At 69.0% G+C, this 86,814-nt stretch carries 91 protein-coding genes, 4 tRNA genes and 1 other RNA gene (1 of these 96 running past the window's edge); 50 read left to right on the plus strand and 46 right to left on the minus strand.

Annotated elements, in window-relative coordinates:
* Positions 1–47: 47 nt before the first annotated feature.
* On the minus strand, positions 48–1,349 hold the full coding sequence (locus tag ASF49_RS18005; RefSeq protein WP_056476115.1) for a polyhydroxyalkanoate depolymerase: 1,302 nt from the start codon (positions 1,347–1,349) through the stop codon (positions 48–50).
* Between the two features lie 190 nt (positions 1,350–1,539).
* On the opposite strand from ASF49_RS18005, the gene ASF49_RS18010 reads away from it, so the two are divergent.
* The 5 genes from ASF49_RS18010 (at position 1,540) to purQ (ending at position 4,974) form a co-directional block, all read left to right on the plus strand.
* A complete protein-coding gene (locus ASF49_RS18010; RefSeq protein ID WP_056476119.1) occupies positions 1,540–2,925 on the plus strand; it encodes an ActS/PrrB/RegB family redox-sensitive histidine kinase in 1,386 nt (461 codons plus the stop codon).
* Between the two features lie 54 nt (positions 2,926–2,979).
* Entirely contained in the window at positions 2,980–3,582 is a 603-nt protein-coding gene (locus ASF49_RS18015) for an ActR/PrrA/RegA family redox response regulator transcription factor (RefSeq protein WP_056476121.1), read from the plus strand.
* A gap of 119 nt (positions 3,583–3,701) precedes the next feature.
* Entirely contained in the window at positions 3,702–3,938 is a 237-nt protein-coding gene (locus tag ASF49_RS18020; RefSeq protein WP_056476124.1) for a hypothetical protein, read from the plus strand.
* Between the two features lie 116 nt (positions 3,939–4,054).
* Positions 4,055–4,294 carry a phosphoribosylformylglycinamidine synthase subunit PurS gene (gene purS / locus ASF49_RS18025; RefSeq protein ID WP_056476127.1) on the plus strand — a complete coding sequence of 80 codons (240 nt, stop codon included), beginning with the start codon at positions 4,055–4,057 and terminating at the stop codon, positions 4,292–4,294.
* Positions 4,294–4,974 carry a phosphoribosylformylglycinamidine synthase subunit PurQ gene (gene purQ / locus ASF49_RS18030; RefSeq protein ID WP_056476129.1) on the plus strand — a complete coding sequence of 227 codons (681 nt, stop codon included), beginning with the start codon at positions 4,294–4,296 and terminating at the stop codon, positions 4,972–4,974. The genes purS and purQ overlap by 1 nt, the downstream gene beginning before the upstream one ends.
* 49 nt (positions 4,975–5,023) lie before the next feature.
* Here the strand turns inward: purQ and ASF49_RS18035 are convergent, their stop codons facing one another.
* The 8 genes from ASF49_RS18035 to gap all read right to left on the minus strand — a co-directional run bounded on the left by ASF49_RS18035 (position 5,024) and on the right by gap (position 12,293).
* Complete coding sequence (locus tag ASF49_RS18035) at positions 5,024–5,569, minus strand: adenine phosphoribosyltransferase (protein WP_056476132.1); 546 nt, start codon at positions 5,567–5,569, stop codon at positions 5,024–5,026.
* A gap of 50 nt (positions 5,570–5,619) precedes the next feature.
* Positions 5,620–6,414 (minus strand): inositol monophosphatase family protein, encoded by a 795-nt coding sequence (locus tag ASF49_RS18040; protein ID WP_056476134.1) that lies wholly within the window; start codon positions 6,412–6,414, stop codon positions 5,620–5,622.
* Positions 6,415–6,530: 116 nt separating this feature from the next.
* Positions 6,531–7,556 (minus strand): tetratricopeptide repeat protein, encoded by a 1,026-nt coding sequence (locus tag ASF49_RS18045; RefSeq protein ID WP_056476137.1) that lies wholly within the window; start codon positions 7,554–7,556, stop codon positions 6,531–6,533.
* Entirely contained in the window at positions 7,553–8,215 is a 663-nt protein-coding gene (locus tag ASF49_RS18050; protein WP_056476140.1) for a thiamine phosphate synthase, read from the minus strand. The genes ASF49_RS18045 and ASF49_RS18050 overlap by 4 nt, the downstream gene beginning before the upstream one ends.
* 19 nt (positions 8,216–8,234) lie before the next feature.
* Positions 8,235–9,308, minus strand: coding sequence for a class II fructose-bisphosphate aldolase (gene fba, locus ASF49_RS18055; protein WP_056476143.1), 1,074 nt, complete (start codon positions 9,306–9,308; stop codon positions 8,235–8,237).
* Positions 9,309–9,506: 198 nt separating this feature from the next.
* A complete protein-coding gene (locus ASF49_RS18060; protein ID WP_056476146.1) occupies positions 9,507–10,709 on the minus strand; it encodes a phosphoglycerate kinase in 1,203 nt (400 codons plus the stop codon).
* Between the two features lie 37 nt (positions 10,710–10,746).
* Positions 10,747–11,214, minus strand: a complete 468-nt coding sequence (locus tag ASF49_RS18065; RefSeq protein WP_056476149.1) for a hypothetical protein — start codon at positions 11,212–11,214, stop codon at positions 10,747–10,749.
* Positions 11,215–11,285: 71 nt separating this feature from the next.
* Positions 11,286–12,293: a type I glyceraldehyde-3-phosphate dehydrogenase gene (gap, locus tag ASF49_RS18070; RefSeq protein ID WP_056476152.1), complete on the minus strand. Its 1,008-nt coding sequence runs from the start codon at positions 12,291–12,293 to the stop codon at positions 11,286–11,288.
* Positions 12,294–12,753: 460 nt separating this feature from the next.
* Between gap and ASF49_RS18075 the strand changes: the two genes are divergently transcribed.
* From ASF49_RS18075 to ASF49_RS18100, 7 genes are all read left to right on the plus strand, one after another.
* The gene (locus ASF49_RS18075; RefSeq protein WP_056476155.1) at positions 12,754–13,035 is read left to right on the plus strand and encodes a DUF4164 domain-containing protein; all 282 of its coding nucleotides are present in this window, start codon (positions 12,754–12,756) and stop codon (positions 13,033–13,035) included.
* A gap of 35 nt (positions 13,036–13,070) precedes the next feature.
* Positions 13,071–13,430, plus strand: coding sequence for a cell division protein ZapA (locus tag ASF49_RS18080; RefSeq protein WP_056476157.1), 360 nt, complete (start codon positions 13,071–13,073; stop codon positions 13,428–13,430).
* Positions 13,431–13,508: 78 nt separating this feature from the next.
* Positions 13,509–13,666, plus strand: a non-coding RNA gene (gene ssrS, locus ASF49_RS23280) — 6S RNA.
* The gene (locus tag ASF49_RS18085; protein WP_056476160.1) at positions 13,656–14,264 is read left to right on the plus strand and encodes a 5-formyltetrahydrofolate cyclo-ligase; all 609 of its coding nucleotides are present in this window, start codon (positions 13,656–13,658) and stop codon (positions 14,262–14,264) included. Before ssrS ends, ASF49_RS18085 begins: the two co-directional genes overlap by 11 nt.
* Positions 14,265–14,273: 9 nt before the next feature.
* Positions 14,274–15,095, plus strand: coding sequence for a TIGR00282 family metallophosphoesterase (locus tag ASF49_RS18090; protein WP_056476163.1), 822 nt, complete (start codon positions 14,274–14,276; stop codon positions 15,093–15,095).
* Positions 15,096–15,233: 138 nt separating this feature from the next.
* Complete coding sequence (locus tag ASF49_RS18095; RefSeq protein WP_056476166.1) at positions 15,234–16,229, plus strand: MotA/TolQ/ExbB proton channel family protein; 996 nt, start codon at positions 15,234–15,236, stop codon at positions 16,227–16,229.
* A gap of 1 nt (position 16,230) precedes the next feature.
* Positions 16,231–17,244, plus strand: a complete 1,014-nt coding sequence (locus tag ASF49_RS18100; protein ID WP_056476169.1) for a peptidoglycan -binding protein — start codon at positions 16,231–16,233, stop codon at positions 17,242–17,244.
* 9 nt (positions 17,245–17,253) lie between these two features.
* Here ASF49_RS18100 and ASF49_RS18105 read toward each other — a convergent pair whose 3' ends face one another.
* The 3 genes from ASF49_RS18105 to ASF49_RS18115 are packed head-to-tail and all read right to left on the minus strand — an operon-like array spanning position 17,254 to position 19,688.
* Complete coding sequence (locus ASF49_RS18105) at positions 17,254–17,631, minus strand: hypothetical protein (protein ID WP_056476172.1); 378 nt, start codon at positions 17,629–17,631, stop codon at positions 17,254–17,256.
* A gap of 10 nt (positions 17,632–17,641) precedes the next feature.
* Positions 17,642–19,195 carry a S10 family peptidase gene (locus ASF49_RS18110; protein WP_056476177.1) on the minus strand — a complete coding sequence of 518 codons (1,554 nt, stop codon included), beginning with the start codon at positions 19,193–19,195 and terminating at the stop codon, positions 17,642–17,644.
* Positions 19,196–19,235: 40 nt separating this feature from the next.
* Positions 19,236–19,688, minus strand: coding sequence for a DNA polymerase III subunit chi (locus tag ASF49_RS18115; RefSeq protein WP_056476414.1), 453 nt, complete (start codon positions 19,686–19,688; stop codon positions 19,236–19,238).
* Positions 19,689–19,878: 190 nt separating this feature from the next.
* On the opposite strand from ASF49_RS18115, the gene ASF49_RS18120 reads away from it, so the two are divergent.
* The 3 genes from ASF49_RS18120 (at position 19,879) to ASF49_RS18130 (ending at position 22,209) form a co-directional block, all read left to right on the plus strand.
* Positions 19,879–20,892 carry an SDR family oxidoreductase gene (locus ASF49_RS18120; protein WP_056476180.1) on the plus strand — a complete coding sequence of 338 codons (1,014 nt, stop codon included), beginning with the start codon at positions 19,879–19,881 and terminating at the stop codon, positions 20,890–20,892.
* Entirely contained in the window at positions 20,892–21,803 is a 912-nt protein-coding gene (locus ASF49_RS18125) for an alpha/beta fold hydrolase (RefSeq protein WP_056476182.1), read from the plus strand. Before ASF49_RS18120 ends, ASF49_RS18125 begins: the two co-directional genes overlap by 1 nt.
* A 175-nt stretch (positions 21,804–21,978) precedes the next feature.
* The gene (locus ASF49_RS18130; RefSeq protein ID WP_056476185.1) at positions 21,979–22,209 is read left to right on the plus strand and encodes a hypothetical protein; all 231 of its coding nucleotides are present in this window, start codon (positions 21,979–21,981) and stop codon (positions 22,207–22,209) included.
* A 28-nt stretch (positions 22,210–22,237) separates the two neighbouring features.
* On the opposite strand, the gene ASF49_RS18135 is transcribed toward ASF49_RS18130, so the two are convergent.
* From ASF49_RS18135 to secG, 6 genes are all read right to left on the minus strand, one after another.
* Positions 22,238–22,540 (minus strand): hypothetical protein, encoded by a 303-nt coding sequence (locus ASF49_RS18135; protein WP_056476189.1) that lies wholly within the window; start codon positions 22,538–22,540, stop codon positions 22,238–22,240.
* A gap of 77 nt (positions 22,541–22,617) precedes the next feature.
* A complete protein-coding gene (locus ASF49_RS18140) occupies positions 22,618–23,781 on the minus strand; it encodes a glutathionylspermidine synthase family protein (RefSeq protein ID WP_056476193.1) in 1,164 nt (387 codons plus the stop codon).
* Positions 23,781–24,347: a DUF1190 domain-containing protein gene (locus tag ASF49_RS18145; RefSeq protein WP_162240981.1), complete on the minus strand. Its 567-nt coding sequence runs from the start codon at positions 24,345–24,347 to the stop codon at positions 23,781–23,783. Before ASF49_RS18145 ends, ASF49_RS18140 begins: the two co-directional genes overlap by 1 nt.
* Positions 24,348–24,529: 182 nt before the next feature.
* A complete protein-coding gene (locus tag ASF49_RS18150; RefSeq protein ID WP_056476201.1) occupies positions 24,530–24,928 on the minus strand; it encodes a DUF350 domain-containing protein in 399 nt (132 codons plus the stop codon).
* Between the two features lie 19 nt (positions 24,929–24,947).
* Positions 24,948–26,576, minus strand: a complete 1,629-nt coding sequence (locus ASF49_RS18155) for a CTP synthase (RefSeq protein ID WP_056476206.1) — start codon at positions 26,574–26,576, stop codon at positions 24,948–24,950.
* Positions 26,577–26,822: 246 nt separating this feature from the next.
* Positions 26,823–27,251 carry a preprotein translocase subunit SecG gene (gene secG, locus ASF49_RS18160; RefSeq protein WP_056476208.1) on the minus strand — a complete coding sequence of 143 codons (429 nt, stop codon included), beginning with the start codon at positions 27,249–27,251 and terminating at the stop codon, positions 26,823–26,825.
* A gap of 298 nt (positions 27,252–27,549) precedes the next feature.
* On the opposite strand from secG, the gene ASF49_RS23850 reads away from it, so the two are divergent.
* Positions 27,550–28,002, plus strand: coding sequence for a nuclear transport factor 2 family protein (locus ASF49_RS23850; protein ID WP_056476417.1), 453 nt, complete (start codon positions 27,550–27,552; stop codon positions 28,000–28,002).
* Positions 28,003–28,023: 21 nt separating this feature from the next.
* On the opposite strand, the gene ASF49_RS18170 is transcribed toward ASF49_RS23850, so the two are convergent.
* Positions 28,024–28,782, minus strand: a complete 759-nt coding sequence (locus ASF49_RS18170) for a GNAT family N-acetyltransferase (RefSeq protein WP_056476211.1) — start codon at positions 28,780–28,782, stop codon at positions 28,024–28,026.
* A 96-nt stretch (positions 28,783–28,878) separates the two neighbouring features.
* Positions 28,879–29,643, minus strand: a complete 765-nt coding sequence (gene tpiA, locus ASF49_RS18175; protein ID WP_056476214.1) for a triose-phosphate isomerase — start codon at positions 29,641–29,643, stop codon at positions 28,879–28,881.
* 176 nt (positions 29,644–29,819) lie between these two features.
* Between tpiA and ASF49_RS18180 the strand changes: the two genes are divergently transcribed.
* From ASF49_RS18180 to ASF49_RS18210, 7 genes are all read left to right on the plus strand, one after another.
* Positions 29,820–31,724 (plus strand): peptidylprolyl isomerase, encoded by a 1,905-nt coding sequence (locus ASF49_RS18180; RefSeq protein WP_056476217.1) that lies wholly within the window; start codon positions 29,820–29,822, stop codon positions 31,722–31,724.
* Positions 31,725–31,809: 85 nt separating this feature from the next.
* Positions 31,810–33,330, plus strand: coding sequence for an anthranilate synthase component I (trpE, locus tag ASF49_RS18185; protein ID WP_056476220.1), 1,521 nt, complete (start codon positions 31,810–31,812; stop codon positions 33,328–33,330).
* 76 nt (positions 33,331–33,406) lie between these two features.
* On the plus strand, positions 33,407–34,021 hold the full coding sequence (locus ASF49_RS18190; RefSeq protein ID WP_056476223.1) for an anthranilate synthase component II: 615 nt from the start codon (positions 33,407–33,409) through the stop codon (positions 34,019–34,021).
* A 64-nt stretch (positions 34,022–34,085) separates the two neighbouring features.
* Positions 34,086–35,111, plus strand: coding sequence for an anthranilate phosphoribosyltransferase (gene trpD, locus ASF49_RS18195; RefSeq protein WP_056476225.1), 1,026 nt, complete (start codon positions 34,086–34,088; stop codon positions 35,109–35,111).
* A gap of 9 nt (positions 35,112–35,120) precedes the next feature.
* On the plus strand, positions 35,121–35,972 hold the full coding sequence (gene trpC / locus ASF49_RS18200) for an indole-3-glycerol phosphate synthase TrpC (protein ID WP_056476227.1): 852 nt from the start codon (positions 35,121–35,123) through the stop codon (positions 35,970–35,972).
* A gap of 8 nt (positions 35,973–35,980) precedes the next feature.
* Complete coding sequence (moaC, locus tag ASF49_RS18205) at positions 35,981–36,466, plus strand: cyclic pyranopterin monophosphate synthase MoaC (RefSeq protein ID WP_056476231.1); 486 nt, start codon at positions 35,981–35,983, stop codon at positions 36,464–36,466.
* A 50-nt stretch (positions 36,467–36,516) separates the two neighbouring features.
* A complete protein-coding gene (locus ASF49_RS18210) occupies positions 36,517–37,737 on the plus strand; it encodes a molybdopterin molybdotransferase MoeA (protein ID WP_056476234.1) in 1,221 nt (406 codons plus the stop codon).
* 13 nt (positions 37,738–37,750) lie between these two features.
* Here ASF49_RS18210 and ASF49_RS24760 read toward each other — a convergent pair whose 3' ends face one another.
* From ASF49_RS24760 to ASF49_RS18220, 3 genes are all read right to left on the minus strand, one after another.
* The gene (locus ASF49_RS24760) at positions 37,751–37,885 is read right to left on the minus strand and encodes a hypothetical protein (protein ID WP_272481513.1); all 135 of its coding nucleotides are present in this window, start codon (positions 37,883–37,885) and stop codon (positions 37,751–37,753) included.
* A gap of 79 nt (positions 37,886–37,964) precedes the next feature.
* The gene (locus tag ASF49_RS18215; RefSeq protein WP_156653072.1) at positions 37,965–39,131 is read right to left on the minus strand and encodes a hypothetical protein; all 1,167 of its coding nucleotides are present in this window, start codon (positions 39,129–39,131) and stop codon (positions 37,965–37,967) included.
* Between the two features lie 3 nt (positions 39,132–39,134).
* Positions 39,135–40,505 (minus strand): RsmB/NOP family class I SAM-dependent RNA methyltransferase, encoded by a 1,371-nt coding sequence (locus ASF49_RS18220; RefSeq protein ID WP_056476238.1) that lies wholly within the window; start codon positions 40,503–40,505, stop codon positions 39,135–39,137.
* Positions 40,506–40,589: 84 nt separating this feature from the next.
* On the opposite strand from ASF49_RS18220, the gene ASF49_RS18225 reads away from it, so the two are divergent.
* A complete protein-coding gene (locus tag ASF49_RS18225; RefSeq protein WP_056476241.1) occupies positions 40,590–40,817 on the plus strand; it encodes a DUF1674 domain-containing protein in 228 nt (75 codons plus the stop codon).
* Between the two features lie 75 nt (positions 40,818–40,892).
* Complete coding sequence (locus ASF49_RS18230; protein ID WP_056476244.1) at positions 40,893–41,201, plus strand: cupin domain-containing protein; 309 nt, start codon at positions 40,893–40,895, stop codon at positions 41,199–41,201.
* A 7-nt stretch (positions 41,202–41,208) separates the two neighbouring features.
* Here the strand turns inward: ASF49_RS18230 and ASF49_RS18235 are convergent, their stop codons facing one another.
* Positions 41,209–41,388, minus strand: coding sequence for a hypothetical protein (locus tag ASF49_RS18235; protein ID WP_056476247.1), 180 nt, complete (start codon positions 41,386–41,388; stop codon positions 41,209–41,211).
* Between the two features lie 68 nt (positions 41,389–41,456).
* Positions 41,457–42,500 carry a zinc ribbon domain-containing protein gene (locus ASF49_RS18240; RefSeq protein ID WP_056476250.1) on the minus strand — a complete coding sequence of 348 codons (1,044 nt, stop codon included), beginning with the start codon at positions 42,498–42,500 and terminating at the stop codon, positions 41,457–41,459.
* A 204-nt stretch (positions 42,501–42,704) separates the two neighbouring features.
* On the opposite strand from ASF49_RS18240, the gene ASF49_RS18245 reads away from it, so the two are divergent.
* Positions 42,705–43,073 carry a DUF4440 domain-containing protein gene (locus ASF49_RS18245; protein ID WP_056476254.1) on the plus strand — a complete coding sequence of 123 codons (369 nt, stop codon included), beginning with the start codon at positions 42,705–42,707 and terminating at the stop codon, positions 43,071–43,073.
* A gap of 90 nt (positions 43,074–43,163) precedes the next feature.
* On the opposite strand, the gene ASF49_RS18250 is transcribed toward ASF49_RS18245, so the two are convergent.
* Complete coding sequence (locus ASF49_RS18250; RefSeq protein ID WP_056476257.1) at positions 43,164–43,448, minus strand: hypothetical protein; 285 nt, start codon at positions 43,446–43,448, stop codon at positions 43,164–43,166.
* 9 nt (positions 43,449–43,457) lie between these two features.
* Positions 43,458–43,676 carry a hypothetical protein gene (locus ASF49_RS18255; protein WP_056476260.1) on the minus strand — a complete coding sequence of 73 codons (219 nt, stop codon included), beginning with the start codon at positions 43,674–43,676 and terminating at the stop codon, positions 43,458–43,460.
* 437 nt (positions 43,677–44,113) lie between these two features.
* Between ASF49_RS18255 and ASF49_RS18260 the strand changes: the two genes are divergently transcribed.
* The 3 genes from ASF49_RS18260 to ASF49_RS18270 all read left to right on the plus strand — a co-directional run bounded on the left by ASF49_RS18260 (position 44,114) and on the right by ASF49_RS18270 (position 48,804).
* Positions 44,114–45,631, plus strand: a complete 1,518-nt coding sequence (locus tag ASF49_RS18260; RefSeq protein WP_056476263.1) for an ATPase domain-containing protein — start codon at positions 44,114–44,116, stop codon at positions 45,629–45,631.
* Positions 45,628–47,676, plus strand: coding sequence for an ATP-binding protein (locus ASF49_RS18265; protein WP_056476266.1), 2,049 nt, complete (start codon positions 45,628–45,630; stop codon positions 47,674–47,676). The genes ASF49_RS18260 and ASF49_RS18265 overlap by 4 nt, the downstream gene beginning before the upstream one ends.
* A 123-nt stretch (positions 47,677–47,799) precedes the next feature.
* The gene (locus ASF49_RS18270) at positions 47,800–48,804 is read left to right on the plus strand and encodes an SDR family oxidoreductase (RefSeq protein WP_056476268.1); all 1,005 of its coding nucleotides are present in this window, start codon (positions 47,800–47,802) and stop codon (positions 48,802–48,804) included.
* A 21-nt stretch (positions 48,805–48,825) separates the two neighbouring features.
* Here the strand turns inward: ASF49_RS18270 and ASF49_RS18275 are convergent, their stop codons facing one another.
* From ASF49_RS18275 to bluB, 4 genes are all read right to left on the minus strand, one after another.
* Positions 48,826–49,713 (minus strand): 3'-5' exonuclease, encoded by an 888-nt coding sequence (locus ASF49_RS18275; protein ID WP_056476271.1) that lies wholly within the window; start codon positions 49,711–49,713, stop codon positions 48,826–48,828.
* 190 nt (positions 49,714–49,903) lie between these two features.
* The gene (locus tag ASF49_RS23855; RefSeq protein WP_156653073.1) at positions 49,904–50,167 is read right to left on the minus strand and encodes a hypothetical protein; all 264 of its coding nucleotides are present in this window, start codon (positions 50,165–50,167) and stop codon (positions 49,904–49,906) included.
* Between the two features lie 224 nt (positions 50,168–50,391).
* Entirely contained in the window at positions 50,392–50,901 is a 510-nt protein-coding gene (locus ASF49_RS18280) for a L,D-transpeptidase (RefSeq protein ID WP_056476274.1), read from the minus strand.
* Positions 50,902–51,096: 195 nt separating this feature from the next.
* Complete coding sequence (gene bluB, locus ASF49_RS18285) at positions 51,097–51,729, minus strand: 5,6-dimethylbenzimidazole synthase (RefSeq protein ID WP_243214674.1); 633 nt, start codon at positions 51,727–51,729, stop codon at positions 51,097–51,099.
* A gap of 392 nt (positions 51,730–52,121) precedes the next feature.
* On the opposite strand from bluB, the gene ASF49_RS18290 reads away from it, so the two are divergent.
* Positions 52,122–52,496, plus strand: a complete 375-nt coding sequence (locus ASF49_RS18290) for a DUF2794 domain-containing protein (protein ID WP_056476279.1) — start codon at positions 52,122–52,124, stop codon at positions 52,494–52,496.
* A gap of 88 nt (positions 52,497–52,584) precedes the next feature.
* On the opposite strand, the gene ASF49_RS18295 is transcribed toward ASF49_RS18290, so the two are convergent.
* The 6 genes from ASF49_RS18295 to rpmI form a co-directional block, all read right to left on the minus strand.
* Positions 52,585–53,352 carry a Bax inhibitor-1/YccA family protein gene (locus tag ASF49_RS18295; RefSeq protein WP_056476281.1) on the minus strand — a complete coding sequence of 256 codons (768 nt, stop codon included), beginning with the start codon at positions 53,350–53,352 and terminating at the stop codon, positions 52,585–52,587.
* A 353-nt stretch (positions 53,353–53,705) separates the two neighbouring features.
* A complete protein-coding gene (locus ASF49_RS18300) occupies positions 53,706–54,545 on the minus strand; it encodes a DUF1186 domain-containing protein (RefSeq protein WP_056476284.1) in 840 nt (279 codons plus the stop codon).
* A 15-nt stretch (positions 54,546–54,560) separates the two neighbouring features.
* A complete protein-coding gene (gene pheT, locus ASF49_RS18305; RefSeq protein ID WP_056476287.1) occupies positions 54,561–56,984 on the minus strand; it encodes a phenylalanine--tRNA ligase subunit beta in 2,424 nt (807 codons plus the stop codon).
* Between the two features lie 106 nt (positions 56,985–57,090).
* On the minus strand, positions 57,091–58,173 hold the full coding sequence (pheS, locus tag ASF49_RS18310; protein ID WP_056476291.1) for a phenylalanine--tRNA ligase subunit alpha: 1,083 nt from the start codon (positions 58,171–58,173) through the stop codon (positions 57,091–57,093).
* Between the two features lie 239 nt (positions 58,174–58,412).
* Entirely contained in the window at positions 58,413–58,784 is a 372-nt protein-coding gene (rplT, locus tag ASF49_RS18315) for a 50S ribosomal protein L20 (RefSeq protein ID WP_056476294.1), read from the minus strand.
* 48 nt (positions 58,785–58,832) lie between these two features.
* Positions 58,833–59,036: a 50S ribosomal protein L35 gene (gene rpmI, locus ASF49_RS18320; RefSeq protein ID WP_018044555.1), complete on the minus strand. Its 204-nt coding sequence runs from the start codon at positions 59,034–59,036 to the stop codon at positions 58,833–58,835.
* A gap of 281 nt (positions 59,037–59,317) precedes the next feature.
* Here rpmI and ASF49_RS18325 point away from each other — a divergent pair.
* From ASF49_RS18325 to ASF49_RS18340, 4 genes are all read left to right on the plus strand, one after another.
* Positions 59,318–59,394 (plus strand) — tRNA-Asp (locus tag ASF49_RS18325).
* Between the two features lie 26 nt (positions 59,395–59,420).
* A tRNA-Asp gene (locus tag ASF49_RS18330) sits at positions 59,421–59,497 on the plus strand.
* Between the two features lie 95 nt (positions 59,498–59,592).
* Complete coding sequence (locus ASF49_RS18335; protein ID WP_056476297.1) at positions 59,593–59,808, plus strand: hypothetical protein; 216 nt, start codon at positions 59,593–59,595, stop codon at positions 59,806–59,808.
* A gap of 130 nt (positions 59,809–59,938) precedes the next feature.
* A complete protein-coding gene (locus tag ASF49_RS18340; protein ID WP_056476300.1) occupies positions 59,939–60,454 on the plus strand; it encodes a CAP domain-containing protein in 516 nt (171 codons plus the stop codon).
* An 11-nt stretch (positions 60,455–60,465) separates the two neighbouring features.
* On the opposite strand, the gene ASF49_RS18345 is transcribed toward ASF49_RS18340, so the two are convergent.
* Both ASF49_RS18345 and ASF49_RS18350 read right to left on the minus strand, forming a co-directional pair.
* Complete coding sequence (locus tag ASF49_RS18345; protein WP_056476423.1) at positions 60,466–61,107, minus strand: cyclic nucleotide-binding domain-containing protein; 642 nt, start codon at positions 61,105–61,107, stop codon at positions 60,466–60,468.
* Positions 61,108–61,149: 42 nt separating this feature from the next.
* Positions 61,150–61,437 (minus strand): hypothetical protein, encoded by a 288-nt coding sequence (locus ASF49_RS18350; protein WP_243214677.1) that lies wholly within the window; start codon positions 61,435–61,437, stop codon positions 61,150–61,152.
* Between the two features lie 364 nt (positions 61,438–61,801).
* On the opposite strand from ASF49_RS18350, the gene ASF49_RS18355 reads away from it, so the two are divergent.
* Positions 61,802–63,343: a lipopolysaccharide biosynthesis protein gene (locus tag ASF49_RS18355; RefSeq protein ID WP_082511398.1), complete on the plus strand. Its 1,542-nt coding sequence runs from the start codon at positions 61,802–61,804 to the stop codon at positions 63,341–63,343.
* Positions 63,344–63,546: 203 nt separating this feature from the next.
* On the opposite strand, the gene ASF49_RS18360 is transcribed toward ASF49_RS18355, so the two are convergent.
* The 6 genes from ASF49_RS18360 to ASF49_RS18385 all read right to left on the minus strand — a co-directional run bounded on the left by ASF49_RS18360 (position 63,547) and on the right by ASF49_RS18385 (position 70,419).
* Positions 63,547–63,622, minus strand: a tRNA-Val gene (locus ASF49_RS18360).
* Between the two features lie 153 nt (positions 63,623–63,775).
* Complete coding sequence (gene lon, locus ASF49_RS18365) at positions 63,776–66,202, minus strand: endopeptidase La (RefSeq protein WP_056476308.1); 2,427 nt, start codon at positions 66,200–66,202, stop codon at positions 63,776–63,778.
* A 258-nt stretch (positions 66,203–66,460) separates the two neighbouring features.
* A complete protein-coding gene (gene clpX, locus ASF49_RS18370; protein ID WP_056476311.1) occupies positions 66,461–67,732 on the minus strand; it encodes an ATP-dependent Clp protease ATP-binding subunit ClpX in 1,272 nt (423 codons plus the stop codon).
* 221 nt (positions 67,733–67,953) lie between these two features.
* Positions 67,954–68,580 (minus strand): ATP-dependent Clp protease proteolytic subunit, encoded by a 627-nt coding sequence (locus tag ASF49_RS18375; protein WP_026176059.1) that lies wholly within the window; start codon positions 68,578–68,580, stop codon positions 67,954–67,956.
* A gap of 131 nt (positions 68,581–68,711) precedes the next feature.
* A complete protein-coding gene (gene tig / locus ASF49_RS18380) occupies positions 68,712–70,160 on the minus strand; it encodes a trigger factor (RefSeq protein ID WP_056476429.1) in 1,449 nt (482 codons plus the stop codon).
* A gap of 174 nt (positions 70,161–70,334) precedes the next feature.
* Positions 70,335–70,419: transfer RNA gene (locus ASF49_RS18385), tRNA-Leu, on the minus strand.
* A 215-nt stretch (positions 70,420–70,634) separates the two neighbouring features.
* Between ASF49_RS18385 and ASF49_RS18390 the strand changes: the two genes are divergently transcribed.
* Entirely contained in the window at positions 70,635–72,122 is a 1,488-nt protein-coding gene (locus ASF49_RS18390) for a multicopper oxidase family protein (RefSeq protein ID WP_056476316.1), read from the plus strand.
* Here the strand turns inward: ASF49_RS18390 and ASF49_RS18395 are convergent.
* Positions 72,115–73,623, minus strand: a complete 1,509-nt coding sequence (locus ASF49_RS18395) for a bifunctional ADP-dependent NAD(P)H-hydrate dehydratase/NAD(P)H-hydrate epimerase (protein WP_056476319.1) — start codon at positions 73,621–73,623, stop codon at positions 72,115–72,117. The genes ASF49_RS18390 and ASF49_RS18395 overlap by 8 nt on opposite strands.
* A gap of 206 nt (positions 73,624–73,829) precedes the next feature.
* On the opposite strand from ASF49_RS18395, the gene ASF49_RS18400 reads away from it, so the two are divergent.
* From ASF49_RS18400 to rnr, 14 genes are all read left to right on the plus strand, one after another.
* On the plus strand, positions 73,830–74,168 hold the full coding sequence (locus ASF49_RS18400; protein WP_003600526.1) for a P-II family nitrogen regulator: 339 nt from the start codon (positions 73,830–73,832) through the stop codon (positions 74,166–74,168).
* A gap of 632 nt (positions 74,169–74,800) precedes the next feature.
* On the plus strand, positions 74,801–76,213 hold the full coding sequence (gene glnA / locus ASF49_RS18405; RefSeq protein ID WP_056476323.1) for a type I glutamate--ammonia ligase: 1,413 nt from the start codon (positions 74,801–74,803) through the stop codon (positions 76,211–76,213).
* 477 nt (positions 76,214–76,690) lie between these two features.
* Positions 76,691–77,419 (plus strand): hypothetical protein, encoded by a 729-nt coding sequence (locus ASF49_RS18410; RefSeq protein ID WP_056476325.1) that lies wholly within the window; start codon positions 76,691–76,693, stop codon positions 77,417–77,419.
* Between the two features lie 209 nt (positions 77,420–77,628).
* Entirely contained in the window at positions 77,629–78,384 is a 756-nt protein-coding gene (gene gntA, locus ASF49_RS18415; RefSeq protein ID WP_056476329.1) for a guanitoxin biosynthesis heme-dependent pre-guanitoxin N-hydroxylase GntA, read from the plus strand.
* 2 nt (positions 78,385–78,386) lie between these two features.
* Complete coding sequence (locus ASF49_RS18420; RefSeq protein ID WP_056476333.1) at positions 78,387–79,328, plus strand: methyltransferase; 942 nt, start codon at positions 78,387–78,389, stop codon at positions 79,326–79,328.
* Positions 79,325–80,293, plus strand: coding sequence for an L-histidine N(alpha)-methyltransferase (gene egtD / locus ASF49_RS18425; RefSeq protein ID WP_056476336.1), 969 nt, complete (start codon positions 79,325–79,327; stop codon positions 80,291–80,293). The genes ASF49_RS18420 and egtD overlap by 4 nt, the downstream gene beginning before the upstream one ends.
* Positions 80,294–80,342: 49 nt before the next feature.
* The gene (locus ASF49_RS18430) at positions 80,343–81,269 is read left to right on the plus strand and encodes an MBL fold metallo-hydrolase (protein WP_056476339.1); all 927 of its coding nucleotides are present in this window, start codon (positions 80,343–80,345) and stop codon (positions 81,267–81,269) included.
* 151 nt (positions 81,270–81,420) lie between these two features.
* Positions 81,421–82,236: a quinoprotein dehydrogenase-associated SoxYZ-like carrier gene (locus tag ASF49_RS18435; protein WP_056476432.1), complete on the plus strand. Its 816-nt coding sequence runs from the start codon at positions 81,421–81,423 to the stop codon at positions 82,234–82,236.
* A complete protein-coding gene (locus ASF49_RS18440; protein WP_082511399.1) occupies positions 82,214–82,819 on the plus strand; it encodes a rhodanese-like domain-containing protein in 606 nt (201 codons plus the stop codon). Before ASF49_RS18435 ends, ASF49_RS18440 begins: the two co-directional genes overlap by 23 nt.
* A 35-nt stretch (positions 82,820–82,854) precedes the next feature.
* Positions 82,855–83,262: a thioredoxin family protein gene (locus tag ASF49_RS18445; protein WP_056476342.1), complete on the plus strand. Its 408-nt coding sequence runs from the start codon at positions 82,855–82,857 to the stop codon at positions 83,260–83,262.
* Positions 83,263–83,271: 9 nt separating this feature from the next.
* Positions 83,272–83,991 (plus strand): cytochrome c biogenesis CcdA family protein, encoded by a 720-nt coding sequence (locus ASF49_RS18450; protein WP_056476345.1) that lies wholly within the window; start codon positions 83,272–83,274, stop codon positions 83,989–83,991.
* Between the two features lie 80 nt (positions 83,992–84,071).
* Positions 84,072–84,650, plus strand: a complete 579-nt coding sequence (locus ASF49_RS18455) for an NADPH-dependent FMN reductase (protein WP_056476348.1) — start codon at positions 84,072–84,074, stop codon at positions 84,648–84,650.
* Between the two features lie 74 nt (positions 84,651–84,724).
* Positions 84,725–85,063 carry a hypothetical protein gene (locus tag ASF49_RS18460; protein WP_056476351.1) on the plus strand — a complete coding sequence of 113 codons (339 nt, stop codon included), beginning with the start codon at positions 84,725–84,727 and terminating at the stop codon, positions 85,061–85,063.
* Between the two features lie 143 nt (positions 85,064–85,206).
* On the plus strand, positions 85,207–86,814 hold the 5' portion of the coding sequence (rnr, locus tag ASF49_RS18465) for a ribonuclease R (RefSeq protein WP_056476438.1). 702 nt of this gene lie beyond the right edge of the window; the window shows 1,608 of its 2,310 coding nt (coding positions 1–1,608); the start codon lies at positions 85,207–85,209; its stop codon lies beyond the right edge, outside the window.

Below are 86,814 nucleotides of genomic sequence, written 5' to 3' on the forward strand. Positions count from 1 at the left end.
TTAACCGCTGTCGCGCGCCTTCGCCATCGATCCGCGCGCCCTCATCCTCAGGGGGGCGATCCGAGCCGATCCGCTTCGGGCTGCTGCCGGATCGCCGCCCAGTCGCGGTCGGAATCCGCCATCTCGCGGACGAAGGCGGCGATCCGAGGCGCGATGATGGTGCGGTAGCGCGAACCGTTGAAGACGCCGTAATGCCCGACTCCCTTCTGCAGGTGATAGGCTTTCCGCTCGGATGGAAGGTTCGGCGTGAGATCCAGGGCGGCCTGCGTCTGTCCAACCCCGGAGATGTCGTCATTCTCACCCTCGATCGCGAGGATGGCGCAGGTACGGAGCGCACCGAGATCGACGCGGGCACCCCGATGAATCATCGTCCCTTTCGGCAAGGCGTGATCGACGAAGACCGTCTGCACTGTCTGCAGATAGAACTCGGCCGTGAGGTCCATCACGGCGAGGTACTCGTCATAGAACTCGCGGTGCCTCTCCGCCGAATCACCGTCTCCCCGAACAAGATGGTCGAACATCTCGGCATGCGCGTTGACGTGGCGGTCCAGGTTCATCGCCATGAAGCCTGAGAGCTGAAAGAAGCCGGGATAGACGCTGCGCCATACGCCCGGATAGCCGGCAGGAACCGTGGTGATGCAGTTGCGCTCGAACCAAGCGGTTCCACGCTCCTGCGCCAGGCAGTTCACCGCGGTGGGCGAGCGCCGGGTGTCGATGGGACCGCCCATCAGCGTCATCGAGCGCGGCACCGGCGCATAGCCCTGCGCCTCCATCACGGCGATCGCAGCGAGCACCGGTACGGCCGGCTGACACACGGCCATGACATGGAGATCCGGACCGAGGTCGCGGAACATGTCGATGAGGTAGTCGATGTAGGAATCGAGATCGAACCGCCCGGCTCCGATCGACACCATGCGGGCGTCGGCCCAATCGGTGATGAAGACCTGATGGTCCGGAAGCATGGCTTCCACGGTACCGCGCAGAAGCGTGGCGTAGTGACCCGACATCGGCGCGACGATGAGGAGCTTGGGCTGCGGCTCTGCGGGGCCGCGCACGAAACCCCGGTCGAAGGTGATGACGCGGCAGAAGGAGCGCTCCCACACGACACGCTCACTTACCGGTACGTTCGTTCCATCAACGGTGGTGCTGGAGAAGCCGAAGGTGGGCTTGCCGTAGCGTCTGGTCACCCGCTCGAACATCTCGCAGGCCGCCGCCATCGAGCGGGCATAGGGCGTGTAAGCGAGTGGGTTGGCAGGGTTCAGCAGGCTGTGCTTCGCAACATCCGCAACGAGGCGCGCCGGCGTCGTCATCAGGCGGGCGGCCTCGTACCAGAGATAAGACAAGTTCACGGACAAATCCCCCTTGCGCCGGCTATAATTGGTCCGAGCCTCAAAAAATGCGCATCCTGCCGGACGCCGTCCAGATTGATCCCGGCGGATTCGGTCGGAACGATTTAGCGCAAGAGCGTCAGCGGCAGGAGCGCATGACGGTGGCCCAAGGGATAGACGCGAGACAGCCGGGCCCTATCGTTTTCCTGACATGATCGACATGAGCACCAACGGCTTCGTCCGCGACGCACGGCACCTGCGTCTCGACACCTTCGTGCGGCTGCGATGGCTCGCGATCACCGGGCAGAGCGCGGCTGTCGTCGGGGCGCAGTTCGGGTTGGGGCTGCCACTGCCCTTCGGCTGGTGCTTCCTCGTGATCGCCACCTCGTCCTGGCTGAATCTCGCGCTGCGCATTCGGTTTCCCGCGAGCTACCGCTTGAGCGACGACTCCGCGGCCCTGCTCCTCGCCTTCGACATCGTCCAGCTCGCCGCCCTGCTGTTCCTCACAGGTGGATTACAGAACCCGTTCTCGCTGCTGTTCCTCGCCCCGGTGCTGATCTCAGCGACCGCTCTCCCGCCCGAGCGGACTCTAGCGTTGGGGCTCCTGGCGATCGGCCTCGCGACCCTGCTCGCCTTGGTCCACCGTCCCCTACCCTGGTTCGCCGACGGACGGCTGGAACTGCCGTTCCTGTATATATCAGGCATCTGGACCGCGATCCTGCTCGGCACCGCCTTCACCGGCGTCTACGCCTGGAAGGTCGCGGAGGAGACGCGCCAGCTCGCGCAGGCCCTTGCCGCCACGGAACTCGTGCTGGCGCGCGAGCAGCACCTGTCGCAGCTCGACGGCCTCGCCGCCGCTGCCGCTCACGAACTCGGTACGCCACTCGGCACGATTATGGTGGTGACGAAGGAACTGACGCGTCAGCTGGCGACCACCGCGAGCCCCTCCGTGAGGGAAGATCTGGCGCTTCTGCGCGATCAGGTCGACCGCTGCCGCGGCATCCTCTCGAAGCTGACATCGCTCGACAGCGACGAGGCCGGATTTCTGCAGACGGTCAGCCTCAGCCACCTCGTCGAGGAATTGGTCGAACCTCAGCGCGCCCTGGGCATCATCCTCGACGTCTCGAACAGGGGTGAAGGTCCCGAGCCGGCCTGCCGACGCAACCCAGGCGTCATGTTCGGGCTCGCCAACATTGTCGACAACGCCGTCGACTTCGCGACGGACCGCGTGATCATCGAGGCACGTTGGACCCTGGAGCGGGTGTGGCTCGAGATCCGGGACGACGGACCGGGCTTCTCCAGCGAAGTTCTCCTCCGCGCTGGCGAGCCCTACGTAACGACCCGAAGCCCGGATCGCTCGCGAAGCCCTGACAGCACCGGAGCGGGCCTCGGGCTTGGTCTTTTTATCGCGAAGACCCTGATCGAACGCTCCGGCGCGCAGTTGACGTTGTCGAACGTCTCACAACACGAGACGACGGGTGCCGTCGTAAGGATCAGTTGGGCCCGTCACATCTTCGAGCGGGGCGCGCTGACGGTCGATCATGCGCAATTGAGTCGTGGGCAACCCCTGACGGAGACCGGTGCGACACCTATATGAGGCGCAGACCAAAACCCTATCGAGGATCACTCGAAAACTACGGAGGAGCGTCGGATGCTGACGCAAACTGGAACAACGGCGCCGGGTGCCGACATCGCTCAGCTTGCCGACAACGACCCCCTGGCCGCTTTCAGCGATCGCTCGCTGCTGATCGTCGACGACGACAAGCCGTTCTCGACCCGACTTGCCCGTGCCATGGAGATGCGCGGTTACGAGGTACAGGTTGCCGAGAGCGTCGCCGAGGGCGTCTCGATGGTGGATGTACGCCCGCCCGCCTTCGCTGTGATCGACATGCGCCTCGGGGATGGAAATGGCCTCGACGTGATCGCGCGTCTCAAGGAGCGCCGGCCCGACGCGCGCGGCGTCATCCTGACCGGCTACGGCAATATCGCAACGGCGGTCACGGCTGTGAAGCTCGGCGCCTTCGATTACCTCGCCAAGCCAGCCGATGCCGATGAGATCCACGGCACCCTGATGGCGCAACCGGGCGAGCGGGCCGACCCGCCGGAAAACCCAATGTCCGCGGACCGCGTGCGCTGGGAGCACATCCAGCGGGTCTATGAACTCTGCGGACGCAATGTCTCGGAGACGGCACGCCGCCTGAACATGCATCGACGTACGCTTCAGCGCATCCTCGCCAAGCGCGCGCCGCGCTGAGCTTCGACAAGAAGACGCGGGCGGCGTTGCGCGACCGGTCCGGTTCGCGCTACGTCAGCCCGCATCCATCTTGGCGCCGGGTCTACTCCCGTGCGAGGCCGTAGCGGGGCGACACTGCAGTGAATACGCGGAATCTCATTACCATTTTGAGCATGATGGTGCTCGTCGGCACGGAGGTCTTTGCGGTCGCCATCGCGGCGGGTTGGGCCCTCGCCGGTCTGTTCGACCTCGGCGACACGGTCGGCCACGTGCTCATGGCCCTGTTCAGCCTTTTCGCGGCCTGGGTGATGCTTCAACTCTGGCGTCGCGCCACCAGCATCGAGCCGTTGCGCGAGACGGACCCGAGCGCACGCTGAGCGAAAACTATCGTTCCGGGGATTATGAGCGGCCCCCTCGGGGGCCGTTTCGCGTTGCTTGCCCGGCGTTTCCCGATTATCCGCAGTGTGCCCCGACAGCAGACGAGTCCAGATTCATGAAAGCACGCATCATCGTCACCCTGAAGACCGGCGTGCTGGACCCGCAGGGTAAGGCGATCGAGGCAGCCCTGACGTCGTTCGGCCTGGCCGGCATCGACAGCGTGCGCCAGGGCAAAGTCTTCGACGTGGAGATTGCGGGCGCGGATCGGGCGGCGGCCGAGGCGACATTGAAGAGCGCCTGCAAGAAGCTGCTCGCCAACACCGTCGTCGAAAACTACGCCATCGAGATCGCCTGATGCGTGCCGCCATCGTTGTCTTTCCTGGCTCCAACCGCGACGGGGATGTCGCCCGGGCTTTGACCCAGTCGGGTGCCGAGGTCGTAAAGGTCTGGCACGCGGACACCGAGTTGCCTGCAGGAACCGATTTGGCTGTTCTCCCGGGTGGGTTCTCGTATGGCGACTACCTGCGGTGTGGCGCCATCGCGGGGCGTGCGGCCGCTATGGACGCGGTTCGGGCCCACGCCGCTCGCGGCGGCTTGGTTCTGGGCATTTGCAATGGCTTTCAGATCCTGTGCGAATCGGGTCTGCTGCCCGGTGTCCTGATGCGGAATGTCGATCGGCGCTTCATTTGCCATCGCCAACTGCTACGCGTGGAGCGCGCCGATACAAGATTCACCTCCGCCTATACCAAGAATCAGGTCATCGACGTCTGCGTGGCCCATGGTGAGGGCAACTACTTCGCCGATCCAGGCATCATCGCGCGCCTCGAGGGCGATGGTCGGGTGGCGTTCCGCTACTCCGACGCCGACGGGAAGCTGACGGTCGATGCGAACCGCAACGGCTCGCTGAACTCCATCGCGGGCATCTACTCCGAAAAGCTCAACGTCCTCGGCCTGATGCCGCATCCGGAGAACTTCGTAGAGGATCTCGTCGGTGGAACGGACGGACTAGGCCTGTTCACGAGCCTCGCCGCCTAGCTTGCCGCCGCGTCCGTCGTTCCGTGGTTGGGGAACGACGGATCGGGCCTCAGTGCCCGTCGAATTCCATCAAGGTCCGGACCGGTACATCGAGGTCGCGCAGCTTCTGTGCGCCGCCGATCTCCGGCAGGTCGATGACGAAGCAAGCCGCCACCACCTCGGCTCCGATCCGGCGCAGCAGATTCACGGCCGCGCAGGCCGTGCCGCCGGTGGCGATCAGGTCGTCCACGACAAGCACACGGTCGCCCGGCTTGATCGCGTCGACGTGAATTTCCATCTCATCGGTGCCGTATTCGAGCGCGTAGGCGATCGACACGGTCTTGTGCGGCAGCTTGCCCTTCTTCCGAATCGGCACGAAGCCGGAGGAGAGCTGGTGCGCTACCGCGCCGCCGAGGATGAAACCCCGCGCCTCGATGCCCGCCACCTGATCGATCCGGCCGCCTGCATAAGGGTGAACCAGCGCGTCGACCGCGCGACGGAACGCGCGCGGGTCGCTCAGCAGCGTTGTGATGTCACGAAAGACGATCCCGGGTTTCGGGTAATCCGGGATCGACCGGATCGAGTCCTTCAACGCGATGTGGCGGCGGGTTTCCATACGGGCGGCCCTTGTCGAGGAGAGTGGAAGCGAGGAGGACTCGGTCCCCCTCAGGCGTTGGCGCGGCGCAGGAGCTTCACGAGTTCACCATGCAGGACTTCGTTGCCGCAGGCCACCGACCGGGCGGCCAATGGCTCGGCACCGCCATCGGCACTGGTGACGAAGCCGCCAGCCTCGCGCACCAGGATGATTCCCGCAGCGATGTCCCAGGTCTGCAGATCGCGCTCCCAGTAGAGGTCGGAGCGACCGCAGGCCACGTAAGCGAGGTCGAGAGCGGCCGAGCCGAAGCGGCGGGCACCTCCTGTTACGGCCATCACGGCGGCGACCTCGCGCAGGAGCTTCGGGTGATCGCCTCGGCCGAGATAGGGCGAGCCGTAGGCGACCAGGGCATCGGCCATATCGGTCCGCCCGGAGACGCGAAGGCGGCGGTTGTTCAGGTAGGCACCTTTGCCGCGCTCGGCGACGAAGAGCTCGTCCTTGGCCGGATCGTAGATCACGCCGGCGACGATCTGGCCCTCGCGCTCCAGACCGACCGAGATGGCGAAGTGCGGGATACCGTGAAGGAAGTTCGTGGTACCGTCGAGAGGATCGACGTGCCAGGTGTGGCTCTTGTCCGCCCCCTCGACGTTGCCGGATTCCTCCAGGATGAGCCCATAGCCTGGCCGCGCCTTCATCAACGCATCCTTCAGGACTTCCTCGGCCTTGCGGTCGGCTGCGGAGACGAAGTTTCCGGGACCCTTACGGGAGACCTGCAGGTTCTCGATCTCGCCGTAATCGCGCTTGAGGCCGCGGGCCGCCTTGCGCACGGCGTCGACCATGACGGTCATGAGGGGTGAGCTGATCATCGATCTTCAGGTCCAGGCCGATTCAAAGAACGTTGGTTCGAGAAACATCCGGCGCGGCCATAGCACGTTTGCGCGCCGGCTCACCCCTGTCGAATGCGGGTCTGCCCTACGGGCTGCTAATTGACCTTCGCGCGATCGGCCGCAAGAGCCTCGGCGCGCTGGCGCTCCGTCGGCTCCAGACCCTTCAGGTTTTCGTCGAGCCAGGGGTCCGACAATCCCTGCGCCGAGGCAGCGAGATTCCAGGCCGCCGCCTCAACCAAGTTCTTCTGAACGCCGCGCCCAACCACGAACAGTCGCGCGATCCGATTCTGAGCGATGGCGTTCCCACGAGCAGCGGCGTGCTGGAAGTAGCGCGCGGCGCGCGTCTCATCCTTCGGCAGGCCGGTGCCGTTGAAGAGAAGGATGGCGAACTCGACCTCGCCGGCCAGATCGCCGTTATCCGCCGCCCGCCGGAACCATTCGGCGGCCTGGGTCGAATCCTTGGTCACGCCGCGACCCTGCAGGTAGAGGACCCCGAGATCGTGCTGTGCGGCGCCGATCTCACCGTCGGCCGCCTTGCGGAACAGGGTGGCGGCCCGGGCCTGATCCGGGTCGGTGCCGGTGCCCAGGAGGATCAGCGCAAGGTTGTAGGCTGCGGTCGTGTCCCCCTTCTCGGCGGCTTTCTCCAGCCATTGCCGCCCGGCTTTCATGTCCTTGGCGCCCCCACGCCCGTCGATGGACATCAGGCCGAGCGACGCCATCGCGTGCACGTCGCCCTGCGCAGCTGCGAGGCGGTACCATTCGGCTGCCTTCACCGGGTCCTGCTTGAGGCCGAGACCCTGATTGTAGAGTTCGCCCAGCAGCGTCATCGCCGCCGCATCCTTCGGATCGGCCGCGATCCGCTTCGTCGCCTCGCGGAATGCAGTCGTGTACTGACCGCGCTGGTAGGCGCCGAAGGCCGTATCCGCCGGCTTGTCGCTGGGCTTCGCCATGAAGGGCACGGACCGCATGGCATTCGGGGAGTAGGGTGTCGGCAGTTCCTTAAGGGGTGCCGAGAACACCTCGCGTGTCGCGGGCTTCGCCGCTTCCGGCGACAGCGACGACGCAGCGTAAACCTCGCCGAGACCGAAGATCAGCGCCGTGAGGCTGAGCGCCACTCTCACGCGGTCGCCTCCCGGACGGCGGCCACCTGCATCTGGATGGCGCCGACGTCGGCGGTCTCGCCGATCCAGAGGGTACTTTCCAGCCCGAGGAACTCGGCGCCCGTGGCCAGGAGCGGACCGACCTGATCCGTTGCATGCGCGACAGCGATGCAGGGTGTCTCGAAGATCTCAGTCCACCAGCCGGCCCGGTCTAGCACCGTCTCGGCATCCGGCGCCATGCCGTCAGCGTAGAGACCGCCGAACATCACGTAGTCGACACCGGCCTCGCCGGCCTCCATGGCCGCGTGCTTCTGCTCGTGCCCACCTGCGCCGAGGATGCGTCCGTCGGCGAGGCGCTCACGCAGATCACGCAGATCACCGTCTCGCGCCTTGTCCAAGTGAATCCCGTCGGCCCCGCCGCGCGCCGAGACGCTGACAAGGTCGCCGGCAAAGCCTGAGCAGGCGACGACCATAGCGGCACCCGCATCCTGAGCCACCGGCGCCAGACGCTTGACCAAATTGACGAGGCTGCGTTCGTCGGCCGGGGCTAGGCGTAGGATGACGGCGGCGACATCGCCGGCCATGCAGGCGGCGGTGATCGCGGCGGCGAGCGCTTCGGCGTCACCGGCCTCGACCTGGTGGGGACTGAGCAGAGCGAGGCGGGTGCGGGGTTCCGACATACGGTGTCCTTCAGACGCCTCAGCTCGCAGCGCCGATCTTCGGATCGAGAGAGCCATTGGCGTAGCGCTTGGCCATGGTGGCCACGGAAACCGGGCGGATCTTGGAACCCTGGCCAGCGGTGCCAAACTCTTCGAAGCGCTGCCTGCAGAGCTTGGTCATCGCTTCCATGGCGGGCTTCAGGTACTTACGCGGATCGAACTCGGCCTTGTTCTCGGCGAGGATCTTCCGGATCTGACCGGTCATCGCCATCCGGTTGTCGGTGTCAATGTTGATTTTGCGCACACCGTGCTTGATGCCGCGCTGGATCTCCTCGACCGGCACGCCCCAGGTCGGCTTCATCTCGCCGCCGTACCGGTTGATGATGTCCTGGAGGTCCTGCGGCACCGACGAGGAGCCGTGCATCACGAGGTGGGTCGTGGGCAGGCGGCGGTGGATCTCCTCGATCACGTTCATCGCCAAGACGTCGCCGTCAGGCTTGCGCGTGAACTTGTAGGCGCCGTGCGAGGTGCCCATGGCGACGGCGAGGGCGTCGACCTTGGTGGCCTCGACGAACTTCACGGCCTCGTCGGGATCGGTGAGGAGCTGGTCGTGGCTAAGCACGCCCTCGGCACCGTGGCCGTCCTCGGCCTCGCCCTGACCGCTCTCCAGAGACCCAAGTACGCCGAGTTCGCCCTCGACCGAAACGCCGGCCCAATGGGCCATCTTGGTGACGTTGCGGGTGATCTCGACGTTGTAGTTGTAGTCGGCAGGGGTCTTGCCGTCCGCCTTGAGCGATCCGTCCATCATCACCGAGGTGAAGCCGTACTGGATGGCGGTGGCGCAGGTGGCTTCATCGCTGCCATGGTCGAGGTGCATGCATACCGGGATGTGGGGATAGATCTCCACGAGGCCGTCGATGAGCTTGGCCAGTACGATGTCGTTGGCGTAGGCGCGCGCGCCCTTGCTCGCCTGCAAGATCACCGGAGAGTCGGCCGCATCCGCCGCCGCCATGATGGCGAGGCCCTGCTCCATGTTGTTCAGGTTGAACGCGGGCACGCCGTACTCATGCTCGGCGGCATGATCCAGGAGCTGCCTCAGGGTGATGCGGGCCATGGGTTTCTCCTCAGATACGAATGCCGCGAAGGCGATCCGCCAACCGACGCGCCAGGGGGCGCAATCCTTCCGATTTCGTTCGTCTTTTCGGATCTTTGCCGGTCCGTTGCAACTCTCGCAGGACAGCAATCCGGGGACGCGGCGCGGTGTCGGAGGACGTAGGCCGTCCTCCCGGATTTCACCGCGTCGCGACTGCGGTCAGCCCTTGGCGCGCAGGGCCTCGACGCCGGGCAGTTCCTTGCCCTCGAGCCATTCGAGGAATGCTCCGCCGGCCGTGGAGACGTAGGAGAAGGTCTCGCCCACGCCCGCATGGTTCAGGGCCGCCACCGTGTCGCCGCCACCAGCCACCGAGACGAGCTTACCGGCCTTGGTCCGCTCGGCCGCATGCTGGGCCGCCGCCACGGTGGCGGCATCGAATGGCGTCAACTCGAAGGCGCCGAGCGGACCGTTCCAGACCAGGGTCGCGGCCTCGTCGATGGCTGCATTGATCTCGGCCACCGAGGCAGGGCCGGCATCGAGGATCATGCCGCCGTCCGGCACGGCATCGACCGACACCGTCTGGTACGCTGCGTTCGCCTTGAACTCGGAGGCCGAGACCGCGTCGACCGGCAGGATGATCCGGCACTTGGCCGCCTTGGCCGCCTCGACGATGCGCAGGGCGGTATCGGCAAGGTCCTTCTCGCAGAGCGATTTGCCGACAGTCTTGCCCTGCGCGTGCAGGAAGGTATTGGCCATGCCGCCGCCGATGACGAGCATGTCGACTTTCGCGACGAGGTTCTGAAGGAGGTCGATCTTCGAGGAGACCTTGGCACCGCCGACGAGGGCGATGACCGGACGAGTCGGGGCTTCCAGGCCCTTGGTCAGGGCGTCGAGTTCGGCCTGCATCAATCGACCGGCAAAAGCGGGCAGCAGGTGGGCAAGCCCTTCCGTCGAGGCGTGCGCCCGATGCGCGGCCGAAAACGCCTCGTTGACGTAGAGGTCGCCGTTCACGGCCAGCTGCTCGGTGAAGACCTTGTCGTTCTTCTCCTCGCCGGCATGGAAGCGGGTGTTCTCGAGGAGGAGGACGTCTCCGTCCTTCAGGCGCGCGACGGCATCGGCCGCGGCCGGGCCGACGCAATCCTCGGCAAAGGCGACCGAGAGGCCGAGCTTCCGGCTCAAGGTCTCCACGACAGGCTTCAGCGACTCGGACGCGACGGGCTTTCCTTTCGGACGCCCAAAATGCGCCAGCAGCACCACGCGGCCGCCCTTGTCGGCGATCTCGGCGATCGTCGGCACGATCCGCTCGATACGGGTGGCGTCGGTGACGCGTTCACCCTCCATCGGTACGTTCAGGTCCACGCGAAGGAGCACGCGCTTGCCCTGAAGCGGGCCGGCATCGTCGAGGGTGCGGAAAGCGGTCATCGGGGCCTTGGCTCTGGTCGGGCGGGACGAGTCTGGATCAGCGCGGCGGCAGCATCGCATCCAGGTGGAAGCGCTGAGCGGCGATTGTCAGTGCGACCGTGAGGACTGCAGTGATGATCGCGGTGAGCACGAGAGCACCGGAGCCGGGAAGACCGCGAGTGCGGTCGGCGATGGCACGGACTTCGCTGCGGAGGGCGGAGAGGTCGCTCTGGCGGGCTGCCTCGTTCATGCGGCCGGCGGCACCTTCGACCTTCTCCTCGACGCGGGACAGCAATGCCTCGGAGCGCGCATACTTGTCCTCGATCCGCGAACACTTGTCCTCGATCCGGGCCAGCTGATCGCTACTCGGTCCGTTGCCGTGCGCCGGGAGAGGTGCGGCCTTGCCGATCAAGACCGGATCTGCCGGAACCGAACCGGCGGGGGCCGTAGCCGGCGCGGGCGCCGGCGACGGGGGTGCTGAAGTGCCTGGAATGAAGTCGCGTCCGGTGGGGGAGGTCTCTGTCATGTCAGGCACACCATGCTGGTCGTCGCGTGGTCTTCGGGAACCTTCGAACCGTCAGAAGTCGGTGAAGCGGCTCAGAGCAGCTTGCCCATGGCCACGGCCGTGTCGGCCATGCGGTTCGAGAAGCCCCATTCGTTGTCGTACCACGACAGGATGCGCACGAAGGTGCCGTCCATGACCTTGGTCTGGTCGAGATGGAAGGTCGACGAGTGGGGGTCGTGGTTGAAGTCGATCGAGACGTTGGGCTGATCGGTGTAGGCCAGCACGCCCTTGAGCGGACCGTCGGCGGCGGCACGGATCGCGTTGTTGATCTCCTCGACTGTGGTCTGGCGCTTGGCCGTGAAGACGAGATCGACAGCCGACACGTTGGGGGTCGGTACACGGATCGAGGTGCCGTCGAGCTTGCCCTTCAGCTCCGGCAGCACCAGGCCGACAGCCTTGGCCGCGCCGGTGGATGTCGGGATCATCGAGAGTGCAGCGGCACGGGCCCGGTAGAGATCCTTGTGCATTTGGTCCAGCGAGGGCTGGTCGTTGGTGTAGGAGTGGATCGTCGTCATGAAGCCGCGCTCGATCCCGACGAGATCGTTCAGCACCTTGGCCACCGGCACGAGGCAGTTGGTGGTGCAGGAGGCGTTCGAGATGACGAGGTGGTCGGCGGTCAACTTGTCGTGGTTGACGCCGTAGACCACCGTCAGGTCGGCTCCGTCGGCAGGGGCCGAGACGATGACGCGCTTGGCGCCGGCGTCAAGGTGGGCCTTGGCCTTGTCCTTCGACGTGAAGATTCCGGTGCACTCGAGGGCGATGTCGACACCGAGCTCGCGATGGGGCAGCTCGGCCGGATTGCGCACGGCCGTGACCTTGATGCGTTGGCCGTCGACAACGATGAATTCGCCGTCGACCTCGACCTTGGCGTTGAAGCGGCCGTGGATCGAATCGAAGCGCAGGAGATGGGCGTTGGTCTCGACCGGGCCGAGGTCGTTGATCGCCACCACCTCGATGTCCTTGCGGCCGGCCTCGTGGATGGCGCGCAGGACGTTGCGACCGATGCGTCCGAACCCGTTGATGGCAACCTTCACCGACACAGCGTGAGTCCTTCCCATAATCAGGCGCCGGCCACGCAGCACCCTCCAGCATGATGATCGTCGCGGCGTGCCCGACGGGCAGGCCTCGATCTGTTGCCCGCTCTGTGCGAGTCCCGATTGAACGACAGATGAACTGCCGCGCAGGCCCGGGCGCGCGATCGCAGCCGAAGACCGGAAGGAAGCGCGCGGCGCGACGCTGACCAAGTTGGCGGACAGGGGCCTGTCCTCTCGCCTGATCGCGTCACGGGTTGCCGTATAGCCGGTCTGCGGGCGGGCGGTCTCTAACATGGTGACAAATCGCGGCAAAGGTTACATGGCACGCCACACGGGGTGGATAACCCTTTCCCGGTGGATACCCTGTCCCATCCCGGCATGGCGCAGGGGCGTCCGTCCGGTAAAACCGAAGTCCCGCTTAGCGTTCGGCCGGTGGAACGTTGTTGAAGAAAAGGGGCATTCATCCGTGAGCCAGACCATCGATCTGGCGCTGCAGCGCCTGGAGGCCGTGCTCTCCCGCCTGGAGGTCGCCGTCACCCAGCGCTTCGAGGCCGAGCGTGACCCGAGCGACCTCGAGACCGAGCTGGCGATCATGGGTGAAGATCGGGCGCGACTCGCCGCCGAACTCGATGCCGCGAGCGCCCGCCTCGCCGAAGTCGAGGCGACCGCCGCAGATGTCGACCACCGCCTCGGGCGGGCGATCGATGCCGTCGAGGGCATGCTGGCCCCGTCCCACGGCAGCCGCTAACCCATGAAATCCAACGCTTCAGCGATCCGAAACCGATGCCTCAGATCAACGTCACCATCGACGGCAAGAACTACCGGATGGCCTGCGCCGACGGCGAGGAGGCACACCTTACCGCCCTCGCCGAGGGGCTCGACGGACGCATTACCGAGATGCGCCGATCCTTCGGCGAGATCGGTGACATGCGCCTCCACGTGATGGCGGCTCTGATGCAGGCGGATGAATTGCAGGAAGCGCAGGGGCGTCTCGCTGCCCTGGAGCAAGAGGTCGCCGCCCTCCGGGCGACGGTGGAAACGGGCGAGTCCTTGCGTGCGGCCGAGGAGGAACGGCTCGCGGAAGGCCTGGTGCGTTGCGCCGAGCGGATCGAGCGCCTCGCGCATGTCATTTCCGCGGGGTGAAACCGCAGCGGCCGGAATTCCGCCAGGCGACGAGGCGCCCCCCTGGCGCTCCCCGTAGGCCGACGCTACATGGGGATAGCGGGGCTGCCGGGTCCGTCAGGAGAACTTTTCCCCGGGGCCTTATCGACTCCCCAGGGAGCTGTCCCTGGCCTCGTCCCTGGACTTGGCCAACACGGCGCCCACCTACATTGTAGGTTTCCCGGGATCGACACTCCAACGGCTCACGTGGCTCCGCACTCAGACCCCTTTCCCGCCGGACATGCCATCTCCGCCCACAAGGCGGCTCTTCGGGCCGAGGCCCTGGCCCGCCGCGACGCCCTCCCCGAGGAGGATCGCCGTACCGGCTCGGTGCGCATCGCCACGACGGTGATGGCCATCGGCGCACTGGCCGAAGCCGGGATCGTCGGAGCGTTCTGGCCGATCCGCAGCGAGGTCGATCCTCGTCCGCTCGCTCGCCTGCTATTCGCGCGCGGACAGCGCATCGCCCTGCCCAAGGTCACGCCCGAGGGACTCGTCTTTCGCGAATGGCGCGAAGGCGAGACGCTGGTCGCTGGGCGCTTTGGTCTCAGCGAACCGAACGACGTCCTGCCGCCCCTCGATCCCACGGCGTTGATCGTCCCGCTGGCGGCCTATGACCGACGCGGCCATCGCATCGGCTACGGACGCGGCTACTATGACCAGGCCATCGAGCGCCTGTCCCGGAATGGTCCGGTGCTGACGATCGGCGTGGCCTTTTCGGTCCAGGCGGTGGATGAAGTCCCCTCTGAGCCGCACGATCAGCCGCTCGATCATCTCGTCACCGAAGCGGGCCCGGTTCCGCTGATACGGACCTGACTTTCCGCGATGCGCATTCTCTTTCTCGGCGATGTGGTGGGCCGTCCCGGCCGCACCGTCATCTCGGACCGTCTTCCCGCCCTCCGCGAGCGCTGGCGCCTCGACTGCGTGGTGATCAACGGCGAGAACGCCGCCGGCGGCTTCGGCCTCACGGAAGCGATCTGCGACGAACTCCTTCAGGCGGGGGCCGACGCGGTGACCCTCGGCAACCATTCCTTCGATCAGCGCGAGGCCCTCGTCTTCATCCAGCGCCAGACGCGCCTCGTGAGGCCTGCGAACTATCCGCCGGGCACTCCGGGTCGAGGCGCTACCGTGGTGGAGACCCATAAGGGCGCCCGCGTCCTCGTCCTCAACGTCATGGGCCGCCTCTACATGGACGCTCTCGACGATCCGTTCGCCTCGGCCGAGCGCGAACTCTCAGCCTGCCCCCTCGGCGCCGTGGCGGACGCGGTCATCGTGGACGTACATGCCGAGGCGACCAGCGAGAAGCAGGCCTTCGGCCACTTTCTCGACGGCCGTGCCAGCCTGGTCGTGGGTACCCACACCCACACGCCGACCTCGGATCACAGGATCCTGCCTGGCGGCACCGCCTACCTCTCGGACGCCGGCATGTGCGGCGACTACGATTCGATCCTGGGCATGCAGAAGGACGAGCCACTGCGCCGTTTCCTGCAGAAAACGCCGGGTGCTCGTCTCGAAGCGGCTCAGGGCGAGGGCACGCTCTGCGGCATCGCGATCGAGACCGACGACGCGACGGGCTTGGCGAAGAGCGTTGCCGCCGTGCGCCTCGGGCCGCATCTGGAGGAGACCTGGCCGCGGGCGTGGGATTAGCCGGCGCAACGGGCAACCATCCACGGCCCGACGCCACTGGCGACTTGATCGGTGCCGAACCACCCTGCAATGTGCCGGCGCGTCCGCGCGCTCGCTGCGCCGGGCCGCCAGTTCCGCGTTGAGAGTGTGCCCGAGCCGATGGCGACCCCACCCGCACCCGCGACGATCGCCAAGCCAGGCATCTATCTCGTCCGGATGCTGGTCTTCCTGATCCTGGTCGGGTTCCTCGCCTTCGTCCTGTTCCGTCAGATCACGCCGGCCTTCCTGGCCAATCCGGGATTGAACGGGCTCATCCTCGGCGTCCTGCTCATCGCCGTCCTGCTCGCTTTCGGGCAGGTGGTGCGGCTCTATCGCGAGGCGAACTACGTCAACGCCGTCGCGGCCGGCGAGAGCCCGGGCCGGCCGCCGTCCCTGATGGCACCGCTGGCACCCGCCATCGCCGCCCGGCACGACGGGACGACCCTGCCCACCAACCGTGCCTTCCTCGACACCGCGGCAGCCCGCCTCGACGAGGGCCGGGAGATCCTCCGCTACGTCTCGGGTCTCCTCATCCTGCTGGGCCTCCTCGGCACGTTCTGGGGCCTCATCGACACACTGAGCGCGGTCGGCTCGGTGATCAGGACCATGCGTGGCGGCGGCGAGGCCGCGGCGATGTTCGACGAGTTGAAGAACGGCCTCGCGGTGCCACTCTCCGGCATCGGCCTCGCCTTCTCGGCCTCCCTGTTCGGCCTCGCGAGCTCGCTGATCATCGGCTTCCTCGACCTGCAGGCCGGGCAGGCGCATGCGCGCTTCCACAACGAGCTGGAGGACTGGCTCCTCTCCGGCGAAATACCGCAAGGTCGTGTCGAGGTCGCGGCCCCGGCGAAGGCGCAAGCCGCGCCACTTCCGACACAGGACCCGGCCAGCGCCCGCGAACTGAAAGAGGCCGTGGACCGCCTGACCAGCGTGGTGGCGGAGGGCGCCAACGGGCGGGTCGCCACCCAGGCCATGACGAATCTGGCGGAAGGCATCCAGGGGCTCGTGCAGCACATGCGGGCCGAGCAGCAGATGATTCGCGACTGGGTCGAGGCGCAGGCGACCCGCGAGCGCGAGCTGAAGCAGGTGCTCGAGCGCCTGGGCCGCGAGCGGACCTGAGATGGCCTCGACGCGCGGTCGCCGCGACCGGAGCCTGAACGTCTGGCCGGGATACGTCGACGCCCTGGCGACGCTGCTGCTCGCCGTCGTCTTCCTGCTCACGATCTTCGTGGTCGGCCAGTTCTTCCTGTCCCAGGAGCTCAGCGGCCGCGATTCGGTGCTGACCCGCCTCAACCGCCAGATCTCCGACCTGACGGAGCTGCTGGCCCTCGAGCGCTCGACCCGAAAGACGCAGGAGGAGCAGGCCTCGTCGCTGCGCAGCACCCTGCTGGGAACGCAGGCCGAGCGGGACCGCCTGAAGTCCCAGGCCGAGGCGTCGGAGAGCTCGGCCGGGCGCCAGGGCGAGGTCGACCGGCAGTTGGCGGCGGAGCGGGCGAACACGGCCCGGGCCGTCTCGCAGATCGACCTGCTGAACGAGCAGATCGCGGCGATGCGGCGGCAGCTCGCGGCGCTGGAGGATGCCCTCGCCGCATCCGAGACCCGGGACCGCGAGAGCCAGGCCCGAATCGCCGATCTCGGCAGCCGCCTGAACGTGGCCCTTGCCCAGAAGGTGCAGGAGCTGGCGCGGTACCGCTCGGACTTCTTCGGCCGCCTGCGCCAGATCCTCGGCAACCGGCAGGACATCCGCATCGTCGGCGACCGCTTCGTGCTGCAATCCGAGGTGCTGTTCCCGGCCGGCTCCGCCAGCCTGAAACCGGAGGCCGGTCCCGAGCTCGACCGCATCGCCGGCGCGATTCTCGACCTCGCCAAGCAGATCCCGGCCGACATTCCCTGGGTGCTGCGCATCGACGGCCATACCGATGCCCGGCCGATCGCCAGTGCGCAGTTCCCGTCGAACTGGGCTCTCTCGGCGGCGCGCGCCATTGCGGTGGTCCAAGCCATGGTCGCCAAGGGCATCCCGCCCCAGCACCTCCTCGCGGCCGCCTTCGGCGAGTTCCAGCCCATCGAGGCCGGCACCACCGAGGAGGCCTATGCCCGCAACCGCCGCATCGAGATGAAGCTCACCGAGCGCTGAGCCTGCGTCTCACTTCACGATCCGGTCGAGCCGGTTGTTGACGAAGAAGTACAGCTCCTTCGCACCGGGCTCGTTGTAGAGCACCTGCACCTCGCGGCCGGCGCGCCCCTCTCCCACCAGCACATCGGTGGGTGGCTTGCCCTTCAGCCGGACGAGGTCGCACTCGCCGATGCCGATCTCGATCGCGGCGGCTCCGACCGGTGCCGGCGCGGTGCAGGTCCCCTCCCCGGTCAGGACCGGACCCTGGAAGGTCGGTGCCGGCACGGGCTTGGGCAGGGCGACCGGGATCGGAGCGGGCGCCGCGCGCTCGGTGCTGGAACAGGCGGACAGGCCACCGGCCGCCAGAGCAGCCAGCACGATCAGGCGCGGTCGTTTCGAAACGGGCAAGGCAGGATCCTCAGCGCTGAGCGGGATTCCGCGCGCTGAGCGCGGCCGCGTAGAGAGCCGCCGCGTCCCGATGGAACGCGGCGCGCGAATCGGGCCGGGAATAGAACATGTGACCACCCGGGTACACGGCGAGGTCGAGGCGTCCGCCGCCATAGGCCGGCATCTGGTCGATCAGGAGCTTCGACGCGAAGTACGGTGTGACGAGGTCGGTGTACCCATGGGCGACCAGCACGCGCATGTTGCCGTCGAGGGCCAGCACGCCGCGCAGGGCACCGAGGGATTCGGGCGCCGAACGCCCTCCACCCCAGGACCAGCCTCGGTTCACGGCGCCGTTGAGCAGTTCGTAGCGCAGGTCCGGCACCCGGTAGTTCAGGGTGTCGTTGTAGAGCGCGATCATCGCGCTGGTCAGCGGGGCTTGAAGCCCGGTGAGCAGCGGATCCTCGAAACCCGAATGGGCGGCATTGGGGTCGGGGTCCCAGCCGGTCACGCCGGTGTCGTAGGCACTGGCGACCCGCCCGGTGTCTCGGCCGATCTCGCGCTGGACGCTCTGGCCGGAGAGCCGCCCGGCCTGGCGCCGGACGAAGCTCGGGTCGAGCCCGGTCAGGGCGCCGACCCGGTCGCCCAGCCGTGCCACGGCGGCGCCGTCGGACGGCCCCTTGAGGAGATCGGCGAGGTACGGTCCGGTGGCATAGGCCTCCGCGTCCGCCATGGTCTCGCGCGTCGGCGTGCCGCCCGCCCGCTCGATGGCCGCGGCGGCAAAGGACGGCAGCTTGATCACGTGGCCCCAGGGCGTGGTGCGGGGCGCCTGCAGCCAGGCGAAGTCGAGCACGGGCGAGAGCAGAACCATGCCGGACAGACCGACGCCGATCTCCTCCTGGAGCTTCGAGGCGATCAGCGGCCCCCGAAAGCCACCGTAGCTCTCGCCCACGTAGAATTTCGGCGCCGCCATGCGGTCGTTGGTCCGCAGCCAGCGGGCGATGGCCGAAGCGAGCACGGACGCATCGGCATCGACGCTCCAGTAGCGCTTGGCGTCGCCATCGGCCGCACGGCTGTAGCCGGTGCCCACGGGGTCGATGAACACGAGGTCGGTGAAGTCGAGCCAGGTCCCGTCGTTCGGCACCAGGCCGATCGGCGCCGAGGGGCTGATGCTGGCGCCTTCTACCGGCAGGCGCCAGGGCCCGATCGCCCCGATATTGAGGTAGGCCGACGCGGCGCCCGGTCCGCCGTTCACCGCAAAGGTCACGGGGCGGGCCGAGTCGCTCTTCTTGCCGCCTGCCGGGCTGGCCAGCGTGTACGCGATGAAGGCGATCTCCGCCTGGAGCTTCCCGGCCTCGTCGACGAGCGGCAGGCTTCCGGCCCGGGCGGTGAAGGCGAGCGCTCGACCGTCCGGCAGCGTGACGCTGTGCTCGGTGACGGCGTCCGCCGGGAGTTTCCCACCCTGGGTGCCGCGGGGCTCGGGCGCCTTTCGTGCTTCGGCCGGCCGCTCGCCCTGCGGTGCAGGTTGCGCCTGAAGCGGCGGTGCGGCGAGAAGCAGGGCCGCGAGGCCGATGGCGAGACGTCTCATGGCGTTTCCTCTCGGCGATCGTTGGAAGGCGGCAGCGCCGTCAGGCCTTCTTCTGCCAGCGGCCGTCGTCGTCCTGCTGCCAGTAGGCGATCGCATGTCCGGCGGCCTTCGCCTCCTTCCACTGCTCGCGGGCGCGCAACAGGGCATCCTGGTCGGTGCCTTCGAACAGCACGCAGATGCGGGCGTAATCGGCGGCGTCCGAGGGCAGATCGGCGCCTTCGACCAGGAAGCGGATCGACGCGGCGTTCGGGTTGGTGTCCTTCAGGGTCAGCACGACCGGCTGGCTGGCCGCATCGACGTCGCGATCGGTCCCGTGCGGCAGGAAGCTGTCGTCGCTGTAGGTCCAGAGCTGGTCGTCGAGGGCCTGAAGCCGCTCCTCGCTGGCGGCCTGAATCGCCGCGCGCCACTGGCGCTCCAGCGAGCGCTCCAGCAGGTTCGGCAGCACCGTCTCGAGGGGCTGGTTCTGGAGATGGTAGAACAGGATCTCGGTCACACCCTGCAAGGTAGTCATACGCTGCGCCAAAGCCAGCGGCATCGCCTTCCACCGCGCCGCTTCCGGCGTGCGGACCCGCGCGTGAAAACCGCGCAGGCGCCTCCCGGGAACAGAACCGGCGGCACGCCCGTGAGTAAGCGTTCGAGGACGCCGACGGCGATCCGTGCGAACGGGCAGGGAATTGGACAGGATGCGACACCGGAAGGCGCTGCGCGATCAGGTCATGGTCATCACCGGGGCCTCGAGCGGCATCGGTCTCGCGACCGCCCGCATGGCCGCGAAGGCCGGGGTCCGGGTCGTCCTGGCGGCGCGCAGCGGCGAAACCCTCGGGCGCATCGCGCAGGAGATCGAATCCCAGGGCGGTCACGCCGTCGCAATCGCGGCCGACGTCGGCAAGCGCGCCGATGTCCAGGCCGTCGCGGATCGCGCGATCGCGGCCTTCGGCGGCTTCGACACCTGGGTCAACGTGGCCGGCCTGACCATCTACGGGCCGCTGAGCAAGGTCTCCGATGCCGACCACGAGCGCCTGCTCCAGACTAATTTCTGGGGCACGGTCTACGGCGCGCTGATCGCGGCCGATCATCTGCGTGCGCGGGGCGGCAGTATCATCAACATCGGCAGCGTGGCCAGCGACCTCGCCTTCCCGTTCCAGGGCATGTACTGCGCCAGCAAGCACGCGATCAAAGGGTTCACCGACGCCTTCCGGATGGAGCTGGTCGACGAGGGCGCACCGATCTCGGTGACGCTGATCAAGCCCACCTCCATCGATACGCCGTTGCCCCACCGCGCGCGCAACTACATGGACCGTGAGCCGAGTCTGCCGCCCCCGGTCTACCGGCCGGAGGAGGTGGCGCGCGCGATCCTGCACGCCGCCGTGCATCCCGAGCGGGACATCGTGGTCGGCGGTAGCGGCAAGGCCCTGACCAGCCTCAAGGAATTCTCTCCCGGCACCTACGACCTGCTGGCGCCCGCGATCATCGCTTTTCAGAAGCGCCGCGAGCCCCCCCGCGACCCGGACGGTGCGCTGTACGCACCGGGACAGGACGGCGAGACGCACGGCGATCAGCCCGGCCACGTCCGGCGCACCAGCGTTTACACGCGGACGTCCCTCCACCCGGCCGCGACGGCGGTCCGACTCGGCCTGGGGCTCGCCGCGACCGCCTTTCTCGCTCGGCAGAACCGGCGCCGCCGGCGCTCGCTCTGATGGAGCTCGGACCCGTCGCCAGCCCGGTCGGGCGCATCTCGCCGAGTGTCGCCGCGCGCCTGGTCCCGCGTTCGACCATCGATCTGCACGACGGCCGGACGCTGGCCTATGCCGAGGCCGGACAGGGGCCGGCCCTCGTGATCATTCACGGGACGCTGATGTCCCTGGAGGACATGTGGCTCGGGCCGGTGCCGCATCTCGCCGAGCATTTTCGGGTCATCGCCGTCGACCGCCCGGGCCATGGCTTTAGCCGGCGCCAGGGCATCGCCGATGCGCATTCCTGGCGGCAGGCCGCCTTGATCCGCGACGGCGTGCGGGCGCTCGGCCTCGAGCGGCCAATCATCGTCGGCCATTCCTTCGGCGGGGCGGTGGGTATCGCCTACGGCCTGCAGTTTCCGGACGAGATCGCGGGTGTCGTCGCGCTGGCGCCGATCTGCTTTCCCGAGCCCCGGCTCGAGCACCTGCTGTTCGGCCCCCGGGCGGCTCCGGGTGGCGGCCTCGCCTCGGCGCTCCTCGGACGCTCCGTCGATCCTGCGCTGCTGCCTCTCCTGTGGAACACGATGTTCCTCCCGGCCACGATGCCGCCCGGCTACGCGGAAGCCTACCCGTTCGGGCTCGTCGGGAATGCGGAACAGCTGGTGGCCGAGGGCGAGGATGCGGCGGGGCTGATGGCCGGGCTGACCCGAAGCGCCCTCGCCTATCACAGCTGCCGCGCTCCGGTGCGCATCCTCGCCGGCGATTCCGATATCGTCGTCAGCACGCCGAGGCACGGATACTGGGCCTCGCATCGCATCCCGGGAGCCGTCTTCACCGGCCTTTCCCGGACCGGGCACATGCTGCACCACCAGCATCCCGAAGCCGTCCTGGAAGCGGCCCGGGCCATCGCCGGTCAGGCGCGCCAGAAAACCTGATCGAATTCCGGCGACGTCCGAGTTTGCATAAACTTCGTCAACCGGAAGCCATTATTGCAGTGCACATGCCCTCCACCGGCGCCGCGGATGCGCGCGCCGCTCGGACGACCCTCTCCCGACCCTCCGCCGACGCCCTGAGAACGGGCGCCGGGCGATCAGCCAAGGATCTCATCCCGTGAGCTTCACCGTCAGCGCGCGCGTCTCGGAGCGTTGCATCAGCTTCCGCCACAGCTCGATCCTGGGCGCGGTGGAGCAGGGCTGGTCGCTGATGACCGCCGGGATGACGGATGTCCGAATCACGGACGCGGACGGGCGCGTCCACTGCCCGGACGCCCTCCACCGGCACCTGTTCGGGCCGCGGGGCCAAGCGCTTGCCGAGGCGGCCATGACGAAGCTCGCGGCCTGAGCCGCGAACGTCGTTCCAAGGTTCGACCTCAGCGCTGAAGGGTCTTGCCACCGAAGGTCGAGAACGATTCGTCGATGACGCCGCGCTGAGCGGAATCGGCCTCGACGCGAACCTGGATCGCCCCGGTCAGCGCCGGCTCGCCCTCGGTTTCGGTCTTGTTGCGGCCATCCTCGAGATCGGCGCCGGCTTGCTCCGTGCCGGCGCTGTTGCGGTCGCCCGCCGAGACCACCATGATCGCCTTCCGGTCGATGCCGTGCTCCTGAACGAGGTGCTCCACGCTCATCTCGGCATCGCGACGGGTTTCGAAATCGGCGGTGAAGATCGGCGGCATTCCATGGCTCCATGCAGGGCGACGACGGTATCGGGTCCCTGTCAATCGAGCAGCGCTGGCGACGTTCCGCCCGAGCCTCAAGCCGGCTCGATGTAATGCGGGACGAAGAGGGCCGTGTTGGTCGTCACCGGACCGGCCCCTTCCCGGATACAGATCCCGGCCGGCGCGTCACCGACGATCCAAGATCCGACGAGCGGTCGCCGCCCGTCGAAGTTCGGCAGCGGCGCCAGCGCCTGGCAGATATGGCCTTCCGTCCCGTAGGGACCTTCGGGCTGCACGATCGTCACGCCGTTCTCGACCATCAGGATGTTGGCCCCTTCCCGTGACAGGAGCGGCTTGCGCACGAAGCTTTCTCCCAGGCGCGCCTTGGCCGGATCGGACTCGAAATAGGCCGGCAGCAGGTTCGGGTGGCCCGGCTCGCGCGCGTAGAGGTGCGGCAGCAGCCCCTTGTTCGACAGCACCGCTTTCCAGGGCGGCTCCAGGAAGCGGGTCCCGGTCCGACCGAGTTCCGCCGCGAAGGCATCCTGAAACGCCCACTCCCACGGGTAGAGCTTGAACAGCCGGCCGATCGGCACCGCGTGCCGATCGACGAAGCGGGCCTCCTCGTCGACGCCGATATCGGCAAGATCGAGGAACCGGCAATCGAGGCCGGCCTGCCGCGCGCAATCCTCCAGATAGGCCACGGTGCCGCGATCCTCGGGGGCATCCGCGAAAGCGGCGAAGGCCAGGGTGCCGTCCCCGGGCATCTGACGAAATTGTCCGATCAGTCGCTCGTGGACGGAGTTGAACTGGTCGGAGCCGGCCGGAAGACGGTCGCGCGCGAGCAGGTCCTCGAACCAGAGCCATTGGAACGCGCCGGTCTCGTAGAGGGCGGTCGGCGTGTCCGCGTTGTATTCCAGGAGCTTGGCCGGACCTGCGCCGTCATAGGCCAGATCGAGGCGCCCATAGAGCGATGGATCTCCACGGCGCCAGCTGTTGCGCACCACGTCCCAGACCTGCTCCGGAATCCGAAGGGAAGCGAGGATGCGCGCATCCTCGACGGCCGCATCGACGAAATCCAGGCAGAGGGCGTGCAGATCCGCGCTCGGCGCTTCGATGTCACCTTCGATCTCCGCCAGCGAGAACGCGTAGGCGTGGCTCTCCTGCCAGTACGGCAGGTCGTCCAGGGAGTGGAAGTGGAAGCCGTTGCGCGTCGCGGCGTCACGCCAGTCGGGACGTTCGCCGAGGAAGACGCGGCGCATCAACTGCCCCCGTGATGCGTGGTTTCCGGGTCGCCGCAGACCTCGCGTCCCGTCGCGCCAAAGCCTCCGAAGACCGTGCGGCGGACGGACGCCGCGGGCACCCTGGCGGCGCTGCTCGCCCCGTCGGCGGCCGGAGCGATCGGGCATCCCCAGCTCGTCCGGTAGCTCGCAGCGGATGCCAGGCCGAGGCCTCGTTGCGCGTCGGCATTCCGGAAGAGCGGTTGGGGTTCGAGCTTTTGCGCCGCCGTGAGCCCGACTGCGTAGGCCACCATCAGGGGGACGAAGGCATCGCCGCCCGGTTGCGGGGCCGCGTCCCGTCGCCGGCACTGCCCGATTCCGTGCTGGGCCTCACAAAGATCGAGCGTCGGATAGGTGGGTGCCGCCGTCGCATAAGTCCGAAGGGCCTCCGCATAATCGGCCCGGCATTCGTCGGCCGTCCGCACGCGGCCCGCGCTGCAGGCCTCCGCGTTCGGATAGATGCGAATGTCTTCCGTCCTTTGGCTCGGATCGATCCTCGCCAGGGCCACGGATGCCGCGCCCGCACCCGCCAGGAGGATCAGCGTCACCGTCTCGGAGCGCTTGAGGCTCCGACCCCGATCCGTCCCGCCCGTCTCGTCCTGCGAAGACATTCCCGTTCAGGCCGCGCATCGCGGCCAGCTCCTTGCCGGTCCAATGACCCAGCCGATTGCGGATGTGGTGACGCGCCTGACCGTCGGAAAGGGATCTCAGGACGTGATCCGAGACCGGTTCAGTAGGTCATCGCCGCCGCGTCGAGGATGCCGGCCGCGAGCGAGCTCGCTGCGAGCAGGGTCGCGGCCGCGGTCTCGCCGGCCTCGATGCGCCGGGACAGGTCCGGCAGGAGAAGGCGCGTCGCGAGATAGACCGTGACCTGCACGATGAGCGCCACCAGCCCCCAGACGATGCAATCGAGAATCGATTGCGCGTTGTGGATCGAGACGGCGAGCGGCAGCGTGTAGCCAACCAGGCTGCCGCCGAGCGCGATCGCCGCCGCGAGATTGTTCCGGCGGATCAGCGCGATCTCGCGATGCCCCGTCGCCTGAAGGTAGACGGCGAGGTAGACCGCGACCAGGCCAAGGGCGACCGCCAGGTAGGCCAGGAAAGGCCCCAGCCCCGCGATCGACGTCATGCGGAACCCCTCCGAGGCATCAGACCAGACGGCTCTGCACCATGGCGGCGCCGATGAAGCTCTCGAACAACGGGTGCGGCTCGAAGGGGCGCGACTTCAGCTCCGGGTGGAACTGCACGCCGATGAACCAGGGATGCCCGACATGCTCCACGGTCTCCGGCAGGAGCCCGTCCGGCGAAAGGCCGGAGAAGCGCAGGCCCTTCGCCTCCAGGCACTCGCGATAGGCCATGTTGACCTCGTAGCGGTGGCGGTGGCGCTCGGAGATGGCGGTGGTGCCGTAGATCTCGGCGATCTTCGAATCCGGGCGCAGGCTCGCCTGATAGGCTCCGAGACGCATGGTGCCGCCGAGGTCGCCGGCCGCGGCGCGGCGCTCAAGCTCGTTGCCCTTGAGCCACTCGGTCAGGAGGCCGACCACCGGCTCGGTCGTCTCGCCGAACTCGGTCGAGTTGGCGTCCGTGACGCCCGCCAGCGCCCGGGCCGCCTCGATCACGGCCATCTGCATGCCGAAGCAGATGCCGAAATACGGGATCTTGCGCTCGCGGGCGTAGCGGGCGGCGCGGATCTTCCCCTCGGCGCCGCGCTGGCCGAACCCGCCCGGCACGAGGATGCCGTGGATGCCCTCGAGGAACGGCGCGGGATCCTCGCGCTCGAACACCTCGGCCTCGATCCATTCGAGGTTCACCTTGACCCGATGGGCGATGCCGCCATGGGTCAGCGCCTCGGTCAGCGACTTGTAGGCGTCCTTGAGGCCCGTGTACTTGCCCACGATCGCGATCGAGACCTCGCCCTCGGGGTTCTTCACCCGCTCGGAGATGGTGCGCCAACGCGACAGGTCGGGCTCGTCCTGCGACGGCAGGCCGAAATGCGCCAGCACCTCGCGGTCGAGCCCGGCCTCGCGGTAGGAGAGCGGCACGTCGTAGATCGAGGCCACGTCGCGCGCCTCGATCACGGCGGTCTCGCGCACGTTGCAGAACAGGCCGAGCTTGCGCCGCTCGTCGGTGGGGATCGGCCGGTCGCAGCGGCAGAGCAGCATGTCGGGCTGGATGCCGATGGAGCGCAGCTCCTTCACCGAGTGCTGCGTCGGCTTGGTCTTCAACTCGCCGGCGGACGGGATGTAGGGCAGCAGCGTCAGGTGCACGAAGGCGGTGGCGCCGCGCGGCAGCTCCTGCCCGAGCTGCCGGATCGCTTCGAAGAACGGCAGGCCCTCGATGTCGCCGACGGTGCCGCCGATCTCCACCAGCACGAAGTCGAAGGCCTCGTTGCCTTCGAGGACGAAGTCCTTGATCGCGTTGGTGACGTGCGGGATCACCTGGATCGTCGCGCCGAGATAGTCCCCGCGCCGCTCCTTGGTGATGATGTCGAGGTAGATCCGCCCGGTGGTGATGTTGTCGGCCCGGGTCGCGGCGAGCCCGGTGAAGCGCTCGTAATGCCCGAGGTCGAGGTCGGTCTCGGCGCCGTCGTCCGTGACGAAGACCTCGCCGTGCTGCGTCGGGCTCATCGTGCCCGGATCGACGTTCAGGTAGGGGTCGAGCTTGCGCAGGCGGACCTTGTAGCCTCGCGCCTGCAGCAGGGCAGCGAGCGCTGCCGATGCGAGACCCTTACCGAGCGAGGAGACCACGCCGCCGGTGATGAATACGTACCGCGTCATGGGCCTCGGTCCATAAACAAGGGAAAACGATTCGCCAAACAGCAAAAACGCCTGTCCCCCGCGATGCGAGCGCATGCGCGGCGAGGACGTCGTTGCCTCGGCATTTCAACGAGGATCGGCGTCCAATCCCTTGGACGCCGCATCCCTCAACGAATTGTCCGCTCGGTCGACCCCGATGGATCCTGCGAACCCGTCGCCGCTACGCCTTCGCCGGGACGGGTGCCCGACGGGCCGGCGCGCGCTTCGTCAGCGCGACTGCGGTGCCTGCGGAACGGCCGGCTGGGCCGGCGCGGTCTCGGGCACCTGAGCAGGAGTACCGGGCTGGGCCGGCGTGCCGGGCTGGCCGCCGCTCTGGCCCCGGAGGGTGTCGAGCAGGTTGCCGGCATTCGGCTGCGTCGCCGGCTGGCTGGTCCCGGTGCCTTCCAGGATCGAGCGCGGCGCAGCACTCCGATGGGACAGGATCGCCAGCGCCATGCTGGTGGTGAAGAACAGCGCAGCGAGGATGGCAGTCGCCCGCGTCAGGGCGTTGGCCTGGCCGCGACCGGTCATGAACCCGGCGACGCCACCGCTGCCGCCGCCGCCGAGGCCGAGGCCGCCCTCGGAGCGCTGGAGCAGGACCACGGCGATGAGGCCGAGGACGACGATGAGGTGGATCGAGATCAGAACGGTCTGCATCGGGTTTCCGGAAGATTCACCAACCGCATGCCGGCTCCGAAGGGATGGAACAGGAACGGGAGCACCACGGGCCGGAGAGTCCTGGCACCGTCGACATATCCGCGGGGCCATACACCAGATGGCCCCGCGCGCCAACTGGACCGATGCGCCGTCGGGACACCGGACAATGGGAAAATCCGAGGAAGAGCACTGTCCCCATCGGGGCTGGCCGGGTCTATGCTGGCTCCGGACCGAATTCTGTCACGCCTTGCCTTCAGAGGGCGGGGCGCCGAATCCCCCCTTGCGGAAGGCGAACGTCTTGGCCAAGCACCGTTCATCCGTACTCGGAGCCCTGCTCGGCTTCGTCCTCGCCCTTCACTGTCTCGTCGCGCTCCCGGTGCGGGCGGCCGGTCCCGAGGTGGAGGTCGAGGCGGCGGTCGATGCCCTGACGCAGGCCATGCTGGCCGCGGATGGGACGGCACTGGACGCGCTGGTCCTCGATGGTCTGAGCTACGGCCATTCGAGCGGCGCCGTGCAGGACAAGTCCGCCTTCGTGGAGGCGCTGACCAGCGGACGCTCCCGTTTCCCCACGATCACCCTGACGAACCGCACCGCCTCCGTCGTCGGGGATGACGCGGTGGTCCGCCACGTCTTCGACGGAGAGACCGTCGCGAACGGCAAGACCGGACCCGTGCATATCGGCGTGCTTCAGGTCTGGCATCGGGACAACGGTCGCTGGCGGCTGCTGGCACGCCAAGCCTTCAAGTTGTAAGGGGCCGTCGCGCCGGGAGGCTCAATCTCGGCGCCGATAGCGATAGCCGTAGAGAGTGCGGGAAAACCCGAGGCCGGCATACAGGGCACGGGCCGGCGCGTTCTCGGCGACCACCTGCAGGCAGGCCCCAGTCGCTCCCCGACGCCGCGCCCAGGCCATCAGGGCCAGGATCAGGCTGCGCGCGTGTCCCGCCCGGCGGTGGGCCGGATGAGTCGCCACGGATTCGAAGACGAGGATGCCGCGGTGCACGGCGCCGTAGGCGACGGCCACCGTGACGTCCGCTTCGACCCGCCGGGCAAACATCCTCGGCAGGATGAGGCAGTCGATCGAGGCGCGGTAGCTCGTCGAGGCGGCGTCCGACACCACCCCCTCGCAGGCCGCCCGCGCCGTCAGCCACGCCGCGTCCGGGGCGTCGGCGAGACGAACGTTCTCGAAGGGGCCGGTCTCGCGCGCAGAAAGCTCGGCGAAGAGCGTGCAGGTCTCGCCCTCCCGGCCAAACCCGAGATCGTCGAGGATGAGATCCATCTCCGGCACGAGATCGGGCACCCGGACGATCATTGGCCGACCGAGGCTGCGGTAGACGGTCTCCGCCTCGGCGATGACGACGGCGGGGTCGTCGCGCCATCCGCGCAGGGGATTGAGCGAGTTCGTCCGCCGCGTCGGGCCGCCGGACGCCCGCAGCATCCAGCCGCCGAGGGCGATCTCGAGCGGCGAAGGCCGGGCGTTGCGGCAGGCCTCCTCGACGGCCCAGGCACGATCCTCGTCCGACCGCCAGATCATCTCAGCCGTCGGGTCATCGACGTGGACTCCGTCATCGAGGTGGACTCTCCTGCACGACCGCTCGGAACCGCGACCGCGAAGCGTCCCGACAGCCGATCAGCGCAGGTAGGCGCGGGCGATGCCGAGGAAATCGTCGGCGACGAGGCTGGCGCCGCCCACCAAGGCGCCGTCGACGTTCTCGACGGCCATCAACTCGCGGGCGTTGCTCCGCTTGACGGATCCGCCGTAGAGGATTCGCACCGCCTGCGCCTCGGCGCCGATCAGCTGCCCCAGCATCTCGCGCAGCGAGGCGTGGACCTCGGCGATGTCGGCGGGGGTCGGGGTCAGACCGGTACCGATCGCCCAGACCGGCTCGTAGGCGATGACCGTGTCCTTCGCCGTGGCTCCCTTCGGCACACCGATCGCGAGCTGCGCGCGGACGATGTCGAGGGTCCGGCCCTCCTCGCGCTCCTCCTTGGTCTCGCCGACGCAGATGATGCCGCAGAGGCCGGCGCGGCGGGCGGCGAGCGCCTTGGCGTGGACGCCGTCATCGGTCTCGTGATGGTAGGCCCGGCGTTCGGAATGGCCGACGATGACGTAGGAGGCGCCGAGATCGGCGAGCATCTCGGCCGAGATGCTGCCCGTGAAGGCGCCGCTCGGCTTCGCGTGCAGGTTCTGGCCACCGATGGCGATGGGCGATCCGTAGGTCGCCGCGACGCACGAGGCGATCAGCGTGGAGGGCGGGCAGATCAGGACGTCGACGGTCTCGAGGAGGTCGGCGGTCAGGCCATTGCGGACGGCCTCGACCACGGCAACCGAGCTGCGCAGCCCGTTCATCTTCCAGTTGCCGGCAACCAACGGCCGTCGCCCCGACTTCGTCATCCCATTCCTCACTGATATGGCTTCGCTTCGCGGTTGCGCCGGCCCTAACAGAGCCTCCTGGGCGGCGCAAACCGCGAACGCCCTTTGCGGTGACAGCGCGGATGGTCTATCGCGAGCGGCTTTCCCAGAAACGACGGGCGCTCCCGGCGCCCACCCGACGGGTACCCGGACGTCCGATGCTGCAGAACATGCGCAAGGCCAGCCAGCACTGGCTCGGCAAGATCATCCTCACGGTGGTCTTCACCTTCCTGATCGCCGGCGTGGCGATCTTCGGCGTCGAGGAGTTCTTCCGCGCGGGCTCGTCCACCAGCGTGGCCACCGTCGGTCGGGCGCAGATCTCCGCGGAGACCGTGCGCAGCGCCTACCAGAACCAGCTTCAGCGCTACCAGAGCCAGACCCGCCGGACCCTGACGCCGGATCAGGCCCGGGCGCTCGGCATCGACCGGCAGGTGTTGGCGCAGCTCGTCAGCGAGGCGTCCCTCGATCAGCAGACCGCCGCCCTCGGCCTGAGCATACCCGACGCGGCCGTGCTGCGGGCGATCCAGGAGGAGAAGAGCTTCCAGGGCGCCGACGGCAAGTTCGATCCCGCCCTGTTCTACCAGACGCTTCAGCGCGCCGGCATCAACGAAGCCACCTTCGTGCGTGAGCAGCGCGCCGTCGCCGCCCGTCTGCAGCTCGCCGAAGCCGTCGCGGCCGACCTCCACGTTCCCGAGGCCCTGCGCGAAGCCGTCCACCGCTACACCACGGAACGCCGGTCGGTCGCCCTGATGATGCTGCCGCCCTCCGTGGCCGGCGACGTCCCGGCCCCCTCGGAAGACGCGGTGAAGGCGTATTACGAGGAGAACAAATCCGCGTTCCGCGCGCCGGAAACGCGCGCCGTCACCCTGCTGGTTCTCGACCCGCAGGCGATGGCCAAGCCGGAGGCCGTGACCGCCGAGGACGTCGCCAAGCGCTACGATTCCGAGAAGGGCCGCTACGGCACGCCGGAGCGCCGCACGATCCAGCAGATCGTCTTCCCGGATCAGGCCGCCGCCGAGGCGGCCCGCAAGGCGGTCGAGTCCGGCGAGAAGCCGTTCGAGGCGGTGGCCGCCGAGACCGGCGCCGATCCGAAGAACCTCTCGCTCGGCACCCTGTCGAAGGCCGAGCTGTTCGATCCCGCCGTGGCGGACACCGCCTTCAGCCTGCCGGTGAACACGATCAGCGCTCCGGTGAAGGGCCGCTTCGGCACCGTCCTGCTGCGCGTCACGGCCATCGAACCGGAGACGGTCAAGCCGCTGGCCGACGTTTCGGCCGACATCGCCAAGACCATCGCCCTGGAGCGCGCCGCCAGCGGGATCGACACGGCGCATGACGCGATCGAGGATCAGCGCGCGAATTCGAAACCCCTGGCCGACATCGCGAAGGAGCGCGACCTGCCATTGCGGACCATTCCGGCCGTCAGCGCGCAGGGTCTCGATCCCGCGGGCAGGACCGTCGAGGGTATCCCGGATCGCGACACCACCCTGACGGCCCTGTTCCGGGCCGAGATGGGCGGCGACAACGAGCCCCTGCGCACGAAGACCGGCGGCTACGTCTGGTACGACGTGACGAGCATCGACCGCGCCCACGACAAGCCCCTGGACGAAGTCCGCGACGAGGTCGTCACGCGCTGGCGCGCGGCCGAGGTCCAGAGCCGGCTCCTGGCGAAGGCCAAGGAGTTGTCGGCGCGCCTCGACAAGGGCGAGACCGTCGAGGCGATCGCGTCGGAAGCCGGTCTGAACGTCCAGACCCTGACCGATCTGGCCCGCAACCAGGCGCAGGGAGACCTGACGGCCGAGGTGGTGAACCGCGTCTTCGCGACGGCCGTCGACAAGTCGGCCTCGGCCGAGGCCGGCGAGAGCCGCGCCCTGTTCAAGGTCACCGCAGCATCGATGCCGGCCTTCGTGACCGGTTCGCCGGAGGACGAGGCGATCACCAAGCGCTTCCAGCCGACCATCGCCGACGACGTCCTCGGCGAGTACATCGGCGATGTGCAGACCTCGGTGGGCGTGACCATCAACCAGGCCGCCTTCCGTCGGGCGATCGGCGGCGGCGAGTACTGATCCGCCGATGACCCAGGAGCCAGACTTCCAAGAATCAGCCTTGCAGGAATCAGCCCTGCAGCAATCAGCCCTGCAGGAACCGGGCTTGCAGGAACCGGCCTTTCCGGCCTTCGCGGACGCCTACGGCGCGGGTCGTCCGACGCTCCTCAGCCTCACCCTCGTGGCGGATCTGGAGACGCCGGTCGCCGCCTTCCTGAAGCTGCGGGCGCAGCACGCCGGCACGGCCTTCCTCCTCGAATCCGTCGAGGGCGGCGTGGTGCGCGGGCGCTACTCGATGATCGGCCTCGATCCCGACCTGGCCTGGCGATGCCGCGACGGACGCCCGGAGATCGCCCGGGGTCCCGACCTGTCGGCGTTCACGCGCGAGGATGCCGCGCCCCTGGCGAGCCTGCGGGCTCTGATCGCCGAAAGCGCCATCGGGGCCGACGCCGACACCGATGTGCTGCCGCCGATGGCGGCCGGCCTGTTCGGCTATCTCGGCTACGACATGGTCCGCGCCATGGAGACGCTCGGCACGCCCAATCCCGATCCCATCGGGGTGCCCGACGCGATCCTGGTGCGCCCGCGCGTCATGGTGGTCTTCGATTCGGTGCGCGATCTCATCACGGTGGTCGGCCCGGTGCGTCCGGCGCCCGGGATCGGCGCCCGCGCAGCCTACGAGGCGACGCTCGGACGGCTCGAGCGCGTGGCGGAGATCCTCGAAGGTCCCCTCCCCGTCGAGGCACGCATCGACCCGCGCGCCATCGCGCATCCCGAGCCCGTCTCGAACACCACGCCGGACGCGTACCTGGCGATGGTGGCCCGGGCCAAGGAGTACATCGTCGCGGGCGACGTCTTCCAGGTGGTGCTGTCCCAGCGCTTCGAAGCCCCCTTCACCCTGCCGGCCCTGGCCCTCTACCGCTCGCTGCGGCGGACCAACCCGGCCCCGTTCCTGTGCTACCTCGACTTCGAGGATTTCCAGCTCGTCTGCTCCTCGCCGGAGATCCTGGTGCGGGTGCGGGACGGGCGCGTCACCATCCGGCCGATCGCCGGAACGCGCCGGCGCGGGGCCGACCCGGCCGAGGACAAGGCCCTGGCGGAGGAGCTGCTCGCCGATCCGAAGGAGCGCTCCGAGCACCTCATGCTGCTCGACCTCGGCCGCAACGACGTCGGCCGCGTCGCGCGCATCGGCAGCGTCACGGTGACGGGCTCGTTCTTCCTCGAATTCTACAGCCAGGTCATGCACATCGTCTCGAACGTCGAGGGCGAGCTCGACCCGAAGCACGATGTCCTGGCGGCGCTGGCCGCCGGCTTCCCGGCCGGCACGGTCTCGGGCGCGCCCAAGGTGCGCGCCATGGAGATCATCGACGAACTGGAGCGCGAGAAGCGGGGTCCCTATGGCGGCTGCATCGGCTATTTCGGCGCGCGCGGCGAGATGGACACCTGCATCGTGCTGCGCACTGCGCTCGTGAAGGACGGCCGCATGCACGTCCAGGCCGGCGCCGGCATCGTGTACGATTCCGACCCCGCCTCCGAACAGCAGGAATGCGTCAACAAGGCCAAGGCGCTGTTCCGCGCGGCGGAGGACGCGGTGGTGTTCGCGAGCCGGGCGCGGCGGGGACAGTAGCGGGACGGCGCGGGGACGTGTTGACCCCCCGGAGGAGTCCGGTCAAACCGCTCCTATGCCCGCGCGTGAGCCGCCCATGTCCGACGTCCTCGTCATCGACAACTACGATTCCTTCACGTGGAACCTCGTCCACCTGATCGGTCCGCTCTGCGGCTCGATCGACGTGGTGCGCAACGACGCGATCGGCACCGAGGAGATCCGTGCGCGCCGGCCCGACGCCGTGGTGCTGTCGCCCGGCCCCTGCTCGCCCAACGAGGCCGGGATCTGTCTCGACGTGGTCAAGGATCTCTCGGCCGAGATCCCGATCTTCGGGGTTTGCCTCGGCCTGCAGGCCATCGGGCAGGCCTTCGGCGGCGACGTCGTGCGGGCGCCGACCCCCATGCACGGCAAGGTCTCCAGCATCCAGCACCGGGCCTCCGGCATCTTTCGCGGCCTCAACGGGCCCTTCGACGCGACCCGGTACCATTCCCTCGTGGTGGCGCGCGGCGGCTGTCCGGCCGACCTGAACGTCACGGCGGAAGCCGACGGCCTGATCATGGGGCTTCAGCACGCCCACCTGCCCGTGCACGGCGTGCAGTTCCACCCGGAGAGCATCCTCTCGCACCACGGATCGCAGATCCTGCGGAATTTCCTGGACATCGCGGCGGCGTGGAACGCGGCGCGTGACAAGGGTCGCAACGGCGTGCATTGACGGGACACGTCACCCGTCAGGAACAATCCCGGTCCTTCGCACCGAGTCTGCGCACCCGAGTCTCATGGAATCCTTCAAGCCCCTCCTCGCGAAGGTCGCCGCGGGTGCGAGCCTCACGCGCGACGAGGCCCGCCGGGCCTTCGACGACCTGCTCTCGGGCGACGTCACGCCGGTCCAGGCCAGCGCCTTTCTCGTCGCCCTCAAGGTCCGCGGCGAGGCGCCGGACGAGATCGTCGGCGCCGTCGAGGCGATGCGGGCGCGGATGCTGCCGGTCCAAAGCGTCCCGGGTGCGGTCGACGTGGTCGGCACCGGCGGTGACCACTCGGGCAGCTACAACGTCTCGACCCTGGCCGCCATCGTCACGGCCGCGTGCGGCGTGCCCGTGGCCAAGCACGGCAACCGGGCCGCCACCTCCCGCTCGGGCGCGGCCGACGTGCTCGCGGCCCTCGGCGTGCGGATCGGGCTCTCTCCCGACGCGCTGAGCCTCTGCCTGGCGGAGGCGGGCCTGTGCTTCATGTTTGCGCAGACGCACCACGCCGCCATGCGTCACGTGGCGCCGGTGCGGGCCGAACTGCCGACCCGAACGATCTTCAACATGCTCGGCCCCCTGGCCAACCCGGCCGGCGTGCGGCGCCAGCTCTTCGGGGTGTCGTCCGCGGCCTGGGCCGAGCCGCTGACCGACGTGTTGGCCCAGCTCGGCAGCGACCGGGTCTGGACCGTGCACGGCAGCGACGGCCTCGACGAGATCACCGTCACGGGTCCCACCGCCGTCGTGGCGCTGGAAGGCGGCCGGGTCTCGCGCTTCACCATCGACCCGCGCGAGGTCGGCCTGCCGCTGCACGGGCTCGAGGCCCTGCGCGGCGGCGATCCGGCGCACAACGCCGCCGCCCTCGCACAAGTCTTGGACGGGGCGCGAAACGCCTATCGCGACATCGCGGTGCTGAATGCCGGTGCCGCCCTGGTCGTCGCGGAGGCCGCGCAATCCCTCGCCGAAGGCGTCGCGCGCGCCGGCGAAGCCCTCGACAGCGGCGCCGCGCGCGCCACACTAGACACGCTGGTCCGCCTCTCGAACCTTCGCTCGAACGCTTGAAAGCCCGTCATGTCCGAGCCTAAGCCCGGGTCCGTCTCCGACATCCCTCCCACGGAGCGGAAGGATGTGCTGGCCCGCATCGAGACCTACAAGCGGCGCGAAATCGCAGAGGCGAAGCTGCGCGTTCCGCAGACCAAGCTCGAGAGGCGCATCGCCGACGTCTCGGCCCCGCGCGGCTTCGCCGACGCCATCGCGGCGCATATCGCCCAAAAGCGGCCGGCGCTGATCGCCGAGGTGAAGAAGGCCTCTCCGTCGAAGGGCTTGATCCGAGCCGACTTCGACCCGGCGGTGCTCGCCGCCGCCTACGAGGCCGGCGGCGCCACCTGCCTGTCGGTCCTCACGGATACGCCTTCATTCCAGGGCAAGCCCGAATACCTGACCGAGGCGCGGGCAGCCTGCTCCCTGCCTGTCCTGCGCAAGGACTTCCTGTTCGAGCCCTACCAGGTCTTCGAGGCGCGGGCCTGGGGGGCCGACTGCATCCTCGTCATCATGGCCTGCCTCGACGACGAGGAGGCTGCCGCCCTGGTCGAGACCGCGCACGACCTCGGCATGGACGTCCTGGTCGAAGTGCACGATTCCGAAGAACTGGCGCGGGCCATCCCGCTCGGCACCCGGCTCGTGGGCATCAACAACCGCAACCTGAAGACCTTCGAGGTCTCGTTCGAAACGGCGATCCGCCTTGCCGAGGGTGTGCCGGCCGATCGGATCGCCGTGGCCGAGAGCGGGATCGCCGGACATGCCGACGTGGTCCGCCTCGCCGAGAGCGGCCTCGACACCATCCTGGTCGGCGAGAGCCTGATGCGCGAGGCCGACGTCACCGCCGCCACCCGCCGCCTGCTCTTCGGCGACACGAAGGCCTGAGGACGCCGATGGCCGAGCTCACGCATCTCGACGCCTCCGGCGCGGCCAACATGGTCGATGTCTCGGAGAAGGACGCCACCACGCGAACCGCGCGGGCGACCGGCTCGGTGATCATGCTGCCCGAGACCCTGCGGCTGATCCGGGAAGGCGATGCCAAGAAGGGCGACGTCATCGGCACGGCGCGGCTCGCCGGCATCATGGCCTCGAAGCGAACCCACGAGCTCATCCCCCTCTGCCATCCCCTTCTGCTCGCGAAGGTCCGGGTGGATTGCGAGCCCGATGACCGGCTGCCGGGCCTCCGAGTGACGGCGGAGGTGAAGGTCCTCGGACCGACCGGCGTCGAGATGGAGGCCCTGATGGCCGTCTCGGTGGCCTGCCTGACGATCTACGACATGGTGAAGGCGGCCGATCGGGGCATGCGCATCGAGGGCATCCGCCTGCTGGCCAAGGATGGCGGGCGCTCCGGCCCCTACCGCGCCGAGGACGAGGCTTGAGCGACGCACCACCGAAGGACAAGGTCTCCGGGGCGAAGGTCTCCGGGGGCATGATCCCGGTCGCCGAGGCTCTGTCGCGGGTCCTCGCGGCGATCCCGGGTCCGGTCGAGGCGGAAACCGTCCCGATCGCGCAGGCGGCCGGGCGCACGCTTGCGGCGGATGTGCGGGCAACCCGCACGCAGCCGCCCTTCCCGGCCTCGGCCATGGATGGTTACGCCGTCCGCAGTGCTGACCTCGCCGAGGCTCCCGCGACCCTTCGGCTCGTCGGCACCAGTTCGGCCGGCCACGGCTTCGCCGGTTCCGTGAAGGGTGGGGAAGCCATCCGGATCTTCACCGGCGCGCCCGTGCCGGAGGGCGCCGACGCGATCCTGATCCAGGAGAATGCCGAGGCGACGTCGGAGACGGTCACCGGACGGGAGCCGGTACTCCGCGGGCGCTTCATCCGCCCGAGCGGACTCGATTTCCGAGCGGACGATCGGCTGCTCGCCGCCGGCGACACGCTGGATCCACGTCGGATCGCCCTCGCGGCGGCGGGGGGCCACGGCACGCTGTCGGTCCGGCGGCGCCCGCGCGTGGCGATCCTCGCCACCGGGGACGAACTGGTCGCGCCGGGAGATCCGGCGCGGTGGGATCAGATCGTCGCCTCGAACGGGCTCGCCGTGGCGGCCCTGGTCCGGGAGGCCGGCGCCGAGGCGATCGATCTCGGGATCGCAGGCGACACGCTGGCCGCCCTGGACGATGCGATCCTTCGGGCCGTCGCAGCGGACGCCGATCTCCTGATCACGCTGGGGGGCGCATCCGTCGGCGACCACGACCTGGTGCAATCGGCCCTGCGGACCCGCGGTCTGGAACTCGGCTTCTGGCGCGTCGCCCTGCGTCCCGGAAAACCCCTGATGCATGGCCGGCTCGGCCGCATGGCGGTCCTCGGGCTCCCCGGCAATCCCGTCGCCTCGGTGGTCTGCGGGCTGCTGTTCGTCGTGCCGGCGATCCGCGCCCTCCTCGGCGATCCGCGCGCGTCCGCCGACCTGTCCGAACCGGCCATCCTCGGCCATGACCTACCCGAGAACGACCTGCGCCAGGATTATCTCCGGTCGCGGATCGAGACGGACCCCGGCAGGATTCCGGTGGTCCATCCCGAAAATCGGCAGGATTCCTCGATGCTCTTCATCCTGGGGTCGGCCGAGGCCTTGCTGATCCGGGCTCCGCACGCGCCGGCCGCCAAGGCCGGCGATCCCTGCCGTATCCTGCGGCTCGATCGGCGTCTTCTCTGAGCGTCGGACGGGGTCAGACGAGGTAGAGCGTCGTCTCGGCCCGGAAGACCCGCGGGCAGTGCGCGGCGTCGATCCAGGCCCGGGCCTGATCGAGACTGATGCTGCGGGCGTCGGCGATGTCCTGCAGGGTCATCCAGCGTGACGACATGATTGGCTCCCTCGTGGTCGAGGAGGCAACGGCCCGAGGGTCCGTTTTGTTTCTCGGATTCGTGGAGACGCCGGGGCGCTCAGCGCAGGTACGTCACGCTGTAGAGCGTGCGGCGCAGGGCTTCCTCGTCGACCCAGACCCGGCCGTTCTCGCAGGCCTCGCGCATGCCCGGACGCATGCGGGCGCAGTACTCGCCGGTGTTGTCCTGCACTCGGTACTCGCAGCGTCCGCCGACCTTTCGCCGGCCGATGACCGGGCTGGCATGATCGGCGTGGATGTCCGGATCCTTGGGATCACGGTCCTCGAGAAGGTACCAGCTGTAGCCGATGGTCGGCACGCGGCCGTGGTCGAGGGCGTAATCGATCATCGCCAGGATACGGCCGATCGCACGCGGGCTCGGCAGGGTGCCGGAATCGCGCATCTCGACGAACTCGGCCTGATTGGCCGCAACCCGGTAGGAGACCGGCAGCAGCGGCACCGGCAGGGGGACGCGCCGGCAGCGCGCCTCAACATGGGCGATCCAGCCCGCATTGAAGGTGTCCGTCTGCGGGTGGCGCAGGTGCGGAACCGTGCCGGCGAGGCTGCGGAAGCACATCGGCCGCGGCGCGAGGCGGCTGCGGTAGCGCAGGCGCCGCAGGACCGGATTGACGTAGCGGTAGCCATCGTTGGAGGGCAGGTCGCGGTCCTCGCACAAGCCGCCGATGTTGTAGAGGAGCGCGGCCGTGTCCTCCTCGCCGCCCTCGATCTTGTCGAAGTAGGGCAGCAGCTTCGGATTGCCGACATTGGACATCTCGGCGGCATTGCGGCTCCAGGCGATGTCGGCCCGCCAATTCGGATGCGCCTTCAGGTGGTCGCGAAGGGCCGGGATCGTCGCCAGGCGCTCCGGGTCGGCGAAGTAGTACTTCGTCGCGACGTCGAGGGGAGCGATCTGGCGCCCCAGCCGGTGCGAGATCATATCGGCGGTGGCGTAGGCAAAACAGATCGCGCTCTCGCCCTGGTTCAGGGGCATCTCGCGCGGCGACGGCGACACGGCGACGTCGCGCGTTCCTTCATGCGCTTCGAAGGGGATGCTGGTCTCGACGGACGCGCAGGTGGCATTGCGTGCATAGGTCGGGTGCAGCGGCAGGATGCGGGCATCGACCTGCGCCCGGGCGACCGTCGTCCCGGCGACCAGCGAGGCCAGCAGCGCGGCGGTCGAGGCCGCCTTGCGGATGCGGAGGACCTGTCCAAGCCGTGACGGCCCCATCGGTCAGTCCTTCCGGCGCAGGCGGCTCGCGAAGAACCCGTCCAGTCCGCCGCGCAGGTCCGGCGTCGCGCCATTGAGGTGTGCGGGCAGCGTTCGCAGGTCCCCCGCGGCATCGATCGGGTCCGACAACCCGCCGAGTTCCGCGGCTTCGATGGGCACGCGTTCGAAACCCGGGTTGCGGGCGAGGAAGGTCGCGACCTGATACTCGCCCTCCTCTCGCTCCAGCGAGCAGGTGCAGTAGACGAGGCGCCCGCCGGGCCGCACCAGGGCAGCGGCCTTGTCGAACAGGCGCTTCTGCAGCCCGATCAGGCGACTGATGTCGCTCTCCGTCTTCGTCCAGGCCACGTCCGGGTGGCGTCGCAGGGTGCCGGTGGCCGAGCACGGCGCATCGAGCAGGACGGCGTCGAAGGTCGGGTCTTCCGGCAGCGCCAGGGCGTCGCCGATGCGGATCTCCGCCTCCAGTCCGAGGCGGGCGAAGTTCTGCGAGAGGCGTTCCAGGCGCGGACCCGACCGGTCCACGGCCAGCACCGAGGCACCGGCGGCGGCGAGCTGCGCGGTCTTGCCGCCGGGCGCGGCACAGAGGTCGGCGACGCGCTCGCCAGGACGCACGGAAAGAAGTCGAGCCGGCAGCGCGGCGGCAGCGTCCTGCACCCACCACTGACCTTCGGAATAGCCCGGCAGATCGGCGACGGAGGCGTGAACGTCGTGCAGGCGCACGCTCCCCGTCGGCAGGGCGACGCCGCCGAGACGTTCCGCCCACTCGGCCGCCGATCCCCGCACGGTGATGTCGAGGGCCGCGCCCTGAAGATGGGCCGCCGCGATGGCGCGGGCCGTGTCCGCCCCATAGGCGGCCTGCCAGCGGCGCGCGAGCCAGTCCGGCGTGTTGTCGGACAGGGGATCGCCGGGATCGGCCACGATCTCGGCGCGCTCGCGCACGATCCGGCGGAGCACCGCATTGACGAGGCCCGAGAGGTGCTGAAGCTGCGGATCGGCCTTGGCGAGGCGCACGCCGAGGTCGACGGCGGCGTGGTCGGGCACGTTGAGGTCGAGGATCTGCACGGCACCGGTCGCCAGGAGCGCCACGAGGCGCGGCTGGTCCTCGGGCAGTCCCTGCGACATCCGCTCGGCGAGCACCCGGCGCAGGAAGCCGAGGCGACGGAAGCTGGCGGTGGCGATGGCGCGGGCGAGGCCCGCATCGGCGGCGTCCAGTCCGGCGTTTCGGCTCGCCTGAGCCAGGGCATCCTCCAGGGCGAAGCCGCGGGTCTTGCCGATGAGGTCGGCCACCGCGCCGTGGGCCACCTGCCGGGCCGCCAGGCCAGCGACGGTGCGGTCGATCGGCGCCGTCGGCGCATCCGTGTTGCGGCGTATCGCCATGAATGCCACTTCCTAAACTCAGGAGCCCGTTCGCGACGGGCCGATCTCCGATGCCCTTCCACCCGACACACCGAGATGCAAGCCATGACCGCCACGGAACCGACGGAAATCACCGCCGATGAGGCGCCGGCCGAGCGCCGCCCGTTGACCCCGGAGGCGGCACGGGCGCTGGCCGAGGCGGCGGAGCGGCGCGCGGCGATCGACGCCCACGCGGCCGAAATCGCGGCGAAGCGGGAGCGCCAGGGCCGCGGCGGCCTGGAGCCGGTGCGCTACGACGACTGGGAGATCAAGGGCATCGCCGTCGACTTCTGAGGACGCTTGGCCGCCGGAACGACGGAGGTCCCCTCCCGTTGTTCCGGCCACGAGCAGAACGGGAGGGACGACGACATGGTGATCAAGGTTTCGAGCCGGAACGCGGGCGAGGGCGCACACGGCGAGGTCGCCCTGGCGCGCGGCCAGACGGTCGCGATGCGGATGTGGCGCGACGAAGCGCCCGGTTCCGACAAGCCCCTGTCGAGGAGCCCCTACGACACGGTGGGCTACGTCGTCGCCGGCAGGGCCGAGTTGGTGGTCGAAGGCGAGACGGTCCTCCTCGAACCCGGTGATTCCTGGCTCGTGCCCGAGGGCGCCGAGCACACCTACCGCATCCTGGAATCCTTCACGGCGATCGAGGCGACGTCGCCGCCGGCGCGATGACGCGGCGCTACCGTCCCGGTCCCGGCTTGATCGAACCCGTGAGAGCCGGCTCGTGAGGCGGGGACTCGACCGTGTTCTGGCTCTTTCGGTCGACGATGTTGGCCGAATACAGGGAACCGGCCGCCAGAAGCCCAATCGCGAGTATCGCCTTCACGGTGATCCAGAGCCGATCGAGGGCTGCGCGCATGATCCATCCCCGAGGTTGCACCCAGGGTGCGTCCATCGGGTTAGGGTCGGCTTAACGACGCGGGACGTTCAGGCGGGTCCGGCGGCCGGGGTTCCGCAGGCGTAACAGAAGCGTTCGAAGGTGCTCTTGCGGTGGGTGCAGGCCGGACAGCGCTCGAACACGCCGATCCCGCAATGCGGGCAGAAGTTCGCCTCCGGATTGGTGAGGTCGACGGGCCGTTCGCAGCCGGGGCAGACCTTCTTGGCGAGACGCAGCAGGGCCTGGTCGGTCGCGATCTCCGTCCGGCGCTCCTCGTTGGGGCGCGCCTCGGCCGCCTTCTGGCGCTCGTTGTAGGCGTGCAGGGCGTTGATCGCGGCGCGCCCGATGACGAGGGTCAGGATCACCCCGACGCCGTACTGCACGTAGCCGCCGTAGCTCGGCAGATAGGGCACGAGTTCGACGAAGAACGCGAAGGCCGCGGCGAAGGCGAAACCCCAGACGAAGGGCCAGTTGCGCGTGTGGCGCCGCTTCAGCAGCAACCAACCGGCCAAGGCCAGCAGCGGAAGCGTGAGGGCGAGTCGATAGCCGAAGACGCGCAGTTCCTGGTCGCGCTCGGCCGCGTCGAGTTTCGCCTGAGCCGCTTCGCGCAAGGCCCCGTCGATCCGCTCCTGGGCCTCCTCACGCTCCGCGAGGCCGAGCTGGGTGCTCGCCCGCTCCTCCAGGCGCTCCTCGATGGTGCGTTCGGCACTCTTCAGGGTATCGAGCTGCTGCGTGCGGGCCACCAGGCCCGGATCCTGGTCGACCCGCTGAGTGGCATCGCGCGTCTTGAGCCAATTGGCGAACGTCTCCTGCGCGGCCTCGGAGGCGGACCGGGCGGCCGCGAGGGCAAGCTGGTCCTGCTCCGTCCGGCGCCGGTTGTCCGCCTGCTCGCGGCGGATCTGCCGCAAGGCTTCGGCGGCCGGCCGCGCCTGATCCGCGTCGAGGAACTGATCGAGGCTATAGCGATGCTCGACCTGTGGCAGATCGCCGACGACGAGGGATCCGAGGCCGATCAGGAACCAGGCGAAGAGGATCGCGACCAGCCAGAGCAGGAACGTGAACCAGCGTTCGGAGAGCCTACGACCGGATGCCATGTCGGAAACCTTGTTCGGCGATGACGCGCACCTTCGTCGGTGCGTCTTGCCTGCCTAGCAGAGACCGACACCTCCCGGTGGCCCGAAGTCGGCCGGCTGAGGGGAAAATGCCGCTGGCGTGATCGATTCCGCCGCTTCGGCCAAGGGAACGAACCATGCGCAAGGGGCGTCATCCTTCGACCCTGAGACGTCGAGGAGACCGCCATGGACGATGATCGCGTTTGGTCGTTCGAAAAGAGCTTGTGGACCGGAGATGCCGACCATTACCGGGAACTGGTCGACGACGAATGCCTGATGGTTCTGCCGACGCCGCCATTCGTGCTCAGCGGGACGCAGGCCATCGAGGCCGTCGCCGCGACGCCGCGCTGGTCGAACATCGAGATCTCCAAGGGGCAGATCGCGCGTCCGCAAGAGGGGCTCATCATCGTCGCCTACAATGCGAAGGCGTCGCGCGACGACGAATCCTACGAGGCCAACTGCACCTCGACGTACCGGCGGATCGCGCACGAGGTGTGGCGCGTCGTACAGCACCAGCAGACACCGCCCCTCGCCATCCCGGCCGTCGACGGCTGATCGGCACGCGCATCCGCTCACCGAGAGAAGGTGAGCCGGGACGGCAGCGGTTGACGGGGCATTCCGCCGATGCGGGTGCCCCGTTCGTCTTCATTCAGATGGCGTATCGGACCCGCGGCGCAGGGCATGCATTCCGAGCATCACGGTCTCGACCACGGCCCTGGTGTATTCCTCGATGGCATCTTCCGAAGTCCCGATGTCGCGAAACTCCTGCGCCTCGCCCTGCAGGCGCAGGCCCGTCGACGCGATCAGGTCCTGAACCGCAGGATCATCGGCCCCGAGATCCTGCATCCGGGTCGCCAGATCCGCGGCGTAGGCCCGACCGGCCTCGAGTCCGCGCCGTCGCCATTCGGAATGCTCCGTGTCGTCGCCCATCGTCCCGCCTCAGCCCGCCCCGTAGCCACCCTTCTCGTTGGTCGGATGCCGGCTCGGCGAATGGTCATCATAGCCACCCGTCTCCGGGCCCGGATCCCGCGACGGCGCGACACTGCCCGGCGCGGTCGGGCCAGGCTCGCCGGAATCGGCATCGGCTCCCGGCTCGACCAGGGATCGAGCCTTGGGCGGGACGGCGCGGTCCTCCGACGGTACCTTGTCCGAACTCATGGTGTCCTCTCCGATTCCGGCCTCTCGACGGGAAGAAGCCGCCGCCGATCGGGTTCCCTGCAGCGAGGACGCAACGCGAACCGAAACCCTCCAGCCGGGCAGGAAACTGCCCCCGGGAGCCGTTCGCGACGCGAGGGTGCCTTCGCCAAGCGAACCCGTATCCTATCGCTGGCCTCGACGTGGACAGGAGCGATCTCACCCGACCGGGGACGTTGCGCAACGCCGGAAACGTCGCGCGACGCCGGAGGCGTCGGACTTCGAAGGTCACGCGCATGCGTCGAATTCGGCTGCTCACGAGTTTCCCTAGGCCTTCGGACCGGATCGTGCCGATCTTTCGGGGACACGGTCTGCGACTTGGCACCCCAGCAGACTGACAACCGCATGCCGAGCCGCTACGGTTCGGCCCGAACGGATGAAGCCGAGGAACCGTGGGATCGATGAGCGAGCTTGGACCTGGAACGGCGCCCGCCATAGGTACCCGCGTATCGACCGGCATCGCCGGATTGGACGACATCCTCGGCGGCGGACTGACCAGCAGCCGCCTCTATCTGCTGGAGGGGACACCGGGCACCGGCAAGACCACCCTCGCGCTGCACTTTCTGCGCGAGGGCCATGACCGGGGCGAGCGCACCCTCTACGTCACCCTGTCCGAGACCGCGGACGAGTTGACGGCGGCCGCCGCGACCCATGGCTGGTCCCTCGACGGGATCGAGGTCTACGAACTCGTCAACGATCTCGGCCTCGATCCCGACAGCGAACAGTCCATTCTGCACCCGTCCGAGATCGAGCTCGGCGAAACCGTGACGGAGGTCATCGCCCGGGTCGAGGCGGTGAAGCCGGCCCGGGTGGTGTTCGACAGCCTCTCCGAGCTGAGGCTCCTCGCCCAGAGCCCGCTGCGCTACCGGCGTCAGATCCTGGCCCTCAAGCAGTTCTTCGCCAAGCGCGCCTGCACCGTCCTGATGCTCGACGATCGCACCTCCGAGACCGGCGACGTTCAACTCCACAGCATCGCGCACGGCGTGATCTCCCTGGACCAGGCGCCGCGCGAGTTCGGTGCGGAGCGCCGGCGCCTGCGGATCGTCAAGATGCGCGGCATCAAGTTCCGCGGCGGTTTCCACGACCTCAGCATCGAGACCGGCGGCATCCAGGTCTTTCCCCGCCTGATCGCGGCCGAGCATCGTGCGGACTTCGATTCCAGGGGCAAGTCGACCGGCTCGCCCGAGCTGGACCTCCTCCTCGGCGGCGGCCTGGTTCCGGGGACCAACACGCTGCTGATCGGCCCCTCCGGTGTCGGCAAGACCACCACGGGGATCGCCTGCATGCTCGCCGCCCTGGAGCGGGGGGAGACCGCGACCTACTATCTCTTCGACGAGGGCCTCGCGACGCTCCTGGCGCGGGCGGTCATGCTCGGCATGGACCTGGCGCCCCACATGGAGGCGGGACGCCTGACCATCACGCAGATCGATCCGGCCGAACTGTCGCCGGGCGAGTTCGCCGCGATGGTCCGCAGTGCGGTCGAGGAGCGCGGCTCCACCTTCGTGGGTGTGGACAGCCTGAACGCCTACCTGCATGCGATGCCGGGCGAGGAGTTCCTCGTCCTGCAGATGCACGAACTCCTCAGCTATCTCAACCAGAAGGGCGTCACGACCCTGCTGGTCCTCGGTCAGCACGGCATCCTCGGCGAGGTGCGCAGCGACGTCGACCTCAGCTACCTCAGCGACTGCATCGTGCTGTTCCGGTTCTTCGAGGCCAAGGGCGAGGTTCGCACCGCACTGTCCGTCGTGAAGAGCCGCGTCAACGCGCATGAGCGCACGATCAGGGAATTGCGGCTCGGTGCCGGAGGCCTGCGGGTCGGCGAGGCGCTCAGCGATTTCGAGGGTGTCCTGACGGGCCTTCCCGCCTATCACGGCCGGGTCGCCATGCTGTCGGGGGCCTCAGCCCTGAAAGTCGAATGATGGAGGGCCGGTCGGTGGAGGAGCGCGTCCTCGTCCTGGCGCCCCGAGGACGGGATGCCGCCGTCATCGTCCAGGTGCTCGCCGGAGCCGGCGTGGCGAGCGAGGTCTGCACGGACGTGGCCGCCTGGGTGGACGGCCTCCGCGAGGGCGCCGGTACCGCCCTGGTCACCGAGGAAGCGCTGCCCGAAGGCACCCAGGATGCACTCTTCGCCTGGCTGGACGCCCAGGCGCCGTGGTCCGACTTCCCCTTCGTGGTCCTCGCCACGCGCCAGCCCGGCCGTCGCCCGGCACGCGCCGCCGATCTCCTGGACCGCCTCGGAAACGTCGTCCTGCTGGAACGCCCCATCAACGCGGAGACGCTGGCCAGCGCCGTCGCTTCGGCCCTGCGCGGACGGCGACGCCAGTACCAAGCCCGGGAGCATCTTCGGGAGCGTGAGCGCGCCCAGGAACTGCTTCGCCAAGCCAACGAAGGCCTGGAGATGCGCGTCGCCGAACGGACGCGGGAGGTCGAGACGGCCAGCGAGACGCTGGCCTTCGCGCTCAATGCCGCCGGCATGGCCTCCTGGGACGTCGACTACGTCACCGGTACGTCCCGGCATTCGGCCCGTTTCGATGCCGTGTTCGGCTACGAGGCCGCCGGCCATGGCTGGGACCGAGACCGCTTCCTGGCCCATGTCGTCGAGGAGGATCGCGCGGCCGTCGAGGGCGCCTTCGCGGCCGTTGCATCGACGGACCGGCTCGACCTGGAGTGCCGCATCCGGCGCACCGACGACACCGTGCGGTGGATCGCGATGCGTGGGCGGGTCAGACGAGACGAGACGGGGGTTCCGATCCGGATCGCCGGAATCCTGATGGACAGGACGGACCAGCGGATCACCGAGGAGGCCCTGCGCCAGGCCCAGAAGATGGAGGCCATCGGGCAGCTGACCGGCGGCGTCGCGCACGACTTCAACAACCTGCTCACCGTCATCGTCGGTGGCCTCGACATGATCCTGCGCCGGCCCGAGCAGATCGACCGGGTGAAACGGCTGGCGGAGGCGGCCATGAGTGCGGCCCGGCGCGGCGAGCAGCTGACGCAGCAGCTCCTGGCCTTCTCCCGCCGGCAGATGCTGCGCCCTCAGACCCTCAATCCGAACCGTCTGCTGCTGGAGTTCAAGCCGCTGGCGGAGCGGGCGGCCGGCGGCGCCGTTGAGCTCGCCTTCGACCTCGATCCGGCCCTGGACCCGATCCGCATCGATCCGGCCCAGTTCGAGGCGGCGGTGCTGAACCTGATCGTCAACGCGCGCGACGCGATGGAAGGCATCGCCGGGCATGCCCGCGTGGCGGTCACGAGCCGCAACATCCATCTCGGGACGGCGGCGGTCGCGGACAAGGGCGTTCCGCCCGGCCCCTACGTCGTGGTCTCGGTGACGGATACCGGCAGCGGCATCCCACCGGACCGGCTCCAGCGCGTGTTCGAGCCGTTCTTCACCACCAAGGAGGTCGGCAAGGGCACGGGCCTCGGACTCAGCCAGGTCTACGGCTTCACGCGCAGCGCCAAGGGGTTCGTCGACATCACGTCGGAGGTCGGGACGGGCACCAGCGTGCACCTCCACTTCCCGCGCTCGACCGACCCGGCTGGCGAGGAACCGAACGCCGCCCTCATCGGTGCGATCCCGCTCCGCCGCGCCGACGACGGCGAGACGGTCCTACTGGTCGAGGACGACGAGCAGGTGCTCGGCATGGCCGTCGAGAGCCTCGAGGAGTTGCGCTACCGGGTCATCGTCGCACGCAACGCCGCCGAGGCCCTGAACCACCTCAAGGGCGTGGAACGCATCGACATCCTGTTCTCCGACGTCGTGATGCCGGGTGGCATGAACGGCTCGCAACTGGCGGCCGAGGCGCAGCGCGTGCGTCCGGGCATCAAGGTGCTGCTCACCTCCGGCTACGTCGCCAACCTCGACGAGGACCAGCTCATCGGTCGGGGCGAGGTGCCGGTGCTGAACAAGCCTTATCGGCGGGACGAGCTCGCCCGTTCGCTGCGCCTGGTTCTCGGCGGCGGATAGCCGTCGCAGCCCGGCGCCCGGCGCGAAATTCCCGCAAGCGGCGCTCCTTCACGCAACGGGCGGCGCTTCCATGCGTAGTTCCCCCGACCGGCGGATATCCCGGTTCGATCAGGAGACGTGCGCATGAGACATAAGTCCCTGCGGGATCAGGTCATCGTCATCACCGGCGCCTCCAGTGGAATCGGGCTCGCGACGGCGCGGATGGCGGCCCGGCGAGGCGCCCGGGTCGTGCTGGCTGCGCGCAGCACCGAGGTGCTCGCCCGCGTGGCCGGCGAGATCGAAGCCGAGGGCGGACGTGCCGTCCACGTCACGGCGGATGTCGGCCGACGCGCGGACGTCCAGGCGATCGCCGACGAGGCGCGGGCGAGCTTCGGCGGCTTCGACACCTGGGTCAACGTCGCGGGGCTGACCGTCTACGGCCCGCTGAGCGAGATCGACTACGCCGACCACGAGCGCCTGATCCAGACCAACCTCTGGGGCACGGTGAACGGCTCCCTGGTCGCGGTCGAGCACCTGCGCCGGCACGGAGGCGCGCTGATCAACGTCGGCAGCGTCGCCTCCGACCTCGCCTTCCCTTTCCAGGGCCTCTACGCCACCTCCAAGCACGCCGTGAAGGGATTTACCGACACCCTGCGCATGGAGCTGATCGCCGAGGGGGCGCCGGTCTCCGTCACCCTGGTCAAGCCGGCCTCCATCGACACGCCGCTGCCGAACCGGGCGCGCAACTACATGGACCGCGAGCCGACGCTGCCCCCGCCGATCTACCCGCCGTCCGAGGTCGCCAACGCCATCCTGCACGCCGCCGTGCATCCACAGCGGGACATCTTCGTGGGCGGCGGCGGCAAGATGTTCGTGATGGGCAAGGAATTCGTGCCCGGCGCCTACGACGAGCTCGCGCCCGCCATCATCGCCCTTCAGAAGCGCAGCGAGTCGCCCCGGAATCCCACCGGCGCGCTGCACGCCCCTGTGCAGGCCGGCGCGGAGCGCGGCGATCCGCCGATCTACGTCATGCGCACGAGCGCCTATACCCGCGCCACGCTCCATCCGCTGACGACCCTGGCGATCGCCGCCGGCCTGGCGACCGCGGGCGCCCTGGTCCTCGGACGGCGAGCCAAGCGCCCCCTCTGACGTGAGACGCTGTGCGCCGGGTCAGGCGTCAGGGTTGGTGCGGATGGAGAAGCGGTCGCGGGCGGTGATCCTGTCGGCCACGAGGTCGTGGATCTCGCGCTGGTAGATCTCACGGCACAGGAAGGCGCGTTCGAGGTCGAGTCGGTCTTCCTCGATGTCGATGTACCAGCAGCGCCGCCGTCCGCTCCAGCGGTAGCTGCGCCCCTTCAGGACGTCCTTGGTGGCGATGGGCGAACCGGCGGCCCAGACCCGCACGGTGGGTCTGCGCGCGGTCTCGAGGAGGCAGGACAGAGCGAGGCGCCCGGAGTTCCTGAGAGGCACCGCGAGGAGTGCCAGGAGCGCGTGGCAATCGTCGATGGCGCGGTGGCCCTTGTGGAAGTAGCCGTGGTCGATGAGCAGGTAGCCGAGCTTCGACCCCTCGTGCCCTTCCGCGCGCCAGGGCACCTGATGGCATGAGCAGGCCCAGTTCTTGTCCGCGAAGACCGGCCAGCGGGCCTCGCACATCAGCCGGTCGAAGCTGGCATTGTGCGCGATCACGACGGCGGCGTCGGCCGCCATGGCCGCCACGGCGGCGTCGTCGATGCGCTGCCCCGCCACGTCGGAATCGCTGATGCCGGTCAGGCGCGTGATCTCGGCCGGGATGGGCCGGCCCGGGTCGTGGAGTTGGTTGAGGGTGGCGAGCACGCGGTAGACGCGCCCGCTCGCGCCGTACTCGAACTTGATCATGCCGAGTTCGATCACCGTGTCACGGGTGTGATCCAAACCGGTGGTCTCGGTGTCGACGATGAGGCCGATGAAGGTCGGCTCGTCGGGCCGCGCCCCGGCATCCGCGAGCGGCTCGATCTGACGGAGTACCCGGTACGCCCCGGTCGTCTCGAGGGCGGCTGCGATCGCGTCCAGGGCGTGCATCGGTACCACTTCGTCCAGGTCCGGCCGGTCTCCGATCGCGCGGGTCGGAGCCCGCGCTGCGTGACCGGGAACCTAAACGCGGAGGCACGCGCTCGGATAGGCAGGGAAATCCGGCATCCCCAGAAGAATGCGCGCTCACGCAGATGATCGGCCCCACCGTGTCGAACGGCCAGGGTGTTCGCGCGATCGTTCAGCCCTTCGCGCGGTCGAGCCCGAGATGCCGGTGCGCTTCGGCGGGCGTCAGCACCCTGATCGCATCTTCCGTGAACCCGAGGGCGCGCAGATCCGCCCTCTGACGATTGGTGATCATCAGGGAAACGGGGGGAGATGCGTCGGGATGTCTGCCGGTCGTCTCCGGTTGCCCGCCGGTCGTTTCGGGAGGTGGCTCCGGGCGCGCCGCGTCCGCTTCATCCAGATCGAGGGCCCGTCGCCGGTCGTCATGATCCACCATCATGCCCCTCAACGTAGAAGGTCGACGCTGCGGGTCGAATCCTCGTTCCGAACGGGATGCTGCGCACCGGAAATCACGGGCCACAAGGGTCCGCAACGGCCATGTCGGGCGCGTGTCGTACGTCGATGCGCGGAAGCGCGCGGCTCGCTGCGCCCATTTCGGCAACACGGCCGAGACCGTGCGGACCAGGCCCGCCTCCGCCCGTCGACCCGATGGCGTCGGATCCGTCAGCGGGTCACGTAGACCTGGGTGCCCACCGAGACGCGCGCGTAGAGATCGGTGATGTCCTGGTTGTACATGCGGATGCAGCCATAGGACGCGTAGGTGCCGATCGAGTTCGGCCGGTTGGTGCCGTGGATGGCGTACTCGCCGCCGGCCAGGGTCATCGCCGCCACGCCCATGGGGTTCGACGGCGAGCCGCCGGCGATCACGGCGGGCAGGCGCGGGTTGTCGCGCTTGACCTCGCGCGGGGGCGACCAGGCCGGCTCCACGTACTTGCCATCGATCTGTGTGGCGCCGCTCCACTGCTTGCCCGGCTTTCCGACGGCGACGGGGTAACGGATCGCGGTTCCGTCCCCGTTGACGAGATAGAGCCGCCGCTCCGTGGTGCGGACGATGATCGAACCGGGCGTGACGCCGTCGGGGAAGGCGACGACTTCCCGCGCCTGAGCCGGAGCGCCCAGGAGGCTCACGCCAAGGGCAACACCCGCCGCAACCCACTTCCCGTACCCGAACATGACCTGACTCTCCGAAAGCGTGACCGTTTGCCCGATCACCAATCGCGTGCGCAGGTTCTCGTTCCGGTAAAGGGAAGTGATCGGTGGGTGGCCGTACCCGGAAACCTTCCGGCGCGGTAAAGCATGGCGCCCGGGATCCGGACAAACGCCGCGCCTCGTCTTATGAGTCCGTTGACTCTATCCGTCCCGGCAAGATCAGCGCTCGATCAGCGCCGTCCCGGTGTCGAGGCGCTGCTGCCAACCGTGCCGGACGAGTTCCGGATCCTCGTGCTCCTCCACCGGAAAGCCGACGCAGAGATAGGCGACGAGGCTCCAGGCGCAGGGCACCTCCAAGGTCTCGCAGACCGTTTCGGGTTCGAGGATGGAGACCCAGCCGACCCCGAGGCCGTGCGCCCGCGCGGCGAGCCAGAAGGTCTGGACCGCGGTGACGACGGAGTAGCGCAGCATTTCCGGCATGGTCGCGCGCCCGAGGCCGTGCCCGGTGGCGGTGGCCTCGTCGCAGAAGACGGCGAGGTGGACCGGGGCCTCGCGCAGGCCGGCGAGCTTCAGGCGGACATAAGCTTCGCGTTGCTCGGCCGCGTAAGCCTCGGCGGCCGCGGCATTGCAGCGCTCGAAGCTGGCGACGACCGCGGCGCGGCGTTGCGGGTCGGCGACACGGACGAAGCGCCAAGGTTGGCTGTTGCCGACGGAGGGGCTGAAGCTCGCCAGATCGAGGCAGCGGCGCAGCAGCGCCTCGTCGACTGGGTCAGCCCGGAAACGGCGTACGTCGCGGCGCCAGGCGAACAGCGTCGTGAGCGTCTGGCGAAACTCGGCATCGAAGCTGACCACGACCCGTCCCCGGCGGTGAATGCGCCTCCTTCATAGACGGAGTTTCTCCGCGAGGCCGATCTTTTGGAATCCGCGAAGTCGGACAGGGCCAAAAAAAGGGCCGCGCTCCGGGGAGGCGGCCTGAAGTCCTTGGGTCTCGAAACCTCTGGGATGTCGGTCCCGCCGAACCGGGCGCCGGCCGAAGAGCTGGGGAGCCGGTGAGATCGGACGCCGCACGGGGGCAGGATCGACGAAGTTTCGGCAACAGGTGTCGCGCCGCATCAAGGCCGACGCTGGGCCTTATGGCGGCGAAATCATGGTGATGTGTTTCGGGAGCGCGCAGCGAATCACCACCCTTGCGGCGGTGGAAGCGCGGCACCATGATGAAGGATCAGTCCGGAACAGGAGTGACGATGAGCGAGAGAGCCGGTGCCGATCCGCGATTGCCCGACGCGGCCGCGCGGGTCATTCCCTTCCCGAACGCGCCGGTTCCGCCCCAGATCGCCTTCGACCGTGCGGAGTTGCGCGTCCTCTTCAATCTTTACGGACGGATGGTGTCGCAGGGCGAATGGCGCGACTACGCCCTCGATTTCCGGCGCGACAAGGCGGTGTTCTCGATCTACCGGCGCAGCTCGGAGATGCCGCTCTACCGAGTGGAGAAGGACCCGAAGCTCGCCCGGCGCCAGGGTGCCTACGCGGTCGTAGCGGCCTCCGGCCTGGTGTTGAAACGCGGCACCGACCTCGCCCGGGTGCTCGCCGTGCTGGAGCCACCCCTTCGCGCGGTGTGACCGGGCCGGGCGAGCCCTCGACCCAGCAAAAAGGCCCCGGCGGTTGTCACCGCCGGGGCCTTCTGATTCGTCCGGGTGGCGAGTTCGCTCAGCGGCGGTCGCCGAGGAGCGAAAGCAGCATCTGGAACATGTTGATGAAGTCCAGGTACAGCGTCAGAGCGCCGTTCACCGACAGCTTGGCCGCGCCCTCGGCATCGGCCCCGCTATAGAGGAACATCTCCTTGAGCTTCTGCGTGTCGTAGGCGGTGAGGCCCGCAAAGATCAGGACGCCGATCACCGAGATCGCGAACTGCAGCGCCGAAGAGGCGAGGAAGATGTTCACCAGCGAAGCGATGATCAGGCCGATCAAGCCCATGATCAGGAACGAGCCCATGCCCGACAGGCTACGCTTGGTCGTGTAGCCGTAGAGGCTGAGACCACCGAAGGTCGCCGCCGTGATGAAGAACACCCGCACCACGCTCGCGCCCGTGAAGACGAGCAGCAGCGAGGACATCGAGGCGCCCATCACCGCCGCGAAGGCGAAGAAGGTCAGGCGCGCCGAAGCGGCGGACATCCGATCCATCCGTATCGAGAAGATGAAGATGAAGGCGAGCGGCGCCAGCATGATCACCCACTTGAGCGGGCTGGTGTAGAGCAGCTGGCCGAACGGCGTCAGGGCGACGCGACCGGTCGCCGTCTGGGCGACGGCGGCCATGTTGAGGCCGAGCGCCACGAGACCGGAGATCCCGAGGCCGATGACCATGTTGTTGTAGACGCCGAGCATGAAGGTACGCAGGCCCTGGTCGATCTCGACCTGGCTACCGGCATACCCGGTCGGCTGGGCGCCGTACCGGAAGGGGCTGTTATCGAATGCCATGGGAGTTTCCCTTGGAAGCTCTCTCAGCGTGTGATTTCGGAATGAGGCTCACGCACAGGACCTCTTGGCGCCAAGCGACGCCTCACGACGAAATATGTTCGGTCACGCTGCCCCGCACAAGAGGCCGGCCAAGGCTGAATCGCGTGAATCGCACCCGCCTTTGCTGGTATTTTGTTCGGGTCAGGCGGGATTAAAACGGGGCCTCACCATGCGAGAATTTCGTGACGGACGGGATTAACCACCCTGTCGCTGCAAGTCTTGACTCCCGGTGACGCCGGCAGACGGGGATCGAAGGGCGAGCCGGCCGCGATCAGGATTCGCCCGCGGCACGGGCGCGCTCCCCTTGGGTTCTGTCAGGCCACGGCCTTATCGAGGCAGCACTTCTTGAACTTCTTGCCGCTGCCGCAGGGACACGGATCGTTGCGGCCGACATGCTTGAGCGGATTGCGGACCGGCTGACCGAACCCCTCCGCCGTCCAGGCGAGCTCCGCAACGGGGTCGTCGAGGATACCGAAGCGCTCGCGGTCGAACCGGGCGGGGTCGTCGATCTCGATCGCCTCGCGCAGCGCTCCAGGGAACCATGACGGGTCGCTGATCTCCGCGGTGAGCCGCCCATCCTGGCGCGCCGCAGAAACGCGAGGCGCCAGCTCGGCGAGGCCGAGGAGCGCGATCGCTTCTTCCCAGCCGGCCCAAGCGAGATCGCCCTCGACGGCGGCCCGCTTGTCGTCGAAGCGGACCAGAAGGTCGTGCGCCTGGCGGCGCGGAATGCGCTCGATCTGGGTCAGGAAGGCCAGGACGCCAAAGGCTTCGTTCCGCACGACGCCGTCGACCGTGCTGTCCACCAGCAGGGTGAAGAGAGGCTCGGCATCGCCGTCGAAGACGCCGATCAGAACCTTCGTCAGCGTCGTCGTCAGCGCATCGCCGAGGATCGCGTCGAGGGTCTCGCCGTCTCGATAGAGGAGCCGGATCAGCGGCCGATAAGCCCGGGTGTCCTGGGCTGCGGCGAGGACGTGCAGGCCCCAGAACAGGAGGTCGGCGTCCGCCTCCCTGAGGTCCGGGTCCCGGGCGACCCGATCCAGGACGTCGAGCACCGCATCGGCGATGCGGTGCGGCTCCGCGAGCGCCGCGCGCATCTCGGGCACCGGCAGGTACTTGGCGGCCGAGAGCGCCGCGACGAGATCCGGATCGAGCATAGCTGGCCTATCCTGTCAGGAGCGGAGGGTCGCCCCGGTCTTGCGCGCGACCTCGGCGACGATCCGGGCGCTGATCGCCTCGATCTCCGGATCGGTGAGGGTGCGGTCCACCGGCTGGAGCCGAACCGCGATCGCCACCGACTTCGCGCCCTCGGGAACACCGACGCCCTCGTAGACATCGAACACGTCGATGCCGGTGACGAGCTTGCGCTCGGCGGCCTGGGCCGCCTTCACCACCTCCCCGGCCGCGACGTCGCGGCCGACCACGAAGGCGAAATCGCGGGAGATCGGCTGGAAGTCCGAGAGGGCCAGGGCCGGCTTGACCTTGGTGGGCCGGAACTTCGGCAGCGGCACCGCGTCGAGGGTGATCTCGAAGGCGACGAGCTGGCCCTTGAGGTCGAGGGCCTTCATCACGCGGGGATGCACCTCGCCGAAGAAGCCGACCTGATTCTTGGGGCCGAACTGAAGGGTGCCGGAACGGCCCGGATGCAGCCAGTCCGGCCCGCCCGCGACGACCTGCAGGCCTCCGCTCGGAACACCGAGCGCCGCCAGGAGCGCGAGGGCATCGGCCTTGGCGTCGAAGGCGTCGACGCCGTCGGTGCGCCCGTCCCAATGGCGGCCCGCGCCCGCATGGGTTGCGGTGCCGCGCCGGATCGCGGCCGCCCGGATGGTCTGGCCCTCGGGCTGGTCGGTGGCGAAGCACTGGCCGACCTCGAACAGGGCGACGTCCGGGCTGCCGCGGTCGGCGTTGCGCTGGGCGGCGCGCAGCAGGCCGGGCACCAGGCTCGGGCGCATGTCGGAGAGATCGGCGGCGATCGGGTTGGCCAGCGCCAGGTCGGCGCCGCCGCCCCCGAACAGCACGGCGTCCTCGTGCGGAATGAACGACCAGGTCACCGCCTCGACGAGGCCGCGGCTGGCCAGTGCCCGCTTGGCGAGGCGGGTGCGCTTCTGCATCACGGTCAGCACCGGCTTGCCCACCGCCGCCTCCGCGCGCGGCAGGGGCTTGGGCTCGATGCGGTCGAGGCCGGCGATGCGCACGATCTCCTCGACGAGGTCGGCCTTGCCCTCGACGTCCGGGCGCCAGGAGGGGGTGAGCACCTTCACGCGGTCGCCCGAACCGGCCACGTGGAAGCCGAGGGCCTCCAGCGTCACCTTCATCTCGGCGCGGGAGAGCTCGATGCCGGCGAGACGCCGGGTCTCGGTCCAGGGGAAGTCGATGACCCGCTCGGTCTGGGGCGGTTCGCCGACGATCACGGGCTGGCTCGGGGTGCCGCCGCAGATCTCCAGCACCAGGCGGGTGGCGAGGTCGAGGCCCGGCAGGGTGAAGGCCGGGTCGACCCCGCGCTCGAAGCGGTAGCGCGCATCGGTGATGACGCCGAGGCGACGGCCGGACTGGGCGATGTTCACCGGGTCCCACAGCGCCGACTCGATCAGCACGTCGGTGGTCGCGGCGTCGCAGCCGGAGGCCTCGCCGCCGATGATGCCGCCGATGGACTCGACGCCGTTGTCGTCGGCGATGACCACGGTGTCGCCCGTCAGGGTGTAGGTCTTGCCGTCGAGGGCCTTCAGGGCCTCGCCGTCGCGGGCGCGGCGGACCACGAGGCCGCCCGCCACCTTGCCGGCGTCGAAGACGTGGAGCGGCCGGCCGCGGTCGAAGGTCAGGTAGTTGGTGATGTCCACCAGCGCGTTGATCGGGCGCAGGCCGAGCGCGCGCAGGCGCGCCTGCATCCAGTCCGGCGAGGGCCCGTTCCTGACGCCGCGCACGAGGCGCAGGGTGAAGTAGGGGCAGAGGCCGGCATCATGCGCCGCGAAGTCGAGGCTGACGGGCACCGGGCAGGCGCCCTCCCCCCGCACCGGCGGCTGCGGCTCGCGCTTCAGGTCGCCGAGACCGGTCGCGGCGAGGTCGCGGGCGATGCCGTGGATCGCGGTGCAGTCCGGCCGATTCGGCGTGAGGTTGATCTCCACCACCGGGTCGTCGAGCTTGGCGTAGAGGGCGTAGGGCTGGCCGGTGGGCGCATCCTCGGGTAGGTCGAGGATGCCGCTGGACTCCTCGCCGAGGCCGAGCTCGGCGCCCGAGCACAGCATGCCGAGGCTCTCGACGCCCCGGATGGTGCCGACCGCCAGGGTCTTGTCGAGACCGGGCACGTAGGTGCCGGGGGGCGCGAACACCGTCTTCATCCCGGCGCGGGCGTTGGGCGCGCCGCACACCACCTGCACGGGCTGTCCGTTGCCGGCATCCACCGTGCAGACGCGCAGGCGGTCGGCGTTCGGGTGCTGCTCGGCGGTGAGCACGTGGGCGACTACGAAGGGCTTGAGGCTCGCGGCCTTGTCCTCGATGCCTTCGACCTCGAGCCCGATCCGCGTCAGGGTCTCGGCCACGGTGTCGAGGGACGCCTCGGTGTCGAGGTGGTCCTTCAGCCAGGAGAGGGTGAGTTTCATCGCTTGAATCCCCTGGCGTCCGAGGCTCCCGTGAGGGTGGGATGCCGGCGCCGAACAGGAAAGAAAAGGTCTCGTCCGGCCGGAGCCGGCGCGCGAAGGCCCGGGATCAGGCCGTGAGGCCCGCCACCAGGCTCGGGATGTCGAGGGGCCGGAAGCCGTAATGGTCCAGCCAGCGCACGTCCGCCTCGAAGAAGGGGCGCAGGTCCGGCATGCCGTACTTCAGCATCGCGATCCGGTCGATGCCGACGCCGAACGCGAAGCCCTGGACGCTGTCGGGATCGAGGCCGCAATTGCGCAGCACGTTGGGATGGACCATGCCGCAGCCGAGGATCTCGAGCCAGTCCGTCCCCTCGCCGAAGCGGATCTCGCCGCCCTTGCGCGAGCACTGGATGTCCACCTCCGCCGAGGGTTCGGTGAAGGGGAAGAACGAGGGCCGGAAGCGCATCTTCACCGCCTCGACCTCGAAGAAGGTGCGGCAGAACTCCTCCAGCACCCATTTCAGGTTCGCGATGTTGGCGGCCTTGTCGATCACCAGGCCCTCGACCTGGTGGAACATCGGCGTGTGGGTCTGGTCGGAATCGTGCCGGTAGGTCCGGCCCGGGCAGATCACCCGGATCGGCGGCTGCTGGGCGCGCATCGTCCGGATCTGCACCGGCGAGGTGTGGGTGCGCAGCACCTTGCGCTGGCCGTTGTGGTCGGGGGCCAGGAAGAAGGTGTCGTGCATCTCGCGCGCCGGGTGGCCGGGCGGGAAGTTGAGGGCGGTGAAGTTGTAGTCGTCGGTCTCGATGTCAGGGCCTTCGGCCACCGAGAAGCCCATATCGGCGAAGATCGCCGTGATCTCGTCCATGACCTGGCTGATCGGGTGGACGCGGCCGCGCACCTCCGGCGCCTCGCGCACCGGCAGGGTCACGTCGATGCGCTCGGCCGCGAGGCGGGCGGCGAGGGCCGCCTCCGCCAGGGCGTCCCGCCGCGTCGCCAGCGCACCCTGCACCCGGTCGCGCAGGCCGTTGATCAGGGGTCCGCGCGCCTTACGCTCGTCGGGCGTCATCGCCCCGAGGGTCTTCAGAAGCTCGGAGACCGATCCCTTCTTGCCCAGGGCCGCGACGCGCACGGCGTCGAGGGCGGACTCGTCGGCGGCGTCCGCGACCTGACGGAGCAGGTCGCCTTCGAGGGTATCGAGATCGGTCATCGGTTCAACTCACCGGCTGCGGCGCCGACCCTCGCGGGGCCGGGCGGGCTCCTCGGCATCGGGGCAACGGAATCGGGGCAACGGCCCGGGGCGAGGGTTTTCCCGGTCCCCGACCGCAACGCAAGCGGTCGGAAGCCGAAAACCCCCGATGTCGGGCAGAAAGACGAAAGGCGCGGCTCCCCGGGGGCGCCGCGCCTTTCGTGAAGAACAGCGCTCGGCTCGTGCGAGCCGGGCTCGCCTCAGGCGGCCTTGGCAGCCGGGAGGGCGGCCTTGGCCATCTCGACCACGGCGGCGAACGAGGCGGGCTCGTGGATGGCGAGCTCGGAGAGGGCCTTGCGGTCCACCTCGATGCCGGACTTCGACAGGCCGTTGATGAAGCGCGAATAGGTCAGGCCATGCTCACGGACAGCGGCGTTGAGGCGCTGGATCCAGAGGGCGCGGAACGTGCGCTTCTTGTTCTTCCGATCGCGGTAGGCATACTGCATGCCCTTCTCGACCGCCTGCTTGGCGATCCGGATCGTATTCTTGCGGCGGCCGTAATAACCACGGGCGGCCTTGAGGACTTTCTTGTGCTTCGCGTGACTGGTCACGCCGCGCTTGACGCGGGCCATGGGAGTTCTCCTGGATTACGAAAAAAGCAGTGTCGGCGTCGTGAAGGCCTACCGGCTGTTGGGCAGGAAATACTTCTTCACGTTGGCAGCATCGCCCTCGAACAGGGTGGTGGTGCCGCGCAGGTTGCGGATCTGCTTCGTCGTCCGCTTGATCATCCCGTGGCGCTTGCCGGCCTGGGCATACATGACCTTGCCGGTGCCGGTGATCTTGAAGCGCTTCTTCGCGCCCGACTTGGTTTTCAGCTTGGGCATTTGGCTCTCCTGAACGCGCAGCGGCTCCGATCCGGATGGATCGAAGAGATGCGCTCGGTTGATGCTTCTGATGGAGCAGCACGAACCGCCACGGCAGCCCGATCGGCCGGGCGGTTCAACGCGAGGGGGCTATGACAGAAAAGCGATGCGGTTTCAATGCCGGCTTCGGGCGCGGCGGTCGGGTCCGGAAATTCCCGGCCGAATGCGTTCCGGGATTGCTTGACAGCCCACGGCACTGAACCTACACCGCCGACACCGCCGGAAACGGGGCGGGACGTCAAGCGGGCGTAGCTCAGTCGGTTAGAGTGCCGGCCTGTCACGCCGGAGGTCGCGGGTTCGAGTCCCGTCGCCCGCGCCACGTCACCTCTTCCCCGAATATTGGATGCGGGCGTAGCTCAGTCGGTTAGAGTGCCGGCCTGTCACGCCGGAGGTCGCGGGTTCGAGTCCCGTCGCCCGCGCCATCGCGTCCCTCACGCGACCATCCCGTCTTTCACGCACCTCGTCTTTCACGCGCACCGCCCTACCCTCCTCCGGGAACCTTGGCGGAGAGCGAGCGATGTCGGGTGTGTTCCTTCTCTACTTCACCGCCTGCCTCGCCCGCGCGCCGGATACCTGCGAATCGCGCAAGCTCGCCCTCGACGTCGAGGACGCCCCGGCCTGCCTGCACGTGGCCCAGCCGCAACTGGCGCAGTGGATCGGCACCCATCCCGAGTTTCGGATCGCGGCCTGGCGCTGCGGCGCTCCGCCCCGGGATCGCGGCACCCGGATCTGACGGAGACCCGTGGCCGGAGGGACACAGGCCGGGTCCCGGTGTGGCCGCCCGGGCCGGGCGCCGCGTTTTCGCCGCATCGGCCACGGAGGCGGAGGGCTCACAGGCCCACCCCCGAGACACACCCGCACCGATGCGCCCCTCCCGCAACGCCCCGCCGCGCCCGTCCCTCGGCGCCGGCGCCCTCGCCGTCTCCGTCCTGCTGGCTCTGGCCGGATGCGGCACGCCGACCCTCCTCGGCTCCGACCAGCCGACCAGCCTCGTCATCCTGGACGAACAGGCGGCCGCCGCGGCGATCTCGCGCCACCGGGCGCAGCACGGCCTCGGCCCGGTGGTGATCGATTCGAGCCTGATCCGTGCCGCTTCCTACCAGGCGGCCTCGAACGCCAAGGCGGGGCGCCTGAGCCACGAGATCGGCGGCACCTTCGATTCCCGCATGGCCCAGGCCGGATACGGCCGGACCTACGCCGCCGAGAACCTGAGCGCCGGCTCGGCGACCTTCGACGAAGTGCTGGCCCGCTGGAAGGCCTCGACCGAGCACAACAAGAACATGCTGATCCCGCAGTTGCGACGGATCGGCATCGCCCGCGTCGACGCGCCGGGCACCCGCTACAAGCGCTACTGGGCGCTGGTGATGGCCGGCGGCTGAGTCGGCCAGCCTCACAGCGCCCCGGTGCCGGCCGCGATCGCCGCCGCTTCCCGGGGCGAGGCTGGGTCCTGCGTCACCTGGAACAGCCGCTCGCTGGTGAGCTTGAGGAAATAGAATCCGAATTCCGGGTTCTGATAGTAGAGCTGCTTGACCTCCGAATAGGAGATCCGCAGGGCCTGCCCGGCCTCGCTGCAGGTGAGCGAGGCGGTCCGGGTATTGCCCGGCGAGAGCAGGCCGAGTTCGCCGACAACGCCGCCGGCCCGCACCTCGATCCCGTATTCCGGAATGCGGAAGGCACCGCTCTCCACGTAGAACATCTCGCCGGCGTCGTCCCCTTTTCGGAACACCGTCTGGCCGGTGCTGAACCGGGTCGCGGTGCCGAAGGGCCGGAGCCAGTCGAGGGAGAGATCGCCGTCGGCCGCCGCCTCGACCTGGCGCACGAGGCGAACCATCTGCCAGAGGCGGAAGGCGTTGAAGGGAATCTGGATCGCCTCCGTGAGAACGACGGGCCAGCTGCCGATCAGCATCCCGTAGGTGATGACGGCCACGCTGGCGACGAGGGCTATGATCCGCAGTGGGATCATGGTGGTCATCGCCGAGGCCGTGATGGTGAGCGCCGTGCCGAGATACCCAATGGCCTCGATCCAATCGATGCCGGGCCAGGTCATCGCACCGCTCCCGCCCAACGCCGGGTCTCAGCCCCGCGCATCGTCGGCATCCGCCTCGGCGAGGCCGTCCTGCAGGGAACGGATGATCGTGCGCATTTCCGGGACCATTGCGATCGCCTTGGCGATGCGATGCGCCTCCTCCCGCGTCATCGACCCCGTCACCGTGCGCGCCGCGGCATCGTCCGCGAAGTAGGTCCAAGCCACCGCGAGCCCTTCCCCGTCCTCGATACAGAAGCCGCCGTCCCGCTCGACCACGATCCAGGGCGGCGGGAAACCCCGGGCCGCCTTCGGGTGGATCTCGTCGTCATCCGCCACGCGTCACCTCGACTCCGGGGACGAATCCCGATTGCCGCACGCATCGACAACCAAAAGACGCCATTTCTATCAGCTATTTAGGACGATTCAGCGAGGACATGTGTAGCATTCGGGCCGGGCCGTGGAAAGCTCCGCGGGCACACAGGTCCCGGCATCCCGCCACCAACCTCCCCTGTCGCCGGGCTGTCAGCTCCCGGTCACCTTCGGCGGAGATTCGAATCTCTGACGCCGGAGGCCCGGCAGGTCCGAGAGTTGCTAAGCATGGCCGGTCCTTCCTCGCCGCGCGCTCTCGATCGTCCCCCATCCCATCGACGACGGGACTCGGCGGCCTCCACCGAGTCTCGGAATCCGATCCATCTCAGACATGTCACGAGCGCTCGTGTATGTCGGGCGACTGGGGCAGCCGCTTGCCGCCTTTGGAGACGAACGGGTGATTTCCCTCGCAAAACGAATGGTTCGGAATGAATTTTCCATCGTTATGGTGGGCCAGGTTGTCCAGCTTGTCTTGACCTTTGGAACATCGCTCATCATCGCTCGGACGATCGGTGCCGAGGGTTATGGTCTAATCAATCTCGCGCGAAGTATCGCCATGGTTCCGGCGATGATCGCACCCCTCGGTCTCGACATCGCTCTGCTGAAATTCTGTGGACGCACCGATTCCGCCGATCCAGTGGCCCAGGCCGTCGTCCGGCAGCTCAGACTGACGGCTGCACTACTGAATATCGGCGTGATGCTCGCGGTCGTCGCGGCCGCGCTAGGCTCGGCATTCGTGAGCTCGTTCGGTCACCCCGGCCTCGATACCATCATGCTGGTGACCATCCTGACCCTTCCCTTCGCCGGCGATCTCAGCATCCTTGGCGCCCTCTACAAGGCGCGCGGCGAACCCGCCCGGTATGCGATCTTCTACTATATCGGTCAGTCGGTGCTGCGGGTGCTGATGATCGGTCCGGTGCTCCTCTTTTGGCCAAGCACCCTCGCCGTCGCCTTCGTCAACACGGCGCAGATCATCATGACGCAATGCCTCTGCTTCATCGACGAGCGACGGCGGCACGGACGGCGCCCGACCTCCGGCGGGACCGCCGACAGGGTCGTCGTCCGAGCCGAGTACTGGCGCGTCTCGCGCGAGGCGATCTGGATGTGCGCGTCCATCGTCGTCTATGGAACGATGCGCCTCGCCGACATCCTCGTGCTCGGCTTCTATGCCGACACGGCGAGCATCGGCGAATACGCAGCCCTCTCGACCGTCGCGCAGCTCATCGTTTTCTGGTCGGTGGCCGGCAGTCAGACGCTCGGACCGCGCATCGCCAACTTCTATCATCAGGGCGACCTGGACAGCCTCAAGCGGGAACTGAGTCGCTACATCCGCCATGCCTCGATCGTCTCGAGCTTCATGTTCGCCGGACTCGCCGTCTTCGGTGACCGGCTCGATCTGATCTTTGGAAAGGCCTTTCACTTCGACCCGGTCGTCTGCTTCATGCTGCCGCTGGCGTTTCTCCTCAGCGCCACCCTCGCTCCGATGGGCTACGCGCTATCGATGACGGGCCATCATCGCCAGGAGAATGCCATCCTCGGCAGCGGGGCGCTGGTGCTCGTCGTCGCGCTGCTCATCCTGGTCCCACGCTACGGGCAGATCGGCGCCGCGAGTTCCGTCGTGGTCGCGTTCGGCCTCGTGAACGTCGTACGCTTCGTCTACACCGCCCGCCTTCATGGGTTCATCCCGGGCCGGGCCGCCGACCTCATGCCGCCCTTCGTGGGCCTGGCGCTCGCCTTCGTCGCGCGTGAGATCGGCAACGTGTTCGGCGGACACGACTTCCCGACGACCATCGGATCCTCGGCCCTCTTCATCCTGCTCTACGCCGCCGTCTATCGGTCGGAACTGCCGCTTCGACGGTTCAAGAAGACCTAGATTCGAGGGAGCCGGACTCGGGGACAGGGCCGGATGCAGACGCCGTGATGCCCGGTTAGGTCCCTGAGACCACCGGCTCTGCCCGGATCAGGACTCGCACCCGCTCCGGGTTAGGATCGCGGCGAAATTCGGGGGTTCCGGGGAGTTTCCGGGGATCAGCCTGAAGCTCGGCAAAGCCAAACCGGCTAAATCGTTGCTGGTGTTGGTGGGCGGTGACGGGCTCGAACCGCCGACCCTCTCCGTGTAAAGGAGACGCTCTACCAACTGAGCTAACCGCCCGATTTGCTGCCCTGGGTCTCGCAGGGCGCGACGCTTCGTAACGGAAGCGCGGGACGGCACGCAACCCCCTCCTCCGGCAGCGACCGGGTCTGGGCATGAAAAAGGCCCCGGCTCGTATGCCGGGGCCTCGTTCAGATCAAGGTTGCATCAGCGCTAGTGGGCGATCACCGTCGCGGATTCGTCCTCGGCGATGACCGGCCGGACCTTCGGGGCCGGCTCCTCCCACTCGATCGCCTCGGGGACGCGGACCAGGGCATGCTGGAGCACCTGGTCCATCCGCGACACGGGGATGATCTCCATCCCGTTCTTCACGCTGTCGGGCACCTCGGCGATGTCCTTCGCGTTCTCCTCCGGGATGAGGACCGTCTTGATGCCGCCGCGGAGCGCCGCGAGCAGCTTCTCCTTCAGACCGCCGATCGGGAGCACGCGGCCCCGGAGAGTGACCTCGCCCGTCATCGCAACGTCGCGGCGCACCGGGATGCCCGTCAGCGTCGAGATGATCGCGGTCGCCATGCCGATACCGGCGGACGGACCATCCTTCGGGGTCGCCCCCTCTGGAACGTGGACGTGGATGTCCCGGCGATCGAACAGCGGCGGCTCGATGCCGAAATCGACGGCCCGCGAGCGGACGTAGCTCGCCGCGGCGGAGATCGACTCCTTCATCACGTCGCGCAGGTTGCCCGTGACCGTCATCTTGCCCTTGCCGGGCATCATGACGCCCTCGATCGTCAGCAGCTCGCCGCCGACCTCGGTCCAGGCCAGACCCGTGACCACGCCGACCTGATCCTCCTCATCGATCTCGCCGTAGCGGAACTTCGGCGGGCCGAGGAAGACCGGCAGGTTCTCCTCGGTGACGCTGACGGCCTTCACCTTGGTGATGAGGATCTCCTTCACCGCCTTGCGGATCAGGTTGGAGATCTCACGCTCTAGGTTGCGGACGCCCGCCTCCCGCGTATAGCGGCGGATGAGCATCAGCAGGCCGGCATCGTCGACCTGCCACTCCTTGGCGTCGAGACCGTGCTTCTTCACGGCGCCCGGGATCAGGTGCTTGCGCGCGATCTCGAGCTTCTCTTCCTCGGTGTAGCCGGCGATGCGGATCACCTCCATGCGGTCCATCAGGGGCGCAGGGATGTTCAGGGTGTTGGCGGTGGTGACGAACATCACGTTCGACAGGTCGTAATCCACCTCGAGGTAGTGGTCGTTGAACGTGGCGTTCTGCTCCGGATCGAGCACCTCCAGCAGGGCGGCCGACGGGTCGCCCCGGAAGTCCATGCCCATCTTGTCGATCTCGTCGAGCAGGATGAGCGGGTTCGAGGTCTTCGCCTTGCGCATCGACTGGACGATCTTGCCGGGCATCGAACCGATATAGGTCCGGCGGTGACCGCGGATCTCGGCCTCGTCGCGCACGCCGCCGAGCGACATGCGGACGAATTCGCGGCCGGTGGCCTTCGCGATGGACTTGCCGAGCGAGGTCTTGCCGACGCCGGGAGGACCGACGAGGCACAGGATCGGTCCGGTGAGCTTGTTCGCGCGCTGCTGAACGGCGAGATACTCGACGATCCGCTCCTTCACCTTGTCGAGGCCGAAATGGTCTTCGTCGAGCATGACCTGGGCGCCGAGGAGATCCTTCTTGATCTTCGAGCGCTTGCCCCACGGGATGCCGAGCATCCAGTCGAGGTAGTTGCGCACCACGGTCGCCTCGGCCGACATCGGCGACATCTGGCGCAGCTTCTTGAGCTCCGCCACCGCCTTGTCACGGGCTTCCTTGGTGAACTTGGTCTTCTCGATCTTCTCCTCGAGCTCGGCGAGCTCGTCCTTGCCGTCCTCGGAATCGCCCAGTTCCTTCTGGATCGCCTTCATCTGCTCGTTGAGGTAGTACTCGCGCTGGGTCTTCTCCATCTGCCGCTTGACGCGGGTCCGGATGCGCTTCTCCACCTGGAGAACGGAGATCTCGCTCTCCATCAGCGACAGCACGCGCTCGAGGCGCTGCGCCACCGTCGGGATCTCGAGGATCGCCTGCTTGTCCGCGATCTTGACCGCGAGGTGCGAGCCGACGGTGTCCGCGAGCTTCGAGGGCTCGTCGATCTGGGTCACCGCGGAAACGACCTCGGGAGAGATCTTCTTGTTGAGCTTCACGTAGTTCTCGAACTCGGCGATGACCGAGCGCGCGAGGGCCTCCGCCTCGACGCTGTCACCGAGCTCGTCGGTGAGGGTCTCGGCCTCGGCCTCGTAGTAGGTGTCGGACTTGGTGAAGCGGGAAATCTTGGCGCGGCCGGCCCCCTCGACCAGCACCTTCACGGTGCCGTCGGGCAGCTTCAGCAGCTGCAGCACGCTGGCCAAGGTGCCGATCTTGTAGATCGCGTCCGTCGAGGGATCGTCCTCGCTGGCGTTGATCTGCGTCGCCAGCAGGATGTGCCGGTCGGTGCGGACCGCCTCTTCGAGGGCGCGGATCGACTTCTCGCGACCGACGAAGAGCGGCACGATGATGTGCGGGAACACGACGATGTCGCGCAGGGGAAGGACGGCGTAGGAGCCCGTCGAGCCCGGAACGACGGGCTGGCGCGATTTCGATTGGGTCATATCGGACTTCCTCATGATGGACGCCGGGCAGCCGCTCCTCCTCCGGAGCAAGCATCCTGCCAGGGGCCGACCGGGCCGCGAGGGGGTCGGAAGTGTCTTGGGAAACGGTCTTGGATTGTGCGGCTGGTGGCGGGACACCGCACCTCAGATGGTGAGCGTGCGGCCATCGCGCTGAGGCTGAGATGGAAATCGGGGCGGATGTTTTCAAGCATCCGCCCCGAGGCTCAACCCAGACCTGAAGAGGACCCGACCCGGGCCTCAGGCGCTGACGCTGGCCGGAGCTTCCTTGTTGCGGTCGCCATGGATGTAGAGCGGCCGAGCCTTGCCTTCGACGACTTCGGGGCCGATCACGACCTGCTCGACGGAGTCGAGTCCGGGCAGGTCGTACATCGTCTCGAGCAGGATCGTCTCCAGGATGGAGCGCAGGCCGCGGGCGCCGGTCTTCCGCTCGATCGCCTTGCGGGCGACCATGGAGAGCGCCTCCTCTTGGAAGGTGAGGTCGACGTTCTCCATCTCGAACAGGCGCTGATACTGCTTGACCAGGGCGTTCTTGGGCTCCTGCAGGATGCGCTTCAGGGCGGTCTCGTCGAGGTCCTCGAGGGTCGCCAGCACGGGCAGGCGGCCGACGAACTCGGGGATGAGGCCGAACTTCAGCAGGTCCTCGGGCTCGACGTTGCGGAAGATCTCGCCGGTGCGGCGGTCGTCCGGGGCCTGCACGGTCGCGCCGAAGCCGATCGAGGTGCCCTTGCCGCGCGCCGAGATGATCCGCTCCAGGCCCGCGAAGGCGCCGCCGCAGATGAAGAGGATGTTTGTGGTGTCGACCTGCAGGAACTCCTGCTGCGGGTGCTTGCGACCGCCCTGCGGAGGCACGGAGGCGACGGTGCCCTCCATGATCTTCAGCAGCGCCTGCTGCACGCCCTCGCCCGAGACGTCGCGGGTGATCGACGGATTGTCGGACTTGCGCGAGATCTTGTCGATCTCGTCGATGTAGACGATGCCGCGCTGCGCCCGCTCGACGTTGTAGTCGGAGGCCTGGAGCAGCTTCAGGATGATGTTCTCGACGTCCTCGCCGACATAGCCGGCTTCGGTGAGGGTGGTGGCGTCGGCCATGGTGAACGGCACGTCGAGGATGCGGGCCAGGGTCTGGGCCAGCAGCGTCTTTCCCGAGCCCGTCGGCCCGATCAGCATGATGTTCGACTTCGCCAGCTCGACGTCGTTGTGCTTCGAGGCGTGAGCGAGGCGCTTGTAGTGGTTGTGGACCGCGACCGAGAGGACCTTCTTCGCGAAGTCCTGACCGATGACGTAGTCATCGAGGACCCGGCGGATCTCCTTCGGGGTCGGCACCCCGTCGCGCGACTTCACCAGGGAGGACTTCGATTCCTCGCGGATGATGTCCATGCACAGTTCGACACACTCGTCGCAGATGAACACCGTCGGGCCCGCGATCAACTTGCGGACCTCGTGCTGGCTCTTGCCGCAAAACGAGCAGTACAGCGTGCTCTTCGAGTCGTTGCCGCCAGTCTTGCTCATATCGGTCTCCGTTCGCGGGCATGGCGCCGGTCCGGGGCGCACACGCATCCTTCGAATTTAATGGCGTCCGCCTAAAGAAACAGTCACCTGCGCGCATCTGCCGGCTTCGATCAGACTGGCGATGCAAGCACGCGACCGCGACGGGATCAAGGCGGGCACCGAAAAAGCGCTCCGCCTCGAAACGACGCGCCGGGCCGGATGCCCGGCGGTCCCGGTCGGGATCAGGCGGCGGCGGGCTCGGGCCGCTTCTGGATCACCTCGTCGATGAGCCCGAACTCCTTGGCGGCGTCGGCCGTCATGAAGTTGTCGCGCTCCAGCGCCTGGACGATGGTGTCGTAGTCGCGGCCGGTGTGCTTCACGTAGATCTCGTTGAGGCGCTTCTTGAGGGCCTCGATCTCGCGGGCATGGATCAGTATGTCGGTGGCCTGGCCCTGGAAACCGCCGGAGGGCTGGTGAACCATGATCCGGGCGTTCGGCAGGGCGAAGCGGTGGCCGGGCTCGCCGGCGGTGAGGAGCAGCGAGCCCATCGACGCAGCCTGGCCGACGCAGAGCGTGGTCACGGGGCAGCGGATGAACTGCATGGTGTCGTAGATCGACAGGCCGGAGGTCACGACGCCGCCCGGCGAGTTGATGTAGAAGGAGATTTCCTTCTTGGGGTTCTCGGCCTCGAGGAACAGCAGCTGCGCGACGATCAGCGACGCGCCGTAATCCTCGACCGGGCCGGTGAGGAAGATGATGCGCTCGCGCAGCAGGCGCGAATAGATGTCGAAGGCACGCTCACCGCGGCTCGACTGCTCGACCACCATGGGCACGAGCGCGCTGTTATAATAGTCGACCGGATCTCTCATCATCACGTGCCCCAGCTACAAGGGGTCCGGCCGCGCCGCGAATCGGGCGCGCACCGGACGTTTCAGCGAACTACGGCGATGGTGAACATCGCCTTACTCTCGAGCCCGCCACCCTCGTGGAGCAGCCGGGCTCAGTCGGCCTTGGCGACGGCGGGCAGGGCCTCGTCGGTTCCGGTCGAGGCCGAGTCGTTGCTCTCGGCCTTCGTCTCGGACTTGCCCTCGGCACCCGCCTCGGCGTCGTCCTCGTCGGCGAACAGAGCCTCCTTCGAGACCGGCTCCTCGACCAGCTTCACCTGCGCGAGCACGTGGTCGACGACCTTCTCCTCGAAGATCGGCGCACGGAGCTCGGCGAGGGCCTGGGCGTTCTTGCGGTAGAAGTCCCAGACCTGCTGCTCCTGGCCGGGATACTGCCGCACCCGGGCGATCAGGGCCTGGTTCACCTCGTCGTCCGAGACCTTGATATCGGCCGTCTCACCGACCTGTGCAAGCACCAAGCCGAGGCGGACGCGGCGCTCGGCGATTTTGCGGTACTCCGCGGTCGCCTTCTCCTCGGTGGTGCCCTCATCCTCGAAGGTCTTCTCGCGGGACTTCAGGTCCTGCTCGACCTGGGCCCACACGGCTGCGAACTCCTGGTGGACCAGGCTCGGAGGCAGATCGAAGGCGTACTTGGTGTCGAGGGCGTCGAGCAGGTCCTTCTTGAGCTTGCGGCGGGACTGCGCCTCGAAGTCGCTGCCGATGGCGGTCGAGACCGCCTCCTTGAGCTTCTCCAGGGATTCCATGCCGAAGGTCTTGGCGAGCTCGTCGTCGATCTTGGTCTCGCCCGGCGCCTGGATCGCCGTGACGGTCACGTCGAACTCGGCGTCCTTGCCGGCGAGATGGGCGGCGCCGTAGGCCTCCGGGAAGGTCGACTTGACGGTGCGCTTGTCACCGACCTTGGCGCCGACGAGCTGGTCCTCGAAACCGGGGATGAACGAGCCGGAGCCGAGTTCCAGGTCGATGCCCTCGCCGGTGCCGCCCTCGAACTCGGTGCCGTCGATGCGGCCGACGAAATCGATGGTGACGCGATCGCCGGTCTCGGCGGCGGCACCCTCCTCGCGGGGCGCGAAGGAGCGGTTGGAGGAGGCCATGCGGGTGATGGCCTCGTCGATCTCCTCGTCGGAAGGCTTGGCGACCTGCTTGGTCAGGCTGACATCGGACAGGTCGACGAGATCGAAGGTCGGCAGCACCTCAAGGGCGACGTTGAAGGAGACGTCGTCCTTGGCATCGAGGGCGCGCTCGACGATCGACTTCTCGCCGGGAAACTCGATCTTGGGCTCCAGGGCGAGCTTGAGATTGTTCTCGGAGACGATCTTCTGGTTCGCCTCGTTGACGGCGTTCTGCAGCACGTCGGCCATGACCGAGCGGCCGTAGAGCTTACGCAGGTGCGCGACCGGGACCTTGCCGGGACGGAAGCCCTTGATCTGGGCCTTGTCCTTGAGAGTCGACAGCTCGCTGGTCAGGCGCTCCTCGAGCTCGTTCGCGGCGAGCAGGACCTGAAACTCGCGCTTCAGTCCCTGGGAGAGTGTCTCGGTCACCTGCATGGTCGTCTTTCCGCTGTCGTCCGTGTGATCGCGCAAATTCGGTTGGTTCCTCGCGGCCCGCCCCTGCGGGCTCCACGAGGTCGACGCCGGGATCGCGCGCCGCCGAGGGCCGGCTTCCTGCAGCGGGCCGGCCGGCCATCGCACTGAGCCAATCCGTTCCCGACGGCGATGGACTGGTGCGGGCGGAGGGGCTCGAACCCCCACGTCTTGCGACACTGGAACCTAAATCCAGCGCGTCTACCAGTTCCGCCACGCCCGCAAGCGCCAACGCCCGGCGCGCTTTCCGCCGCCAGAGCGGGGTCCTATAGCACGCGCGCCACGGGTCGCAGCAAAAAAATCGGCGCGCTGCCAAGGATCGTTTCGGGCCACGGCGGCCGGCGCGGACGGCGATTTGGCGTCCGTCGAATCCGCATTCTACAAGCAGCGCCCGGACGTCTCCGCGACCGGTCCCGTCCTTCCCGACGCCGAGGTTTCATGCCGCAAGGTCCCTTGCCGAAAGCCCGATCGCTCGTCCCGAACGATCCCGTCTCGGTCTCGCGCCGTGCCCTCCTCGGCGGTGTCGCAGCGCTGGCCCTGCTGCCGCGCGGCGCCCGTGCACAGGCGACGAAGCCACCTCCGGCCCCCGCCCCTCCCTCCGCGGCAAGTTCGTCCGCGGCGTCGCCCGCCCGCACCCTGACGGCGGCGCCCGGCACACTGCGGCTCAAGCCCGAGCCGGCCGCCCCGACCCCGGTCTGGTCCTTCGACGGCAAGACCGCTCCCCCGGTGGTACGGATCCGCCTCGGCGAGACGGTGCGGCTGAAGGTCGAGAACAGGACGGACAAGCCGCTCAGTCTGCACTGGCACGGAGTGCGCAACCAGAACCCGATGGACGGGGTCGGCGGCGTCACCCAGGCGCCGATCGCCCCGGGCGCCGACTTCACCTACGCCTTCGTGCCTCCGGATGCCGGCACCTTCCTGATTCGCCCCCTCGTCGTCGGCGGATCGAGCGAGCCCTCGGGCCGGGGCCTCGCCGGTGCCCTGGTGGTCGAGGAGGCCTCACCGCCGGCCGTGGACCAGGATCTGACGCTGCTGATGCAGGACTGGCGCCTCGACGACGCGAATACCCTGCTGCCCTTCGGCCAGCCGATCTTCGCCGCGAGCTCCGGGCGCCTCGGCAGCCTCGTCACCCTGAATGGTGTGCCGGTGCCGGCGCCGATCACCGCCCGGCCGGGCAGCCGCCTGCGCCTGCGCCTCGGCAACGTCTGCAACGCCCGTGGCACCCGCATCCGCTTCGACGGCGTGAAGGTCTACGTGCTGGCGGTGGACGGCCAGCCCACCGACACCTTCGAGCCCCTGCGGGCCACGCTGCCCTTTCCGCCCGGCACCCGCTACGACCTGATGCTCGACATGCCCACCGAGCCCGGAGCCCAGGGCACGATCACGGCGCTGATCGGCAACGGCGTCGCCCTCGCGACCCTGGCGCTGACCGGCGAGGCTGCCCTGCCCCCGCGGCCGCCGATTGCGAAGATCGGTGACAACCCGCTGCTGCCAGCCGAGGTGAAGCTGCAGAACGCCGTCCGGCGCGACATCACCATCACGGGCGGCGCCCGGATCGACAAGGACAAGCCCGCCGCCGAGCCGACCTATTCCGGCGATTCCAACCGGGTCTGGTCGGTGAACGGTGCGCCAGGCACCGCCGGGATGTCGCCGCTCTTCTCGGTCAAGCGCGGTCAGGTGGTGGTGCTGGCGATCCGGAACGAGACCGCCTTCCCGCAGGCCCTACACCTGCACGGCCACGCCTTCCGGCTGCTCCACCCTCTCGACGACGGCTGGGAGCCCTACTGGCTCGACACATTCCAGCTTCTCGAGGGCCGCACGGCGCGAATCGCCTTCAAGGCCGACAATCCGGGGCGCTGGCTCCTCGGTTCGACGGTGCTGGAGCGCTTTGACACCGGTCTCTGGACCCTCTTCGAAGTCACCTAGGCCCCAGCAGCGCGCCGAGCACCGCCGGCATCATCTCCGGCAGGTCCTCGGCGATCAGGCCGGGGCCGTGACGCAGGCCGGCATCGCCGTGGAGCCAGACCGCCGCGGCCGCGGCCTCGAAGGGCGCCATGCCCTGTGCGAGGAGCCCGGCGATCAGGCCGGCCAGCACGTCGCCGGCGCCAGCGGTGCCGAGATAGGGCGTGCCGTGATCGTTGATGGCGGCCCGGCCATCGGGAGCGGCGATGACCGTGTCGGCCCCCTTCAGGACGACGACGGCACCGGCCATGGCGGCGGCACGCCGGGCACGCTCCAGCTTGTCCGCCTCCGGATCGACCGCCTCCGTGCCCTCGAACAGGCGGTCGAACTCGCCCGCGTGGGGGGTGAGCACCGCGGCGGCCTCTCCGTCGGAGAGGTGCGCCGCCAGAAGGGCGGCCTGTCCCTTGAAGCTAATGAGCGCATCGGCATCGAGGACGAGGGTGCGCCCCGCCGCGGCGGCCACCGCCACCAGATCGCGGGTGGCCGCGCCGATGCCGAGGCCGGGTCCGGCCAGGACCACGTTGAGGCGCTCGTCCACGAGGAGATCGTCGAGGTCGTCGGCGCTGTCGCAGGCGCGCAGCATGATGGCGGTGCAGTGGGCGGCGTTCTCCGCCAGGGCCGAGCTCGGCGAGACCAGGGTGACGAGGCCGGCTCCGACCCGGAGCGCGGCGCGCGCCGCCATCCGGGCGGCGCCCGTGCGGTGGGCGGGGCCGGACAGGACGAGGGCGTGTCCGCGGGTGTACTTGTGGCTCGCCGCCGTGAGCCGCGGGAAGGCGGCGTTCCAGAGGCCAGGCCCGTTGCGCCAGAGCGGATCGGCCCCGGTGAGACCCGCCTCCAGGGCCCTCGCCCCGGTGCCGATCTCGGCCACGTGCAGGGTGCCGCAATGGGCGCGCCCGGGCTGGAGCAGGTGGCCGGGCTTCAGGGCCACGAAGGTGACGGTCTCGGTCGCCCGCACCGCGACGCCGCGCACGGCGCCGGTGTCGCCATCGATTCCGCTCGGCACGTCGACGGCGAGGACAGGCGTGGACGATTGTCCGAGCCGTTCCACCAGGGCGGCGACGTCGCCCGCGAGGTCGCGAGCGAGGCCGGCGCCGAACAGCGCATCGACGACGAGGCCGTAGGCCGCGAGGTCGCCGAGCGACTTGAGGTGGAGGACCGGGCCGGCCCAGCCCTTGGCGGCCTCCGCCGCGTCGCCGGACAGCGCCTGCGGCGGCACCAGCCCGGCGAGATCGACCGCATGCCCGGCCTCGGCGAGGCGGCGGGCCGCCACGTAGCCGTCGCCGCCATTGTTGCCCGGACCGCACAGGACCAGGATGCGACCGCCCTCACCGGCCAGCGCGCGGGCGCGCTCCGCCACGGCGGCGCCCGCCCGCTCCATCAGCGCGGTCCCGGGCGTTCCGCCCGCGATGGCGGCCGCATCGACCCGGCGCATCGCCTCGACCTTGAGCAGACGCAGGGTGGTCATCGCGGTGTCCTTCGCTGTTTCGCGCCGGGTTGCTCGTCTGAGGCTCACGAAACAGCCTCAGCTGCGCCATTCGCCCAAACGATTTGCGGTGCGTGCATATTCGTTGTGCAGTTTTCCGCCCTCACCGAACAAATCGGCGTGGCGAAGGCCGGACGGCGATGGTACCAACGATGGATCAAGAAGCATCGAGGTCAGGCCCGCCCGGCATGAAGAAGATCGAAGCGATCATCAAGCCTTTCAAACTGGACGAGGTGAAGGAAGCCCTCCAGGAGGTCGGTCTCCAGGGCATCACCGTGATCGAGGCGAAGGGCTTCGGGCGCCAGAAGGGCCATACCGAACTCTATCGCGGCGCCGAATACGTGGTGGATTTCCTGCCGAAGGTGAAGCTCGAGATCGTCCTGTCGGATGCGCTGGTGGAGGGCGCCGTCGAGGCGATCCGCAAGTCGGCCCAGACCGGGCGCATCGGCGACGGCAAGATCTTCGTCTCGACCATCGAGGAAGCGATCCGAATCCGCACCGGCGAAACCGGGACCGACGCCATCTGAGCGGCGTCGGGTCGCCTCGTCACACAGACGCCCTGCCGGTTCGACGCGGCGACCGGTCCATCGGACCGCACCAGTCTCACGCCCTCCGGCGCGGCATGCTCGGCCGGCGCGCGGGCGGATGGTCACGGCGAAAATCAGCCCGGCGACCGCATCCCGCCCCCCTCCGGTCCCGATGGAATACCAAGAGGGTCTCGTCGAGATCGTGCGCCGCGATGATCGAGGCGACGGCGCGGAGACTTGCCGGAGGCCGTGGGTTTCCGACGCGGCGATGGACCGGAATCGCTTCGGCCGGGATGCCACCGAGTCGGTCGGCGACGCGGCGGAGCGCGTCCCGATGCGCAGGATCCCGACGCCGTGGCGGGGGACCGTGCGGGCGAATGGGACCCGAAACCCGCCGCCGCACCACCCCCGAGCGCCGGAGACAGTTCTAAGGTTCTGTTTTTGCGTCTCTTCTCGCGGCCGCTCCGCGTCCGGCGCCGAGAAATTGCGCTGGCCCGGACGCTTCACCTGCGGTAAACGCTCGACGCCCAAGACGCTCGACGGCTAAGACCCTTCCGCTCTGCGGCGCGCCGGTGCCCGCTGCGGCAAAACCACGGCCGCAACGGGCCGAGACATGAAGGAGACCTCCAAGGATGGCCAAGACTGCAGCCGACGTCCTGAAGGAAATCAAGGACAACGACGTCAAGTACGTCGACCTTCGGTTCACCGATCCGCGCGGTAAGTGGCAGCACGTCACGTTCGACGTCTCGCTGATCGACGACGAGATGTTCTCCGAAGGCACGATGTTCGACGGCTCGTCGATCGCCGGCTGGAAGGCCATCAACGAATCCGACATGCTGCTGATGCCCGACCCGGCCACCGCCTGCATGGACCCGTTCTTCTCGGCCTCGACCATGTCGATCGTCTGCGACGTGCTCGAACCCTCCACGGGCGCGCCCTACAGCCGCGATCCGCGCGGCACCGCCAAGCTGGCCGAGGCCTTCCTCAAGTCCACCGGCATCGGCGACACCATCTATGTCGGCCCCGAGGCCGAGTTCTTCGTGTTCGACGACGTGAAGTTCGGGTCCGACCCGTACCACACCGGCTTCCAGCTCGATTCGACCGAACTGCCCACCAACGGCTTCACCGATTACGAGGGCGGCAACCTCGGCCACCGCGTCGCCACCAAGGGCGGCTACTTCCCGGTGCCGCCGCAGGATTCGGCGCAGGACATGCGCGGCGAGATGCTGGCCGCCATGCAGTCCATGGGCGTCAAGGTCGAGAAGCACCACCACGAGGTGGCGTCCGCCCAGCACGAGCTGGGCATGAAGTTCGACACCCTGACCCTGCTCGCCGACCACATGCAGATCTACAAGTACTGCATCCACCAGGTCGCCCAGAGCTACGGCAAGACCGCGACGTTCATGCCCAAGCCCGTCTACGGCGACAACGGCTCGGGCATGCACGTGCACCAGTCGATCTGGAAGGACGGCAAGCCGCTCTTCGCCGGCGACAAGTACGCCGACCTCTCGCAGGAGTGCCTCTGGTACATCGGCGGCATCATCAAGCACGCCAAGGCGCTGAACGCCTTCACCAACCCGTCGACCAACTCCTACAAGCGCCTGGTGCCCGGCTACGAGGCCCCCGTGCTGCTCGCCTACTCGGCGCGCAACCGCTCGGCCTCCTGCCGCATCCCGTGGACGACGAACCCGAAGGCCAAGCGCGTCGAGGTCCGCTTCCCCGACCCGATGGCGAATCCCTACCTGGCCTTCTCGGCCCTGCTGATGGCCGGCCTCGACGGCATCATCAACAAGATCGATCCGGGCGCCGCCATGGACAAGGATCTCTACGACCTGCCCCCGCGCGAGTTGAAGAAGATCCCCACCGTCTGCGGCTCGCTGCGCGAGGCCCTGCAGAACCTCGATCGCGACCGCGCCTTCCTCAAGGCCGGCAACGTCTTCACCGACGACCAGATCGACTCCTTCATCGAGCTGAAGATGACCGAGGTCATGCGCTACGAGATGACCCCGCACCCGGTCGAGTTCGCGATGTACTACTCGCTCTGAGAGCGACCGAGCCGGGCCGCGCGCCCGGCTCACCGGACGACGGCGCAGCGCCGGAGCCTCGCGAGGGGCTTCGGCGTTTCGCGTTTCGGGGACCGGCGGAATTCCATCCGTGGAGCGATCGGATCGACCTGCATGTGTCGGATCGAGATCGGGTCCGTCGTGCCACGCAGGTCGGGCAAGGTTCGATGCCGTCGGCGGTTGTCGATTCCGGGCTCGCCTACGGCGACCGGGACCGACCGAGTGGGCGAGATGCGATCACGCTGCCCGAAAGGAGAACGGGACGATCCGTCGGACGGCCGTGTCTGCGTTCCGGGCCGAAGTCCGGTCGAAGCGTCCTTCGGCACCACGGCCGGTCGGACCCGCGAGCCGCATCCGACCTGATCGCATCAGGCGACCGGCGCCCGGCTCCAGCCCCGAGGACGGAACCATGATGCTGCCAACGGGCTTGCCGCCCCGACGCGAGGGCCGGGATCGGGGATGCAGGCGGACGACGAGACTCTTCGATCCCGGCGGAGCGACCACCTGGAGCGCGCCAATGCGCTGGTGCAGACCCTCGCGATCCTCGCGGCCGGCGCCTGGGCGGTCTACACCTTCATCTACGAGGCCCGGATCAAGCCGGCCCTGGAGCCGCCCGCCGTCTCGGTGACGACGAACCTGGTGCGGGCGGGCGAGCGGGACCGTCACGTGGCCATCCGCTCGACCGTGACCCGCAAGAACGTCGGCCAGACCGGCGTGCGCGTTCTCGGCCTCGTCTACAACGTCACCGGTGTACGGGTGCGCTTCGATGCGGTCCCCGGCGGCAAGGATGCGCTCTCCGGCGGCAAGCCCGCGGTCGACGGTGCGCCCGCCGATCGCACCACCCCGGCGCGCGCCTACGGATTCACGGGTCCCGGCGAGGCGATCCTGCGCGAGGGCCGGCTCTTCGCCGGCGCCACCGAAATGGGGGGCGAGCCCTCCGATCTCAATCCCGGCGAATCCGTCTCCCGCGACCTCATCGTCTATGCCGACCGTGACCGCTTCGACTTCGTCCGCTTCGAGGTCAGCCTCGCCTATTCCAAGGGCGACGATCCCCCGGTGCTCCTGACCTTCGAGACCGCGCCGGACGGCACCCTCTCGCTGAAACCCAAGGCGGATTGCCGGGCGGAGCCGCAGACCTGCCAGCGCGTGAAGGCCACCGACTTCGCCACGGAATTCTCGCTCTGGTGAGACGGGGTCCTCCTTCCCGGTTATCCACAGTCCTGCGGCAGATTTGCAGGGAACACGGGTCGCGTGGGTGATCTTCATCTGAGGCTGCGGTTGTATCGCCGAGGCCTTCATCCGTGTCTCGTCAGGCACGGGGGCGGGTCTTGCTTGTGTCTGATTTCGGACATCGACGCATCGCGGCACGATGACGATGGCCGAGATTCAGAGTTGCTATGCTTCTACCGCCCGATGATAGGTCGCACCCCCTCGCTCAGCGCTTCCGGGACTTCATCCGACATCGCCCCTTTCCCTGCGTCGGCGCCAAATCGGCCCTCTCCCGCGGCGGCATGACCGTGGTGGTGGCGAGGGGCATCGGGAGCCCCACCGCCGATGCCCGGATCTACGCCGCCCTCCTGGCCTTCGTCTGGCGCTACCGGCAGGCGCCGGAGCTGTTCCAGAGCTTCGCGGTGCTCTTCGACGGCGAGGCCCCGGATTCCGAGGAGACGTTCGAAGCCGCCTTGTGGACCCGGGTGCAGGCCCTGACGGACCGTGACGGCCATCTCGGCCAGCCGCATGATTCCCGCGTCGCCGCCGACCCGGAAGACCCGCACTTTTCGGTCAGCCTCGGCGGCGAAGGCTTCTTCATCGTCGGGCTGCATCCGGCGGCGAGCCGCCTGGCCCGTCGCTTCGCGGCGCCGGCCCTGGTGTTCAACCTGCACGACCAGTTCCAGCGCCTGCGGGCGGAGGGACGCTACGAGCGGCTGCGGGACAGCATCGTCGCCCGCGACGTCGCCCTCGCCGGCTCGCCGAACCCGATGCTGGCCGAGCACGGCGAGCGCTCCGCCGCGCGCCAGTTCAGCGGCCGCGCCGTGCCGGACGACTGGACCTGCCCCTATCGGCGCCGCGCCGAGCCCGCCGCCTGGGACGGGGACGAGGTGATCGCCGCCCTACGCAAGGGGGCCTTCGTCGCCGAGAGCATGGAGGGCTGAGGATGGATGCGCGCAGCCCCGCGACGGCCTTCCCGGATGTCGCGCCCGAGGCGCTGCTCGCCCTGGTGCGGGCGGTGCGCGCGACGGGTTACGGTTTCACCACCGTGACCCCCTCCACCCATGCCCGGGTCAATGCCCGGCCCGAGGCCCAGCAGGCGCGATCCCTGCGCGACGTGCTCGGCTGGAGCCGGCCCTTCGCGTCCGGCCTCCTGCCGCCCGACCTCGTCGCCGCCCTCGAACAGGCCGGCGCGGTGGCCCGCGACGGGGCCGGATGGCGCCCCACGATCCGCCTTTCCAGCCTCGACGACGAGCTCTTCCTGCACTCGGCCTATCCTCCGAGCGCGCCGGACGCGGTGTTCTTCGGCCCCGACACCCTCCGCTTCGTCTCGGCGGTGCTCGCGCATCTGGCCGAACGACGGAGGCCGGTGCGGCGGGCGGTCGATATCGGCTGCGGCTCCGGAGCGGCCGGCATCTGCGTCGCCAAGCGGATACCGGAGGCCGAGGTGGCCCTGGTCGACATCAATCCGGCGGCTCTGCGGGCGGCGGCGGTGAACGCCGAGGCGGCCGGGATCGCCAATGTGCGCCCGCACCGGAGCGACATGCTCGAGGCGGTGTCGGGCGAGTTCGACCTCATCATCTCGAATCCGCCCTTCATGATCGACCACGGCGGCGGTCCCCTCGGGGCCGGTCTCTCCCTCCGCGTCGTCGAGGCCGCGCGCGCGCGCCTCGCACCGGGCGGCAGCCTCGTGCTGTTCACCGGCGCGGCGATCGTGGAGGGGGAGGACCCGTTCCGCGCGGCCGCCGGCGCCCTCTGCGCAGCGGCGGGCCTGAGCTGGGATTACCGGGAGTTCGATCCCGACGCCTACGGCGAGGAGCTCGACGACCCGGCCTATGCGAAGGTCGAGCGGATCGCCCTCGTCGTCCTGACGGCGACCCGGCCATGAGCGGGGTGGCCGCGGCGCAGGGTGCCGAAGCCGGGCGCGCCGAAGCCGAGCGCGCCGCGTTCCTGCGCGACGCCCTGGCCGGCCTCTCGGCCGAGCCGCGGACGCTTCCCGGCAAGTACCTCTGGGACGCGATCGGCTCCGACCTGTTCGACCGGATCTGCCACACCGCCGACTACTATCCGACCCGGCGCGAGATGGCGCTGCTGCCGGAGGTGGCGCGGGACGTGGCGGGCGAGATCGGTCCCGGGGCCAGATTGGTCGAGTTCGGCAGCGGCGCCAGCCGGAAGATCCGCACCCTCCTCGACGCCCTGTCCCGGCCCGCGACCTACATCGCCGTCGACATCTCGGGCGACTACCTCGCCGGGGCGATCCGGCGGCTCGCGCCGGACTACCCGGCGGTCACCATGCAGGCGGTCTGCGCCGACTATGCCGAGCCGTTCACCCTGCCCCTGCCGGGAGGCGGCGGCCCGGTGCTCGGGTTCTTCCCCGGCACGAGCATCGGCAACTTCCCGCCCGCGGAGGCCGGGGCCTTCCTGGCCCGGGCCCGGGCCGCCCTCGGCCCCTGCCTGTTCCTGGTCGGCGCCGACCCCACGGTCGATCCGGACCTCCTGCACGCCGCCTATGGCGGGGCCGACGGCCTGATGGACGCCTTCCATCGTAACGTCCTGGTGCGGATGAACCGCGAACTCGGGGCCGATTTCGATCCCGGGGCCTTCAGCCACGCCGTCCGGCTCCGCGACGATCCCTTCCGGGTCGAGGCGCATCTCGTGGCGCGGGACGCCACGCGGGCGCGCCTCGGCGGAGCCGAATTCGCCTTCGCGCCCGGCGACAGCATCCGCACCGACACCTCGCACAAGTACACGCCCGAGGCCTTCGCGGCCCTGGCCTCGGCGAACGGCTGGACACCCTTGCGGTACTGGGCCGGCCCGCAAGGGGGCTTCAGCCTGCACCTGCTCCGGGGCTGATCGTCCCGGGCCGAAAGTCGGACCACCGCAACGTTTCGGGAGAACCCCCATGGCACAGCAGGTCCCCGTCTCGCGCGAGGCGCTCATCGCGGATCTCGACTTCCAAGATCGTGACTTCCAGGATCGTGAACGCGGCGGCACGGGCGGGGGCACCCACCCCGTCGCGGAGGACCTCGCCTATCGCCGCCTGGCCATCGCCAACGTCGTGCTGGCCGGGCCGCCCGGGGCCGGCGACCGGGGCTGGGTGCTCATCGATGCCGGCATTCCCGGGTCGCGCCGCTGGATCGAGGCCGCCGCGGCCGCGCGATTCGGCGCGGGCGCGCGGCCGTCGGCGATCGTCCTCACCCACGGGCACTTCGACCATGTCGGCGTGCTGGAGGACCTGGCGGAAGCCTGGGACGTGCCGGTCTACGCGCACGCCCTGGAGCGGCCCTATCTCGACGGCTCCGCCGCCTACCCGCCCCCCGACCCGAGCGTCGGCGGCGGCCTGATGGCGCGGATCTCCCCGCTCTACCCGACGCGGCCCGTGGACGTCTCGCAGCGGCTGCGCCCGCTGCCGGAGGATGGCGGCGTGCCGCCGATGCCGGGCTGGCGCTGGATCCATACGCCCGGCCACACGCCCGGCCACGTCTCGCTTTGGCGCGCGGGCGATCGCACCCTGATCGCCGGCGACGCCTTCGTGACCACCGCCCAGGAATCCGCCTATGCGGTGACGGTCCAGGCGCCCGAGCTGCACGGCCCGCCCATGTACCTCACCACCGACTGGCCGGCGGCCCGGCACTCGGTCGAGGTTTTGGCCGGCCTGAAGCCCGAGCGGGCGGTGACCGGGCACGGACGCCCGCTCCGGGGACCGGAGCTGCGGCGCGCCCTCGACGCGCTGGCGCGAGATTTCGACCGCGTCGCAGTGCCGGAGCAGGGCCGCTACGTCGCCGACCCGGCGACGGCGGCGGACGGCTCGGCCTATCGCACCCCCTGACGCCGGTCGTCACGCAAACTTGCGCAAGATATTTCCGTGCGCCGAGATCCGACCTCGGACTTTCGCCGCGCCTTGGCGTAAGCAGGCGGTAATGGCCGCCGCTTTCGCGAGAAGGCCTGCACGATCGTGCGAGGAGTGAAACGCCATGCGGATGTCCCGTCGCGCCGCCGGCCTGACCGCCGGCCTGTTCCTCGCGATCCTGGCCGGCTCCGGCACCGTCCGGGCCGCGGCCGGCGACGACGTCGCCGAGCGCGACGCGCGCTGGACGGAGCTGCGGCAATTGCTCTTCGGCGACCGCACGGTCGAGACCGCCAAGCCGCTGGTGCGGATGGACCTGCCCGACCGGGCCAACGATGCCTCCCTCGTGCCGCTGACCCTGACGATCGCCGACAAGGACCGGATCAAGGGCCTCTACCTCGTCATCGACGACAACCCGGCGCCGCTCGCCGCGCACTTCACCTTCGGCCCCGCCGCGGATCCCGAGGCGCTGAAGCTGCGCGTCCGGGTGAACACCTACACCAACGTCCACGCGGTGGCGGAGACCAAGGACGGCGCCCTGGTGCAGACCACCCAGTTCGTGAAGGCCTCGGGCGGCTGCTCGGCCCCGATGGGGATGACCGACGCGGAAGCGATGAAGGGCATGGGCGACATGCGGCTCAAGTTCGCCGATGCGACCCCGGGCAAGCCCATCGCCGCGACCCTGATGATCCGCCATCCGAACTTCACCGGCCTGCAGATGAACCAGGTCAGCCGCGAGTATACGCCCGCGCGCTACATCAACCGGATCAGCGTCAGCCACGGCGACCAGAACGTCTTCGTGATGGAAGGCGACATCTCGATCTCGGCCAACCCGGTGATCAACTTCGCCATGCTGCCCGACGGCAAGGGTCCGGTCACCGTCGTGACGCAGGACAACCAGGGTGGCCGCTGGGAGCACAGCTTCGATGCGCCGGCCGCCAGCAACTGACCCTCTCGGCCGCGCCGCGGGATTCCTACTCGCGGCGACGATCCTCGCGGCGGCCGCCCCGGCCGTTTCCCCGGTCGACGTTCCGGAGCCCGCGGGCTTCTGGGAAGGGGCGCTCCAGGGCTACACGCCCAGGACCCTGGCAGGCGCCACGGTCCTGGACGGCGCCGGGCTCGACGTCCTGGTCGCGGGCGGGCCGGCGGTGCTGATCGACGTGTCCGAGGCCGAGCCGACGCCGCCGGACCAGCCGGCCGGACGCCTGTGGCGGCCGATCCATCGGGCCATCCCGAACAGCACCTGGCTGCCGGGGGCCGGCGCGGGGACCCTCTCCGTGCCGGACCGGGCCGCCCTCGCGGACCGGGTCGCGGCCCTGACGCAGGGCGATCGCGGCCGCGCGATCGTCACCTATTGCCACCCGGATTGCTGGGGCAGCTGGAACCTCGGCAAGCGCCTCGTCGGACTCGGCTACCGGGCCGTCCACTGGTATCCGGACGGGATCGAGGGCTGGCAGGAGCGGCACGACACGGCGGCGATCCGCCCCGACGAAACCTGGACGGGACGCGCCAAGGATGGCGCCGGGCCCTGAGGTCCGATTCTCATCAAGCCGAGGCTAGGCCCTTCATGCTGTACCGCCGCTCGCTCCTCACCCTCCTCGCCCTGGCGCCGCTCGTCCTGGCGCCGCTCGCCCTGGCGGGGCCTGCCGGCGCCGGCGAGAGCCTGCCCTACACCCCCGAGGCCTTCGCGGCGGCGCAGAAGGCCGGCAAGCCGATCCTGGTCGAGGTCAGCGCGCCCTGGTGCCCGATCTGCAAGACCCAGAAGCCGATCCTCGCCCGGCTCGCCGAGCAGCCCCGGTTCAAGGACCTCGTCATCTTCGACGTCGACTTCGACACCCGCAAGGACGTGCTGCGGCGGTTCGATGCCCGCATGCAGAGCACGCTGATCGCCTTCAAGGGCGAGACCGAGACCGGCCGTTCGGTGGGCGAGACCCAGCCCGAATGGATCGAGGGCCTCGTCGAGAAGACGCTCTAGGGCGGGTCGGTGGGCACCAGCCTGGGACTGGCCTTCCTCGCCGGCCTGCTGTCGGTGCTCTCGCCCTGCGTGCTGCCGCTGCTGCCGCTGGTCCTCGGCGCCGCGGCCTCCGAGCACCGCCTCGGCCCCCTGGCGCTGGCCTCCGGCCTCGCCCTCTCCTTCGTGGCCATCGGCCTGTTCGTGGCCACGATCGGCTTCGGCCTCGGGCTCGACACCGGCCTCTTCCGGACGGGCGCGGCCGTCCTGATGATCCTGCTCGGCCTCGTGCTGATGCTGCCGGCCGCGCAGACGCGGCTCGCGGTCGCCGCCGGTCCCCTGAGCGACTGGACCGAGGCGCGCTTCGGCGGCCTCTCCACCGCCGGCCTCGCGGGCCAGTTCGGCGTCGGCCTCCTGCTCGGGGCGGTCTGGAGCCCCTGCGTCGGGCCGACCCTCGGCGCCGCCTCGCTCCTCGCCGCCCAGGGGCGGGACCTCGCCGCCGTCGCCCTCACCATGGTCCTGTTCGGCCTCGGCGCCGCCCTCCCCCTCGTGCTGCTCGGCGCCCTGTCCCGCGCCACCCTGGCGGGCTGGCGCGACCGGATGATGGGCCTCGGCAAGGGCCTGAAGGCGGCCCTCGGCCTCATCCTCGCGGTGACCGGCCTCGCGATCCTGCTCGGCACCGACAAGGCCCTGGAGACCGTCCTCGTCGACGCCTCCCCCGACTGGCTGACGCGGCTGACGACCCGGTACTGACGGCGTCGCCCGGGGACCGCGCCCTTGGACGCCGCCGCCGGACCGGCGTATCCAGGGACGCATCGCCCGGAGGTCACCCCATGCCCCTCGTCGTCCCCGTCATCCTCGGTTCCGTCCGCTCCGACCGGCAGGGCCTGCGCGCCGCCCGCTTCGTCATCCGCGAACTGGAGAGCCGCGGCATCGAGGCGCCCCTGGTCGATCCGGCCGAGCTGAAGCTCCCCCTCCTCGACCGGATGTACAAGGAATACCCCAGGGGCGAGGCGCCGGCCGTTCTCGAAGGGCTCGCGACGCTCTATCGGCGCTCGGATGCCTTCCTGGTCGTCTCGGCCGAGTACAACCATTCGATTCCGCCGGCCCTCTCGAACACCCTCGACCACTTCCTGGAGGAGTATTCCTGGCGGCCTTCGGGGATCGTCTGCTACTCGGCCGGTCAGTACGGCGGCGTCCGCGCGGCGATGCAGCTGAGGGCGATGATGGGCGAGCTCGGTGCCTCGAGCATCCCCTCGCTCCTGCCGATCCCGCGGATCGGCAAGGCCCTGGACGAGGCCGGCACGGCCCAGGACGATTGGCTGCCGAAGGCCGCCAAGCGCTTCCTCGACGAACTGGTCTGGTACGCCGAGGCCCTGCAGGCGCAGCGGGCGAAGGGAACGCCCTACTGAGCGGGCCTTCGGGGCGGGTCTGGCGCGAGGCTTGCGCTTCGATCCGAACCGATCCCTCGCGCCGAGCGCCCTTCATGTCCGAGACCGCCACGGAACTCCGCACGCTCCTCGCCAACCTGGTGCGGGCCGCCCTGATGTCGGACGACCGGGCCAGCGCCCTCTGGCGCGAGGCGGCCCGGCAGGGCCAGGCGCGGCTGGGCGCCGATCGGGCCGGCCTCGCGGGGCTGAACATCGAGGGCTTCTGGACCCTGGCGGTGCGCGAGGCCGAGGCCCCGGAACACCGCGAGGCCGAGGCCCAGGTGGAGTTCGGCTTCCCGGCCCTGTGCCCGTTCACCCTGGCCGAACTCACCGCCCCCGGTTTCGAGGTCGACGCGGCGGTCGAGCGCCTGCGCAAGTCCGCCGCCACCGGCTGAACCATGTTGAGGGCCGGGCCCGCGCCGTTGCCGGCGCAGGCTCCAGCGCCCATGTTACGGGGGAAGAGCCGGGCCGCGCTCCGCCCCCGGCGAGACACGTCCTTTCGCGTATGGCCTCGCGCCCGCGCAGCGAGCCGGATCCCTTGGCAAAACGCATCAATCCCAATCCCGGCGCCGCCGGCCTCCCCTCCCGCGAGCAGATCCTCGCCTTCATCGCCGCCTCCACCGAGAAAGTGGGCAAGCGCGAGATCGCGGCGGCCTTCGACATCAAGGGCGCCGACCGCATCGGCCTGAAGCGGATCCTCAAGGAGATCGAGGCGGACGGCGCCATCGCCCGCGAGCGCGGCGGCCTCGCGCCTTCCGGCCGCCTGCCGCCCGTGGTGCTGGCCGACATCACCGCTCGGGACCGCGACGGCGAGTTCCTGGCGACCCCGGCCGAGTGGGACGTCGACAACGGGGCCGCCCCGAAGATCACCGTCTCCGCGCCCCGCGGCGGCAAGCGCCCGGGCCAGCCCGCCCCCGGCATCGGCGACCGCGTGCTGATGCGGGTCGAGGCCGGCGCCGGCGAGCCGGGCCGCTATAGCGGCCGCGTCATCAAGGTGCTCGGCAAGAACAAGACCGACATCGTCGGCGTCTTCCGGGCCGGTCCCGAGGGCGGACGCATCATTCCCGTCGAGAAGCGGGCGCAGGGCCGCGAGGTCGCGATTCCCGCCGGCGAGGAGGGGGACGCCCGGGACGGCGACCTCGTCAGCGTCACCCTCCAGCGCGAGAGCCGCTTCGGCCTGCCCCAGGGCCGGGTGCGCGAGCGCCTGGGCTCCCTCGGCTCGGAGAAGGCGATCAGCCTGATCGCCCTGCATCTCCACCACATTCCGCACGTCTTCGCCGCCGCGACCCTGGCGGAGGCCGACGGCGTGGTGCCGGTGGGGCTTGACGGGCGCGAGGACTGGCGCGGCGAACCGCTCCTGACCATCGACCCGCCGGACGCCAAGGACCACGACGACGCCGTGATGGCGCTCCCCGACCCCGACCCGGCCAATCCGGGCGGGTTCGTGATCACCGTGGCGATCGCCGACGTCGCCGCCTACGTCCGCGCGGGCTCGGCCCTCGACCGGGAGGCGCTGCTGCGCGGCAACTCGGTCTATTTCCCCGACCGCGTCGTGCCGATGCTGCCGGAGCGCATCTCCAACGATCTCTGCTCCCTGCGCGAGGCCGAGGACCGGCCGGCGCTGGCGGTCCGCATGGTGATCGACGCCGAGGGCGCCAAGCGCCGGCACGGCTTCCACCGGGTGATGATGCGCTCGCGGGCCAAGCTCAGCTACGCGCAGGCCCAGGCCGCCATCGACGGGTTCGCCGACGACGTCACCGCGCCGCTCCTCGAGCCCGTGCTGCGCCCGCTCTGGGCCGCCTACGAAGCCCTGCGCCGGGCCCGCGACGCGCGCGGGCCGCTGGCCCTCGATCTGCCCGAGCGCAAGGTGCTGCTCACCGCGGACGGCGCGGTCGACCGCGTCGTGGTGCCCGCGCGCCTCGACGCGCACCGGCTCATCGAGGAGTTCATGATCCAGGCCAACGTCGCGGCGGCCGAGACCCTGGAGCAGGCGCGCCAGCCCCTGATCTACCGGGTGCACGACGAACCGGCCCTGGAGAAGATGCGCGCGCTGGGCGAGGTGCTCGCCTCCATCGGCATCAAGCTGCCGAAGGAGGGCATCCTGCGCCCCGCCCTGTTCAACCGCATCCTCGCCAGCGTGGCGGAG

It is taken from the genome of Methylobacterium sp. Leaf104, assembly GCF_001422885.1.
Taxonomy (GTDB): Bacteria; Pseudomonadota; Alphaproteobacteria; order Rhizobiales; family Beijerinckiaceae; genus Methylobacterium.

What these genes read in the sequence shown, in the direction of transcription:
- ASF49_RS18210 (WP_056476234.1), top strand. Translation starts at nt 36,517, where the DNA reads ATGATCCCGGTCGCCGAGGCTCTGTCGCGGGTCCTCGCGGCGATCCCG.
- ASF49_RS18215 (WP_156653072.1), bottom strand. Translation starts at nt 39,131, where the DNA reads ATGGGGCCGTCACGGCTTGGACAGGTCCTCCGCATCCGCAAGGCGGCC.
- ASF49_RS18240 (WP_056476250.1), bottom strand. Translation starts at nt 42,500, where the DNA reads ATGGCATCCGGTCGTAGGCTCTCCGAACGCTGGTTCACGTTCCTGCTC.
- tpiA (WP_056476214.1), bottom strand. Translation starts at nt 29,643, where the DNA reads ATGACGAAGTCGGGGCGACGGCCGTTGGTTGCCGGCAACTGGAAGATG.
- ASF49_RS18180 (WP_056476217.1), top strand. Translation starts at nt 29,820, where the DNA reads ATGCTGCAGAACATGCGCAAGGCCAGCCAGCACTGGCTCGGCAAGATC.
- ASF49_RS18125 (WP_056476182.1), top strand. Translation starts at nt 20,892, where the DNA reads ATGGAGCTCGGACCCGTCGCCAGCCCGGTCGGGCGCATCTCGCCGAGT.
- ASF49_RS18050 (WP_056476140.1), bottom strand. Translation starts at nt 8,215, where the DNA reads ATGTCGGAACCCCGCACCCGCCTCGCTCTGCTCAGTCCCCACCAGGTC.
- ASF49_RS18170 (WP_056476211.1), bottom strand. Translation starts at nt 28,782, where the DNA reads ATGATCTGGCGGTCGGACGAGGATCGTGCCTGGGCCGTCGAGGAGGCC.
- ASF49_RS18265 (WP_056476266.1), top strand. Translation starts at nt 45,628, where the DNA reads ATGATGGAGGGCCGGTCGGTGGAGGAGCGCGTCCTCGTCCTGGCGCCC.
- ASF49_RS18440 (WP_082511399.1), top strand. Translation starts at nt 82,214, where the DNA reads ATGCGCCGGCCGCCAGCAACTGACCCTCTCGGCCGCGCCGCGGGATTC.
- rplT (WP_056476294.1), bottom strand. Translation starts at nt 58,784, where the DNA reads ATGGCCCGCGTCAAGCGCGGCGTGACCAGTCACGCGAAGCACAAGAAA.
- ASF49_RS18290 (WP_056476279.1), top strand. Translation starts at nt 52,122, where the DNA reads ATGAGCGAGAGAGCCGGTGCCGATCCGCGATTGCCCGACGCGGCCGCG.
- ASF49_RS18455 (WP_056476348.1), top strand. Translation starts at nt 84,072, where the DNA reads ATGCCCCTCGTCGTCCCCGTCATCCTCGGTTCCGTCCGCTCCGACCGG.
- ASF49_RS18110 (WP_056476177.1), bottom strand. Translation starts at nt 19,195, where the DNA reads ATGAGACGTCTCGCCATCGGCCTCGCGGCCCTGCTTCTCGCCGCACCG.
- rpmI (WP_018044555.1), bottom strand. Translation starts at nt 59,036, where the DNA reads ATGCCCAAGCTGAAAACCAAGTCGGGCGCGAAGAAGCGCTTCAAGATC.
- ASF49_RS18280 (WP_056476274.1), bottom strand. Translation starts at nt 50,901, where the DNA reads ATGTTCGGGTACGGGAAGTGGGTTGCGGCGGGTGTTGCCCTTGGCGTG.
- ASF49_RS18235 (WP_056476247.1), bottom strand. Translation starts at nt 41,388, where the DNA reads ATGCGCGCAGCCCTCGATCGGCTCTGGATCACCGTGAAGGCGATACTC.
- ASF49_RS18135 (WP_056476189.1), bottom strand. Translation starts at nt 22,540, where the DNA reads ATGCCGCCGATCTTCACCGCCGATTTCGAAACCCGTCGCGATGCCGAG.
- clpX (WP_056476311.1), bottom strand. Translation starts at nt 67,732, where the DNA reads ATGAGCAAGACTGGCGGCAACGACTCGAAGAGCACGCTGTACTGCTCG.
- ASF49_RS18390 (WP_056476316.1), top strand. Translation starts at nt 70,635, where the DNA reads ATGCCGCAAGGTCCCTTGCCGAAAGCCCGATCGCTCGTCCCGAACGAT.
- secG (WP_056476208.1), bottom strand. Translation starts at nt 27,251, where the DNA reads ATGCAGACCGTTCTGATCTCGATCCACCTCATCGTCGTCCTCGGCCTC.
- purS (WP_056476127.1), top strand. Translation starts at nt 4,055, where the DNA reads ATGAAAGCACGCATCATCGTCACCCTGAAGACCGGCGTGCTGGACCCG.
- ASF49_RS18335 (WP_056476297.1), top strand. Translation starts at nt 59,593, where the DNA reads ATGTCGGGTGTGTTCCTTCTCTACTTCACCGCCTGCCTCGCCCGCGCG.
- ASF49_RS18250 (WP_056476257.1), bottom strand. Translation starts at nt 43,448, where the DNA reads ATGGGCGACGACACGGAGCATTCCGAATGGCGACGGCGCGGACTCGAG.
- ASF49_RS18260 (WP_056476263.1), top strand. Translation starts at nt 44,114, where the DNA reads ATGAGCGAGCTTGGACCTGGAACGGCGCCCGCCATAGGTACCCGCGTA.
- pheT (WP_056476287.1), bottom strand. Translation starts at nt 56,984, where the DNA reads ATGAAACTCACCCTCTCCTGGCTGAAGGACCACCTCGACACCGAGGCG.
- ASF49_RS18275 (WP_056476271.1), bottom strand. Translation starts at nt 49,713, where the DNA reads ATGCACGCCCTGGACGCGATCGCAGCCGCCCTCGAGACGACCGGGGCG.
- ASF49_RS18430 (WP_056476339.1), top strand. Translation starts at nt 80,343, where the DNA reads ATGGCACAGCAGGTCCCCGTCTCGCGCGAGGCGCTCATCGCGGATCTC.
- ASF49_RS18120 (WP_056476180.1), top strand. Translation starts at nt 19,879, where the DNA reads ATGCGACACCGGAAGGCGCTGCGCGATCAGGTCATGGTCATCACCGGG.
- ASF49_RS18040 (WP_056476134.1), bottom strand. Translation starts at nt 6,414, where the DNA reads ATGATCAGCTCACCCCTCATGACCGTCATGGTCGACGCCGTGCGCAAG.
- lon (WP_056476308.1), bottom strand. Translation starts at nt 66,202, where the DNA reads ATGACCCAATCGAAATCGCGCCAGCCCGTCGTTCCGGGCTCGACGGGC.
- glnA (WP_056476323.1), top strand. Translation starts at nt 74,801, where the DNA reads ATGGCCAAGACTGCAGCCGACGTCCTGAAGGAAATCAAGGACAACGAC.
- ASF49_RS18095 (WP_056476166.1), top strand. Translation starts at nt 15,234, where the DNA reads ATGGCGACCCCACCCGCACCCGCGACGATCGCCAAGCCAGGCATCTAT.
- ASF49_RS24760 (WP_272481513.1), bottom strand. Translation starts at nt 37,885, where the DNA reads ATGTCGTCACGCTGGATGACCCTGCAGGACATCGCCGACGCCCGCAGC.
- ASF49_RS18155 (WP_056476206.1), bottom strand. Translation starts at nt 26,576, where the DNA reads ATGACGCGGTACGTATTCATCACCGGCGGCGTGGTCTCCTCGCTCGGT.
- ASF49_RS18245 (WP_056476254.1), top strand. Translation starts at nt 42,705, where the DNA reads ATGGACGATGATCGCGTTTGGTCGTTCGAAAAGAGCTTGTGGACCGGA.
- ASF49_RS23855 (WP_156653073.1), bottom strand. Translation starts at nt 50,167, where the DNA reads ATGATGGTGGATCATGACGACCGGCGACGGGCCCTCGATCTGGATGAA.
- ASF49_RS18230 (WP_056476244.1), top strand. Translation starts at nt 40,893, where the DNA reads ATGGTGATCAAGGTTTCGAGCCGGAACGCGGGCGAGGGCGCACACGGC.
- ASF49_RS18080 (WP_056476157.1), top strand. Translation starts at nt 13,071, where the DNA reads ATGCCTCAGATCAACGTCACCATCGACGGCAAGAACTACCGGATGGCC.
- ASF49_RS18375 (WP_026176059.1), bottom strand. Translation starts at nt 68,580, where the DNA reads ATGAGAGATCCGGTCGACTATTATAACAGCGCGCTCGTGCCCATGGTG.
- ASF49_RS18010 (WP_056476119.1), top strand. Translation starts at nt 1,540, where the DNA reads ATGATCGACATGAGCACCAACGGCTTCGTCCGCGACGCACGGCACCTG.
- ASF49_RS18270 (WP_056476268.1), top strand. Translation starts at nt 47,800, where the DNA reads ATGAGACATAAGTCCCTGCGGGATCAGGTCATCGTCATCACCGGCGCC.
- purQ (WP_056476129.1), top strand. Translation starts at nt 4,294, where the DNA reads ATGCGTGCCGCCATCGTTGTCTTTCCTGGCTCCAACCGCGACGGGGAT.
- ASF49_RS18220 (WP_056476238.1), bottom strand. Translation starts at nt 40,505, where the DNA reads ATGGCGATACGCCGCAACACGGATGCGCCGACGGCGCCGATCGACCGC.
- ASF49_RS18065 (WP_056476149.1), bottom strand. Translation starts at nt 11,214, where the DNA reads ATGACAGAGACCTCCCCCACCGGACGCGACTTCATTCCAGGCACTTCA.
- ASF49_RS18400 (WP_003600526.1), top strand. Translation starts at nt 73,830, where the DNA reads ATGAAGAAGATCGAAGCGATCATCAAGCCTTTCAAACTGGACGAGGTG.
- ASF49_RS18190 (WP_056476223.1), top strand. Translation starts at nt 33,407, where the DNA reads ATGTCCGACGTCCTCGTCATCGACAACTACGATTCCTTCACGTGGAAC.
- pheS (WP_056476291.1), bottom strand. Translation starts at nt 58,173, where the DNA reads ATGACCGATCTCGATACCCTCGAAGGCGACCTGCTCCGTCAGGTCGCG.
- egtD (WP_056476336.1), top strand. Translation starts at nt 79,325, where the DNA reads ATGAGCGGGGTGGCCGCGGCGCAGGGTGCCGAAGCCGGGCGCGCCGAA.
- ASF49_RS18140 (WP_056476193.1), bottom strand. Translation starts at nt 23,781, where the DNA reads ATGCGCCGCGTCTTCCTCGGCGAACGTCCCGACTGGCGTGACGCCGCG.
- gntA (WP_056476329.1), top strand. Translation starts at nt 77,629, where the DNA reads ATGCTTCTACCGCCCGATGATAGGTCGCACCCCCTCGCTCAGCGCTTC.
- ASF49_RS18150 (WP_056476201.1), bottom strand. Translation starts at nt 24,928, where the DNA reads ATGACGTCGATCGCGGGGCTGGGGCCTTTCCTGGCCTACCTGGCGGTC.
- ASF49_RS18225 (WP_056476241.1), top strand. Translation starts at nt 40,590, where the DNA reads ATGACCGCCACGGAACCGACGGAAATCACCGCCGATGAGGCGCCGGCC.
- ASF49_RS18460 (WP_056476351.1), top strand. Translation starts at nt 84,725, where the DNA reads ATGTCCGAGACCGCCACGGAACTCCGCACGCTCCTCGCCAACCTGGTG.
- ASF49_RS18060 (WP_056476146.1), bottom strand. Translation starts at nt 10,709, where the DNA reads ATGACCGCTTTCCGCACCCTCGACGATGCCGGCCCGCTTCAGGGCAAG.
- trpC (WP_056476227.1), top strand. Translation starts at nt 35,121, where the DNA reads ATGTCCGAGCCTAAGCCCGGGTCCGTCTCCGACATCCCTCCCACGGAG.
- ASF49_RS18035 (WP_056476132.1), bottom strand. Translation starts at nt 5,569, where the DNA reads ATGGAAACCCGCCGCCACATCGCGTTGAAGGACTCGATCCGGTCGATC.
- ASF49_RS18015 (WP_056476121.1), top strand. Translation starts at nt 2,980, where the DNA reads ATGCTGACGCAAACTGGAACAACGGCGCCGGGTGCCGACATCGCTCAG.
- ASF49_RS18395 (WP_056476319.1), bottom strand. Translation starts at nt 73,623, where the DNA reads ATGACCACCCTGCGTCTGCTCAAGGTCGAGGCGATGCGCCGGGTCGAT.
- trpD (WP_056476225.1), top strand. Translation starts at nt 34,086, where the DNA reads ATGGAATCCTTCAAGCCCCTCCTCGCGAAGGTCGCCGCGGGTGCGAGC.
- fba (WP_056476143.1), bottom strand. Translation starts at nt 9,308, where the DNA reads ATGGCCCGCATCACCCTGAGGCAGCTCCTGGATCATGCCGCCGAGCAT.
- ASF49_RS18420 (WP_056476333.1), top strand. Translation starts at nt 78,387, where the DNA reads ATGGATGCGCGCAGCCCCGCGACGGCCTTCCCGGATGTCGCGCCCGAG.
- ASF49_RS18100 (WP_056476169.1), top strand. Translation starts at nt 16,231, where the DNA reads ATGGCCTCGACGCGCGGTCGCCGCGACCGGAGCCTGAACGTCTGGCCG.
- ASF49_RS18410 (WP_056476325.1), top strand. Translation starts at nt 76,691, where the DNA reads ATGCAGGCGGACGACGAGACTCTTCGATCCCGGCGGAGCGACCACCTG.
- ASF49_RS18355 (WP_082511398.1), top strand. Translation starts at nt 61,802, where the DNA reads ATGTCACGAGCGCTCGTGTATGTCGGGCGACTGGGGCAGCCGCTTGCC.
- ASF49_RS18090 (WP_056476163.1), top strand. Translation starts at nt 14,274, where the DNA reads ATGCGCATTCTCTTTCTCGGCGATGTGGTGGGCCGTCCCGGCCGCACC.
- ASF49_RS18255 (WP_056476260.1), bottom strand. Translation starts at nt 43,676, where the DNA reads ATGAGTTCGGACAAGGTACCGTCGGAGGACCGCGCCGTCCCGCCCAAG.
- ASF49_RS18445 (WP_056476342.1), top strand. Translation starts at nt 82,855, where the DNA reads ATGCTGTACCGCCGCTCGCTCCTCACCCTCCTCGCCCTGGCGCCGCTC.
- ASF49_RS18295 (WP_056476281.1), bottom strand. Translation starts at nt 53,352, where the DNA reads ATGGCATTCGATAACAGCCCCTTCCGGTACGGCGCCCAGCCGACCGGG.
- moaC (WP_056476231.1), top strand. Translation starts at nt 35,981, where the DNA reads ATGGCCGAGCTCACGCATCTCGACGCCTCCGGCGCGGCCAACATGGTC.
- tig (WP_056476429.1), bottom strand. Translation starts at nt 70,160, where the DNA reads ATGCAGGTGACCGAGACACTCTCCCAGGGACTGAAGCGCGAGTTTCAG.
- ASF49_RS18340 (WP_056476300.1), top strand. Translation starts at nt 59,939, where the DNA reads ATGCGCCCCTCCCGCAACGCCCCGCCGCGCCCGTCCCTCGGCGCCGGC.
- ASF49_RS18300 (WP_056476284.1), bottom strand. Translation starts at nt 54,545, where the DNA reads ATGCTCGATCCGGATCTCGTCGCGGCGCTCTCGGCCGCCAAGTACCTG.
- ASF49_RS18435 (WP_056476432.1), top strand. Translation starts at nt 81,421, where the DNA reads ATGTCCCGTCGCGCCGCCGGCCTGACCGCCGGCCTGTTCCTCGCGATC.